This window comes from Paraclostridium bifermentans (genome assembly GCF_964259345.1).
Taxonomy (GTDB): domain Bacteria; phylum Bacillota; class Clostridia; order Peptostreptococcales; family Peptostreptococcaceae; genus Paraclostridium; species Paraclostridium bifermentans_B.
Genome location: NZ_CAXVJR010000004.1, coordinates 1 through 115,343 on the forward strand (window position 1 = coordinate 1; position 115,343 = coordinate 115,343).

At 27.2% G+C, this 115,343-nt stretch carries 122 protein-coding genes; 97 read left to right on the plus strand and 25 right to left on the minus strand.

Annotated features, from left to right (window positions below; all coding sequences use genetic code 11):
- Window positions 1-107: 107 nt before the first annotated feature.
- A complete protein-coding gene (locus ACEXNK_RS08515; protein WP_373599454.1) occupies window positions 108-1,637 on the minus strand; it encodes a recombinase family protein in 1,530 nt (509 codons plus the stop codon).
- Window positions 1,638-1,853: 216 nt separating this feature from the next.
- On the opposite strand from ACEXNK_RS08515, the gene ACEXNK_RS08520 reads away from it, so the two are divergent.
- The 4 genes from ACEXNK_RS08520 to ACEXNK_RS08535 all read left to right on the plus strand — a co-directional run bounded on the left by ACEXNK_RS08520 (window position 1,854) and on the right by ACEXNK_RS08535 (window position 5,138).
- Window positions 1,854-2,171, plus strand: a complete 318-nt coding sequence (locus ACEXNK_RS08520) for a hypothetical protein (RefSeq protein ID WP_373599453.1) — start codon at window positions 1,854-1,856, stop codon at window positions 2,169-2,171.
- A 120-nt stretch (window positions 2,172-2,291) separates the two neighbouring features.
- Window positions 2,292-3,140, plus strand: coding sequence for a sce7726 family protein (locus ACEXNK_RS08525; RefSeq protein WP_373599452.1), 849 nt, complete (start codon window positions 2,292-2,294; stop codon window positions 3,138-3,140).
- Between the two features lie 7 nt (window positions 3,141-3,147).
- Window positions 3,148-4,068: a sce7725 family protein gene (locus ACEXNK_RS08530; RefSeq protein ID WP_373599451.1), complete on the plus strand. Its 921-nt coding sequence runs from the start codon at window positions 3,148-3,150 to the stop codon at window positions 4,066-4,068.
- On the plus strand, window positions 4,068-5,138 hold the full coding sequence (locus ACEXNK_RS08535; protein ID WP_373599450.1) for an RES family NAD+ phosphorylase: 1,071 nt from the start codon (window positions 4,068-4,070) through the stop codon (window positions 5,136-5,138). The genes ACEXNK_RS08530 and ACEXNK_RS08535 overlap by 1 nt, the downstream gene beginning before the upstream one ends.
- Window positions 5,139-5,167: 29 nt before the next feature.
- Here the strand turns inward: ACEXNK_RS08535 and ACEXNK_RS08540 are convergent, their stop codons facing one another.
- Entirely contained in the window at window positions 5,168-5,644 is a 477-nt protein-coding gene (locus ACEXNK_RS08540; protein WP_373599449.1) for an ImmA/IrrE family metallo-endopeptidase, read from the minus strand.
- A 17-nt stretch (window positions 5,645-5,661) separates the two neighbouring features.
- The gene (locus ACEXNK_RS08545; RefSeq protein WP_373599448.1) at window positions 5,662-6,165 is read right to left on the minus strand and encodes a helix-turn-helix domain-containing protein; all 504 of its coding nucleotides are present in this window, start codon (window positions 6,163-6,165) and stop codon (window positions 5,662-5,664) included.
- A 179-nt stretch (window positions 6,166-6,344) separates the two neighbouring features.
- Here ACEXNK_RS08545 and ACEXNK_RS08550 point away from each other — a divergent pair, with 179 nt between their 5' ends.
- The 39 genes from ACEXNK_RS08550 (at window position 6,345) to ACEXNK_RS08740 (ending at window position 34,779) form a co-directional block, all read left to right on the plus strand.
- Window positions 6,345-6,545 (plus strand): helix-turn-helix domain-containing protein, encoded by a 201-nt coding sequence (locus tag ACEXNK_RS08550; RefSeq protein WP_373599447.1) that lies wholly within the window; start codon window positions 6,345-6,347, stop codon window positions 6,543-6,545.
- Between the two features lie 34 nt (window positions 6,546-6,579).
- On the plus strand, window positions 6,580-7,317 hold the full coding sequence (locus tag ACEXNK_RS08555; protein WP_373599446.1) for an ORF6C domain-containing protein: 738 nt from the start codon (window positions 6,580-6,582) through the stop codon (window positions 7,315-7,317).
- 49 nt (window positions 7,318-7,366) lie between these two features.
- Entirely contained in the window at window positions 7,367-7,570 is a 204-nt protein-coding gene (locus tag ACEXNK_RS08560) for a helix-turn-helix domain-containing protein (RefSeq protein ID WP_373599445.1), read from the plus strand.
- Between the two features lie 45 nt (window positions 7,571-7,615).
- Window positions 7,616-7,795 (plus strand): hypothetical protein, encoded by a 180-nt coding sequence (locus ACEXNK_RS08565; RefSeq protein WP_373599444.1) that lies wholly within the window; start codon window positions 7,616-7,618, stop codon window positions 7,793-7,795.
- A 236-nt stretch (window positions 7,796-8,031) separates the two neighbouring features.
- Window positions 8,032-8,916: a phage replisome organizer N-terminal domain-containing protein gene (locus ACEXNK_RS08570; protein WP_373599443.1), complete on the plus strand. Its 885-nt coding sequence runs from the start codon at window positions 8,032-8,034 to the stop codon at window positions 8,914-8,916.
- On the plus strand, window positions 8,828-9,592 hold the full coding sequence (locus tag ACEXNK_RS08575) for an ATP-binding protein (protein ID WP_373601578.1): 765 nt from the start codon (window positions 8,828-8,830) through the stop codon (window positions 9,590-9,592). Before ACEXNK_RS08570 ends, ACEXNK_RS08575 begins: the two co-directional genes overlap by 89 nt.
- Window positions 9,593-9,597: 5 nt before the next feature.
- On the plus strand, window positions 9,598-9,729 hold the full coding sequence (locus ACEXNK_RS08580) for a hypothetical protein (RefSeq protein WP_373599441.1): 132 nt from the start codon (window positions 9,598-9,600) through the stop codon (window positions 9,727-9,729).
- A gap of 36 nt (window positions 9,730-9,765) precedes the next feature.
- Window positions 9,766-9,999: a hypothetical protein gene (locus ACEXNK_RS08585; RefSeq protein ID WP_373599440.1), complete on the plus strand. Its 234-nt coding sequence runs from the start codon at window positions 9,766-9,768 to the stop codon at window positions 9,997-9,999.
- Window positions 9,944-10,351 carry a hypothetical protein gene (locus tag ACEXNK_RS08590; RefSeq protein ID WP_373599439.1) on the plus strand — a complete coding sequence of 136 codons (408 nt, stop codon included), beginning with the start codon at window positions 9,944-9,946 and terminating at the stop codon, window positions 10,349-10,351. The genes ACEXNK_RS08585 and ACEXNK_RS08590 overlap by 56 nt, the downstream gene beginning before the upstream one ends.
- A gap of 207 nt (window positions 10,352-10,558) precedes the next feature.
- Window positions 10,559-11,227: a tyrosine-type recombinase/integrase gene (locus tag ACEXNK_RS08595; protein WP_373599438.1), complete on the plus strand. Its 669-nt coding sequence runs from the start codon at window positions 10,559-10,561 to the stop codon at window positions 11,225-11,227.
- Between the two features lie 680 nt (window positions 11,228-11,907).
- On the plus strand, window positions 11,908-12,687 hold the full coding sequence (terS, locus tag ACEXNK_RS08600) for a phage terminase small subunit (protein ID WP_373599437.1): 780 nt from the start codon (window positions 11,908-11,910) through the stop codon (window positions 12,685-12,687).
- Complete coding sequence (locus ACEXNK_RS08605) at window positions 12,677-13,891, plus strand: PBSX family phage terminase large subunit (protein WP_373599436.1); 1,215 nt, start codon at window positions 12,677-12,679, stop codon at window positions 13,889-13,891. The genes terS and ACEXNK_RS08605 overlap by 11 nt, the downstream gene beginning before the upstream one ends.
- A 207-nt stretch (window positions 13,892-14,098) precedes the next feature.
- Window positions 14,099-15,427: a phage portal protein gene (locus tag ACEXNK_RS08610; protein ID WP_373599435.1), complete on the plus strand. Its 1,329-nt coding sequence runs from the start codon at window positions 14,099-14,101 to the stop codon at window positions 15,425-15,427.
- Window positions 15,420-17,045 carry a minor capsid protein gene (locus ACEXNK_RS08615; RefSeq protein WP_373599434.1) on the plus strand — a complete coding sequence of 542 codons (1,626 nt, stop codon included), beginning with the start codon at window positions 15,420-15,422 and terminating at the stop codon, window positions 17,043-17,045. The genes ACEXNK_RS08610 and ACEXNK_RS08615 overlap by 8 nt, the downstream gene beginning before the upstream one ends.
- A complete protein-coding gene (locus ACEXNK_RS08620) occupies window positions 17,038-17,298 on the plus strand; it encodes a hypothetical protein (protein ID WP_373599433.1) in 261 nt (86 codons plus the stop codon). Before ACEXNK_RS08615 ends, ACEXNK_RS08620 begins: the two co-directional genes overlap by 8 nt.
- Before the next feature lie 88 nt (window positions 17,299-17,386).
- The gene (locus ACEXNK_RS08625) at window positions 17,387-17,842 is read left to right on the plus strand and encodes a Thoeris anti-defense Tad2 family protein (RefSeq protein ID WP_373599432.1); all 456 of its coding nucleotides are present in this window, start codon (window positions 17,387-17,389) and stop codon (window positions 17,840-17,842) included.
- A gap of 114 nt (window positions 17,843-17,956) precedes the next feature.
- Window positions 17,957-18,523, plus strand: a complete 567-nt coding sequence (locus ACEXNK_RS08630; RefSeq protein WP_373599431.1) for a phage scaffolding protein — start codon at window positions 17,957-17,959, stop codon at window positions 18,521-18,523.
- 15 nt (window positions 18,524-18,538) lie between these two features.
- A complete protein-coding gene (locus ACEXNK_RS08635) occupies window positions 18,539-19,447 on the plus strand; it encodes a phage major capsid protein (RefSeq protein ID WP_373599430.1) in 909 nt (302 codons plus the stop codon).
- 27 nt (window positions 19,448-19,474) lie between these two features.
- The gene (locus ACEXNK_RS08640; RefSeq protein WP_373599429.1) at window positions 19,475-19,633 is read left to right on the plus strand and encodes a hypothetical protein; all 159 of its coding nucleotides are present in this window, start codon (window positions 19,475-19,477) and stop codon (window positions 19,631-19,633) included.
- Complete coding sequence (locus ACEXNK_RS08645; protein ID WP_373599428.1) at window positions 19,611-19,943, plus strand: phage head-tail connector protein; 333 nt, start codon at window positions 19,611-19,613, stop codon at window positions 19,941-19,943. Before ACEXNK_RS08640 ends, ACEXNK_RS08645 begins: the two co-directional genes overlap by 23 nt.
- Window positions 19,940-20,323 (plus strand): hypothetical protein, encoded by a 384-nt coding sequence (locus tag ACEXNK_RS08650; protein ID WP_373601579.1) that lies wholly within the window; start codon window positions 19,940-19,942, stop codon window positions 20,321-20,323. Before ACEXNK_RS08645 ends, ACEXNK_RS08650 begins: the two co-directional genes overlap by 4 nt.
- On the plus strand, window positions 20,323-20,715 hold the full coding sequence (locus ACEXNK_RS08655; protein WP_373599426.1) for an HK97 gp10 family phage protein: 393 nt from the start codon (window positions 20,323-20,325) through the stop codon (window positions 20,713-20,715). Before ACEXNK_RS08650 ends, ACEXNK_RS08655 begins: the two co-directional genes overlap by 1 nt.
- The gene (locus ACEXNK_RS08660) at window positions 20,716-21,144 is read left to right on the plus strand and encodes a phage tail terminator family protein (protein WP_373599425.1); all 429 of its coding nucleotides are present in this window, start codon (window positions 20,716-20,718) and stop codon (window positions 21,142-21,144) included.
- A complete protein-coding gene (locus tag ACEXNK_RS08665; RefSeq protein ID WP_373599424.1) occupies window positions 21,144-22,466 on the plus strand; it encodes a phage tail sheath C-terminal domain-containing protein in 1,323 nt (440 codons plus the stop codon). Before ACEXNK_RS08660 ends, ACEXNK_RS08665 begins: the two co-directional genes overlap by 1 nt.
- 13 nt (window positions 22,467-22,479) lie before the next feature.
- Window positions 22,480-22,947: a phage tail tube protein gene (locus ACEXNK_RS08670; RefSeq protein WP_373599423.1), complete on the plus strand. Its 468-nt coding sequence runs from the start codon at window positions 22,480-22,482 to the stop codon at window positions 22,945-22,947.
- A 95-nt stretch (window positions 22,948-23,042) separates the two neighbouring features.
- Window positions 23,043-23,450, plus strand: a complete 408-nt coding sequence (locus ACEXNK_RS08675; protein WP_373599422.1) for a phage tail assembly chaperone — start codon at window positions 23,043-23,045, stop codon at window positions 23,448-23,450.
- Window positions 23,451-23,628: 178 nt separating this feature from the next.
- Window positions 23,629-26,055, plus strand: a complete 2,427-nt coding sequence (locus tag ACEXNK_RS08680) for a tape measure protein (RefSeq protein WP_373599421.1) — start codon at window positions 23,629-23,631, stop codon at window positions 26,053-26,055.
- Window positions 26,056-26,062: 7 nt separating this feature from the next.
- Window positions 26,063-26,755: a hypothetical protein gene (locus ACEXNK_RS08685; RefSeq protein ID WP_373599420.1), complete on the plus strand. Its 693-nt coding sequence runs from the start codon at window positions 26,063-26,065 to the stop codon at window positions 26,753-26,755.
- Window positions 26,756-27,730: an XkdQ/YqbQ family protein gene (locus tag ACEXNK_RS08690; protein WP_373599419.1), complete on the plus strand. Its 975-nt coding sequence runs from the start codon at window positions 26,756-26,758 to the stop codon at window positions 27,728-27,730.
- Window positions 27,731-27,732: 2 nt separating this feature from the next.
- Complete coding sequence (locus ACEXNK_RS08695) at window positions 27,733-28,035, plus strand: DUF2577 domain-containing protein (protein ID WP_195366174.1); 303 nt, start codon at window positions 27,733-27,735, stop codon at window positions 28,033-28,035.
- On the plus strand, window positions 28,032-28,433 hold the full coding sequence (locus ACEXNK_RS08700) for a DUF2634 domain-containing protein (RefSeq protein ID WP_373599418.1): 402 nt from the start codon (window positions 28,032-28,034) through the stop codon (window positions 28,431-28,433). The genes ACEXNK_RS08695 and ACEXNK_RS08700 overlap by 4 nt, the downstream gene beginning before the upstream one ends.
- On the plus strand, window positions 28,430-29,581 hold the full coding sequence (locus ACEXNK_RS08705; RefSeq protein WP_373599417.1) for a baseplate J/gp47 family protein: 1,152 nt from the start codon (window positions 28,430-28,432) through the stop codon (window positions 29,579-29,581). The genes ACEXNK_RS08700 and ACEXNK_RS08705 overlap by 4 nt, the downstream gene beginning before the upstream one ends.
- On the plus strand, window positions 29,578-30,462 hold the full coding sequence (locus ACEXNK_RS08710) for a putative phage tail protein (RefSeq protein ID WP_373599416.1): 885 nt from the start codon (window positions 29,578-29,580) through the stop codon (window positions 30,460-30,462). The genes ACEXNK_RS08705 and ACEXNK_RS08710 overlap by 4 nt, the downstream gene beginning before the upstream one ends.
- Window positions 30,462-32,741 (plus strand): pyocin knob domain-containing protein, encoded by a 2,280-nt coding sequence (locus tag ACEXNK_RS08715; RefSeq protein ID WP_373599415.1) that lies wholly within the window; start codon window positions 30,462-30,464, stop codon window positions 32,739-32,741. The genes ACEXNK_RS08710 and ACEXNK_RS08715 overlap by 1 nt, the downstream gene beginning before the upstream one ends.
- 19 nt (window positions 32,742-32,760) lie before the next feature.
- A complete protein-coding gene (locus tag ACEXNK_RS08720) occupies window positions 32,761-33,195 on the plus strand; it encodes a hypothetical protein (RefSeq protein WP_373599414.1) in 435 nt (144 codons plus the stop codon).
- Window positions 33,195-33,380 carry an XkdX family protein gene (locus tag ACEXNK_RS08725; RefSeq protein WP_373599413.1) on the plus strand — a complete coding sequence of 62 codons (186 nt, stop codon included), beginning with the start codon at window positions 33,195-33,197 and terminating at the stop codon, window positions 33,378-33,380. Before ACEXNK_RS08720 ends, ACEXNK_RS08725 begins: the two co-directional genes overlap by 1 nt.
- Window positions 33,381-33,434: 54 nt before the next feature.
- A complete protein-coding gene (locus ACEXNK_RS08730) occupies window positions 33,435-33,638 on the plus strand; it encodes a BhlA/UviB family holin-like peptide (RefSeq protein WP_373601580.1) in 204 nt (67 codons plus the stop codon).
- Window positions 33,639-33,650: 12 nt separating this feature from the next.
- On the plus strand, window positions 33,651-33,902 hold the full coding sequence (locus ACEXNK_RS08735; RefSeq protein ID WP_373599411.1) for a phage holin family protein: 252 nt from the start codon (window positions 33,651-33,653) through the stop codon (window positions 33,900-33,902).
- Window positions 33,903-34,002: 100 nt separating this feature from the next.
- Window positions 34,003-34,779 (plus strand): N-acetylmuramoyl-L-alanine amidase, encoded by a 777-nt coding sequence (locus ACEXNK_RS08740; protein WP_373599410.1) that lies wholly within the window; start codon window positions 34,003-34,005, stop codon window positions 34,777-34,779.
- A 187-nt stretch (window positions 34,780-34,966) separates the two neighbouring features.
- On the opposite strand, the gene ACEXNK_RS08745 is transcribed toward ACEXNK_RS08740, so the two are convergent.
- The 3 genes from ACEXNK_RS08745 to ACEXNK_RS08755 are packed head-to-tail and all read right to left on the minus strand — an operon-like array spanning window position 34,967 to window position 37,301.
- Window positions 34,967-35,965 (minus strand): hypothetical protein, encoded by a 999-nt coding sequence (locus tag ACEXNK_RS08745; protein WP_373599409.1) that lies wholly within the window; start codon window positions 35,963-35,965, stop codon window positions 34,967-34,969.
- A gap of 35 nt (window positions 35,966-36,000) precedes the next feature.
- Window positions 36,001-36,738: a hypothetical protein gene (locus tag ACEXNK_RS08750; RefSeq protein WP_373599408.1), complete on the minus strand. Its 738-nt coding sequence runs from the start codon at window positions 36,736-36,738 to the stop codon at window positions 36,001-36,003.
- 11 nt (window positions 36,739-36,749) lie between these two features.
- On the minus strand, window positions 36,750-37,301 hold the full coding sequence (locus ACEXNK_RS08755) for a hypothetical protein (RefSeq protein ID WP_373599407.1): 552 nt from the start codon (window positions 37,299-37,301) through the stop codon (window positions 36,750-36,752).
- Between the two features lie 289 nt (window positions 37,302-37,590).
- Here ACEXNK_RS08755 and ACEXNK_RS08760 point away from each other — a divergent pair, with 289 nt between their 5' ends.
- On the plus strand, window positions 37,591-39,021 hold the full coding sequence (locus tag ACEXNK_RS08760) for a hypothetical protein (protein ID WP_373601581.1): 1,431 nt from the start codon (window positions 37,591-37,593) through the stop codon (window positions 39,019-39,021).
- A gap of 126 nt (window positions 39,022-39,147) precedes the next feature.
- Here ACEXNK_RS08760 and ACEXNK_RS08765 read toward each other — a convergent pair whose 3' ends face one another.
- Entirely contained in the window at window positions 39,148-39,708 is a 561-nt protein-coding gene (locus ACEXNK_RS08765) for an ABC transporter substrate-binding protein (RefSeq protein WP_373601582.1), read from the minus strand.
- A gap of 177 nt (window positions 39,709-39,885) precedes the next feature.
- Here ACEXNK_RS08765 and ACEXNK_RS08770 point away from each other — a divergent pair, with 177 nt between their 5' ends.
- Window positions 39,886-40,698 (plus strand): nitroreductase family protein, encoded by an 813-nt coding sequence (locus ACEXNK_RS08770; RefSeq protein WP_373599405.1) that lies wholly within the window; start codon window positions 39,886-39,888, stop codon window positions 40,696-40,698.
- 121 nt (window positions 40,699-40,819) lie between these two features.
- Here the strand turns inward: ACEXNK_RS08770 and ACEXNK_RS08775 are convergent, their stop codons facing one another.
- The 3 genes from ACEXNK_RS08775 to ACEXNK_RS08785 all read right to left on the minus strand — a co-directional run bounded on the left by ACEXNK_RS08775 (window position 40,820) and on the right by ACEXNK_RS08785 (window position 44,293).
- Complete coding sequence (locus ACEXNK_RS08775; protein ID WP_373599404.1) at window positions 40,820-42,418, minus strand: peptide chain release factor 3; 1,599 nt, start codon at window positions 42,416-42,418, stop codon at window positions 40,820-40,822.
- A gap of 332 nt (window positions 42,419-42,750) precedes the next feature.
- Entirely contained in the window at window positions 42,751-43,554 is an 804-nt protein-coding gene (locus ACEXNK_RS08780; protein ID WP_373599403.1) for an ABC transporter permease, read from the minus strand.
- Window positions 43,541-44,293: an ABC transporter ATP-binding protein gene (locus ACEXNK_RS08785; RefSeq protein WP_373599402.1), complete on the minus strand. Its 753-nt coding sequence runs from the start codon at window positions 44,291-44,293 to the stop codon at window positions 43,541-43,543. The genes ACEXNK_RS08780 and ACEXNK_RS08785 overlap by 14 nt, the downstream gene beginning before the upstream one ends.
- A gap of 164 nt (window positions 44,294-44,457) precedes the next feature.
- On the opposite strand from ACEXNK_RS08785, the gene ACEXNK_RS08790 reads away from it, so the two are divergent.
- Both ACEXNK_RS08790 and ACEXNK_RS08795 read left to right on the plus strand, forming a co-directional pair.
- Window positions 44,458-45,654 carry an MFS transporter gene (locus ACEXNK_RS08790; protein WP_373599401.1) on the plus strand — a complete coding sequence of 399 codons (1,197 nt, stop codon included), beginning with the start codon at window positions 44,458-44,460 and terminating at the stop codon, window positions 45,652-45,654.
- Between the two features lie 228 nt (window positions 45,655-45,882).
- Entirely contained in the window at window positions 45,883-46,314 is a 432-nt protein-coding gene (locus ACEXNK_RS08795; protein ID WP_373599400.1) for an MgtC/SapB family protein, read from the plus strand.
- Between the two features lie 110 nt (window positions 46,315-46,424).
- Here ACEXNK_RS08795 and ACEXNK_RS08800 read toward each other — a convergent pair whose 3' ends face one another.
- Complete coding sequence (locus ACEXNK_RS08800) at window positions 46,425-47,129, minus strand: ATP-binding protein (protein WP_373599399.1); 705 nt, start codon at window positions 47,127-47,129, stop codon at window positions 46,425-46,427.
- Between the two features lie 227 nt (window positions 47,130-47,356).
- Here ACEXNK_RS08800 and ACEXNK_RS08805 point away from each other — a divergent pair, with 227 nt between their 5' ends.
- The gene (locus ACEXNK_RS08805; RefSeq protein ID WP_373599398.1) at window positions 47,357-48,295 is read left to right on the plus strand and encodes a hypothetical protein; all 939 of its coding nucleotides are present in this window, start codon (window positions 47,357-47,359) and stop codon (window positions 48,293-48,295) included.
- Between the two features lie 31 nt (window positions 48,296-48,326).
- Here ACEXNK_RS08805 and ACEXNK_RS08810 read toward each other — a convergent pair whose 3' ends face one another.
- Window positions 48,327-48,980: an NAD(P)/FAD-dependent oxidoreductase gene (locus ACEXNK_RS08810; protein WP_373599397.1), complete on the minus strand. Its 654-nt coding sequence runs from the start codon at window positions 48,978-48,980 to the stop codon at window positions 48,327-48,329.
- A gap of 127 nt (window positions 48,981-49,107) precedes the next feature.
- Here ACEXNK_RS08810 and ACEXNK_RS08815 point away from each other — a divergent pair, with 127 nt between their 5' ends.
- The 11 genes from ACEXNK_RS08815 (at window position 49,108) to ACEXNK_RS08865 (ending at window position 60,044) form a co-directional block, all read left to right on the plus strand.
- A complete protein-coding gene (locus ACEXNK_RS08815) occupies window positions 49,108-49,527 on the plus strand; it encodes a MarR family winged helix-turn-helix transcriptional regulator (RefSeq protein WP_373599396.1) in 420 nt (139 codons plus the stop codon).
- An 80-nt stretch (window positions 49,528-49,607) separates the two neighbouring features.
- The gene (locus ACEXNK_RS08820; RefSeq protein ID WP_373599395.1) at window positions 49,608-50,003 is read left to right on the plus strand and encodes an HsmA family protein; all 396 of its coding nucleotides are present in this window, start codon (window positions 49,608-49,610) and stop codon (window positions 50,001-50,003) included.
- A 132-nt stretch (window positions 50,004-50,135) separates the two neighbouring features.
- Window positions 50,136-51,278 (plus strand): aldo/keto reductase, encoded by a 1,143-nt coding sequence (locus ACEXNK_RS08825; RefSeq protein WP_373599394.1) that lies wholly within the window; start codon window positions 50,136-50,138, stop codon window positions 51,276-51,278.
- 121 nt (window positions 51,279-51,399) lie between these two features.
- Window positions 51,400-54,399 carry a helicase C-terminal domain-containing protein gene (locus ACEXNK_RS08830; RefSeq protein WP_373599393.1) on the plus strand — a complete coding sequence of 1,000 codons (3,000 nt, stop codon included), beginning with the start codon at window positions 51,400-51,402 and terminating at the stop codon, window positions 54,397-54,399.
- Window positions 54,400-54,553: 154 nt separating this feature from the next.
- Window positions 54,554-54,919: an ArsR/SmtB family transcription factor gene (locus ACEXNK_RS08835; RefSeq protein WP_373599392.1), complete on the plus strand. Its 366-nt coding sequence runs from the start codon at window positions 54,554-54,556 to the stop codon at window positions 54,917-54,919.
- A 2-nt stretch (window positions 54,920-54,921) separates the two neighbouring features.
- Window positions 54,922-55,293 (plus strand): NifB/NifX family molybdenum-iron cluster-binding protein, encoded by a 372-nt coding sequence (locus ACEXNK_RS08840; protein WP_373599391.1) that lies wholly within the window; start codon window positions 54,922-54,924, stop codon window positions 55,291-55,293.
- Between the two features lie 137 nt (window positions 55,294-55,430).
- A complete protein-coding gene (locus tag ACEXNK_RS08845) occupies window positions 55,431-57,137 on the plus strand; it encodes an ABC transporter ATP-binding protein (protein WP_373599390.1) in 1,707 nt (568 codons plus the stop codon).
- Between the two features lie 158 nt (window positions 57,138-57,295).
- Window positions 57,296-57,913, plus strand: coding sequence for a DUF975 family protein (locus ACEXNK_RS08850; RefSeq protein WP_373599389.1), 618 nt, complete (start codon window positions 57,296-57,298; stop codon window positions 57,911-57,913).
- 104 nt (window positions 57,914-58,017) lie between these two features.
- Window positions 58,018-58,563 (plus strand): hypothetical protein, encoded by a 546-nt coding sequence (locus tag ACEXNK_RS08855; protein WP_373599388.1) that lies wholly within the window; start codon window positions 58,018-58,020, stop codon window positions 58,561-58,563.
- A 16-nt stretch (window positions 58,564-58,579) separates the two neighbouring features.
- The gene (locus tag ACEXNK_RS08860) at window positions 58,580-58,828 is read left to right on the plus strand and encodes a hypothetical protein (protein ID WP_373601583.1); all 249 of its coding nucleotides are present in this window, start codon (window positions 58,580-58,582) and stop codon (window positions 58,826-58,828) included.
- A 496-nt stretch (window positions 58,829-59,324) separates the two neighbouring features.
- Window positions 59,325-60,044, plus strand: coding sequence for a glucosaminidase domain-containing protein (locus tag ACEXNK_RS08865; RefSeq protein WP_373599386.1), 720 nt, complete (start codon window positions 59,325-59,327; stop codon window positions 60,042-60,044).
- Between the two features lie 11 nt (window positions 60,045-60,055).
- On the opposite strand, the gene ACEXNK_RS08870 is transcribed toward ACEXNK_RS08865, so the two are convergent.
- Entirely contained in the window at window positions 60,056-60,517 is a 462-nt protein-coding gene (locus ACEXNK_RS08870; RefSeq protein ID WP_373599385.1) for a staygreen family protein, read from the minus strand.
- A 121-nt stretch (window positions 60,518-60,638) separates the two neighbouring features.
- Between ACEXNK_RS08870 and ACEXNK_RS08875 the strand changes: the two genes are divergently transcribed.
- The 3 genes from ACEXNK_RS08875 to nagE all read left to right on the plus strand — a co-directional run bounded on the left by ACEXNK_RS08875 (window position 60,639) and on the right by nagE (window position 64,268).
- Window positions 60,639-61,574 (plus strand): SpoIVB peptidase S55 domain-containing protein, encoded by a 936-nt coding sequence (locus ACEXNK_RS08875; protein WP_373599384.1) that lies wholly within the window; start codon window positions 60,639-60,641, stop codon window positions 61,572-61,574.
- 11 nt (window positions 61,575-61,585) lie between these two features.
- Window positions 61,586-62,728: a lipase family protein gene (locus ACEXNK_RS08880; protein ID WP_373599383.1), complete on the plus strand. Its 1,143-nt coding sequence runs from the start codon at window positions 61,586-61,588 to the stop codon at window positions 62,726-62,728.
- A 109-nt stretch (window positions 62,729-62,837) separates the two neighbouring features.
- Window positions 62,838-64,268, plus strand: a complete 1,431-nt coding sequence (gene nagE, locus ACEXNK_RS08885) for an N-acetylglucosamine-specific PTS transporter subunit IIBC (RefSeq protein ID WP_373599382.1) — start codon at window positions 62,838-62,840, stop codon at window positions 64,266-64,268.
- A gap of 29 nt (window positions 64,269-64,297) precedes the next feature.
- Here the strand turns inward: nagE and ACEXNK_RS08890 are convergent, their stop codons facing one another.
- Both ACEXNK_RS08890 and ACEXNK_RS08895 read right to left on the minus strand, forming a co-directional pair.
- The gene (locus ACEXNK_RS08890) at window positions 64,298-64,468 is read right to left on the minus strand and encodes a hypothetical protein (RefSeq protein ID WP_373599381.1); all 171 of its coding nucleotides are present in this window, start codon (window positions 64,466-64,468) and stop codon (window positions 64,298-64,300) included.
- A gap of 202 nt (window positions 64,469-64,670) precedes the next feature.
- On the minus strand, window positions 64,671-64,919 hold the full coding sequence (locus ACEXNK_RS08895) for a hypothetical protein (protein ID WP_373599380.1): 249 nt from the start codon (window positions 64,917-64,919) through the stop codon (window positions 64,671-64,673).
- A gap of 146 nt (window positions 64,920-65,065) precedes the next feature.
- On the opposite strand from ACEXNK_RS08895, the gene ACEXNK_RS08900 reads away from it, so the two are divergent.
- On the plus strand, window positions 65,066-67,429 hold the full coding sequence (locus ACEXNK_RS08900) for an ATP-dependent DNA helicase (protein WP_373599379.1): 2,364 nt from the start codon (window positions 65,066-65,068) through the stop codon (window positions 67,427-67,429).
- Between the two features lie 87 nt (window positions 67,430-67,516).
- Window positions 67,517-69,928: a transglycosylase domain-containing protein gene (locus ACEXNK_RS08905; protein WP_373599378.1), complete on the plus strand. Its 2,412-nt coding sequence runs from the start codon at window positions 67,517-67,519 to the stop codon at window positions 69,926-69,928.
- Between the two features lie 57 nt (window positions 69,929-69,985).
- On the opposite strand, the gene ACEXNK_RS08910 is transcribed toward ACEXNK_RS08905, so the two are convergent.
- Both ACEXNK_RS08910 and ACEXNK_RS08915 read right to left on the minus strand, forming a co-directional pair.
- On the minus strand, window positions 69,986-70,981 hold the full coding sequence (locus tag ACEXNK_RS08910; RefSeq protein ID WP_373599377.1) for a calcium/sodium antiporter: 996 nt from the start codon (window positions 70,979-70,981) through the stop codon (window positions 69,986-69,988).
- 227 nt (window positions 70,982-71,208) lie between these two features.
- Window positions 71,209-72,144 carry a magnesium transporter CorA family protein gene (locus ACEXNK_RS08915; RefSeq protein ID WP_373599376.1) on the minus strand — a complete coding sequence of 312 codons (936 nt, stop codon included), beginning with the start codon at window positions 72,142-72,144 and terminating at the stop codon, window positions 71,209-71,211.
- A gap of 382 nt (window positions 72,145-72,526) precedes the next feature.
- Between ACEXNK_RS08915 and ACEXNK_RS08920 the strand changes: the two genes are divergently transcribed.
- From ACEXNK_RS08920 to rbr, 11 genes are all read left to right on the plus strand, one after another.
- Entirely contained in the window at window positions 72,527-73,657 is a 1,131-nt protein-coding gene (locus ACEXNK_RS08920) for an aldo/keto reductase (protein WP_373599375.1), read from the plus strand.
- Window positions 73,658-73,901: 244 nt separating this feature from the next.
- Complete coding sequence (locus ACEXNK_RS08925) at window positions 73,902-74,411, plus strand: QueT transporter family protein (protein ID WP_373599374.1); 510 nt, start codon at window positions 73,902-73,904, stop codon at window positions 74,409-74,411.
- Between the two features lie 19 nt (window positions 74,412-74,430).
- Complete coding sequence (locus ACEXNK_RS08930) at window positions 74,431-75,306, plus strand: metallophosphoesterase (protein ID WP_373599373.1); 876 nt, start codon at window positions 74,431-74,433, stop codon at window positions 75,304-75,306.
- A 185-nt stretch (window positions 75,307-75,491) separates the two neighbouring features.
- A complete protein-coding gene (locus ACEXNK_RS08935; protein WP_373599372.1) occupies window positions 75,492-75,923 on the plus strand; it encodes a rhodanese-like domain-containing protein in 432 nt (143 codons plus the stop codon).
- 72 nt (window positions 75,924-75,995) lie between these two features.
- Window positions 75,996-77,210, plus strand: coding sequence for an ABC transporter substrate-binding protein (locus ACEXNK_RS08940; RefSeq protein WP_373599371.1), 1,215 nt, complete (start codon window positions 75,996-75,998; stop codon window positions 77,208-77,210).
- Window positions 77,203-78,060 (plus strand): ABC transporter permease, encoded by an 858-nt coding sequence (locus ACEXNK_RS08945; RefSeq protein ID WP_373599370.1) that lies wholly within the window; start codon window positions 77,203-77,205, stop codon window positions 78,058-78,060. The genes ACEXNK_RS08940 and ACEXNK_RS08945 overlap by 8 nt, the downstream gene beginning before the upstream one ends.
- An 11-nt stretch (window positions 78,061-78,071) precedes the next feature.
- Window positions 78,072-78,875 carry an ABC transporter permease gene (locus ACEXNK_RS08950; protein WP_373599369.1) on the plus strand — a complete coding sequence of 268 codons (804 nt, stop codon included), beginning with the start codon at window positions 78,072-78,074 and terminating at the stop codon, window positions 78,873-78,875.
- Window positions 78,862-79,893 carry an ABC transporter ATP-binding protein gene (locus tag ACEXNK_RS08955; protein WP_373599368.1) on the plus strand — a complete coding sequence of 344 codons (1,032 nt, stop codon included), beginning with the start codon at window positions 78,862-78,864 and terminating at the stop codon, window positions 79,891-79,893. The genes ACEXNK_RS08950 and ACEXNK_RS08955 overlap by 14 nt, the downstream gene beginning before the upstream one ends.
- A gap of 173 nt (window positions 79,894-80,066) precedes the next feature.
- Entirely contained in the window at window positions 80,067-80,678 is a 612-nt protein-coding gene (locus ACEXNK_RS08960; protein WP_373599367.1) for an NUDIX hydrolase, read from the plus strand.
- A gap of 79 nt (window positions 80,679-80,757) precedes the next feature.
- The gene (locus ACEXNK_RS08965; RefSeq protein WP_373599366.1) at window positions 80,758-81,096 is read left to right on the plus strand and encodes a rhodanese-like domain-containing protein; all 339 of its coding nucleotides are present in this window, start codon (window positions 80,758-80,760) and stop codon (window positions 81,094-81,096) included.
- Between the two features lie 194 nt (window positions 81,097-81,290).
- Window positions 81,291-81,827 (plus strand): rubrerythrin, encoded by a 537-nt coding sequence (gene rbr / locus ACEXNK_RS08970; protein WP_373599365.1) that lies wholly within the window; start codon window positions 81,291-81,293, stop codon window positions 81,825-81,827.
- A gap of 106 nt (window positions 81,828-81,933) precedes the next feature.
- Here rbr and ACEXNK_RS08975 read toward each other — a convergent pair whose 3' ends face one another.
- Entirely contained in the window at window positions 81,934-82,986 is a 1,053-nt protein-coding gene (locus ACEXNK_RS08975) for an NAD(P)H-dependent flavin oxidoreductase (protein ID WP_373599364.1), read from the minus strand.
- A gap of 156 nt (window positions 82,987-83,142) precedes the next feature.
- Window positions 83,143-84,534: an MATE family efflux transporter gene (locus tag ACEXNK_RS08980; RefSeq protein WP_373599363.1), complete on the minus strand. Its 1,392-nt coding sequence runs from the start codon at window positions 84,532-84,534 to the stop codon at window positions 83,143-83,145.
- Window positions 84,535-84,754: 220 nt separating this feature from the next.
- Here ACEXNK_RS08980 and ACEXNK_RS08985 point away from each other — a divergent pair, with 220 nt between their 5' ends.
- The 6 genes from ACEXNK_RS08985 (at window position 84,755) to ACEXNK_RS09010 (ending at window position 92,384) form a co-directional block, all read left to right on the plus strand.
- Window positions 84,755-85,462: a DUF975 family protein gene (locus tag ACEXNK_RS08985; protein ID WP_373599362.1), complete on the plus strand. Its 708-nt coding sequence runs from the start codon at window positions 84,755-84,757 to the stop codon at window positions 85,460-85,462.
- A gap of 24 nt (window positions 85,463-85,486) precedes the next feature.
- Window positions 85,487-86,407 (plus strand): ribonuclease Z, encoded by a 921-nt coding sequence (locus tag ACEXNK_RS08990; protein WP_373599361.1) that lies wholly within the window; start codon window positions 85,487-85,489, stop codon window positions 86,405-86,407.
- 75 nt (window positions 86,408-86,482) lie between these two features.
- Window positions 86,483-86,779, plus strand: a complete 297-nt coding sequence (locus tag ACEXNK_RS08995; RefSeq protein ID WP_373599360.1) for a rhodanese-like domain-containing protein — start codon at window positions 86,483-86,485, stop codon at window positions 86,777-86,779.
- Window positions 86,780-87,020: 241 nt separating this feature from the next.
- Window positions 87,021-88,811, plus strand: coding sequence for an aminopeptidase P family protein (locus ACEXNK_RS09000; RefSeq protein WP_373599359.1), 1,791 nt, complete (start codon window positions 87,021-87,023; stop codon window positions 88,809-88,811).
- A gap of 295 nt (window positions 88,812-89,106) precedes the next feature.
- On the plus strand, window positions 89,107-90,900 hold the full coding sequence (locus tag ACEXNK_RS09005) for an aminopeptidase P family protein (RefSeq protein WP_373599516.1): 1,794 nt from the start codon (window positions 89,107-89,109) through the stop codon (window positions 90,898-90,900).
- Between the two features lie 80 nt (window positions 90,901-90,980).
- Entirely contained in the window at window positions 90,981-92,384 is a 1,404-nt protein-coding gene (locus tag ACEXNK_RS09010; RefSeq protein WP_373599358.1) for a peptide MFS transporter, read from the plus strand.
- A 38-nt stretch (window positions 92,385-92,422) separates the two neighbouring features.
- Here ACEXNK_RS09010 and ACEXNK_RS09015 read toward each other — a convergent pair whose 3' ends face one another.
- Window positions 92,423-93,592, minus strand: coding sequence for an AraC family transcriptional regulator (locus ACEXNK_RS09015; protein WP_373599357.1), 1,170 nt, complete (start codon window positions 93,590-93,592; stop codon window positions 92,423-92,425).
- Window positions 93,593-93,809: 217 nt separating this feature from the next.
- On the opposite strand from ACEXNK_RS09015, the gene ACEXNK_RS09020 reads away from it, so the two are divergent.
- The 4 genes from ACEXNK_RS09020 (at window position 93,810) to ACEXNK_RS09035 (ending at window position 98,389) form a co-directional block, all read left to right on the plus strand.
- A complete protein-coding gene (locus ACEXNK_RS09020; RefSeq protein WP_373599356.1) occupies window positions 93,810-95,090 on the plus strand; it encodes a Gfo/Idh/MocA family protein in 1,281 nt (426 codons plus the stop codon).
- A gap of 149 nt (window positions 95,091-95,239) precedes the next feature.
- Window positions 95,240-96,538 carry an ABC transporter substrate-binding protein gene (locus ACEXNK_RS09025; RefSeq protein WP_373599355.1) on the plus strand — a complete coding sequence of 433 codons (1,299 nt, stop codon included), beginning with the start codon at window positions 95,240-95,242 and terminating at the stop codon, window positions 96,536-96,538.
- A 63-nt stretch (window positions 96,539-96,601) separates the two neighbouring features.
- Window positions 96,602-97,546, plus strand: a complete 945-nt coding sequence (locus tag ACEXNK_RS09030; RefSeq protein WP_373599354.1) for a carbohydrate ABC transporter permease — start codon at window positions 96,602-96,604, stop codon at window positions 97,544-97,546.
- Window positions 97,547-97,564: 18 nt separating this feature from the next.
- Entirely contained in the window at window positions 97,565-98,389 is an 825-nt protein-coding gene (locus ACEXNK_RS09035; protein ID WP_373599353.1) for a carbohydrate ABC transporter permease, read from the plus strand.
- Window positions 98,390-98,438: 49 nt separating this feature from the next.
- Here ACEXNK_RS09035 and ACEXNK_RS09040 read toward each other — a convergent pair whose 3' ends face one another.
- Window positions 98,439-98,987, minus strand: a complete 549-nt coding sequence (locus ACEXNK_RS09040) for a helix-turn-helix domain-containing protein (protein ID WP_373599352.1) — start codon at window positions 98,985-98,987, stop codon at window positions 98,439-98,441.
- Window positions 98,988-99,121: 134 nt separating this feature from the next.
- Between ACEXNK_RS09040 and ACEXNK_RS09045 the strand changes: the two genes are divergently transcribed.
- From ACEXNK_RS09045 to ACEXNK_RS09060, 4 genes are all read left to right on the plus strand, one after another.
- A complete protein-coding gene (locus tag ACEXNK_RS09045) occupies window positions 99,122-100,375 on the plus strand; it encodes a GntP family permease (RefSeq protein ID WP_373599351.1) in 1,254 nt (417 codons plus the stop codon).
- A gap of 239 nt (window positions 100,376-100,614) precedes the next feature.
- Window positions 100,615-101,823: a CD0519/CD1768 family membrane protein gene (locus ACEXNK_RS09050; RefSeq protein WP_373599350.1), complete on the plus strand. Its 1,209-nt coding sequence runs from the start codon at window positions 100,615-100,617 to the stop codon at window positions 101,821-101,823.
- A gap of 237 nt (window positions 101,824-102,060) precedes the next feature.
- Entirely contained in the window at window positions 102,061-104,589 is a 2,529-nt protein-coding gene (locus ACEXNK_RS09055; RefSeq protein ID WP_373599349.1) for an FAD-dependent oxidoreductase, read from the plus strand.
- A gap of 206 nt (window positions 104,590-104,795) precedes the next feature.
- Window positions 104,796-105,860, plus strand: coding sequence for a lysylphosphatidylglycerol synthase transmembrane domain-containing protein (locus ACEXNK_RS09060; protein WP_373599348.1), 1,065 nt, complete (start codon window positions 104,796-104,798; stop codon window positions 105,858-105,860).
- Between the two features lie 29 nt (window positions 105,861-105,889).
- Here the strand turns inward: ACEXNK_RS09060 and ACEXNK_RS09065 are convergent, their stop codons facing one another.
- The gene (locus ACEXNK_RS09065) at window positions 105,890-106,228 is read right to left on the minus strand and encodes a phage holin family protein (protein ID WP_373599347.1); all 339 of its coding nucleotides are present in this window, start codon (window positions 106,226-106,228) and stop codon (window positions 105,890-105,892) included.
- 142 nt (window positions 106,229-106,370) lie between these two features.
- On the minus strand, window positions 106,371-106,583 hold the full coding sequence (locus ACEXNK_RS09070) for a hypothetical protein (protein ID WP_373599346.1): 213 nt from the start codon (window positions 106,581-106,583) through the stop codon (window positions 106,371-106,373).
- Between the two features lie 257 nt (window positions 106,584-106,840).
- On the opposite strand from ACEXNK_RS09070, the gene ACEXNK_RS09075 reads away from it, so the two are divergent.
- The 7 genes from ACEXNK_RS09075 (at window position 106,841) to ACEXNK_RS09105 (ending at window position 112,992) form a co-directional block, all read left to right on the plus strand.
- The gene (locus tag ACEXNK_RS09075) at window positions 106,841-107,512 is read left to right on the plus strand and encodes a hypothetical protein (RefSeq protein WP_373599345.1); all 672 of its coding nucleotides are present in this window, start codon (window positions 106,841-106,843) and stop codon (window positions 107,510-107,512) included.
- Between the two features lie 148 nt (window positions 107,513-107,660).
- The gene (locus ACEXNK_RS09080; protein WP_373599344.1) at window positions 107,661-107,921 is read left to right on the plus strand and encodes a hypothetical protein; all 261 of its coding nucleotides are present in this window, start codon (window positions 107,661-107,663) and stop codon (window positions 107,919-107,921) included.
- Between the two features lie 53 nt (window positions 107,922-107,974).
- Window positions 107,975-108,091 (plus strand): 5-oxoproline transporter, DUF979 family subunit, encoded by a 117-nt coding sequence (locus tag ACEXNK_RS09085; protein WP_373601599.1) that lies wholly within the window; start codon window positions 107,975-107,977, stop codon window positions 108,089-108,091.
- Window positions 108,092-108,122: 31 nt separating this feature from the next.
- Window positions 108,123-108,764 carry a pyroglutamyl-peptidase I gene (gene pcp / locus ACEXNK_RS09090; protein WP_373599343.1) on the plus strand — a complete coding sequence of 214 codons (642 nt, stop codon included), beginning with the start codon at window positions 108,123-108,125 and terminating at the stop codon, window positions 108,762-108,764.
- On the plus strand, window positions 108,758-109,174 hold the full coding sequence (locus tag ACEXNK_RS09095) for a gamma-glutamylcyclotransferase family protein (RefSeq protein ID WP_373599342.1): 417 nt from the start codon (window positions 108,758-108,760) through the stop codon (window positions 109,172-109,174). The genes pcp and ACEXNK_RS09095 overlap by 7 nt, the downstream gene beginning before the upstream one ends.
- A 142-nt stretch (window positions 109,175-109,316) precedes the next feature.
- Window positions 109,317-111,425, plus strand: coding sequence for a DNA topoisomerase III (locus tag ACEXNK_RS09100; protein WP_373599341.1), 2,109 nt, complete (start codon window positions 109,317-109,319; stop codon window positions 111,423-111,425).
- A 178-nt stretch (window positions 111,426-111,603) separates the two neighbouring features.
- Window positions 111,604-112,992 (plus strand): amino acid permease, encoded by a 1,389-nt coding sequence (locus ACEXNK_RS09105; RefSeq protein ID WP_373599340.1) that lies wholly within the window; start codon window positions 111,604-111,606, stop codon window positions 112,990-112,992.
- A 183-nt stretch (window positions 112,993-113,175) separates the two neighbouring features.
- Here ACEXNK_RS09105 and ACEXNK_RS09110 read toward each other — a convergent pair whose 3' ends face one another.
- Both ACEXNK_RS09110 and ACEXNK_RS09115 read right to left on the minus strand, forming a co-directional pair.
- Window positions 113,176-113,478 (minus strand): hypothetical protein, encoded by a 303-nt coding sequence (locus ACEXNK_RS09110; RefSeq protein WP_373599339.1) that lies wholly within the window; start codon window positions 113,476-113,478, stop codon window positions 113,176-113,178.
- A gap of 117 nt (window positions 113,479-113,595) precedes the next feature.
- Window positions 113,596-114,144, minus strand: a complete 549-nt coding sequence (locus ACEXNK_RS09115; protein ID WP_373599338.1) for a TetR/AcrR family transcriptional regulator — start codon at window positions 114,142-114,144, stop codon at window positions 113,596-113,598.
- A 242-nt stretch (window positions 114,145-114,386) separates the two neighbouring features.
- On the opposite strand from ACEXNK_RS09115, the gene ACEXNK_RS09120 reads away from it, so the two are divergent.
- Window positions 114,387-115,223 carry a DegV family protein gene (locus ACEXNK_RS09120; RefSeq protein WP_373599337.1) on the plus strand — a complete coding sequence of 279 codons (837 nt, stop codon included), beginning with the start codon at window positions 114,387-114,389 and terminating at the stop codon, window positions 115,221-115,223.
- Window positions 115,224-115,343: the final 120 nt, after the last annotated feature.

Sequence of the window (115,343 nt, forward strand, 5' to 3'; positions counted from 1 at the left end):
TCTAATGCAGTAGGCTCAAATAAAGCTACATAATCACCTTCACCACCAGCGAAAGAACCTGCAAGTACATTGAATTGGTTATCGGTTTGATGATAACAGTTAAATTGTTATTTACTTTTTCTTAGTTTTGGATGAATTTTGATTAGAAACTTAGATAATCTTTTTCCGGGCTCTCTGCTATAATCGATATGAACTATTACTTCTTTTAATAAGTCGTTTCTTTCCTTCATGTCATTGCTTTCATAATAAAGTTCTAAAACTTTTTCAATTTGAGGTATTATATCAATTAAAGATATATTAGATTCTTGTTCTTTATTTAGGTCTTCCATAGCTTTGTTGAGACTAGATCTATTTAACTCAATTTTATCTGTTAATATTTTGGATCTGTCTAAGTATGTATCTACATCATAAATACCTTGCTCTAAAAGGTTATGTAAGTTTTCTTTTTGTTTAGATAATGTTTCATACTCAGAATTAAGTTTATTTACAATATCAGTATATGATTCTAAAGAAGAATTTTTCTTGTTTTCAGAGTTAAATTTATTTGATGGAAGTTTATAAAAATCAACCCATCTTTCAAGGTGGTGTATAACTTCTTCTTCTAACTTATCAAGTCTTACGCTTCGATTATTATTACAATTAACACATTTAATAAATTTAACTATTTTATTATTTGAATAAGTAGATTGTCTAGATAACATTTTATAACCACATCCAGAACAAATAACTAATCCAGCAAGAGGATTGGTTATAGTTAAATCTTTTTTTGTAGAAGGTAATGTACGATTTTTAAGTAGATACTGTGCATCTAAAAATATAGATTCATCTATTATTGGATCATGTAATCCTTTAGATTCTATTATTTCATCAGAAGATCTAGTTCTAGACGTTGATTTACCTCTTTCAACTTTATTCCATATTACATATCCTGCATAAGTTTTATTTTTTAAAATATCTCTAACACCTTTATCATACCAACTCCTACCAGTGGAAGTTTTCAATCCTAAAGAATTAAGGTGACTAGCTATTTTATTACCTCCATAGTGCTTATTTACATAAAGATCAAATATCATCTTAACTATATTTGCGTTATCCTCATCTATAACCATAGATTTTTTACCTAGTTCATCAAACACAAACTTGTAACCATAAGGAGGCTTGCTAGCTATGAACTTTCCTTCTTCTACACTTTTAATTCTACCTCTTTGCATACGTCTAGTAATAAGTTTTAACTCTTTACGAGCCATAAATGCTTCAAACTCTGAATATTCTTCATCCCACTCATTATTTAAGTCATAAGTTTTTCTTGGAGTTATAATTTTAGTTTGTGACTTTTTAAATGTTTCTAATATAAGCCCCTGGTCCTGCATATTACCACGACCTAATCTATCTATATCCATAACTAATACAGCATCGTATAACCCACTTTTAACCTCATCTAATAGATCTAACATTTTAGGTCTATAAGAAATACTTTCACCAGATACAAGTTCTTCTTTTATTTCAACTATATTCAAATTTTTCTCTTTAGCTATTTTTAGAAGAGTAGATCTATGTCTACTTAATGTTTCAAATTGACCTAGTTTCTCAGATTCTTCATCTGAGCGTGATTTTCTTAAGTAAATACAAGTTTTCATATTTTATCGCCGCCTTTAATTAAATGAATATAATGATATAGTAAAATATATGGGAATAAATAACAATATAAAATCGAAAATATGTTCTTTTACAATGAATAATAATGCATAAATTTTGTATAAAAAATAATATTTTACAGTTTTTTACAAAATAATCCAATTAATTATGTTATATTATAAATGACTATAGCTAATAAAATTAAGGGGGCAGTTTTAATGACAGAATTTAAATTAAAGTCAGGAACTGTAGTTGAAATAAATAATTCAACTATAGAAATAAGAAGAACTGATGGGAAAAGTGCAATGAAAGGCTTATTTGCAGGTAGAACAATGGGAGAGATGACAATAAAAATTTCAGCATTGACAGGGCTAATACAATATGCAGATTATCTTATAATTTGTGCTTCTGGATTACCATCTCCAAATGATTTTAAAATAAGTAGTGTTGGAGATATAAAACAATATCCAAACTGTATAGTAGGAAAAGAAGGTGAATTAAAAGAAATATATGATTTTATAAAAAACTTAATATAAAGTTTAAAGCATATTTTAATATAAAGTCAAATGAAAATTTATACAATATTTACTATAGTTAAAAAATATTAAAAATATTATAATCTATAGTATAAATAATATATGTAAGGAGGTGTCAGTGTGAATAATAATTTAATTTTAAATCGTATTTTTACTAAAAGTACATTTGAAAACTTGATAGAAAAAAATTCTAACAAAGCATATTCAGATGTAATAAAAAGATATTTACCAGAAGAAAATCTAGATTTTAATATAGATTACATAAGTAAAATATATGATTTTTTAAGAAAAGAATATAGAAATGAGTATTTTTATAAGAATACATTATTAAATAAATTATTATTAGGAAGACACAGCATTAATACAACAACTGCACTGACTGAGATTCCTATAAATAAATCTAAAGCTGACTTTATACTTATAAATGGAAATGCTATTGTATACGAAATTAAAACAGAACTAGATACATTTGAAAGATTAGAGAGTCAGATTAATGACTACTATAAAGCTTTTAAATATGTATATGTAGTAACGTGTGAGAATAGTTTAGAGAAACTTAATAAGACTTTGAAAAATGACTGTGTAGGGATATGTATTTTAAAAAAAAATAGTTCGATTAGTACAATTAGAAAAGCAAGAGAATATAGTTATGGATTAGATTATGAAACTATGTTTAAAATATTAAGAAAAAAAGAATTTGAAAATATTATTTTGAAATTTTGGAAAGAACTTCCTAATACAACTGATTTTGATTATTATGATGAATGCTTTAATTTAATAAAAAAAATAGATTTAAATTTATTTCATGATGAAATGTCTATACAGCTAAAGACTCGTGTTAATATTGTAGCTGATGAATATAAAAAATATGTACCTTATGAATTGAAATTTTTAGTTTATTTTTCAAAATATAAATACAATGATTATTTAAAGTTAAACGAATTTTTAAATAGTAAATTCAAGGGGTGATTTGAGAATGTACTTTCCATATTTAAGAGGAAGACAGTCAGAACTATTAGCATTAAGAGAACTTATAGAAAAAGATTTAATTGGGGAAAAGATTATTCCTGTAATAGAGATAACGCAAGTTAATTCTACTTTTTTAAAGACTTTAAATGTATATTTAGAAAATAACAGAAAGATAGCTGTTATAATGAACTCTAAAATTACAAATAGTGAAAATATGATTGACGATTGTATGGGGGATAAACTACAAGAAACAAATATAATCAAAGCATATTTAGTTAATTCTAACTTGGAAAATGAAATATCAAGAGATTTAGAATATAAAGATTTATTAATAATAAATAAAGATAAAGATTTAGAAACTTATTTTTTAGATATATTTAAAGATGATTATCCTATGTATAGTTTTATTCCGTATGAATCTAGAACACTAAAAAAATTTATACCAAGAAATAAAATATTACTTGAAGATAAATTTAAAAAAAGAAAGAGAAACTCTGATTATACAGAAAAAATAGATGAGTTTTTTTCAGATGATCATATATATTTTGAAAATGAGAATTTCAAAGGATTTTCAGACTATTCTGTAATAGGAGAACCGTATGTAGAAGGTGGATTTGCTCCTTATGCAGTAGCTATACACATAGTATACTTTGATAAGAATAAAGAACTTAGAATTAGACATTTTGTTTCAGATTCAAATAATGATATTAATAACCCTGCTGGGAAATTTAAAGAAGCAGTGAAAAAATTAAGTGAATGGATGGATGAGGAAGAATGTAATTCTAATTTTGAATATACATATGCATTAAATAAATTTAAAGAATACTATAATTTAGGTAAATTTCCAGGACTGGCTACTATAAAAAAACTATCTATTATGCATCACATAGAACTTATGAATAAATTCATTGAAAAGGAATTAGATTGATGAAATTTTGTAAAAATTGTGTTAATGACATATATATTAAAGCTATTTTAGAAACAAATAAAGAAGGAACTTGTGATATTTGTAAAAGAAGTAAAGTACCTATTTATGATACTGATAGTGATATGGAGTTAATCAATGAATTTGAAAATTTATTGGATATATACACGTGTAGAGAAAACTTACCAAAAGATTTTCCACCAGAAAAAACGCGATTATTAGCAGATGAATTACATAATAGATGGAATATATTTAATGTTGATAGTAGTGAGGTAGTATTCAAAATTATAACAAGTATATGTAAAGAAAAATATACTTCTAACCCTAATTTTTTTGAAAATAGTATAGGGATTAAAGATTATAATCAGAAAGAAAAATATTTAGTTGATGATTGGAATGATTTTTGTAGATCTATAAAACTAATCAACAGATTTCACTATAATAATATAAACTTGAATATGCTAAAAAAATTTTTAGAGTATACATGTAGTCCTATAAATAAAGATAGAAAGTTTTATAGAGCTAGAATTTGTGAAAAAGATAGTGAAAAGTTTGAAGAAAAACAAATGGGAGCTCCTCCAAAAGGAAAAGCAAAATCAGGAAGAATAAATCCACTTGGAATAAGTCACTTATATCTTTCTAATGAAAAAGACACTACAACATATGAAGTTAAAGCAAAAAATGGAGATTATGTGACTATAGGAAAATTTAAATTAAATAGAGATATTACAGTTATAGATATGAGAAAGTTAGATAAAATAAGTCCATTTTCAGAAATAGATTGTACAGAGTATGCAATTAATAGAGGAATTTTAAAGAAAATTGCTGAAGAAATTTCAAAACCTATAAAAGATATAGATGCAGACTTAGAATATTTACCTATACAATATATAACGGAATATATAAAGAATGAAAATTTCCAAAATGATGAAAAAATTGATGGGATAATATATGATAGTACAGTGAAGAAAGACAGTAGCTATAATCTAGTATTATTTGATGAAAAACTATGTGATTGTTATGAAACATCACTTTACAAAATAGATTTAACATATAAATTAGAATCTATATAAAATAAAAAGATGTAGTTTTCTACATCTTTTTATTTTATATAGATTAATTTAATTATTTTAAAGTTAGGTAAAAATGATATACAATAATTATCTATTTGAATAGATATGCCATATTTATTTTTATAGCACTCAATAGCCTCATTTAGAAAATTGATAGTAACATTTAGATATTCAGCAATTTCATATTTAGTTCTACAGTGTGCATTCCATGCATTTATAAGCCCATTTAAGCCAATTAATTTATCATAAGAGTATAATCTAGCTTTATACTCTTGCTTAGCATTTGATAAGTCATTTAAATCCAATATATTACCATAACTAGTATAATGATGTGCTAGTTCTTCAGCTAATACACATGCTTTTTCTGTATTTGTAGTTAATTTATCTTTATTAAGAGCAATTTTTCCATCATAATAAAGACCATCTGAATTGGATTTAAGAGAAACTTCCCTTAAAATTATATTATTTTCATATGCTTCTTGTTGTAACTCCTCATATATATTCACATAAATTCACCTAACTTCTACCAATTATTCATATCTTCTATATCTTTTAAAATTCTATCTATTTCTCCATGCTCAGTTAGATGATCATTATGAGCAGCTATTGTTTTTATATCAGAGTTCATATTATTCTTATTTTTAAGTTGAGTAATATTAATATTTTTTTGATATTTGGACATTTCAGTTAAGTCTTTAGTATATGAAATAACTTTTCTTTTACCGAGATCATTTAATAGTCGCATATCTTCTATATGTAATATTTCTTCTTGTGTAAAGTTTGAAACATTATCTGTTTTAACTTCTACATTTTCCTCCCACCCCATTAAATATGCAGGAGATATATCTAATGCATATGCGAATTCTTTAAGTTTATCAATATCTAAACTTTTTATATGACCATCTTCGTATCTTTTTATAGTGCTTTCATGTAAATTCACTTTTTTTCCTAAATCAACTCTAGACATCTGTAAGTTTTTTCTAGCGTTGAAGATTTTTAGACCTACTTCTTTATTGAAATCAGTCATTTCAACAACTCCTTAATAATCATTATTTTAATTATATATTATAGTAAACTTTAATGATATGCAAGAAAAATTAATTAAAAGTAGAAAAAACTTGCATAAAAGTATTGACAGTTAATGAAATGGGAATTATTATTAAAATATAACTTGCATGAGGTGCAAGAAAATAAAGAGGTGAAAACATGAAGTTGGATAAAGTAAAAGGTAGACTTAGAGAAAATAATATAACATATAATGAATTATCTTCAATGATTGGAATGAGTGTAACAACATTTAATAATAAAATAAATGGAAAACAAAGGTTTTATATTGATGAAATAAAAAAGATATCTAAAATATTAAATTTTACAGATGAAGAAAAAATAGATATTTTTTTAAATTAAAACTTGCATGATATGCAAGTGGAGGAGGATTAATATGAATAACTTAATGATATTTGATGGAAAAGAAGTAGAGGTGTTTGATTTTAACGGGGATATACTATTTAACCCAAAGCATGTAGCTGATTGTTTGGAAATTCAAGATGTAAATAGTAGTCTTAGAAATTTTAATGAAAAACAAATAAAAAAACTTAAAAATTCAGATTTGCAAGATATGCATATCCGAAAATTAAATAATGCAGGAGAAAAATTTTTAACAGAAAGTGGAGTGTATAAACTGATATTTAAATCAAGAAAAGTAGAAGCAGAACGATTTCAAGATTGGATAGCAGATGAAGTATTACCTAGTATAAGAAAGACAGGACAATATCAATACAAGAATATGAGTCCTGAGTTAAGAGCCATATTAATGCACGATGTAAAAATACAAGAGGTGCAAAAAAAAGTACTAGAAGTTAAGGAAGATTTACAAGAATTTAAAGATGATATCCCTTTATTTACTACAGAATGTAAAGAAGTAGTTAGTGCAGTAAGAAGGATAGGAACAAAGGCTCTTGGAGGAAAAGGAACTAGAGCATATAACAATAAATCTCTTAGAGCTAAAGTATATGCAGATATACATAAACAATTAAAACGAGAGTTTGATGTTAATAGTTATACAGCTATAAAGAGAAAGCATTTAAAAAATGCACTAGATATAGTTGCTAAGTATAATTTAACTATTGCATTAAATGAACAAATAGGCATGATCAACAACCAAGTGGAATTTATATAGTAAAAAATACACAAAAAATTTAATACATAAAGTGATGGAAGGTGTAAATATGAGATACAAAGTTGATAGAAAGAGATTTGAAAAAGCTATTTTAAATAGCGGATTACCAATAATTAAAATAGCCCAAAACTCAAATGTAAGCAGACCAACAATATACAAACTACTAAAAGAAGATATATCAGTTAATGGATATATAATAAGCCGAATATCAAAAGTACTAAATGTAAATATAGAAGATTTAATTGAAGAATAGGACAATTTTTTAGATTCATATAATTTTAAAAGGGAGGTTGAAGCTATGGATATTTATAGAGCTGAAACAGAAAATGCAATAGTAGAAATAATTTCTCCAGAGGTAACTCTTGGAAGAAAGCAAACGGATGAAGAAATACAAGAAATCCTTGAAAAAATAGCTAAGGTTAATTATAGAATAGCAACAAGATTATATAAAGAAGGTAAACTACCTAAAAAGAAATAGCATCTATGTGTAAAATTTAGACAAAGTAGGTAAGAGTAATGAATTTTAGAGCATTAAAAAACCAAGAGCCTATAAGCTGGAAACTTATTAAATAGGTTCTTGGAACAACAAATCAATAAAATAATAACATAATAAAAGATTATTTACAACATTAAAACTAAACACAAGATGGACAAGTATTAAATATATATAAGAAGACACGGAACTAAGTAATATGAAAAAAAGGGGACAATCTAATGACAAATAAAAAATATTATTGGCTAAAGTTAAAAGAAGATTTTTTTGAAGAGGACGCGATTTCATGGATTGAAGAACAAGAAAATGGAAAAGACTATTGCTTGTTTTACTTAAAACTATGCTTAAAATCATTAAAAACTAATGGGTTATTAATAAGAAATGTAGGAAGTATGTTGGTTCCATACGATGTAAAGACATTATCTAGGGTAACTAATACTGAAAAAGATACAGTAAGAGTAGCTATGGAATTGTTTAAGAATATTGGATTAGTTCAAATATTAGAAAATGGGGAAATTTATATTTCTCAACTGAAAAATATGGTAGGATCAGAAACTAAATGGGCAGAGAAGAAAAGACTACAGAGACAAAAAAAGGACAATGTCCCTAAATTGTCTGGACAATATCCAATAGAGATAGATATAGAGAAAGAGAATAGAGAAAGAGATAAGAGAAAAGAGATAGATATAGATATAGAAAAAAAAGAAGATAGTTATGTAGGTAGTAAAGAAAACTTAAAACAATTTAGTAAATTATATGAACAAAATATAGGGCTTATAAATGGAATAACTGCAGAATGGATAATAGAAATGTCTGAGACTATAGATTACAAGTTATTTAAAAGGGCAATAGAGATAGCCACAGATAAAAATAAATGTAGGCTAGATTACATAAAAGGAATTATAAAGCAATGGATAGATGTCAATATAACAACATATGATCAACTAAAAGCTTATGAGTTACAAAAGAAAAGTCAAAGGGGAGTGAATTCTGATGACAGAAGTAGAGAAGGCGTTATTGAAACAGAGAGTAGAGAAAATAATTCAGAAAGTGAAGCAGCAAGAAGGGAAGAGTTACTTAGACAAATCAGAAAACTTGAAGAATAAATACAAGTGCACTAAATGTAAAGATATGATGTTTATAGAACTAGAAGATGGAAGTTTTGGATCATGTGAGTGTAGAAAAATTAGAATAGCTGAAGATAAGCTAAAGGCATCTGGAGTAAGTGAAGAATTTAGAAAAAAGAGGTTTGAAAACTTTAACTATGAAAATTCTATTGAATCTATGGAAGCTTATGTAAAAACAAAAAATTACTCTAAGAACTTCAATATTATTAAATTATCCAATAATAACTCTATAATGCTTTTAGGACAAGTAGGAAGTGGTAAAACACATTTAGCAATGGCTGTATCTAATATAATGCTTGATAATAGCATAGGAGTTATATACATGCCATATAGGAGTGTAATAACTAGAATAAAACAATCTGTAACTGATGAAGAAAATTATCAAAAAGAAGTTAATATATACAAAAACGCAGAGGTGTTACTAATTGATGATTTATTCAAAGGCAGAATCACTGAAGCAGATATAAATATTATTTATGAAATAGTTGATTATAGATATTTTAAAAATTTACCTATGATAATTACAACAGAAAAAACCATAGAAGATCTAGTTGAAATAGATGAAGCAATAGGATCTAGATTATATGAAAAAAGTAAAAACTACATAATTGAAATGAAAGGTAAAAAACTTAATTACAGAATATATGGAGATTAAATGATATGAATATTTTAGAAGAAGCAGAAGAACTAAAACAACTAGCAGAAGAAATGGCTAAAAAGAAAGGAATAACAGTTCAAAAAGCATGGTATGAAGCTATAGAGATATTTAAAAGTAAGAATAAACTTAAATAGAAAGAGTATAAAAAATAAATTAAGAGGGTGAATGTAATGAGGGATATTACAGAGGAGATTTTAAAAGCAACACAAGTTCCTTGTGATTTGTGGGAATTTGAAGATTTAATGAAAAAACCAAACAATTTAAAACATAAGAGTACAGAGGAGATTGATAATGAATATAAAGAAAGAGTATATAGAAAAAACAAAAAAGTATCTAGAGATAATAAGGTTGAAAAAAGATCGAAGAGATACATTAGAAAAAGAAATAAAGTTGCTAAAAAATAGGCAAAAAGTAGAGAATGATTTAGATTTAAGAGAGTTGCAAATAAAATCATCTCCAGGAACTTGGGATATAGGAGATTTAATTGTGACTTGTGATACTAAAATACTTATGAAAGAAGTTGAAATAAATAAGATTGATGATGATATAGAAATTTATAATCTATATTTAAATAATTTAGAAGATATAGAAACTAAAATAATAGACTTAAGATATTTTTCTAAAAAGAAAAGAAGAACTTTTATAGCTATAGCAGAAAATATTAAGTTTTCTAAAAGTACAGTAAAAGATAAACATGATGAAGCAATTGAGAAGTTAGCATTTTATAAATATGGAGAAAAAGCAATGTATTTTTAGTGGAAATTTAATGGAAAAAAAACGGACACATTACAATTAAATTATGTGTTAATATAGTATTATAGCAACGGTATATAAAAAAGGATTAACTCATTTCCGATCTAGTGAGTTAGTCCTTTTTTTATGCAAAATAGAACTTTGATAATTGAATAAAACTTGTAAAATAGTTTGTCTCCATCCTTTTTAAAAAGGAGGTGATGAATTATAATGAGAGAGGAATTAAACGAAGATATCGATAAGATAGATTTAAAAGTTCCAGCAAATCCAATACCACATAATTACTATAAGCGATTTAGATATAAACTAGAAGAAAATAGTAAAATACATTCAAAGAGAAACAATGTGTTGTTTTTACTTGGTATAGGAACTGGATATAGAAATCAAGATATAGTAGATTTGACAATAGGAGATATTCGAGAAGCTTTGCAAAATGGCAGTTTTTTAATACAAGAAAAAAAGCAATATAATTCTTGGTTAAAACATATTAAAGATAATCCTAAGTCAAGAAGGAAGAAACCTAATAAACGATATGCAGAAATAGAACCTAGATCTGAGTTAGAGAAAACACTTAAAGATTATGTAAAAGGTAAAAAAAATAGTGAATATGCATTTCCTTCAAATGGAGATTATGGATATATAACAGCAAAGTCTTTTAGTAGGATTTTAAAAAATATAGGAGAAGAACTAGGGCTAGAAAATATATCGGGACATAGTTTAAGAAAAACTTATGCTACATGGCTATATGAAATGACAAATGATATAGTTTTTGTTAGTAAACAACTAGGGCATAAGAGTCCAGAAACAACTATGAAATATATAGGTATAGATAGAAAAGATAAAAAGAGAGCAGCAGGAATAATATCCAGTATGCTCTAATTTTTTTTAGTATATATATGCTCCAAAAAATAATACTATCGCAATTAATAAAAAGTATAAAAAATAACTTCTATTATATGGCTTAAAAAAAGTAAAGGTAAAACATATGGGTAATCTATATAGTTATGGAGCATAATCATATGAAAAATAAAATAAGCTAAAAACTAGTAAATTCAATGTATTAAGTGTGATTTATATGTACATTAAAAAGTTTTGAAAAACTACACAGAATAAAAGTTTTGACTAGAAACAAAACACAATTCTGTATATAAGTGATTTCAATAATTTGAGCACGTGTAATTTTTTTAACGTTTACTAAATGAAATTTTTATAGGTATATATATAAAATATTAAATAATTTCATAGGATTTACATAATGAATAGTTAAAAGTATTGAAAAATAATAAAATAAAGTGATTTGAAGATTAAAGAACATTAAACTTTAAAAAACTAATTAATTTTAATATATACTAATTATGATTAAGTTTTGTTTAAATTAATAAAATTAAGTTTTAAATAATAAAAATAGTTAAGGATTATTAATAATTGATGAAAGTATTGTAATAACTTAACTATAGTGAAAAAAGAATAAAAACTAACTATCCTCTAAAAATAGTTTTAAGGTATAGTTGAAAGGTTGCTTTAGTATAAAAGTAACCTTTTTTTATTGGAGGGATTAAATGGCGAGAGTTAAAAATCCTAATAGAGAAAAGGCCTTTGAAATATATAAAAAAAACAAAGGAAATATAAAATTATCACAAATAGCTGAAATATTATCAGAGAAAGCTACAAATATACGTAGTTGGAAAAAAATTGATGATTGGGATAATAAACTACCAAAAGTAGGAGCACCTAAAGGAAATAAAAATGCAAAAGGAAATAAAGGTAATAAACAAGCAAAAGGAGCTCCAGAAGGTAATGTAAATGCAGTTAAACATGGTGGATATATGAGCAATGATAGATATATTGAAAAGATGAAGGATATACTTCCTAAAAGTTTGATTAATACCATGAATGAATTAAATAATGAATCTACACTTGATAAACTATGGCGTAACATAATCATGTTGGATGCAAAGATAGCAAATGCATATAAGATAATAGAAGTTAAGAACTCAAAAGATCATGATATAGAAATAAAAAAACAGGATGAAGATTTTACAGAAAATGAAATCTTATTTGCAGTAGAAAAAGAAGTTAAAGCTAATGCAGCTATAGCTAAAATGAAAGATTCTTTAAGTAAAATGATAAAAACCTATGAGGAGTTATTACATAAGGATTGGGACTTAGCAACAGAAGAGCAAAAAGCTAGAATTAAAAAGATTAAGCAAGATACAGAGTATTTAAAAGTTAGAGCTAAATCAGAAAAAGAGAAATTATCAAATAACGAAAAGAGCAAAGAAGATAAGATAGATGAATACTTTGCTAAGTTAGAAGAGAGTATAACAAATGCTAAATGATTTATATCATGCTAAACAGTTAGAAGTTATGAACTTTGCTATGACCAATGATTACTTTATGTTGATTAATCATGGAGCTAAGAGAACAGGAAAAACTATATTAGATAATGATTTATTTCTATATGAACTTAGAAGAGTTAGAAAAATAGCTGATAAGTTAAATATACCATTACCTCAATATATTTTAGCAGGAGCTGATTTAGGGGCTGTACAAAGAAACGTATTAAATGAGTTAACCAATAAGTATGATATAGAGTTTAAGTTTGATAAACACAATAGATTCATATTATTTGGAGTTCAAGTATGTTGCTTTGGTCATTCTAAAATAAATGACTTAGGAAGAATAAGAGGTATGACTTCATTTGGAGCTTATATCAATGAGGGTACTATGGCTAATGAGATAGTATTCAATGAAATTAAAGCTAGATGTTCAGGAGAAGGAGCTAGGATTTTAATAGATACTAACCCAGATCAACCAGAACACTGGTTAAAAGTAAATTTTATAGATAAAGCAGATGGAAAGATTATACAAGCTTATCACTATGAGTTAGATGATAATACATTTTTAAGTGATAGATATAGAAATAATGTAAAAGGATCAACCCCTTCTGGGATGTTTTATGACAGAGATATAAAGGGATTATGGGTATCAGCAGAAGGAATTGTATATAAAGACTTTAGAAAAAATATTCATTATATAAATAAACAGCAATTAAAAGATGTTAAATTTGTAAAATACTTTGCAGGTGTTGACTGGGGATATGAACATTATGGATCTATAGTTGTTATAGGTGAAGATGATAAAGGAAATTTATATCTACTAAAAGAATATGCTAAGCAATATGAAGAAATAGACTATTGGGTAGATATAGCAAAGCAAATAAAAACAGAATATGGAAATATAATATTCTACTGTGATAGTGCCCGACCAGAACATGTAAAGAGATTTAAAAGAGAAGGCCTTAGAGCAAAGAATGCTGATAAGTCTGTAATAAGTGGTATAGAGGTAGTAGCAAAAGGATTTAAAACAAATACACTTAAAGTTGTTGAAGAAAATGTGGAACTATTTAAGAAAGAAATTTTTATGTATGCATGGAATAAAACTACAGGTGAACCTATAAAAGTATGGGACGATGTATTGGATGCATTAAGATATGCAATATATTCAAATAGGAAACCAAGTGGATTAAGCGTTTTTAAATAATTAAGGAAAATTGATTAAAAACATTTTAAATACTTTAATAAATAAAGTTTTATGTGTTTTATTTGAAAAAATAAGATGAATTATACAAAAAAATAAGACTTAAAAAAATAAAGTTCATATACAGTTCTTATGAATACGTTGAAAATGCTATGAAAATATTAACTATACTGAAAACGTCTATTTAAGGAATAGTTGAAAAGCTAGGGGGTGAGATTCCTGAATATAGATAAAATTAAAGAAATAATTAAAAGTGATAACTCAAGTCGAGAAGATATTTTAAAGTTTAAAAAGTATTATGATAACGAAGGTGATATAAAAGCTACAGGAGTTGCATTAAATGAATCAGACCCATTAAGAAATGCAGACAATAGAATAAGTCATAACTTCCATCAGTTATTAGTTGATGAGAAGGCATCTTATATGTTTACATATCCAGTTATTTTTAATATTGGAAGTGATAAGAAACTTACAGACTCAATAGTTGAAGTATTAGGTGATGACTTTGAGAGTATTTCAAAAGAAACATGTATAGAAGCATCAAACTGTGGTATAGGATGGATTCATTATTGGATTAATGATGATAAAAAAACTTTTAACTATGCACTTGTTCCAACAGAGCAAATAATACCTAGATATAATAATACTCTTAAAAAGGAGTTAAAAGAGTTATATAGATACTACTCTAGTAAACATGATAATAATGATGTAGTAATATTTGAACATTGGACTAATGAAGAGTTAGTTATATATACATTGAAAGGATCTATATCTGTAATTGATAAAATAATAGATATTAAGACTATAAAGCATAAGTTAGAACAGATTCCTTTTATACCGTTTTTTAATAATAAAAATTGCAAATCAGATTTATCTAAATATAAAGATTTAATAGATTTATATGATAGAGTAATGAGTGGTTTTGCAAATGATTTAGAAGATATACAACAAATTATTTACATACTAGAAAACTATGGAGGAACTGATTTAAAAGAGTTTCTGGGAGAGCTTAAGAGGTATAAGACTGTAAAAACAGAAAGTGATGGTACTGGTAATGGTGGAGGATTAAAAACTTTACAAATAGAAATTCCAGTAGAAGCACGAAAAGTAATATTAGATATATTGAAAAAACAAATATATGAAAGTGGACAAGGGCTACAACAGGATACCGAAAGTTTTGGTAATGCTTCTGGAGTGGCTCTTAAATTTTTTTACAGGAAATTAGAGTTAAAATCTGGATTTACAGAAACAGAGTTTAAAAAAGGATTTGCAACTTTGATAAGAGCAATTCTTAGGTACTTAAAAAAAGACGATAAAGTTAAAATAACTCAAACCTACACAAGAAATATGATATCAAACGACTTAGAGAACTCAGAAATAGCTAGAAATTCAGTTGGAATTATTCCAGAAGAAATAATTATTAGAAATCACCCTTGGATAGAAGATCCAGAAGAAGCTTTAGAGCTTTTAAGAAAAGAAGAGCAACGAAATGAGTATGATCCTTACGAGACCCCAAAAGGAAAAGAAGTAGATGAGTAAAGAATATTGGGAAGATAGGGAAAAGGAAAGACTTGATCTAATAGATATATCTGTAGATGAAAGAATAAAAGATATAGAAGATATAATGAATAATACAGTTAAAAAGCTAGAGAATGAAATTTTAAAGCTATATGAAAAGTATGCTAATGATAATGAACTATCATATCAAGAAGCTCTATTATATTTAAATGATAATGAGCGTAAAGAATTTCAAAAGGATTTAAAGTATTATATTGAAACTTCTAAAAATCGAGAGAAATCAACTTTGTATAGGAGCGAATTACAGGCTCTATCAACTAGGGCTAGGGTAAAGAGACTTGAAGTACTTAAAGCTAATATTAAAATTCAATCTACAGAACTAGAAAGACTATTAATGGATGAAGTACCAAGCACTTTTAATTCTATTTACCAAGATAGTTACTTTTATAATCTATATAGTCAATGTCTATATACAGACAATCTAGGATTAAGGTTTGATATTCCTTCTCCTAATATTATAAAGGAACTTTTAAATAATCCTTGGAGTGGTAAGAATTATAGCGATAAAGTATGGAACATAACTAGTAACTTTAATTATAAGTTAGATAGTGTTATAACATCAGGCTTAATAAGAGGTGAACATCCTAATATAATTGCTAAAAACTTAAAAGAAGCTACATTAGGTAAAAGAGATAAGGATGGAAACTTAAGAGGTGGAAAGCTATATGACTGTAAAAGGTTAGTTAGAACTGAAGCAGCATTTATAGCAGAACAAGCAACTAAAAAAAGCTATGATGCTAATAATATTAAAGAATATGAGTATCTTGCAACTTTAGATTTAAGAACATCAGCTATATGTCAAAGCTTAGATGGTAAAGTATTTAAGGTTAAAGATGCAGTTACAGGATTAAACTATCCTCCGATGCATTGTTTTTGTAGAAGTACAACAGTTCCAGTAATAAAATGGGGTGGTGAAAATGATAACTCATATGAAAGGATATCAAGAGATCCCATTACAGGAAGAAATAGTTATATAGATGATATAGATTATAGCGATTGGAAAGATAAACAGTATTCTAAATATAATAAAGATATAATTACTGCAGAAACAAAGAAAATCAGTAATAGATCAAGCGATAAAAAACAATATAGAGAGTATAAAGAGATTGTCGGAGCAGATAGTATGCCTGAATCATTTGATAAGTTCCAAAAACTAAAGTATAATAAAACTAATGAATGGGAACTGTTAAAAGATTATAAAAAATCAAGACAAAGTAATATGATTTCAGCATTTACACCTTTTAGTGATTATAAGACTTTTAAAAGTAGAATAGAAAAAGAATTGATTGGCTTAATTACATCAAATGGAATAGAAATTAAAACACAAAGTAAACATTTTATAGAAAGAGTTGTTGGAACTTCTTTTGATCCAGAAAAAAAGAGACCTAGAGATGGGGTTGATTTAAATGTTATAGAAGATACTTTAAAAAGACCTTTAAAAGTAAAAGAAGAACCTAAGAAAAATAGTCATAAATTTATTGGAGAGAAAGTAACAGTAACTATAAATCCGTATACAGGTAATCTAATACAATGTAATCCAACTGATGCTGACTTGGTAAGGAGATTAAAAAATGTATAAAATAAAGTTAAATATAAAAATATACGATTATTTGATTAATATTTTAGATGAAAAACTAAAAAATAGAATAAAAGATAGTATATATGAAAAAGATAATGTTTATTTTCACATGGATGTAGATACAAAGTTAGATATAATGGAATATGTTGAAGATAAACAGTTAGAAATTGGATTTATAAATGAAGATTATTTAAATGAAGATGGGAAAAAACTTCAAACAATATATGATGAGATATATTTTCAAACTAATTAACAAGCACTTACTAATACAAAAAAAGTAAGTGCTTTTATTATGCAATTAAACTTTTGTAAATTTAATAATAATGGAGGCGTTGTTAATTATGAAATGGGATAAGGCTTTTAAATTAATGAAACAAGGTAATAAGATTAAACTTCCTTCGTGGGGTGGTTACTGGTTTTGGGATAATGAAGCTCAATCTATAATGATGCATTGCAAAGATAATACCATTGTAGATATAAGAGAAACTAAAGTTGTTGATTATACGTTCTCGAATATAGCTAGTGATGAATGGACAATATCTAATGAAGAAAACACACCAATACTAGGAGGAGAAGCTTTATTTGGATTTGATGAAGCTATTAAGTATCTTAAAAGAGGCATTAGATTAAGTAAAAAATCTTGGCATAAGGAAGGTATGTTTATAGAGTGTCAAGTCCCTACGGAGTTCAGTAAAATGACAGGTTCATATCTTTATATAAATATAGGGAAATATAGAAACCCATGGCATCCCTCTCAGGCTGATATGCTTGAAAATGATTGGTTTATAGTAAATTAAATATTTTTCTCTTTTTAAAGTTTTGTAGAGCATAAAGAACAAAGGCATTTCTACATTACCTGGAGGGCAGGCATAAAAACCTATTAGAAAAAATAAGCATATGGAGGTTTATATATGGAATGGTTAAGAAAGTTATTAGAAGGTGCTAAGATTACTGATGGAAAGTTAGATATTGATGAATTAATTAAGAGTATTAATACAGAAATACCTAAACATATGACACCTAAAGAAACATTTAATGATGTTAATGAAAAGCTTAAAACAGCTAATAAGACAATAGAAGATTTAAAAAAGGATAATAAGGATAATGAAGAGTTACAAAAAAAAGTAAAACAATATGAGGATGATCTAGAAGCAAAAGATAAAGAAGTAGCTGCTATAAGAAAAGAAAACTTTTTAAAAGATAGCTATAGAAAAGCTGGAGCTAAAGAAGAATACTTAGATTTACTTATGAAAACATCAAAGCTAGATGATATAGCAGAGGTCAATGGAGAATATGTTGGAGCAGATAAAATAATAAATACATCTAAAGAAACGTACAAAGATTTATTTACAGTCAATGAAGATGATAAAAAAGGTGATGACTCAACATATGTATATGAACCAGGTGGTGGAGATGAAGCTAGTACAGGGAGTGCAAACTTCATAGATATAATATCAGAAAATCAAGTTAAGAGATAATAGGAGGATATATTTATGCCAAAATTAAAAGACGAATTACAAGGATTTGTTCCAGTAGAACAATCAAAAGATATCATGAAAGGAATAGCAAGAGGTTCTAGTATATTAAGATTATCTGCTGTTAAGCCTATGACAAGTGATACTAAGAAATTCCCAGTTATGACAGATGGACCAGGAGCTTACTGGGTAGGTGAAGGTGCTAGAATTCAAACTACAAAGGCTGGGTGGATTTATCCTGAGATGAAGGCTAAAAAGTTAGCAGTTATAATACCAGTAACAAAAGAAAAGCTAAAAGATACAACTATAAATGTATTTGAAGAATTAAAACCAGATATAGCAGAAGCATTTTATAAAGCGATAGATGCTGCTTGTTTATTTGGAACTAACTCACCATTTGCAAAAAATATATTTAACTCAGCAGTTACTGCAGGAAACTTTATAGTAGATGGAACTTCAAAGACTTTAGACTTAGATGTATCAGACACTATGGCTTTAATTGAAGATTCAGGATTCGATGTTAATGGATTTGTTGCAAACAATGGAATTAAGAATAGATTAAGAAAATTAAGAGATGCCGATGGAAATCAATTATTTGTTAATGGAGTAGATACTAAAGAGTTTTATAATGAACCAATAGAGTTTTCACGTAATGGATCATGGGATAAAACTAAAGCTGAAATAATAGCAGCAGACTGGGCTAAATCTTTAGTAGGTATAAGAGATGGCTTAGAATATGAAATATTAAAAGAAGCTACATTACAAGGTACTTTAGATGAAGATGGAAAGCCACTATCATTAGCAGAGCAAGACATGATAGGAATAAAGGCAACTATGAGATTAGGATTTTTACCTATAAAGGATGAAGCATTCGCAGTATTAGCAACTAAAGGTACTTCTCCTACACCTCAAAAAGTAGAAGCTTAAATTAAAAATTAGAAAGGAATGATATATATGAAATATGTAAAAGGAAAAAAGATAATAGAAGCATCTGAAAAAGCATTTAATTTAATATATAAAGAGCAAGGATTTAAACCTTATAAAGAAGAAAATAACCAAGATACACCAGATAATGAAGAAGGTGAAGAAGATGGAGCTGAAGGAGCTAATTAAATTAGAACTTAAGCATTTAAATATTGAAGCTAGTGATGAAATTATTGAATTAGAGTTGGAAAAGGCTAAAATAGATATTTGTACTTATTGTAATATATTAGAGGTTCCACTAGGGTTAAAGAATACACTAGTAAATATAACACTAGGATATATTAACTCAAAAATTAATGGTAGCGATGATGAAAATTTAAAAAGCATTCAAGAAGGAGACACTACACTTACATTTAACTCAAAAGAAAGTACATCAAAAGAAGTTGTATTTAATAATAATATAAAGGTTTTAAATAAGTTTAGAACATTATCATTTTGATGAATTTATCTAAATATAGAAAGTATAGTAAATTACTTTATAAAGATAAATTTGAAATACAACGATATACTGATGTTGAAGATGAGGATGGAAGTACTAGTGAAAAGTTAGACCCAAACCCTAAATTTAAAAATATACCTTGTAGGATATCTAAAGTTAAAGAGGATACTCATAACCTAAATATAGATGACATAAATAAAGAGATTACAAAATTTAAAATATTTTGTTCTCCAGATGAAGAAGTATTAAAGGGAGATCATATAGTTGCTGAATTAATTTTAGATGGAAAAGCTCAACAAAAGATACAAGGAATTGCAGGTAAACCAATTAAATATGATATAAATCAAGAATTTATATTAATAGAGGAAGGTCAAGCGTAATGAGTACAGATTTTAGCGAGTTAGAAACATATGTTAAAAACTTTCAAAAAGCAACTATTGAATTTAATAAATTTTTATTTGAATTTTTAACTAAAAATGCTATGGAAGTATTAGCCAAAACTAAAAAAAGAACTCCAGTTGATACAGGAGAACTAAGACGGAATTGGGAGATTACCAGAGTTATTAGACAAGGTGAAAATTTAGTAGTTTATTTATATAACAGTAAAGATTACGCTAGTTATGTTGAAAATGGACATGCAACAAGAGATAGAGAAGGATGGGTAGAAGGATATTATATGGCTACAATTTCAATTGAAGAAGTTGAAAGAAATATTCCTAAAAGGTTTGATAGAGAATTTATTAAATTTATGGCTAGCTTAGGAGTTAATTAAATGATTGAAATTAAATCAAATACTATAGTAAGTACAATTACAAGAACGTTAAAAGATAATTTTAATGATACTCAAATATATAAAGATAAGAAACTACAAGGTTTAAAGAAACCTTGTTTTTTTGTCTTTAATTTGAATTCATCACAAAGTAAAGCTACTAAAGAAATATTCAATAGAGAACATCTTATAAATATAAGATTTCATAGTGAATATACTAGGCCTGAAATAGATGAGGTAGCATTTAAATTATTAGATATATTAAGTGAAATAAAGAATGAAAAACTCATATTAAGACCAATAAGAGAAATAACTTATGAAGTTCAAGATGGCGTTTTACAGATGTTTATACCTTACAAGATAAGAGTATTCAAATCAGATGATAATGACATTAATATGAATGAAATAAATATAAATGGGGGTGTTAAATAATGGCTGGTGGTACTTTCATAAGTCAAAATAAAATAAGACCAGGAGCGTATATTAACTTTAAAAGTGTTTCTAAACCTTCTGGTAAAGTTGGAATAAGAGGTATATCTACTATACCTTTACCTCTTGGATGGGGTCCAGCAAATAAATTAATAGATATAAATAGTTCTGATTTATCTGATGGAAAAATATTAGATAAATTAGGATACTATGGATATGAAAATGAAGTTGTAGCAATAAAAGAATGTCTGAAAAATAGCTATAAGTGTATAGCTTTTAGATTAGATACTAATGGACAAAAAGCAACAGCAACTATAGCTCCATTAAATATTGTTGCAAAATATCCAGGAACAGTAGGTAATAGACTATCTATAATTATAAAAGAGTTAACTGGTGAAAAATTTGAAGTTACTACTTTATTAGATACAAAAACAGTAGATACTCAAATCGCTATAAACGCTGAAGATTTAATAGACAATGACTGGGTAGACTTTGCAGGAGAAGGTAAGTTAGTAGCTAATGCTGGAATTAAGCTTACAGATGGTTCAAATGGAACTATATCCCCTGATAATTACTCTAAATACTTAGAACTTATCAATAATAAAGTATTTAATACTATGGGAGTTTATACAACGGATAGTTCAGTAAAAGAAAAGGTGATATCTTTTATTAAGCAATGTAGAGAAGATAAAGGTAAAAAGGTTCAATGTATTTTAAATGATTACTCTGAAGCTAATTACGAGGGCGTTATATCAATAGATCAAGGATATAAAACTAAAGATGAAGTTATAGATGTAAATGGATTCGTTGGTTATGTAACTGGATTAACTGCAGGTGCTGCTTTAAACCAATCAAATACATATAGTGTTATTCCAGGAGCTATTGAAATTATAAATCCAAAAACAGATGATGAGATAAAAGAAGGTATCAATAAAGGAAAATTTATAATTAGTTTTAGACAAGATGAAAGTGTTGTAGTTGAAACTGATATAAATACATATACTGATTTCTCAGCTATTAAATCTAAAGACTTCTGTAAAAACAGGGTTATTAGAACTTTAGATGATATAAATAACTCTATAAAAAATATGTTTGAACAAACTTATTTAGGTAAGGTAAATAATAATGAAAATGGAAGAACTTCATTTAAATCAGATATTATTGCTTATTTTAAAGAGTTAAATAAATTAGGTGCTATAGATGACTTTAAAAATGAAGATATAGCAGTTTCACAAGGAAATGAAATAGATACAGTTTTAGTTGATGTAGGAGTAAAACCTATAGATGCAATGGAAAAACTATATATGACTGTTTCAGTAGGATAGGAGGAGACAAACTATGGCATACTTAAAAGCAAATGATACGATTTGCGGTAAAGAAGGATTTGCACAAATAAATATAAATGGAGAAATTCATAAATTATTTAATATAAAATCACTTGAAGCCACAATGGAAAAAAACAAATCAGAAATTCAAGTTATTGGAGCAAGAGCAACTCAACATAAAACAACTGGATGGAGTGGCTCAGGTGAGATGACTGTTCATTATGTAAGCTCATTATTTAGGAAATTAGCAGTTGAATATATCAAGACAGGTAAGGATGTTTACTTTGATATGATAGTTACAAATGAAGATCCTACAAGTGCAGCAGGAAAACAAACAACAGCATTATATAACTGTAATATAGATACAACTGTATTAGCCAAACTAGATATTGATGATGATTCATTAGAAGAGGATATGGACTTTACTTTTGATGATGCAGAAATATTAGAAGAGTTTAAAGAATTATCTTATTTAAAATAAAAATAGTAATAGTAGAAAAAGAGATAAAAGCTAACTTATTTATAGGTTGGCTTTTTTAATTTTAAAAATAATTATAAAAGAAAGAGGTAATATATATGTCAAAATTAATGGATTTTTTAGTTAGTAACCCAACAGAAAACTTAACAGAAGAGATAATAGTTTCAGATAGATTTAAAGATGGAGATGAAATATTAAAGTTTAAAATAAAAGCAGTATCACCAGATGATTTCTCTGATTTACAAAAACAATGTACTAAGGTTGGTAAAAAAGGTAAGGTCAATTTTGATAGTAAGATGTTTAATGAACAACTTGTTATAAATTATACTGTAGATCCTAATTTTAGAGATGCAGAATCAATTAAAAAAGCTGGATGTATGACACCAGAGCAATTATTAAATAAAGTTTTATTAGCAGGCGAAGTAGCAACTTTAGTAGAGGAAATAAGTGCCTTATCTGGATTTGATAAAGATTTAGAATCTCTTAGAGAAGAAGCAAAAAACTAATTAAAGAGGGAGATGGAGAGACTATGTATGCATATTACTGCTTACATAAGTTTCATTGGGAACCTAGTAAGTTTACAAATCTCTCTCTTAGTGAAAAAGCATTGGTCATTGAAATGATTGATGAAAGAATAAAAGAAGAAAAGAAATCACAAGCAAAAATGAAAAGGAGGTAGCATCTATGGCAACTATACGAAATGCAATTACTATGCAAGATAGAGTTACCCCTGTTTTTAATAAAATGAATAGAGCCATGGAAGCTACCTTAAAAGTTATGCGAAAGGTTAATGCTTCATCTAGAGCAGGTGTTGGAGCTAGAGAGTTTACTCGTGCTGAAAAAGCAATTAGAAAAGCTGATAATGCATTAATAAAATATCAAAATGACATGAGAAAAGCTAATCAAGAAACTTCTTCATTAGGAAATGCTACTAATAAATTACGTTCTGGTGGTGGAATGGGGTTTATGAATGCATATGCTGCAGTTGGATTAGTTCAACAAGGAGCACAACTTGTTAGCTCAGCTACAAATTATCTAGATACTATGTCTTTAATGCAAGCTAGAGTAAGTATGATTAATGATGGAATGCAAACTACAAACCAATTACAAGATAAGATATTAGCAAGTGCTAATAGAGCTCGGTCTAGTTATAAAGATACTACTGCAGCAGTAACAAAATTAAATATGCTTGCAGGAGATCAATTTAAAACAAATGATGAAGCTATAGGATTTGTTGAAACTTTAAATAAGATGTTTGCTATATCAGGAACTAGTGGACAAGAAGCAAGTGCAGCTATGTATCAATTAACTCAAGCTATGGGTGCAGGAAAGCTCCAGGGAGATGAATTTAAATCCATAATGGAAAATGCTCCAATGCTTGCCGATGCAATTGCAAAATCTATGGGTAAATCAAAAGGTGAGCTTAAAGAGTTATCTTCAGAAGGAGCTATAACTGCAGATATAATCAAAAAGGCTATGACAGATGCTTCAAAAGATGTAAATAAACAATTTGCCACAATACCTATGACATTTGGGCAAAAGATGACTATATTGAAAAATAACTTTATGAATACAATGGAGCCTGTAGCAGCAAGGTTTAGTCAATGGCTCAATAGTTCAGGAGGAACAGTTTTCTTTGATAGTATATCAAATGCACTTGTTACTATGGCTAGTATAGGAGTATATGCACTAGAGATAATTAGTAGTGGAATAATGTGGCTTAAACAAAATTTTGAATTTATTGAACCTGTAATAATTGGACTAGGTATAGCTTTTTTATGGTTAAAGGCACAGTCAATTATTGCTGCATTTCAAATAGCTAAGGCTTGGGCTTTAGCGAATTTGCCATTTGTAACTATTATTGCGACAATTATGGCTATTGTATATGTATTGAACTTATTAGGCATTGATGTTGTTGGAGTAATAAGTACTATAATAGGATATATATCTAATGTTATTTCATTTTTATGGAATATGCTATCTTCAATGACACCTTTAATTTATGCAATTGGAGCAGCTATAGTAACTTTTTGGCTATTACCATATTTAATAACTGCATTCCAAATGCTTGCTACACTTCCTCTGATTATGGCTAATATATGGGGTGTTATTGTATCTTTATGGGCAATGATTCCACCATTAATAGCCCAATTTGTTGCTTGGTTGGCTTTAAATTGGCCTATATTATTAGTAGCTATTGCTGTTGGTATTTTAATATTTGTATTGATTCAACTTGGAGTAACAGCTGCCGATGTTATTGGATTTGTTGTAGGATTATTTTTTATGTTGATGGCAGTTATATATAACGTTGTAATTCTTCCTATATATAATCAATTTTCAATGTTAGCTAACTTTTTATCTAATTTATTTATAGATCCAATAGGAGCAATTCAAATGTTATTTTTAGATATGGCAACTTACATAGTTGATAAAGTTAGATGGGTTGCTCAAAGTTTACAAGACTTAGTAAATATGATACCAGGTGTTGAAGTTAACATAGTTGGAAACTTAGATAACATAAAAGCTGCGATTGATTCTGCTAAAGCCGATGTATCAGCAAAAAGAGGAGTTAAGAAATCCAGTGTTAAAAGTTATAAAAGTCTTGGTAAATCTTATAACTCTGGATTTTCTGTAGGTCATAAATTTGCTAGTTCTTTTGGAGGAGGTAGTAAAGGAAGTATATTAGGTAGTCTAGCTAATAAGTTTAAAATGCCAAGTATGCCTAAAGGTTTTGGGATGGACAAAGGTAAGGGAATGTTTAAACCATCAGGAATGCCTAGTATGCCTAGTGGATTAGGAGATAAAGGAAAAGGTAAAGGTTCTGGTGGAAGTGGTAAAATGCCAAAAGGTTTATCAGACAAGCTTAATGGTGGAAATTTAGATAAGATAGGAAAAATAGAAGATGATGTTGCAATAACTGATGAAGATATTAAATTATTAAAAGATGTAGCTAAAACTGAATTTATAAATAAGTACACTACATTAAGACCTAATATGAAAGTAGAATTTACAGGACCAGTAACAGAAACGGCCGATATTAACAAAATTATATCAGCTATAGAAGATATGACTGAAGAAGCTCTATCTAATACTATAGTAGAGGGGGCATAGTAATAAGATGTCTATAGGAATTTTTATGGAATATAGGGGATTGTTAATTCAATTCCCTGTAAACCCAGAAGAACTAAAAGTAAAGACAGAAGGAAACAATGAAACTAAAGAAGTAGTAAAACTAGGAGAAGTTAATATAGCTAGAGATATGAAGCTTTCTACAGTAGAGTTTGAAAGTTTTTTACCAGAAAATAATATCTATCCATTTATAAAAACTAAAAATCAATTTGAAGGCCCTAGATACTATATTGATTTTATTGAAAAAGTTAGAAAAGATAAAAAACCAATTAGATTTATAGTTAGTGATACTGGTATAAACTTTATGGCTTTAATCGAAAGTTTTGAATATGGTTATAAATATGGATCTAATGATGTTAATTTTACAATAAGCCTTAAAGAGTTTAGAGAAGTAAGAGTAAAAGAAGTAAAAATATCAGATTACGGTAGTAACAGACCTCATAGAGAGACCTCAAACAATAGAGAAAATTCTTCAGGTAAAGTAACTCCAGGTTGTACTGTCATAGTAAATGGTAGGCTACATAGAGATAGTTGGGGAAGAGGGCCAGGAATGACTCTTAGAAATTATAAAGGTAAAATAAACTTTGTTAAAACAGATGGTAGAAAGTATCCTTATCATGTAACTGAAATGAATGGTGGTTGGATGGGATGGGTAACAAAAGAATCAGTAAAGGTGATATAAATGAATATAGAAATGATAGTTCAAAATACTAATACTGGTAAAGCTTATGATGTGTCTGATTTAATATCTGATATAGAATTTAGTCAAGAAATACAAGATAATCCTGGTAAACTTACTTTCACTATACAAAATATTTTAAATGAAAATTATATAAGTGAAGGAAGTCCAGTATCTTTAAAAATAAATAATACTAATCTATTTTTTGGATATATCTTTAAAATTGGAAAGAGTGAAAAGCATGAAATTAAAATAACTGCTTATGATCAATTAAGATATTTAAAATATAAGGATACTTATGTATTAAAAGGACTTACTTGTAGTCAAATATTTAGTAAAATTTGCAATGATTATAATATAAAATCTAATATTAAATTCTCTAGTAACTATGTATTACCTTCAAGGATTGAAGATAATAAAAATCTTGCTGAAATTATACAAAGAGCCTTTGACCAAACTTTTATTGATACTGGAGATTGGTTCTTTATGAGAGATAATTTTGGAACCTTAGAGCATTTAAATGTATGGGAAGAAAAAACAAATTTAGCTATAGGAGACGCAAGTTTACTAACAGGTTATGATTTTGAAACTAGTATTGATGATGAAACCTATAACCAGGTTAAACTTGTTAAGGAAAATAAAGAAACTAAAAAAAGAGAAATTTATATAGTTAAGGATAGCAACAATATAAATAAATGGGGTATATTACAATTCTTTGATAAAGTAGATGAAAAATTAAATGAAGCTCAGATAAAAGAAAGAGCTACAATGTTGTTAAAACACTACAACAAGCCTAAGAAATCTCTAAAACTTGAATGTATAGGAGATTTTAGAGTTAAGGCTGGATGTGGTGTTGTTTTAGTTATAGGAGATTTAGAAAAAGATATACCCTTTAATAAGTATGTAGTAGTTCTTAGTGTTTCCCATAAGATTAAAAATAACGAGCATACAATGAGCTTAGAAGTTGAGGTGATATAAAAATGGCAGGAGAAAAACTTGTTAGGTTAATTAAACAAGGGGCAAGACATGCTATTCCAGAAAATACATTAACAGATCTTGTACCAGGAGAAGTAACAAAGGAAGATCCATTAACTATTTTAGTAGAAAATAGATTCCAAATTGATTCGGACTTTTTAATACTTTCGCCTTTTTGTAGAGAATTTAAAGATAAAAATGGAACTATTATATTTGATAAATTAAAACAAGGTGATAAAGTTCTACTTTTAAGAGTTTCTAATGGACAACAATTTTATGTACTTGATAGAGGAGAAATGAAAAAATGATTCCTAAATTTAATTTTGTTGTAAGTAATTTAGAAAACTCCATTCAAAGTAGTAAAACTTATAAATTAGATACTTTTAACGGAAGAATAACGAAAAACATAGATGAATTGGAATCTATTAAACAAGCAGTATTTAAAATTTTACAAACTGAACGATTTGAAAATGTAATTTATAATGCAGATTATGGAGTTGAAATAGCTGGATTTATAGGTAAAGCAAAAGATTTTGTAAAAACAGATATAGAAAGAACTATTAAAGATGCTTTATTAGCAGATGAAAGAATCTTAGCTATAGAAAGTTTTAATGTAATTGATGATGTGAAAGATAATTTTAAAATTGAATTTAAGATTAATTCTATTTTTGGAAATATAGATTTTGAAAGCGTGGTGAAGATATGAGTTTAGGACAGTATTTAGAAAAATATACATTTGAAAACTTAATACAAAGTGCCTTAGATAAAGTTCCAGATGATATTGATAAAAGACAAGGCTCTATTATTTATGATGCATTAGCTCCTGCATGCTATCAATTAGCAGAAATGTATATGGAACTAAAACAAGTATTATTAAATTCCTTTGTTACAACCAGTTACGGCGAATATTTAGACAATAAGGTAATAGAACAAGGGTTAACTAGATATAAAGCCACATACGCTAAGAAAAAGGCTATATGTACATTTCAAGATGGTACACCAGCTACAGTTCAAGTAGGCAGTAGATTTTCTACTATTAACGAAGAGACACCTTTAACATATAAGGTTATTGATGTATTTAAAAATGAAAAAAATCAAATTGTTCCAGGTGAATATATATTAGAATGTGAAACTATTGGAACTATAGGAAATGTATATATAGGAGATCTATTACCTATAACTCATATAAATAACCTTAAATCATGTAAACTAACTACTCTTTTAGTTCCTGCAAGAGATGAGGAAACTGATGAAGAGTTAAAAGATAGATTTATATTAGAAGTTAATCAAAGACCGTTTGGTGGAAATGTAGCTCAATACGATGAAGAAATACGTAAAATTGATGGCATTGGAGAAGTTCAAATATATCCAACCTGGAACGGTGGAGGAACGGTTAAATGTAGTATTATTGATACTGAATTTAATGCAGTTTCAGAAGATTTGATAAAGAAAGTTAAAAATATAATAGATCCTATAGAAAATGAAGGTACAGGATTAGGTTTAGCACCTGTTGGTCATGTAGTTACTATAACAACACCTCAAGTAGTAGAAGTAACTATAGAAGCTAAAATACACTTAATTACAGGCTATGTAATAGACCAAGTTAAAGAAGAAGTTAAGAAGTCTATAAATGAGTACCTTAAAAGCTTAAGAAAGCATTGGGGAATTGCTGATGATATGAATAGATATGAGTTATCTGTTTATATATCTCAAATTACAATGTCTATTTTAAAAGTTGTTGGAGTAGCCAATGTAACAGACATAAAAATAAATGGAAAACCAAATGACTTACAGTTAACTCAAAATGGAGAGATTCAACAATTACCTAAACTAGCTGAGGTGGTTTTATTATGATAAATATAAAACCATATTTTCCAACTCTTTATAATGACATATTAGAAGTAGATACATTAGTCAAAGTTGAAAATGATTTATTTGAAAACCTAAATAATGAATTTGATAAAGCTATAAAAAATGAATATGTTATAACTGCAGATAAAGAAACTCTAAAAAGGTATGAAACATTGTTAAGAATAGTTGATGGAGATGATAAAGAATTAAACTTTAGAAGACAAAGGATACTAAATAGATTAGCTATGAATATGCCTTTCACTTTAAGAGCTCTAAAACAAAAGCTAGATGAATTAATAGGTAAAGGAAACTATAACATCTTTGTTGATCCTGGTAAGTTTACACTTTATGTTGAATCAAAAATATTAAACCAAACCTGGTTTAATGAAACTTACATAACAATAAACAAAATGAAGCCAGCTAATATTGTATTTATAAATAAACCTTTTATTGATGAAAAAATATTAGTTAATGAAGAAATAACTCTAGCACAAAGGGAATACAACTATAGATTGGGGTCAACCTGGAGATTAGGAACTTTGCCATTTAAATCACTGCATGAGAAAGGAGCTATAAAGTTGAAAGAAACTAACTCTATACAAAAGTATTTTTTAGATGAACTAAGAGAATTTGCACTAAGTAAGCTTGGATATGTAAAGTTAAACAATGTAAAAGTTATAAATGACTTTATAAAAAAAGATATTGTTAATGGAAAACTAACTTTAGAATATGCAGTTTTAACTAGTTTTGGATTAAATGAAATAACAAAAGTAGATGTTTATACATCGGATAATCAATTACTAACTTCTATAGATCTATATGTTCCAATTATAGAAGATATAGAGCTTAAACATGTAATAAATATCGAGGAAGGAGTTAATTAATGAGTTCTTATAAAACAAATTGGCAACTTACAGAAACAGTAATGCCAGAAGATATGAACAGAATAGAGCAAAATGTAAAAGACAATAACAAAAATCATACTGATTTTAAAACTGAATATGATAAAACTTTAAAAGAACAAAACAAAAAAATTGATGGGAAATCAGAAAAATCAGATGTAGTTTTTAAAGTACCTAAAAGACTATCAGCAACTACAGATTTAAATACTATCTGTACAGGAGGTAACTATGTAGTACTTCCTAATACTCCAAATTCACCTAATAGTGGTAAGTATGGGAGATTAGTTGTATACCAATGGGATAATTCTGGCAAATGGATTACTCAAGTATTTTATACAGATGGGGTTAATGAAGTATATACTAGATGTTCATTAAATGATTCTGCTACAAGCTGGACTCCTTGGCAAAAACTATTAAATATAAATGAAGGTGACAGTAGATATTTTAGAACTTATATAGATGGTATTAGCACTGATTTTAATAATGCAAAAACACAAGGAATATACCATGTATCTGGTGATTTCGAAAACTCACCTCAAGAGGGGCATGTATATGGGGTATTAGAGGTTATAGCAAGAGATAAACATCGTACACAAAGGTTTACAGATATAAATAACAATGTGTGGAATAGATTTTATAACAGTGGTAGCAATTCATGGACTTCTTGGTCAAAAATATATAGTGAATCTAATAAACCAACATGGAATGATGTTCAAAATAAACCTAACTCTTTTCCACCTAGCAATCATAATCATGATGATAGGTATGTTAATAAAGATTTAGGAATAGTAACAGACTTTAATTTATGTACTAAGACAGGTATCTATAAAGTAGCTAATCCTCAACCTTTTAAAAATGGCCCTTCAGGATGTAGTACTTATGGTGAACTTGAAGTGTATGAATATACATCAGGAGTAGAGTGCTTACAAAGATATACAGATGCAAATAGTAATATTTATACAAGATTTAAAAATAGTTCAACATGGAGAAATTGGCAGAAATTCTACTCAGAAAATAATAAACCAACATGGAATGAGATAAATGATAGGCCTGATACATATCCTCCTAGTACTCATAATCATGATGATAGATATGGAAGATATATTAGAAATGTTACTTTTGGTGGTAATGATGGATCAATTACTACTGTACAATTTATAGAATTACTTAAAAATTTAGGAGCATTTACGGTAGGTTATTGGGTAGGTAGAGGTACTTGGTCTTATGCTAATAATCAGTATATACATGATACAGGGTGTGGAGGCTTAGTACATTTAGCTGGAAGTGTAGTAGAGGTTATTAGTAGTACTACAGATGGAAGTAGTCAATATACTATAAGAATAACTACGCCATCTACAAGTGGTCATAATGGGTGTCTTTTAAATTGTCAGTTGGAATATGTAAATAATGGTAGTTCTTATAATCCGATGTGGACTAAGGTGTTCAATACTGATAATAAACCAGGATGGAGTGATATTACAGAAAAACCTAATACATTTCCACCTTCATCACATTCGCATGATGATAGGTATTATACAGAGAGTGAAGCTAATAGTAGATTTTTAGGTAAAAATGATAAAGCATCTAGTGCTAAAATTGCTGATAGTGTAAATTGGAATAATATATCAGGTAAACCTGGTTCCTTTCCACCATCTAGTCATGATCATGATAGTAAATACTTACAGTATAATAGAGGCAATATTGGTAGTTCTAGTGATTTTAATAATGCTACTGCAGTAGGCGTTTATGGAGTAGGTTATGATAATACAATTCCAAATGCACCTGTTAGTGGTGGCTTATATGGCGTGCTTGAAGTTTTGAGTAAACCTAATGAATTAATTCAAAGAGTTACAAGTAGTTCTGGAGATATTTGGATTAGACTTAGAAACTGGCAAGGTGTATGGGCAAGTTGGCATAAACTTACTAAAGTAGAGGATTTTGTAGGAGTATATGGGGAAAGTGGATTTCAAAAACTACCGTCAGGATTACTTATACAATGGGGAAGACATAGAGATATAGTTCCTAAAGGTGGTTGGTCAAAAGATGGTACATTTGCTTTTCCTATAGCATTTAAAGCCTTATATTCTGCCGTAGCTACAGTAACAGATTGTAATTCGGGGAACTCTGTATGGGGGGAGGTTTCGGTTAGACACTATACTAATGATTCTTTAAAATATACCATATTAGATAGAAGAACACAGGTAGTTCCAAATGACCAAGTATACGCTTTCGATTGGATAGCTATAGGACTAACTTATTAAGTAGACAGGAGAATTTATTATGAATATGATTTTACACTTCAACCTTAACACTAAAGAGTTTAAAGGGTTTAACTTTACACCTATTGAAAACAATGATTGGCAAAATATCACTATAGATAAAGAGTTATGGCAACACCTTTTAAAACTTAAACAGCCTTTTAAATTAATTGAAAATATAGAAGCTAAATCATTATACACTATGGAAGATATAGATATGTTTGAGTTATTAGAGGTAACACCTACTCCAATACCTCCATCCCCTTTAGAGGGATTATCACAACAAAATGCACAATTAATGCTTGATTCAGCTAACAAGGATATTAGACTCAAAGAATTAGAAAAACAAAATGCACAAAGCATGTTAGATAATGCAAATAAAGATATTGAATTGAAAAATTTACAAAATGATTTAGCGAACCTTGTTTTAGAGGTAGCAAAAGGAGGATTAGTATAATGAATGATTTTTGGTACAATACAATAAAAAGATATTTTGAAATGGGATTTTATACAGATGATGATATGAGGGTATTTGTCCAAGCTGAAAAGATTACAGTAGAACAGTTTGAAGAAATAGTTGGCTCAAATTATGAGAATTCAACTGAGTTAAAACCTAAAACAATCAAAAAAGATATTATATAACTATTTTTAAGGACTATTAATTAGTTCTATTTTTATGCTTAAGTGAGGACATATATGGAAAAAGAATTATTTACACAAGTAATAAGCCAAGGAGTATTTGCTTCTCTTTTTGTATGGCTTTTATGGGATACACGAAAAGAAAGTAGAGAACGTGAAGAAAAACTAACATCATTAGTTGATAAATTGGCTAATAAGTTTAATGTTATCGAAGACATCAAAGAAGATGTTGAAGATATTAAAAATAAATTATTTAAATAGGAGGATTAAAAAATGGAAAACTTAATTAAATTTGTACCAGAGCAGTTGCTTATATTAGTAGCTGCTCTTTATGTTGTGGGAATGTTTTTAAAGAAAACACCTAAAGTGACAGATTGGAGCATTCCTTGGATACTTTTAATTTTAGGGGTTGGATTTAGTATATCAATAATGGGAGTAAATGCCACATCAATATTACAAGGTATAATATGTAGTTTTGGATCTATAGCTACAAATCAACTCATAAAACAAACAATAAATAAATAATAAACTAAGATTAATAAAAGGCAGTGAACCAGACTTTTTCAAGTCTTTTTTTATTGCCTTTTTATAATAAAAAAATAATAGAAAAGAGAGGGAATTAATTATGAAAAAAAATATGATAGATGCAGGACATGGTGGATACGACTCAGGAGCTCCAGGATTACACAGATGTTTAGAAAAGGATATAGTTTTAGATATAGCAAATAGAGTAAATAAATATTTAGAAAATCAAAATATAGAAAATATAAATACTAGAACTACAGATGTATTTGTATCTTTAAATGAAAGAACAAATAAAGCTAATAAGTCAGATGTTAATTCTTTTGTATCAATACATTGTAATAGTGCAGGAAATTCTAGTGCGAAAGGGTTAGAAACATATTGCTACAAATTTAAATATAGAGCTTTAGCAGATGCTATACATGGTGAATTAATAAAAGTAGGACTTTACACAAAGGATAGAGGAGTTAAAGAGGGAAACCTACATGTTGTTAGAGAATCTAATATGGATGCTTGTTTAGTTGAATTAGGGTTTATAACCAATGAAGAAGATTATAATTTAATAATGAACAATAAAGATCGATTTGCTAAAGCGATAGCAAAAGGAATTTGTAAATTTAATAAAGTTATATGGAAGGAAGGAGAAAGTTCAGATTCTAAGTTTAAAAATGGACATTATTCTGGAAGAAAAGCTAGGGTAATAGCTAATGTATTAAATGTAAGATGGGATAGAGGTACTGAAAATAAGGTAATATGGCAAGTTAAAAATGGAGATATAGTTAGTTTACAATATTGTTTAAATGAATGGATGAGTATAGAAGGATTTAAAGGCAACAAAGGACTTGGTTATGTTAACTCTAAATTTTTAGAGTTAATCTAATAGTTTATATTAGACTTGATTAATTATTTAATATATTAATTGTTAGGAGACTATTAAGTAAAATATAAAAGGAGTATCATAAGCAAATTGATACTCCTTTTATATTTTTTCACTTGTTAATATTAATTGGAGTTAAGAATTTTTATAATAACTCGTTGAAAATAACATTTTATGATATGATATATTTTTATACTTCTACTAATTCTCCATCATCTTCTACTAATTCTTCATCATACTCATCATCTTCATCATCTTCGTCATCTTCATTATTTTCAGTATCTTCTCCATTTAATTTGATTAATTCAAACTGTACTCTATTTTGTATTTCTGTTCCGATTCTTTGTAGAAAATCTTTTTTTAATGATATATTCCATCTATCATCTAATAAAGCGTCTTTATGACTTTGAATTAGTTTAGGTATTATAAATTCGGAACATAATAAAGATAAAATTGCCACTAATTCTTCATCACTATATACACCTAAAAAACTACCTTTATAATTTTTAGAATCTATTTTTATAGTACCACTCATTTTTAACTCTAACAAAATATCATGATTTTCGCTACCATATTTAAAGTATATTTTGGGTCTTAACATTTTTAATGGATCATTATTTAGAAGAAATGCAAGGGTTCCTAAAATTTCAGATATTCGTTCTCCTTCTCCTCGTACTCTATTGTTATTATCTTTTGTAACTCCACTATATCCTTTTAAAGCATTTATATAAATATCATCTATTTTAGATAATGATATAGTTTTTGTATCTATATACATTTTAAATAACCAAAATAATAAATCTTCAGTTACTTCCAATCTATTTTCTTTAAAATCACCAAGCTCACCCCAATGAGGTTGGTTAAAGTATGGTCTTATAATATTAGTTGTATTTGTATTCCCTCTGAAAACATTCATTTTCACTTTACTTCCATCTATACTATAAATTAGTAAATCAGTAAAATGTTCTTTGGCAGAAGTATCTTCAGTTCTTAATCTTACAAAGCAGTACTCAATATCTTTGTTAAATAAACTCACATTCTTTTTTTCTATGTCTGTTGTATTCATTAAGGATACTATTTTATTTAAATCTCCTTGCTGAATATAATTTAATCTATCACTGTTTAATATAGAAATATATTGATCAATATGTCTGCTTTCTTTAAATATCCAAAATGACATTTTTTCCATAACTCAAAATCTCCTTGATGTAATTTTTGTAATAATTAATAGTCTACTCTTATTTTATGATTTTTGTATTTTATACTAATTACGTTATTTATTATAAAGTTTAATATTATACTTTTTATTTTTTTATTACTTCTACTCAAAACAGTTACTTCTATAGGTGCTTCATTAAAGCTTGTTATATTTGTAATAATATCAACCCCTACAAAAACTTCACCTTTATAATCTTCTAAATTTCTACTTAAAGCTTTAGTTATATCTATCTGAATTAAATTTGTAAAATTATCTTTTGTATAGTCACTATTATCCCATGGTGTATTATTTAACGTAGGTTCTGCCCAATTTGGAGTTTTAATATTAATAATGATGCCTCCAAGTACCTCTATAATCTTATACCATATCAAACCTTTATAATCTGCATCTATTTGAATTAAAAATGTAGAGGCTTTATGATTAGGATTATTTGGGTTTTTTAAAATACTTACATCATCTTTCATAGATCTATTTCGAATTGATATATTAATATCAGGTGAAAATGCAAACATAGATGCACAAGTATTTATAATAACAATAGCTATAGTGTAGTTAACAGTGTGAACCAGTTTATTAGAATCTATGTAATTATAGAATGTTTCTCCACCAGCTCCTCCTAGATGTTGAATAAGCCACACAGGGTTGAATTTTAAAAATATTAATAATACAAAAGCTAATATAGGAGATAGAGCTACTAAAATTGCGGCGTTTTTATGAATTTTTTTTAAGCATTTCTTTAACATCTATATCTCCTTTACTTTATTTTAGCAATAAGATTTTCTAATTCAGAAAAAACTTTATCACTATCCAAATAAATTACTCCGTTGTTAAAAATTCGTATAGTCGATTCAAAAGGATATTCTTCTATAGAAATTTTAAAACTTATTGATTTTATATCTATACAGTCTTCGACCATTACCCAATTTAATTCTTTAAAAAATTCATCAGAAATAGTTTCTTTTTTTATTTTATCAATTGTATTGTTAATACTAGATATGTATTTATTTATATAGTCATAATTAATATTTTCGTCAACTAAATCTATGAATTCTATACTACCTAAGAATAAGTTTTTCTTAAATGCTAATTGAATTAACTTTTTAAATCGATATGATGTAAAAGTATATTGTTTAACATTCATTCCAACTAGCTTTTTTAAAACCTCTGAGTAATTATTAAGCTTAAAGCTATATTTTATTCCAATTATATAATTTGTAAAAAAATAAATTTCTTCCTCTTTAAACTTCTTTTTTATTTGACTTACAGATATATCATCTAGAGCATGAATCAATTTATATTGTAACATTACTACCACCCTCTAAAATCTTTTTTATCTTTATTTATAATGATATCATATTTTGAAAAACTTACAATAAAAACTTGTTTGATTATCAATATTATGATATAATCTGCGAATTTATATCATAACAAAACTAATTTAATACTTTTAAATTAAAACAATATATTTAACGATTTATATTTTAATTTACTTTGATTAACGGTAAACTTTTTATAAAAGGATAAAATGTTATTTTTTATAAAATTAATCAAAAAATTAGAGTATAATAATTGAGAACAGGGAGAGTATACAAAAAATGTGTTATTTAAAATTATTTGAAAAATTTAAGATGGAATTGATTAAGAATGAAGTATTTTTTAGTAATCTAGAAAATATATCCCAAAAATATTTAAAATTTTTTGGTAGTGATATTAACAAGCTTAAATATGAATATGAAGAATATTGCAAATTTAATACTCATCAAAACTACAATTTTAATGAGTACGTATATTATGAGAAAATAAAATTTAATTGTGAATTAAAAGAAAAGTATAAAGAATTAAAAAAAGATGCAGATTTGAGAAAGTTAAACTATGAGAAAAAAATAAAGGATTTAGAAGAAAAATTAGGAAAAGTTAAAAGTAAATATGAAAAAGAAAAATTGAAATTTTTTATTGAAATTAATTCAAATTTATACAAAGAGGCTAGTAAAGATGCTAATGAAGAAAATATAAAAAAAGAATGTATTTATCAGTGCGATAAAATGTGCAATTTATTTGTTAATTTTAATAAAGATAAATATAAGTATTACAATATAAATCAATATGAAGATATTAACTGGAGAGTTTACCTTACATTTTCAACTGTAGTAGCAGGGAAAATATATAAAGCTTGTGAACTATATGAAAATGATAAATCTGAATATCTAAAATTTTTCTATGAAGAAACAAATCTAACTAAAATAAAAGAAAGTATTTTAGTTAAATGTTCTGAAAACTATAAATTGAAAAAAAGATTTAAACTAATAAAAAAGGGTTTAGAGTTTTATGAAATCAATGAGTATCTTATTTTTATAAATTTATTAATTCTTCAGGTTGAAGGTTTGTTTAATGACTATATGGATCTTCTAGGTATTAAAAGTGATGGTAATTCAATTAGTTATAAGTTAAAAACACTTCAAAATGCTGAAAATATATATGGATATGCATACTATGCATTTGAATTTCCTGTATTAAGAAATGCTATAGCACATGGAGAGATAATTGAAGAAAATTTAGAAGAAATATCTAATAACATACTTATGGATATATATATATTAACAGAAAAAATAACATGTAAAGAGATACCTTTAAACTATATAATCTGGTTTTTAAAAGAATCTAAAAACAAAGAAAATATAAATGCTTTTTTTATAGAGAATATAATAGAATTGGATAAAAAAAAATGTATTGAAAATTATATATTTGGAAAATTAAATGATGATATATTGAGAGAATATGATCTTTATAATCAAAAAAATAAAATAAAGTCTATATTTGAAGACTATGAATTTTGGAACGAATTAATGATTAAGGACAAAAACTTTAAACTTGTTACCATAATTAGTAAATATATAAAACAAATGAGTAATAGGAAACTAAAAGAGCCATACTTTAAAGCCTATTCAAAATTTAAAAATAAAGAAAAATTAAAAAAAATAAAAATTAATAAAATAATGTATAAAAAACATATGGAAAAGATAAATTAAAAGCCTTAATCTACTATACAAATAGTAATAGTAAAAATTTTATTTATTAAAAATCAGATCATAACAGTTAATATATATATAAACTAACCTAATTTATATATATATTAACTGTCATCATAATACTGATTATTGAACATCTGTACGCACGTTAACTTCGCCAGCTTCAGAATTAGTTCCTATAGTTAAACCGTTTTGCTTTAGAACATACTCTAGTGTCATTAAAGGTACTCCACCTTTTCTACCACCTAAAACTTCTTTACCTTCTAAATCCTTAAAAGAAAAATTAGGATTTTCTTCACGAGAAACTAAAAAACTTCCATCTTTTTGAGTTAATTGTGCAAAGTTTACAGCATAATTAGAATTTCCTTCATTATACACATAAACAGAAGCTTCAGGTCCCATAAGACCTATATCAGCCTCACCTGAAAGAAGAGCAGCCATAGTTTTATCGGCACCTTGAGTATTTATAAGGTCTATATCTATACCTTCCTCTTCAAAGAAACCTTGAGTTATAGCTGCATATTGTGGAGCGTAAAATATTGAGTGTGTTACTTCTGCTACAGTTAACTTAGTCAATTCCTTTGGTTGTTCAGTAGATGAATTATCACTAGTACACCCAACTAAACATAAAGAGAGACTTGTAATTAATGATATTAATCCTGTTAATTTTTTAAACAATGAAATCATCCCCTTAGAATTTAAAGATATAATATAATATTAAAAATCTGGTTGATTTGTGATATAGCTATTACAATTTAATTTTAGAAAAATTTTATGAATATTGTGAAAATGTTTACATAAAGAAAAATTAGGGTATCTATCACATATAAATAAATTTAAGTGTATTTTATGGAGGGTGAGGAAATGAATTATAAAAATCTTATATCAAATAAGAGATCAGTAAGAGAATTTAAAAATGAAGAAATAGAAGCTGTTAAATTTGACTTAATTAGAGAATATATAAATAGTTCTAAAAAATTATTACCACAAGTACAAGTAGACTTTAAAGTTTATAACAAAGATGAAGCTTATCAAAAACTTGATAAAGTAGCTGGATATAATGGATATATGATAGAAGCCCCAAATTATATAGTTATTTTATCTGATGTATGTGATGGTTACATAGAAAATTCAGGGTATATAGGGGAAAAATTAATTTTAAAAGCTAGAGACTTAGGAATTGATTCATGCTGGGTTACATTTGAAGATAGTTCTATTATTAAAGAACGACTTAAAATTGAATCTGATAAAGAAGTTACTGCAATTATAGCTTTAGGGTATGGAGAAGTTGTAAAGTCTAAATCATCTAGTTCTGACTCAGATAGATTAGGTGTAGATAAAATAGTATACATTGATGAATGGGGTAAAAATGCAACTATAGAGATATTAGAGCAAAGAGGCTTATTAGATGCATTTAGTTTTGCAAGAATGGCTCCGTCTACATTAAATAGACAGCCTTGGAGATTTATAATTGATGGAGGTAAACTAATGCTTGCAGTTAGAAAAGATGAATTTGCAAGTGAATATGAAGGTAAAATAGATGTTGGAATAGCTATGTTGTATTTTAGTTTAATAATTGACATGACTATGTTTGATTTAAAATGGACTCTTGGAAATGTAGATAAGGATTATAAAATACCAGAAGAATATAAGATAGTAGGATATTGTAATATATAATTTATATAAGATAAAAATAAATATAGCTGTATATTAACTAATAGGGTATGAAAAATAAAGTGTGTATTTTCCTTAGGATAATTTAATTATCCAAATTTTGGAAGGATACACACTTTGTTTTTTATAAAGAAGTTTCTCTTAAAACTAAATTTTCGTTTCTCTCAAGAAGATGTCTAATAGTCCATTCATTTTGGAATAATAATACTGGATTACTATTTTTATCTTCAACTAGTATTGTATCCATTGTCATTGAAAGTTTATCTGATTTGAAAGTATCAGCATCAATCCAACGTATATAACGGTAAGGTAGTGTATTCATTATCATATCAACACCATATTCTTGTTTTAAACGATATTCTAAAACTTCAAACTGAAGAACTCCAACTACTCCTACAATAAGTTCTTCCATACCAAAATTAGGCTGTTTGAATACCTGTATAGCACCCTCTTCTGATAATTGTGTAATACCTTTTACAAACTGTTTTCTCTTAAGAGCATTTTTTGTAGATACTCTTGCGAAAAACTCAGGTGCAAATTGTGGTATACCTGTGTATTGTAAATTTGATTGTTTTTCACTTAATGTATCACCTATATTAAATATCCCTGGATCGTGTATACCTATAATATCACCTGGGTAAGCTGTATCTATTATAACACGATCTTGTGCTACAAACTGTTGAGGTTGAGAAAGTTTTATCTTTTTCTTTCTTTGTACATGAGTTACTGACATACCTTTTTCAAATTTACCAGAGCAAATTCTAAGGAATGCAATTCTATCTCTATGAGATTTATCCATATTAGCTTGGATTTTAAATATAAATCCTGAAAAGTTATCAGAATTAGGGTCAATATCACCTAAGTTACTGTTACGAGGAGTTGGTGGTGGTGTTATTTCTAGGAATGATTCTAAAAATGGTTCTACACCAAAGTTAGTAAGGGCACTTCCGAAGAACACAGGTGTTAATTCACCATTTAATATTTTATCTAAATCAAAGTTATCTCCAGCAATGTCTAAAAGCTCAATATCCTCTAGTAATTTTGAATGAAGATCATCACCTAATAAAGTATTAAATTTTTCATCAGATATATCTCCAGTTATAGACTCAGCAATAGATTGTCCATGATTACCATCATCAAATAATTCAACTTGATTTTTATGACGGTTAAACACACCTTTGAATTCTTTACCAGAACCAACTGGCCAGTTTACTGGACAAGAACGAATTCCTAAAACATTTTCAATATCTTCAAGTAATTCAAATGGATCTTTTCCTTGACGGTCCATTTTATTGATGAAAGTGAAAATTGGTATTCCTCTCATTTTACAAACATGGAATAATTTCTTTGTCTGGTCCTCAACACCTTTAGCAGAGTCAATAACCATTACTGCACAGTCTGCTGCCATAAGAGTTCTATAAGTGTCCTCACTGAAATCTTGATGCCCTGGAGTATCAAGTATGTTTATACAAAAGTTATTATATTCAAATTGAAGAACACTTGATGCAACTGATATACCTCTTTGTTTTTCAATTTCCATCCAGTCAGATACTGCATGTTTTTGAGATCTTCTTGATTTAACTGATCCTGCTTCACGAATGGCACCACCATATAATAGAAACTTTTCAGTTAATGTAGTTTTTCCTGCATCGGGATGGGAAATGATTGCAAAGGTTCTTCTTCTTTTAACCTCATCAATCAAGCTTAAATTTTGTTCTGTCATTTTTTATCATCCTTTATTTTAATTTTATGCTTATACAAATATAAAAAATTATATTTATTAACAGTTTTAAAATGAACATAATTTTTTATGTATTATAAAAAACTATAATCCTATTGATATTATAACTTTATTGCAAAACTGTCAATATAGAAACTAACTAAATAGATGCGAATTATAGTTTTATAAAAGACATAGAGAGTATTCTCCAAAGAGATATTAAGCATTAAAGGTGTTTTACTAAAAAAGTGTGCACCTTCCTTATTGGATAATTTAATTATCACACTCTTTAGAAGAATACACACTTTATTTTTAATACAAAGCTATATTTAGTTTTATCGTTTTTTTCTATATATTTTTTCAACTATATTTAGTGCTTGATACATAATTAAAGCACATAAAGCTAAAACAATAACTCCCATCATTACTAAGTCTAATTTAAATACTTGACCACCATATACTATTAAATAGCCAAGTCCATATCTAGATACTAAGAATTCTCCAACAATAACTCCAACCCAAGCCATGCCTATGTTTATTTTAGTTAAATTTATTAAATTACCAATATTAGCAGGAAATATTAGCTTAGTTAGTATTTGAAATTTATTAGCACCAAAGCTTTTTAACATTTTTACTTTGTCTTCATCCACAGTTATAAAGTAATTATAAGCTGATAGTATAGTTACAACTACTGAAATTGTAATCGCAATAACTATAATACCATTTACTCCAGCACCAGCCCAAACTATTAATATAGGAGCTAGGGCAGTTTTAGGAAGGGCGTTTAGAACAACTAAGAAAGGATCAAGTATTTTAGATAATTTTTCAGACCACCAAAGAAGTATTGCTACTAATATTCCGAGTATTGTACCAACTATCAAACCAACAACTGTTTCATAAGAAGATATTAATACGTGTTTAAAAAGCTCCCCATTTTGAATATATTTTATAAATAGAGCATATATATCGCTAGGTTTACTAAATAAAAATACATCTATAATATTTAATCTAGCTAAAACTTCCCAAACAGCTATAAAACCTACTAATAAAAGTATTTGGAAGAAAATTATTGTTTGTTTTTCTCTTTTTAGTGATTTTAAATACTCATTATGACCTTTGGAGATATTATTTTGTTTCACTAGAATCAATCTCCTTCCATAATATATTGAAATAATCTTTGAAATTTTGAGCACTGCGAGAACTAAGAGGAGTTCTATCTTCTGTTAGGTTTAAATCTATATTGTAAGTGCTTTTTATAGTTGCAGGTCTTTTTGAAAGGACAGCTATTTTATCTGACATAGATATAGCTTCTGATATATCATGGGTAACTAATATAGTTGACTTGTTTTCGTTTTTAATTATCTTATATATATCATCACAAACAAGGATTCTTGTCTGATAATCAAGAGCAGAAAAAGGTTCATCTAGGAGTAATATATCAGGATTTACAGCTAAAGTCCTAATTAATGCAACTCTTTGTCTCATACCACCTGAAAGCTCTTTAGGATACATATTTCTAAAATCCCATAAATCATATGTCTTTAATAATCTTTCAACAAACTTAATAGATTTCTCTGATTTACTTTTTTGAATTTCAAGACCAATTGTTATGTTGTCCATTATATTTCGCCACTCTAATAAATGATCTTTTTGAAACATATATCCAATTTTTCCATTTATAGTAACATCTCCACTTGTAGGCTTTAGTAAACTAGTTAATATATTTAAAATAGTTGATTTACCAGATCCACTAGGACCAAGTAGAGTTAATATTTCCCCCTCGTTAAGTGAAAAATTAATATTTTTTAAAACTTCAAGTTCACCTTCTTTGCTATAAAAGGTTTGACAGAGGTTATTTACGCTTACTATTTCCTTCATGATACCACCACCATATAAATTTTTAGTATACATTATGATATTAAAACTCTTGAGTATTTGTACCAAAAAAGTAAAGTATACTTAAATAATATGAAACTTACTGGAATATACTAATATGAACATATAATAAATAATATTAGACATGAATATTCTAGGAGGTAAAAATGAGTATAAATAATCATGTACTATTTGAAAAGAAAGAATTACGACACTTTTGTATATATAGATTTATATTTGGGATTAGCTATAGCTTTATGATTCCTATAATACCTCTTTTTTTTGATTCGATAGGAATTGCGACTGTAATGATTGGAACAATTATGTCTTTATATGGGGTAAGTAAGACAATTATGCAAATACCATTTGGAATGGTATCGGATAAATTAGGGGATAAGAGAAGTTTAATTTTAGCCTTATTGCTTATGACATTTATTCCAATATCATATACTTTAACAAATAAACAAAATATAGCTGGAATTATATATATAATGCAAGGTGCTATTTTAGGAATGGCTGCACCAGCAACATTCTCTATATTATCAAGGTCATTAGATGAAAAAAAGAGGGGAGAATGTACAGGGTTTGCAGCTTCTGTATTTACTCTTGGAGGCGGAATTGGAGCTGCTATAGCAGGTTTTATAGTAGGAAAAGATTCTAACTATGACTTAGTATTTTATTTATCTAGTTTTGGGATATTATTGACATTAATTTTCGTTATATTCAAGGTTAAAAAAGTAAGTTTAAATAATAAAAAATCAATTGATAAAAAAGGCCCCCCTATATTAAAAGAAATAAAAAAGAATAAATTAGAATATAAGGTTTTTGTTTTAGGGTCTATTGCATTTTTAGGAGATTACATATATGGGTGTGTAGTTGCAATGATACATTTTTATGGGCAAGATGTTTTGGGGGCATCAACTATATATACATCGGCTATAGTTTCTATATATTTGATTGTATTTGGAATAGGGGCTCCTTTAGCAGGTTGGGTTAGTGATAAAATAGGAAATAAAAGACAACTGTTTTTATCTTTTGTAGTTATGAATATAACATTATTGATGTTAACTTTCATAAGAAGCTTAAACCTGTTTACAATAGTTATAATTATATATTTTTTAGGAGCTACATTCTTAAATGCATCACTTCAAAGTTCTCTTTCAGAGTTTGGAAGTAACCATAGAATAAAGGGAGCTGTATTTGGATTTGTTGGAGCATCTGAATCATTTGGATATGCACTGGGGCCTGTAATTTCAGCATCTATATATCAAATTAACAAAGAATGGTTGTTCTTTGGATTATTATCTATATCATTACTAGTTTCATTGATATATTTAACTTTACATAAAAAAGCTAAGATATAAATACCTAATAGAATTATTATTTTTTAATAAATTGTTTACATTTTAGGTATCAGTTAATACCAATTATGTATCTAGTTATTAAAGCCTTCTCAAATATGAGATGGCTTTAATAATTTCTAAAAATAATATAAAATCTAAGGAAAGGAACGATTTGTTTCGTAGGTTACAAAATATTGCAAAATCGGAATTGATTTTATATTAAAAAAACATAAAGGAAGGGGATTGACAGTGTTATTAATTGAATATTTACCGAAATTAGCTCTTGCATCTTTTATAGGTTTTTTGGTTGGTTGGGAAAGAAGTTGCAGGAGAAGCAGTCAAATAGGAGTTGGAACAACATCTAATCTTACAACTGGAGTTTGCTTATTGACTATTATATCTGCCAATTGCTTATCTGGAGCAGATCCATCTCGTCTTATAGCGAATATAATTACTGCTATAGGATTTTTATGTGGGGGAGTAATTTTTATGAAACCAACCGATGATGAGACACAAGAAATAGTGGGATTAACTACTGGGGCAACATTGTTTACTCTTGCTGGTATAGGGATTGCAATTGGATTAGGTTATTATTGGCTAGCTATAAGTGCTACTATAATAGTAGAATTAAACATATTAGTGTCACGACTTATAAAAAAAGTTCGTCAAGAAAGAAAATAAAATAATTATATACTAGTATTGTATATAGAATAAATAATAGTGGAATAAACATAACTAAGGGAGTATAAAAAAAGAGAGCCATTAGAATCATTTCTAAGGCTCTTTTCTTATTACATTATATTTCCATCTGTAGATATTATAAATTCATTATATGAAGCTTTTGTATTAGAATTTGAGATAGCTTCTTTTACGGCACGAACCAATCCTCCACAGCAAGGTACTGACATTCTTGTAACTGTTATACTGTTTATATCTTTTGTTTTGAATATTTCTGTAAGCTTATCTATATAATATTGATTATCATCAAGTTTTGGGCATCCTATAACTGTAACTTTACCCTTCATAAATTCATTATGGAAGTTTGAGTAAGAATAAGCACAACAGTCTGCTGCTATTAATATATCCGTATTATTCCAAAAATCTGCTGCAGGACTTACAAGTTTTAACTGTACAGGCCATTGCTTTAACTGAGATTCATTAGTAGTTACTTCTTTAGGAGCTGATCCTTGACATCCGTATCCAGAACTTGTTTTTAATATCTTACTTGCAGATCCAGGACACCCAGATGTTTGTTTTTCTTTTTTTAGAGCATATCCCTTTCTAGATTGATCAAATTTTTCAGTTTCTTTTTCTATTAATTTTATTGCATCAACTGGGCATGCTGGCAAGCACATTCCAAGTCCGTCGCAGTAAGAATCGCTCATTAGTTTTGCTTTGCCATTTACAACTTGAATAGCTCCTTGGTGACATGCATTTGCACATAATCCACACCCTATACATTTTTCTTGATTTATTTCAATTATTTGTCTTTTCATTTCTTAATCTCCCTTCTATACGTTAGATTTATATGTACATTATACACTATGTTTAAATTTAATTAAGTAACGAATGTTACATGGAAATAGATTTTTAAGTAATAATTTGAAAATGTTTTATAATATTATATTTAAATGATTGTAATAATCTAGAAGCTATCAAGTTTTTTAATAGGTAAATGAATGTGATATAATAAAAAATAGATGTACATGAGAGGGAGATATAGATGAATAATAGCAAACAATTTAAAGACTACTTAAGAAATAAAGATTTAGTAAATTTAAAAACAATACCCAAATCAGATTTACACAATCATGGTGGATTAGGCATGAGATTTGATAATATTTATAAATATACTAATGAGAAAATAAAAAATCCAGCTAAAGATATGTATGGAATAAAAGGATTAGATGATTTTATATTTAATGAATATATAAATCATATAAAGACTAAAAAAGATTTTTTATGGACTATAGAATCTACAGTAAAAGATGCAATAGAAGATGGAGTAAGTATATTAGAAGCTAGTATAGATTGTCATGATAGCCTTAGATTTGAAAATGAAAATGAATTCTTCAATAGTATAGACAATATAGTAAAAAAATATAAAAATGATATAGATTTTAGACCTGAAATAGGAATTGCAAAAAGTATAACTGATGAAAATTTAGAAAACATAATACCATCACTTATAGATAGTAATATATTTAAATCTATAGATTTATATGGAGATGAAGATTTAATTGGATTTGAAAGATATAAAAACTATTATGATTACGCAAAGAGTAAAGGGCTTAAACTAAAAGCGCATGCAGGTGAATTTTTAGGATCTGACAATATTAAAGATGCAATAGAAACTTTAAATTTAGATGAATTACAACATGGATTTAGAGCAGTTGAAGATGATTATGTTGTAGATATGATAAAAGAAAGAGATATAAGATTAAATATATGTCCAACTAGTAACTTATATTTAAAAGCTATAGACAATATAAAAAATCATCCAGTAAAATCTTTGTTTGATAAAGGGGTAAATATAAGCATAAATACAGATGATTTAATTGTATTTAACTCAAGCGTGAGTGAAGAGTATTTAATGCTTTATTCAAATAATGTATTTACAGAAGATGAATTAGATATCATTAGAATAAATTCTCTTAAATAAAAGATATGGCAATTATTTTGCCATATCTTTTTTAAGTTAAAACTATAGATTTAAAATTATCAAGACCTACTCTATTTATAAAATTTCTTAGTTTTTCATTTTTTTCAGCATTTTCAATATAATAGTTTATAATATTTTTAAACACTGTATATGATAAATTTTCACTCAAATTAGATGCAATTTGATATCCGCACTGAGGTTTATCTCCAGCACATCCACCAGCAATTATAAAAAATTTTCCGTTACTATCTACTAATATACCTATATCTTTAACATAAGCACTTACGCATGAATTTTTACAACTAGAGATAGCTACCTTAGTTTTAGCTGGTAACTCTATTTTATAAAAATTATTTATGATTTTCATATAAATACCTATAGTTGGGTGTTTAGACATTCTACAAAAATTAGAAGTACATATTGTTATATTAGTAAGTAAATACTTACCTTTAGGTATCAAATCCATATTTAAGTCTTTTATAATAAGATCTAAATTTTCTTCTTTAATATTTATAATAGAAATTTTTTGATTAGTACCTATTTTTATAGTTGCATCATATTTTTTAGCAACTTCACCTATATGTATAATAGTTTCGGGTAAGATAAATGAACTATTCAGGTTAGGAGTGATAGTATATTTATTTTTATAATTTATATTTTTTTGAAGCTTAATATATTTATTCATAGACTAAATTCCTTTACTTATTTTGATAATTTATTATAACCTATTTACAATATAGAAATAAATGTATTTAATAGTATTTATAAGAAAAATAAGATTTACAAAATATTAAATATAGTGGAGGTAAAATATGAATGATTCATTTAAAATAGTGATGTTAATAAGAGAAGTATATTCTAAAGTAATGAATAAAATAGAAGAAAGTTTAGCAGATAGTGGACTTACACATCAACAAATAATGGTACTCAAAATTGTAGCTCATAACAAAGAAATAAATATAACTCAATTGTGTAATGAAATGTATTTATCAAAAGGCACTGTATCAGGGATAGTAAATAGATTAGAAAAAGCTGACTATATAAAAAAAGTAAAATATCCAGAGGATAAGAGAAATACTTATATATCATTTTCAAATAAAGGATTAGAGTTTGCTAAGGAATTTAGAATTAAAGTAGAAGAAACTTTCGGAAATTTATTTGATAATTTAACAGATAAAGAAAAAGATGAAATATATGTAACGTTAAATTTAATAAAAGAAAAATTAAAATAAATGTTTGACAAAGTATAATAGCGGGTATATCATAAGTATATCAAAATGGTTCGCATGCGAACTAATTAGGAGGAGACAGTATGAGTTTTAAATTAATAGCAGCTATTATAGCTATAACATTAGCTTTAGTATTTTATACAATTGGGGTATTTAGTGAAAGAAAAGCTAAAGTATTAAAGAAAAATCATTTAATAATGTTTTATTTAGGTTTAGTTTGTGATACAACAGGTACACTTATGATGAGAAGTATTGCTCAAACAGGTACTATGGGAATTTCACAAACTGCATTAACAATACATGGTATTACAGGAACACTTGCTATTTTATTAATGTTATTCCATGCAGTTTGGGCTACTTGGGTGCTTTATAAAAATGATAAAGAAAAACAAGTTGTATTCCATAAATTTAGTATATTTGTTTGGTGTGTATGGTTAGTACCATATGTAATAGGTGCTATGATAGGGATGATGCACTAAAATTAACTTAATATACAGATAAAAACACCTTTTTAAAAAGGTGTTTTTATTTTGAAAATTATTAAAATTTATAAAGATATATTGTTTAAATTAAAGTATAATCAGTATATACATAATATATGGAGGGGAAAAATGAGATATACGGAGTATGGGAAAACTGGCAAAAAAGTTTCAGTAGTTGGCTTTGGGGGATTAAGATTTGATTTAGAAAAAAGTGATGAAGAAAATGCAAAGTTGATAAAATATGCTTACGAAAAGGGAATAAATTACTTTGATACAGCACCTGGATATTGTGATGATAGAAGTGAAAAAATATTTGGTATAGCTTTTAGAGATATGATAAAAGAAGGTAAAAAAGATTTTTATGTTTCAACAAAAGGTAAACCCAAAGTATATGATACAGCTCAAAAAGCGATAGATGCAGTAAAAAAATCAATAGAGATATTAGGTGTAGAAAAAATAGATTTTTATCATGTTTGGTGTATTAGAAAAATGGATCAATATGAACTTGCAATGAAAAAAGGTGGACAATATGAAGGGCTATTAAAATGTAAAGAAGAAGGCTTAATAGATCATATAGTATTTTCATCTCATCAACCAGGAGATGAAGTTTTAGAAGTTCTCGATGAAAATAAATTTGAAGGTGTAACTATGGGAATTAACGTATTGAACTTCCCTTATAGATGGAAAGGTGTAGAACATGCATATAATAATAAATATGGAGTAGTAGCTATGAACCCATTAAATGGAGGTACTATTCCTAAGCATAAAAATGAATTATCATTTTTAGCTAAAGAAGATGAATCTGCAATAGATGCCGCACTTAGATTTAATATAGGAGCACCTCAAATAACTGTATCACTAATTGGATTTGGAAGTTTTTCAGATATAGACCATGCATGTAAGATAGCGGATGAAAATGAAGTATATAGTGAAATTGATATAAATAATATAAAAAGTAAATTAGGAGAACATTTAAATGCTATTTGTAGTGGATGTGGATACTGTAAAGTATGTCCTATGGATATAAATACTCCAGCATATATGCTTTTATATAATGAAAAGCAAATGTTTAAAAAAACTAATGAACAAATGATAAAAGAAGTTTATGGACTTGAATGTTGGAACTATACGATGAACAGCAAATCACAAGCAAAAGAATGTATAAAATGTGGTAGATGTGAAAGAGAGTGTACTCAACATTTGCCTATAATAAAAAGATTAGAAGAGATAGCTGCTTGGGAAAAAGCAGGAGTAAATGATATAACTGTATAAATTAAATTATTAAAATCCAGGTATATGTAATAATATATATGCGTGGATTTTTATATTGTAAAACTTTTTTTAAGTTATTTAAAGTGATATAATTAGCTTACTAAAAAACAGGAGGATAGATATGAAAAGCATACTAAATAACGTAATATATTTAAATCTAATAACTAGTGGGCTAAATCCAAATTCCTCTGAAATAATAGAAATATCAGCTATAAAAATAATAGATGATAAAATATATAAATTTAATACATTGTTAAAACCTTTTGAAGAAGTTCCAGCCAGTGTACTTGGATCTTGTAAAAATTTAAAACAAGAAGATTTAGAAAAGGCTCCAACTGTTTATCAAATTAGAAGTAAATTATTAGAATTTATAGGAGATTATCCAATTATTATTCATGAACTTAGCTTTCAAATGGAATTTCTAAGAAAGTATATATTTATGGATAAGAATTATAAAAATGAATTTCTAGATTCAATGCAACTTGCTATGATTTTAGAGCCATATCATAAAGATTTTAATTTGAATTATTTAGCTCAAAATATAACTAAGTTGAATAGAAATAAACAAAATAGAGCTTTAAATGATGTAATGATAAATATACAAGTAATTAATTCTTTGATTTTAAGATTATTTAAAAATGAAGAAACTAGATTAGATAAACTTTATTTTAACTTAGATCAATACTTTCTAACTGCAAACTTAGAAAAATGGGAATGGAGTAAATATTTAATAGAGGTAGACAACAAACATGATTATGAAAAATATATAGTTTATGAAAATATAGATAATAAATTTTCTAATAATCATAATATAGATTTGATAAAATATAAAAATAATTATGAAGAATTACTAAAAATAAAAGAACTTTGGGAATCATCGAAAAACTTTAGCTATACATTCAGACCAAGACAGTATGAGTTTACTAAATTTATAAAAGATGTTTATCAAAGTAATAAATCAATTCCTAAAATAGGGTGCATAGAAGCTCCAACTGGAATAGGTAAAAGTGTAGGATATTTAATACCTGCAATAATGGAATCCTTATATAATAATAAAAAAGTAGTTATTTCAACAGACACTAAAAATCTTCAAATGCAATTAATAAATAAAGATATACCTACAGTTTTAAAATCTTTAAACCTAGAAGATGAAATAAACTATGGATGTATGAAAGGTAAGAATAACTATTTATGCAATAGGAGATTAGACGAATATAAAAGAAATAAGGTATTTAAAAGTAAAGTTGATTTATTAAAATTTATATACATTGAAAGGCTGATACAAACAGGGGAATATGGTGATATAGAAGAAATATCTCAAGACGTAAAAAAAGTATTTACAGACATAGATGATTTAATTATCGACTTAAGATGTGAATCAGATATATGTTACCCAGAAAAATGTATAGAAAGATGCTTTTATAAAAATAGAATAAAAGAGTTACCGAAAGAACATATAACAGTTATAAATCATTCATTATTAGCAAAATGGCCTTATAAAGAACAAAAGCAACTAGATTATTTAATAGTAGATGAAGGACACAACTTAATGGAAAAAAGTTATGACTTTTTTACTTTAGAATGTAACAGTTTATTACTAGAAAAGCTTGTAGATGATTTATATCCTCATAATGATTTAAATCATAAAAATGTTAGTACGATGGATAAGTTTTATATAAGTGTTGTTGGAAAGTTGCAATTAGACAATAAAATAAGAACTAGATTACAAGAAAATATAGTTCTAGTTAAAGAAAGTATAAACAATATATTAAATGGATGTAATAAATCATTAAAAAGAGATTTATATGATCACTCTTGGGAGGTTAATAGACAAGATCCACCGTTAAATCAAGTTGCTATTAAGAATAAAATTAATATAAATGAATATCTTAGAAAAGAGTTTAAAAATGTAATTATATACTTGAAAGAAATGTTGAAAAGTTTAAATTACATGATAGATGAATGTGAAAAAGAAGGCGAAGATGATAGCTACTTATTTAATAGTATTAGTGCTAAAGTTGTAGATATAGATAGTATAATAACTACAATTGAGAATTTTATAGAAAAAGATATAGATAACTATTGTAGGATAGTTGATATAAATCATGAATACAAATATTTTAATATACGAGTTATCCCTATAGATGTAGCGGAATTATTTGAAAGCATGTTTTTAAGCTCCGTTAATACGGTAATATTTTTATCAGCAACATTAAATATAAATAATAGTATGAATAATTTTAAAAAGACATTGGGATTAAATAAACATGATACTATAGATAAAACTATAAAATCTATATATGACTATGAAGGTAAAACTAAAATATTTGCAATGGATAACTTTCCTAAATATAACGCACTAAATGATAAATTTATAGATGAGACAGTAGAATTAATAGAACAAATATGCCTAAATAGCAATGGGCATGTATTAGGTCTATTTACTAGTAAAAATAGACTCGATAAAGTGTACGATAAGCTTTTACATAAGCTAAATGTACATAATATAGAGCTGTACAAAAATAAATCTTCCGTTAATCACTTAAGAGATTTAAGTAAAAAATGTGTAGTACTAGCTTCAAAGAGTTGCTTTGAAGGGGTAGATATACAAGGAGAGGGACTAACTTGTGTGATTTTAGATAAGCTTCCTAATAAAAGTTTAGATGACCCTCTATATTCATCCATAAGAAGTTTCAAGAAAATGACCTATGATGATGTTAATTATCCGCAGCTAAGTATAAAAGCAAAACAAGCTTATGGAAGGTTAATAAGAAGTAAATATGATTATGGATATTTTATTATTCTTGATATAGGAAATAATAATTCGACTATAAATAAATTACAAAGAGATTTACACAATTGCAATATACAAAAGGCAGATAAAAACTATGTAATTAACAATATAGAAAAAGATTTTAAAAAGTGGAAAATAAATACATTTAAAGAAATATTAAAAGATATTAGGTGTGATTTATATAGTCCAATAAAAGTTATATACAAGGACAATGTAGAAATGAGCAGGAAGGACTATATAAATGAAGAAGTAGCTAAGAGAAATATTGCTCTTTATATTAAAGATATAGATACAAAAAATAAAAAACTTAAAATTGCATATAAATAATTAAAAAATAATAAAAAAGACTATTTTAAAAAATTTTAAAATAGTCTTTTTTATTATTTTTAGTTAATAGGAAAAAAATTACAAATATACTTGAAAAATACAATTAAGAATACTATAATCTAATTAAGTAATTACTTAATCAAAAGAGGTAAATATGAATAAAGTTGCAAAAATATTTAAAGCATTAAGTGATGAAACCAGACTTAAAGTTCTTTTGCTGGTTTCAAATAGAGATATATGTCAAAAAGGTATATCTAAATACTTAGGAATAAGTGACTCATCAGTTTCGCAACATATAAAAATTCTAAAAGAAGCTGAAATAATTACTGGATATAAAGAAGGCTATTATGTGTTTTATCATGTAAATGAACATGTATTTGATGAATGTATAGACTTTTTTAAATCCATAGGAAGTGTTAGTAATAATATTTTAGAAATTTCAAATATGAAATTAATCAGCACAGACTGTACCAAAAACTGTAAATCAGTTAATAAGTGCTGCAAAAGAAGGGAGAAGTAAAAATGAAAGTTTGTGTACCAGTAGAAGTAAATGAAGGATTAGAAAGTAAACCATTTGGGCATTTTGGATCAGCTCCAATGTTTGTAGTTTATGATTTAGAGAATGATAAATTATCACAAATAGATAATGGAGATTTAGGACATGAACATGGAAAATGTCAACCTATAAAAGCTTTATCAGGAAATGTAGTAGATGCAGTTATAGTAGGTGGGATAGGCCAAGGAGCTATAGTTAAACTAAACTCTATGGGAATTAAAGTATTTAAAGCACAAGCAAATACAATAAAAGAAAATATAGAATTATTTAAAGCTAATAAACTAAATGAGTTCCCAAGCAATCATACTTGTTCTCATGATGGATGCGGGCACCACTAAAACTTAAAATACAATATATTTAAAATGTGTTGAGATGAATTCTCAGCACATTTTTTTTTACAAGAGTCTTAATATACTTGTAAATACTATTATTTATGTTATTATTACTTAGATAAATGAGTTTAGGAGGAATACAAATGAGAATGCTTTTTAAATATGCAGTAGAATATAAAGGACAATTTATATTAAGAGTATTTACAATTTCATTAGTTGCATTAGCAAGTATATGTTTTGACTTTATGATGGGGTTTATAGTAGATATATTTGCAAGTGGACAAGTAGAAAAGTTTATACCTATAGTTATATCAACGATGATATTAATAATTGTAATGTTTTTAACTGAATACATTGATGGACTTGTAATGTCAAAGTATATAAAAAATACTGTTAACTATTTAAGATGTGATATTTTTAATAAGGTTATAAGTAAAGATATTAAAGATTTTTCTCTAGATAATAGTGGAAAGTATATATCAGTATTATATAATGACATAAAATTAATTGAAGACAACTTTTTGAATAATATATTTTTAGTTATATCATCTTTATTATCATTTACTATATCATTGTGTGCGTTGTTTTACATAAGCCCATATATTGTAATTTTTATAGCTATATTTGGCGTATTAGGATTTATAATACCCAATTCACTTTCAAAAAAGTTAGTTATTGAGAAAAATGAGTACTCAAAAAACTTAGAAGAAATAACATCTGTTACTAAAGATTTATTTTCAGGATTTGAAGTTATAAAAGGCTTCAATATAAGTAAGAAAATAAATAGATTATTTATGGAAAGTTCTATAAATGTTGAAAATGCAAAAAGAAGATGTTCTATACTAGAAGCAATTATAAAAGGATTTTCTTTATCTTTTAGTGTAACTATATACTTAGGGGTATTGATACTAGGCGGATATTTAATGTATAAAGAGAGTATAACAGTTGGAACTGCAATTATAATTATACAACTAAGCACTCATATAGTAGGGCCAGTAAAAACTAGTATATCATTAATAAACCAGATGAAATCAGTATCTTTAATAGGTAATAAAATAGAAGATATACTATATATTTCAAATAAAGATACTGAAAATGAAAACTTAAAAGATTTTAATAAAGTTGTAGAAATAAAAAATCTCGAATTTTCATATACCCCAGAACGAAAAGCCTTAAAAAACATAAACTTAACTTTTGAAAAAAATAAAAAGTACGCTATAGTAGGGGAAAGTGGATGTGGAAAAAGTACATTAATAAAATTACTTATGAGATATTATACTGATTATAGAGGAAATATTAGTATAGATAATATAGATTTAAAAAATATTTATAGTGATGATTTATACAAGATTATATCTATAATACAACAAAATGTATTCATGTTTGATGATTCTATAAAAGAAAATATAAGATTGTTTTCAAATCATAGTGATGAAGAGGTTTTAAAAAGTTGTGAAAGAGCTGGTATTATTGGATTAGTAAAAAGATTAGAAGATGGAATAGATTCATTAGTTGGAGAAAATGGAAATAAGTTATCTGGAGGAGAGAAACAAAGAATAGCAATAGCTAGAGCTTTAATAAACAATACCAAAATACTTATTTTAGATGAATCTACATCGGCACTTGATAATGAAACAGCATATAGTTTAGAAAAATCTTTACTTGGATTAGATGATTTGACTATGATAGTAGTAACTCATAAGCTTATAAAAAGTATATTGGTTGATTATGATGAAATTATAGTAATGAAAGATGGGTCTGTAATAGAAAAAGGTAGCTTTGATGAATTGGTAAAACTAAAAGGATATTTTTATAGTTTATACTATATACAAAGTGAAGATGAAATTTAAATCAATATAGGTATTATCTAGTTAAACTTTACTAATAATAAGTATAAATATAGATTTACTTATTTATTAATAGGTATAAAATGTAAAAAAATGTTTAGAAAACTTATTAAATAGGTATATATAGATACATAAATCAAAATTAAATATGGAGGACTTATATGTTTTCAAGAGCAGAATTAAAAAACAAAGCTAAAGATCAATTAAAAGGAAAATGGCTATTAGCTATATTAGTATTTATTTGTTACTCAGCTATATATCAATTAATTAATGTGAAACTTACAAACTCAACTGATGGTTCAGGAATAGGAATAGCTTTAAATATAGTAGGATTATTAGTTTATGGATCTATACAAGTAGGTATGAGTAGATTTACTTTGAAATTAGCAGCAAAAGACCCTACTACTCAATTTAATGACTTATTTTCAGGGTTTGATGTATTTATAAAAGCATTAATTATGAATGCTATCATGGGTATTTGTGTATTTATAGGAACATTTTTATTTATAATACCAGGTATTATAGTTGGAATTATGTTTTCTCAAGCAAATTATATATTAGCTGAAAATCCCCAAAAACCATCAATAGAATGTATAAAGCAAAGTGTTGAAATGATGAAAGGATACAAAATGAATTTTTTCATATTACAGTTAAGCTTTATAGGATGGTTAATATTATGTATGTTAACATTTGGAATAGGATTATTATGGTATGTTCCATATTATCAAATAACAATGACAAACTTCTATTTAGAAGTAAAAGAAAATTATATAAAATAAATAAAATAGGCTACTTATTCTAAGTAGTCTATTTTTATCTATTGTAATAAGTTGAAATAAATGATATATTTTAAGTAAAAAAATAAAATAAAAGAGGATTTTGTATGTATTTGCCAAATAAAATCACTAATGTATTATGTAAAATTGATAGACCATATGAAATTAAATACGAAAATGGTAAGATAACATATATATATATAAAAGATAAAGATGTAAAAATTGAAGCTTCAAGTAAAGGATTCTGCTTAAATATGAAAGGTGGACCTATATTTTTAAATGATTTAAAGTCTTTAGAGCCGTTGCTTGTTAAAGTAGGAGCTATAGAAAAAAGACCAAAGTCAAAAAAAGAAAAATTGAAAAGAGACAATTTAATTGAATTATTTTCTAAGAAAAGAAATACTTTTTCTGTTGAATATATAAATTCTAAAGTTTTATCTATAAAGATGGAAAATTCAGGATTAGTTATTAAAAAAACTGGGGTAGGATATGCTATGATTGTTAATAATGAAAGTATATCTATAGACAATGTGTCATCTTTAAAAAAACTACTTATAAAGATGAATATAATAGAAGATGATAAAAAGGTAAATAAAAGTTCAGAAGATGGAATTTTATTTGAACAATTAACTTTAAATCTAGATGAATTATAAAAAAGGAGAAATTACTATGGGATGCCCAAATTGTAAATGTAATAAAAATAAAATAAGTGAAGAAGAATATAATGAGCTTAAAGAATATTTAGAAGATGAAATAAAAGAATTCAAAGTTATAGACTATATAAATAAAGAAAATAAATCAGATAGATTTGTTGAAGTTGAATTTGAAGACTATATATTGGAGTTAGAAGATATAGATACCAACAATTTAACTTTAGATATAGTTATTGATAATATTATAAGAAATAAAATGGTATAAAAAAAGGCGACAATTTAAATTGTCGCTTTTTTTATTATCTAGATAAACTTCAAATCAAAAGATTATAACTAGACAATAGTATTAATATCAAGAAAGCTAAACATACACTTTTTGATATTATAGATAAACCCATAGAAAATATAAGCTTCAATCTATGAGGTAACATGGAAAAAACTATGAATATTGATAGTCAAATTAAACCAAGTAAAGTTAACATAGAATTTTACCTACCTATTTATTTTGACATCATATTTTCTATTAAGTTGTAATAGTAGTATAACCTTTATAAATCAATATAAAACCTAAAAAGTTAAAATTATATGAATTAAATCAAAAAAAATTTACATAATAATATTGTAAATAAAACCAAAATATTAAAATATATACAAATATGTATATAAAACGTATTTAATGAAAAAAATTGCGAAGAGGTAATTAAAAGCAAAAGATTGAATTTTTATAGGTATATAAAAAATTTATGAGGGGATAGATAAACATGAATATATACAAAAAAATAATTATTTTAATATGCCTATCATCCATGATGTTGGGGTTTAGTCTATCATCAAAAAATGAAATCTCAAAAAAAATAAAATTAGACAAAGTAGATGAAGAAATTAAAACTGAGAATATCAATGAATCAGCAGTAAAATATGAAAAAGATATAAAAAAACTTATGGACTATAACAAAGAAGAAGTGCGAATTTCAAATGTAAATTATATTAGAAAGAATATAACAATACCAAGTGGAATAAATAATGATGAAATGAAATCTGTTTTACTTAATACAGTAGGAGCTAAAACTATGGTACATTTATCAGATGCATTTGTAGAAGCTGAAAATAAATATGGAGTAAATGCATTTTTTATGGCTGGAGTTGTAGCACTTGAGAGTGGATTTGCAACATCTAGAAGAGCGGTTGAAGATAACAATTTAACTGGATACGAAGTTTATAGTGATGATTCAGAAGGAAAGTTATTTAAAAGTCAAATAGAGTCTATATTACAAACAGCAAAACATTTAAAAGAAAACTATTTAACTGAAGGTGCAGTTTACTATAATGGATTGTCAGTTGATGCAGTTCAAATAAAATACTGTCCAGATGAAGGAAAAGGTAAAAATTGGGAAGGTAAGGTTAATGAATTAGCTAATTCGTTTTTAAATACATATAATAATTTATATAAGGTTGATGTTCAAATTGCAGATAATAAATAAAGAGACTTAATTTAAGTCTCTTTATTTATTATATACTGACTTAGGAGTCCATAATTTTCACGAGAGTTAAACATAAAATAAGAGGAGTAAAAATTTACAATAATAGAACTATTATATAAATATTTATTTTGATTTATAAAGTTTAAATCGCTATTTATTATATGGTGAATTGCTAGAGGCAAGTGCTCTTTAAATCTATCATACATATATTTAACTTCGTAAGGGTAATAACCCTTTAAAAAAATATATATAAATAAGTTATATGTATTTTTATCAATTAAAATCCATTCTCCTAAAATTTCATCTCTTAAATTAAAGTTAACTTTTGAATAATTATAAACATTACTTATATCTAAATTTAATATTCCTGTTTTATTATTATTAGTTAAAGTGTACTTTCTATTTGATAAATCATGATAACAATTATTACTACAAAGAAAATTAATCTCTAATTTATCAAAATTAAACGTCATTAAATAACCTCCTATATTTAGTAATTAATAAAATATATTCCTAATTAAACAAAAGTATAATAAAAAGACCTTATTTATATAAAACTAATATAAAATATAGATTTTTAAGAAAGGATATGCTATGAGACAATATAAACAAATAATAACAACAACTATAGTAGCTATGCTTTTATCTACAAATTTAATATTTTCACAAGATAAAGTAGAGAAACTTATGCCGTCTGCTGATGTAGTTTTTATAAATTTAAATTTAAAATATCCAGTAGTTCAAATGATTCTAAATGATGAAACAGAGTTTAAAGAAGATGATATTATACTATATGCAGTATCAATTAATAGAAAGTTTAAATACGATTTAAATGATTTAACAGAGCTTTATAAATCAGAAAATGAAAAAGTATTAGTAAAGTTTTTAAGAGATAAGAAAGAAGAAACTAAGATACTTTCAGGAAAAGATTTTAGAGGCGTGTATCTAAGCTTTAATCAACAATTTTGTGGAACTATAACAGCAATAAAAGAAGATGGAAGCTTTATAGGACTTAGTCATAATATAGGAGGATCAGAAGTTGCAGAAAACTCTCAAGTGTTTGAAACAACATATATTCACTCTGTAAAAGCAACACTATTTAATGATGGAGGGTTAAAACCTCATATAAAGGAAAATAAAGACGGTAAATTGAATTACTTAGGAGATGTAAATAGATACAGTGATTATGGTGTCGAAGGTAAATTAAACAACAATAAATTTGATGATAAAAAAGCTATTGAAACAGGAAAACCTAAAAAAGGAATAGCTTATATATATTGTAAATCACCTATTACAAATGAAAAAAAACTTCATGAAATAGAGATAATTAAAGTTTACAAAGATGGAGCAAAGATAAAAGTAAAAGATAAAGAGCTTAAAGAATATAGAGGTGGAGTTATTGGTGGAATGAGTGGATCACCTGTAATTCAAGATGGAAAGTTAGTTGGAGGTATCAGGTCTAGTTTAATTTATAACCATAAAGTAGGGTTTATATCAAATATAGATTATATGTTGAACCCAGATCAATAAAAATAAAAGCTATGAAATTATGTAAAATAATTGCAATAATTTTTATTGTATTTTGTACAGTCGGATTTAACGATGTTGATTTACTAGATGAAAATAACCCTAAATGGTACATGGATACTGATAACGATGGGTTACCTGATGCATTAGAAGAGATAATACTAACTGACAAATATAAAAAAGATACTGATAATGACAGATTAAGTGATGAATATGAATTAAAAAATAATATGAATCCTTTGAAAAAAGATTTAAATAGAGGGTTACAATATAAACTTAGTGATAATTATATAAGTGAAGAATTTGAACTAAGTAAGGATATAAATGTAAGTGAATATATGTTATTAGAAAGTGCTGACATTGTTAGCAAAGAGATTAAAGAAAAAGATATTGGTAAAAAAATAAAAGAAGTGTATAGAGATAAATATAAATCTATAGAGAATTTTGAAATTATTAGATTTGAAGATGGAAGTAATGGATTTGGAGGTATAGCTTTAAAACAAGGAAATACATTAATAGTTGCGTATAAACCTACTAGAAGTTATAGAGATTGGATTGAAAATTTCACTATACAGTTTATGCCACATCCTCAAAGAGACTATGCTATAGATTTTATAACTCCATTAATAAATAAAGATATAAAAATATATATAACAGGGCACTCACTAGGAGGTCTATTAGCACAGTATTCAACATATGAACTAGTTAATCAAGGTTATAATAATATAAAAACAATAACTTTTAATTCAGCTAACACATTTAACCCTAGACATATGAAAGGTGAATATGCTCCTCCTATTGTAAAAAAAGAATTAATAGAAGACTATGGATTAGCATATTTAAAACTACTTCCTAAAAAAGAGGAAGAACATATAATAGATATGAGTTATATAACTAAATTTTTAAATAAAAGTATAGGATATAGTGGATTTATAGATATAGAGAAGTTTAAAAAAAGTGACTTTAAAAACTATAATGATATAGTTAAAAATTATATTGTTTCGAAAGATCCTTTATACTTGGTGATTGGAGGTGGCTATCTAGGGGTAAATAAAATAAAGGATGTGGATTATGCACCAATAGATATCTTAAATGATAAAGAAGTATTTCAAGATTATCATAGATTAGAAAATTTTGTAGATGTCTTAGAGGATTGATAATTAAAAATCAATCCTTTGAAAATATTTGGGTAAAATGTTGTAATATGTTAAAATACGCCGTATAATTAAAATTAAAAATATAATAAAATTATTAGGAGGATTTAATATGCTTAAATTTTTACAGCGTATAGGGAAATCATTAATGTTGCCTATAGCATCATTACCTATAGCAGGTATAATGTTAAGACTTGGACAACCTGATGTAATAAGTGCTCTTGACGGTATACCATTTATGCAAACGATATTACCGTTCTTTGGCGCAGCAGGATCAGCATTATTTGATAACTTACCATTATTATTTGCACTTGGTGTTGCCGTAGGGTTTTCAGATGATCAAAATGGAGCAGCAGCATTAGCTGGGGTAATATCATTCTTTACATTAAATAATGTTGCAAAACAGTATTGGACTATGAATTTAGATCCAGATATTGTAGCTACATTAAATACATCATTTCTAGGAGGGATATTAGCTGGACTAATAGGAGGTATTTGTTATAATAAATTTAGAAAAGTTAAACTTCCTGAATACTTAGCATTCTTTGGAGGTAGAAGACTTGTTCCTATAATGGCAGGGCTTATATCTGTTATAATTGCAATACCTTTAGGGATGGTATGGCCAAACATACAAGCTGGATTAACTGATTTTTCAGCATGGATAGCAGGACTTGGAGCTATAGGAGCTGCTATGTTTGGATTCTTTAATAGATTATTAATACCTGTAGGACTTCACCATGTATTGAATTCATTTTTCTGGTTCCAATTAGGTTCATATAATGGACAGAGTGGAGATATAGCAAGATTTTTAGCAGGAGATCCAACTGCAGGTCATTTTATGGCTGGATTTTTCCCAATAATGATGTTTGGATTACCAGCAATAGCATTAGCTATGTATTTTGCAGCTAAGAAAGAAAATAGAAAAGCAGTAGGAGGAATGTTAGTGTCACTTGCACTTACATCTTTCTTAACAGGAGTTACAGAGCCAATAGAGTTCTTATTTATATTCTTATCACCGATGTTATTAGTAGCACATGCATTGCTTACAGCGGTATCATTCTTTGTGGTAGATACATTAGGAATATTAAATGGATTTACATTTTCAGCAGGAGCAATTGATTATTTGATAAACTTTGGAATAGCAACTAAACCTTTAGAATTACTGTTAGTAGGGTTAGGAATGGGAGTAGTATATTTTATAGTATTCTACTTATTAATAGTTAAATTAGACCTACCAACTCCAGGAAGAGAAAAAGATTGTGATGAATTTGATCAAGATGGAGCAGAAGAAGTCATTAAAAGTGATGATGATCTTGCTAAAAAGTACATAGAATATTTAGGAGGATCTGAAAATATAACAAAAGTAGATAATTGTGCTACTCGTTTAAGATTAGAATTAGTAGACACAGATAAAATGAATGAAAAAGGATTGAAATCTATCGGAGCAAAGGGTGTTGTTAAATTAAATAAAACAAGTGCTCAAGTTATAGTAGGGACTACTGTAGAATTTGTTGCAGATGGAATGAAAAATATACTTAAATAATTAAAAGAGTGTCAACTGACACTCTTTTTTTAATAATATTCATTAAAGTCACAATCTATACTAAATTCATTAGGACTTAAAAGACCTCCAAAAGATATAGATATATTATTCATTTGGCTTGCCAATCTTTTATTAATAACTACATTATATCCATCTACTTCAAATAAATCATCGTCATCTTTTAACTCATCCAGAGTCATATGAATTCTAGCGTCTGCTCATAAGCTTATAGTTCTTATAAAAATTCTAATATATTTTTTATTATCTTCAGAACTTAGGATTTTATTAAGTTCTGTCTTTGCTGAATTATATATTTTAATATTCATGTCAAATCTCCTTAGTCAAATTTACTTAATTATATAATAATTATTAAAAATTGTAAATTTAACGAGTGAGTTAATTTTAAGATAATGTTTGATTATTTAGGCAATCATCACAAACGAATCCTTCATTAGGAAAATAGTTATTTTCGTTATGAGGAAAAGGATTAAGGCAACGACAACATGTACTATTAAAATATTTAGGGACTGTATAAACTTCAATTCCAGGAACGCTATTAAAAGTATTTAGTGTTTTAGAAGCAGTAAAATAATCTTCATAAATGTGCTTAGCTTCATCAATAGCTTTTCTTCTTAAATAACTATCATTCATAAAAATACCTCCTACATATATAAATTTTATACAGATTTAGTATTCCTAAAATTGTAAATATGTATTAAGTAAAATTTGGTAGTTAATAGAAATATATTAAATATTATTATATAATAATATTTATATAAACATATGAGGGTAAAGATATGAAAAAAGAAATAAAAATATCAGTCAGAAATCTTGTAGAATTTGTAATGCGTACTGGAAGCATAGATACAACCAGAGTAAGCTCTATAAAGCCAGTAGAAGGGACGAGAGCACATCAAATGATACAAAGGACATATGGTGATAATTACGAAGCAGAATATTATTTAAAATACAATTTTGATTATAACGATATAAACATAACGATAGAAGGAAGAGCAGATGGCATTTTAAAGGAAGATGACAAAATTATAATAGATGAAATAAAAACAACATTAAAAAATGTTTATGAATACAATGAAAATATAAACCCTCTTCATATAGCACAAGCTAAATGTTATGGATATATATATTGTATGCTAAATAATTTAGATGGAATTTATATTCAGCTTACATATTATAATCTAGATTATGGAAATATGAATAAAATAATAAGGTATTATAGTTTAGAAGAGCTTGAATATGAGTTTTTCAACTTAATAGATGAATATAAAACATGGATAAATATGGAGCGTGAATATCAAGTTAAAAGAAATAAATCTATAGATAATTTAGAATTTCCATTTAATACTTATAGAAAAGGTCAAAGAGAATTTGCTGTATACGTATATAGAAGTATACTAGAGGGTAAAAAATGCTTTGCACAAGCACCAACGGGTACAGGAAAGACAATCTCTACATTATTTCCAGCTATAAAAGCTTTAGGTAAAAATCATACTACAAAAATTTTTTACTTAACAGCAAGAAATGCTACCAAAGATGTTTGTGAAAAAAGCATATTACTAATGAAAAATAGCGATTTAAATTTAAAGTATACAACAATATCAGCAAAAGATAAGGTGTGTAAAAAAGATGAAACTAACTGCAATCCAGAATATTGTGAATATGCAAAAGGATATTATGATAGAATAAATGAGGCATTAAAAGAAATTTTGATAAATGAAAGTAATTATTCAAAAAATAATATAGACAGATTGAGTGATAAATATAAACTGTGCCCGTTTGAATTATCGTTAGATTTAACAGTGTTTAGTGATATAGTAATATGTGATTATAATTACATATTTGACCCAAAAGTTTACTTAAAGAGGTTTTTAGATTCTAACAATAAAGAGTATACTTTTTTAATAGATGAAGCACATAACCTAGTAGATAGAAGTAGAGGTATGTATTCAAAGTTACTATGTAAATCACAATTTGATAGTATTAGTAAAATTTTAAAAGGTAAGGGTAGGAAGCTTAACTATGCCAATAATAAAATAAAATCATATTTTAAAAATATAGATGAAGAATTAACTACATATAAAGAGATTAACCTTTTAAATCACATTGAAAGTATTGAAATTGATATAGAGTTATTAAGCTTATTAAAAAGCTTTGTTCAAAAAATAGATGAACACTTAGAAGAAATAAATACTGAAAATGAGGAACTTATAGATCTATACTTTGAAATTAATAGCTTTTTAAGTATTGCTGAATTTTATGATAACAATTTTATAACTATTTTTGAACAAAGTAAAAGTGATATTATAGTTAAAATAAATTGTATAGATCCATCAAAAATAATTGCAAAACGTTTGGAAAAAGCTAAATCTACAATTATATTTTCAGCAACATTAATACCTATAAATTATTTTAATAAAATGTACAATAAACAAGAAGAGGATTATTTTATAAGTTTAAATTCTCCATTTAATGTTAATAATAGAGAGTTAATATTTGCAAATAATATAAATACCACTTATAATAGACGATATGAAACTTGTGATGATATTATAGAGTATATAAAAAATTGTGTTGAAAGTAAGGTTGGAAACTATATGGTGTTTTTCCCATCTTATAGTTATATGAATTTAGTTTATGAAAAAATAAAACAAATACATAAGCATATGGACATACAAGTTCAAACTACTGATATGAGTGAGGCAAATAAAGAAAAATTTTTAGATGCTTTTAAAGAAAATAACAAGAGTACTCACATTGGATTTTGCGTATTAGGGAGTCACTTTTCAGAAGGAATAGACTTAACTAATAATAAATTAATTGGAGTAATAGTAATTGGAGTTGGAATGCCTCAAATAGGGATTGAAAGAAACCTTATAAAAAATCATTTTGATGCTAAAGATTATAACGGATTTGATTATGCTTATACTTATCCGGGTATGATAAAAGTACTCCAAGCTGCGGGAAGATGTATAAGAACTAGTGATGATAAAGGTATTATAATACTTATTGATAGTAGATACTCCCAAAGCAGATATCAAAAACTATTTCCCAAAGAGTGGTATCCTAATAAAGTTGCTCGAAAAAGTGAGGATATAAGGAATATATGCAAAAACTTTTGGGAAAGCATGAAGGAAATTTAAAGTATTTATGTAATATAAATAAATATATTTTATATTACAAGGTTAAAGACCATATTAAAATTTAAGATGGGGGGCAATAACAAAAACATGAGTGACAAAAAAGAAAAGAACAGTAGCCTTATTAAAAAAATAGCGATAGGATTTTTAGCGCTATTTGGATGTGGAGTAGCGGCTGTAAGTATATTTGTTATGGGCATATTAATAAATACTCCAGATATAGATCCAAAAAATATGATATTTGCGGAAAACTCTATAATATATGATTCAAACAATCAGGTTACAGAAAAAATTCAAGGTCCAGAATCTAGATATGTAGTGAAAAATATGAGTGAAATACCCAATAATATGAAAAATGCTGTACTAGCTATAGAAGATCATACTTTTTACGAACATCATGGGATTAATATAAAAAGAACTGTAGGTGCATTTTTTCATAATATAGAGGCTGGATACAAAGCTCAGGGAGCTAGTACAATAACTCAACAGTTAGCTAAAAATGTTTACTTGACTAATGAAAAAACTTATAAAAGAAAAATAAAAGAGTTATATTACGCTTTAAAACTAGAAAAAGAATTGAGTAAAGATGAAATATTATTAGCTTACTTAAATACTATGTCTTTAGGACAAGGAACTAGAGGAGTTAAAGCTGCTGCAGCTAAATATTTTGATAAAGATGTATCTGAACTTGATTTAGCAGAATGTGCACTTTTAGCAGGTATAACTAAGTACCCAAGTAAATACGCAGCATATAAGACATCGCAATTAACTTTACATGATGATCTAGAAAATGCTCAAATAATTATATATGCTCAAGACTATGTACCAACAGATGATGATCTTGAAATGTATTCTATACTTAGAGAAGATGGTAAAATAGATCAACTTACTTATGATGCACTTAAAAAAGGTAGAAAAGTAGTTTATCAAGCTAAGTTTAATGATGAATCTAAGAAAAGACAAGAAGTGGTATTATCTAGAATGTTAGAACTTGGATATATAACAAAAAGCCAATATGATGAAGCTTTAAATGAAGAGATAAAGATAAAGCTAGGAGATAAAGTAGACAATAAAAATTCATCTTATTTTAATACTTTAGTAAAACAAGATGTTATGGATGCGTTAGTTAAAGAAGGATATACTAAGGACGAAGCAGAGGATATGTTATACAATGGAGGACTTAGAATATACTCTACGATAGATTCTAGTATGCAAGATGTAGTGGAAAAAGAATATAATGATAGTTCTAATTTCGCTGGAACATACAGAGATGACAATGGAAATTTACAACCTCAATCTGCTATGGTTGTAATGGACAATAATAATGGTCAGATCAAAGCAATGGTAGGAGGACGTGGAATAGGAGGAGATAGCTTATACAACAGAGCTACAAATCCAAGACAACCAGGATCTTCTATAAAACCTATTGCTGTATATATGCCTCTTATGGAAAGAGTTGGAATGACACCACAATCTTTAATGAATGATGAACCTATAAAAAAGGTAAAAGGAAAAGATTGGCCTAAAAATGCAGGAGGGTCATATCATGGAAAAGTAGGAATGAGTGAAGCGCTTAAACATTCATATAACGCAGCAGTAGTTCAAGGTGCTGCAATGCTTGGAGATAATGAGCAAGAATCTATGGAAATAGTATTAAAAGCTTTAAAAGATGTAGGTATAACTACTATAAATGACAAAAGAGATAATAACTATTCTACTGTGTTAGGTGGTATGGATAGAGGGGTGTCGCCTCTTGAAATGACAGCAGCATATGCAATGATAGCAAATGGTGGAGTATACGTAGAACCTATAACATTTACAAAAATAGAGTTATCTGATGGAACTACTTTACTTGATAATAAACCTGAAAAGGAAAGAGTATATTCACAAAATACTGCATATTATATGACCAAAATGCTGGAAGGTGCAGTTAATGATGGAACAGGTAGACGTGCTAGAATGTCTAATATGGCAGTAGCAGGTAAAACTGGAACAACTAATGATAATAAAGATGCATGGTTCTGTGGATTTACACCATACTATACAGCATCTGTTTGGATTGGAAATGACAGACCAAAAACATTAGCGCAAGGAAGTGGAATGTCTGCATCACTATGGAAAGACATTATGAATCAAATACATGACAATTTAGAAGGTAGAGACTTTGATAAAGTTGGACCTTTTGCCGATGTAGACGTAACATATAGACCGGGTATGAGTGCTAGTCCAAAGCCGGAGCCAAAGCCAGAAGAAGAAAAACCTAAGGAAGAACAACCGACTACTCCGGAAACACCAACAGATCCGAATCAGCCAGTAGATCCAAATCAACCGACTGACCCGAATCAACCAGTAACACCACCAGTAAATCCGGAACAACCAGTGACGCCACCGGTAACACCGCCAGTAACACCAGATCCACCAGTTACACCACCGGTAACACCACCAGTAACAACACCAACAGATCCACAAACACCACAAACTACAAATCCGCCAGCGGCTTAAATAAAAGACATTAAAAAAAGAACTCTACTATCAAAGTAGAGTTCTTTCTTATTTTTATTATATTTTAAATACAATGAATAACATATAAGCAACATAAGCAATTATTAACATAATCCCTTCAAACTTACTAATATCTCTTTTTCTAATTGAAAATAAATAAGTAATTATAGTTATGAATATCATTATAACTATATCTAGGAATAAACTAGGATCTACTGGCATTGGACTAATTAAAGCAGATACTCCTAGTATGAATAAAATATTAAATATATTAGATCCTATAACGTTACCTAAAGCTATATCACTTTCTCCTTTACTAGCAGCTATAACAGATGTAACAAACTCTGGAAGAGAAGTTCCTATAGATACTATAGTTAATCCTACGATTTTTTCACTAACCCCAAAATTAAGAGCTATTGCAGATGCAGAATCTACTACTAACTTACCACCTATTACTATCCCTACAATACCTATTATAGATAACAGCACCGATTTAGACATAGACATAGTTGCTACACAAGTGTTATTACCATTATCATTATCTAATAAAGTTGTAACTGAATTTGAATCAATTTTTTCGTTTCTAGAATTTAATGCAACTTCTAATAAATAATACATAAATATTCCGAAAAACATTAAAAATACTAAACCATCACCGTTAGATAATATTGGGTTTTGACTTTGCTGAAACAATAAGTCATCAGTTAAAACTAATAATAAAACAGATGATAATATAAGGAATGGAAACTCCTTTATAAGTATAGATTTTTTTACTGATAATGGTTTTATAAACGCTGACATACCTATAACACACAATAAATTAAATATATTAGAACCTATTACATTACCTAACGCAATACCATTTTGACCTTGAATAGAAGCTGTGATGCTAACTGCTGCTTCAGGAGCGCTAGTTCCAAAGGCGACTATAGTAAGACCTATAACTAAAGGTGGTATTTTTAATGAAGTAGCAATACTTGAAGAACCGTCAACAAAATAATCCGCACCTTTTACTAATAATAAAAACCCTAATAATAATAATACATAAACCATAAAAACATCTCCTTAAAAAAATATATATAAATAAAAAAGACCTTCTAAATAAACAGAAAAATTCTGTTCATTTAGAAGGTCTTGCTAACAAGATTAAACTCGCTAATTAACCGAGTGATAGTCACCGATATGACGATTAATTAACACTAAAGTGTAAGCTACTCCCCTTCTAGGGAATTAAATTGTATACTTTAATTATATGTAAATTTTAGAAAAAGTCAACTGATTTATAATAATTTATTTCTAGACATTATAAATGTTAATATTAGGCATATAATACATGTAATCAGAATAACTATCCAAAATCCACTTGGATGACCTGCAAATGGCAATCCTGCAACATTCATACCAAAAAAACCAGAAACTATAGTTGGTATAGACATTATAAGTGTTATAGAAGTTAAAAATTGCATAACTGTATTTTGGTTATTACTAACAATAGCGCTAAATGCATCCATTATTCTACTTAAAATATCACCATATATAGTTGCCATTTCTAAAGCCTGTCTATTTTCTATGATAACATCCTCAAGTAAATCTTCATCATCTGAATATTTTTTTATTGATTCAGTTCTAAGCATCTTGTTTAAAACAAGTTCATTTGCTTTTAAAGAGGTAGAAAAATATATAAGTGATTTTTCTAACTCTAACAATTGAACTAATTCTTTATTCTTCATAGACTTATAAATTTCTTTTTCTATAGCGATAGTCATTTTATTTATTCTTCTAAGGTAATGTAAATAATAGCTTGCATTTTTATAAAGTATTTGAAGAATAAATCTAGTTTTCTTATAAGTGAAGAAATTCTTAACATGTCCTACTATGAAATCATTTAATATTTTTGTTTGAGCTGTACATATAGTAATTATACTATTATCTAACAAAATAATACCTAATGGAATAGTAGAGTAGTGTGTAGAAGATGCATCACTTTCATCTATTGGAATATCTATAAGTATTAATATGTGGTTATCTTCTATATCAATTCTTGAACGTTCTTCCTCATCTAGCGCGGCTTTAATACTTTCTATATCAACTTTAAATGTTGAAGAAATTTCTAAAATTTCTGCCGTAGTTGGTTCGACTAGATTAACCCAACAACCACTTTCAAATGATTTTAATTTTTCTAATTTAGAGTCAATAGTCTTATAGTATCTTATCATTTGATCACTCCTTTATTCAGTTTTAAAAGCAATCACTTAAGTATTATCTACATAATCACTTAAACATATAATTGAATAAAGGAATTTAAGTAATTATTAAGTTATACTAAGTGATTTTATAAACAAACATATCCGAAGTGGAACACTGTCCATTTTTTATATCACTCCTTTTCTTATACTTATTAAAAAAGACCACATCAGCATCGCTGCTTAAGAGGTCAGGTAATTAAATAATAACATATATTAAATTTTAATACAACAAAATACTACATTTAATTTATTCAATATTATAAAAATTTATATACCATAAAACCATTATAATACATAAAAGTAAAAAAATTAATATATAATTAAATTATAGAAAACAAAAGGGGGAAGAGATATGAGATATAGAAAGTTTGGAAAGACCAATGAAAATATATCTATATTAGGATTTGGATGTATGAGGTTTCCTGAAATAGATGGGAAAATAGATAAGCAACAAGCAAAAAATATGGTGAGATATGCAATTGACAATGGTTTAAATTATATAGATACAGCATATCCATATCATAAAGGCGAAAGTGAAATAGTGGTAGGGGAAATATTAAAAGATGGATATAGAAATAAAGTTAAATTAGCAACTAAACTTCCATCATGGAATATAAAATCTAGAGAGGATATGGATAAATACTTAAATGAACAATTAGAAAAATTACAAACAGATTATATAGATTTTTATTTAGTTCATGCGTTAGATGAAAGCTTATGGAAAAATTTAGTTGATAATGATATATTAGATTTCTTAGATGAAATAAAAAGAAATGGAAAAGTAAAATATGTAGGATTTTCATTCCATGATAATTATGAAGTATTTGAAAATATTATTGATAGTTATAATTGGGATTTTACACAAATTCAATATAATTATATAGATGAAGAATACCAAGCAGGTACTAAAGGGCTTAAATATGCACATGAAAAAGGACTGGGGATTATAATTATGGAACCTCTTAGAGGTGGAAAATTAGCTAAAGGATTATCTAAAGACATATTAGATATATTGAGTAACTCAGAATATAACAAAACACCAGCACAATGGGCATTTAAGTTTTTATATGATAAAGAAGAAGTCGGTATAGTTCTTAGTGGGATGTCTAGCATGCAAGATGTAATAGAAAATATAAACACTTGTGACATACATGGTAAAAGTAACTCTATGAATAAAGAAGAAGAATATACAATAAATGAATTGAAAAATAAATTTAAATCAAAGATAAAGGTAAACTGCACAGCTTGTAAGTATTGTTTACCGTGTCCTAATGACGTTAACATTCCTATGTGTTTTGAAGCTTTAAATAATGCAAGTATGTTTGATGATATTGAACCTGTTAAAAATAATATGTATGAGTATCTAATTAATAAAAATAGTGATGCATCAAGATGTATTGAATGTAAAAAATGCGAAAAAGTTTGTCCTCAACATATAGATATAGTAAATAAGTTAAAAGATGTTAAAGAAACATTTAAATAATATAAGGTTGAAAAAAATAGTATACTTTGGTATTATATAGGATGCATTAAAACTTAAAAAGACAGTTCGTAAGCCTCCTGTCTTTAAATAAAACTATGGTTAAGTCTTAAAATATAATTATTATTTTGATATTTGAACCGTAGATTACTTCTACGGTTTTTTTGAGCAACGGACGAAGTCGTTGGCGACAGGAGCTAAGCGACTTTTTTATGATTTTAAATTAAGACTTATAAGGAGAAAACAAATGACAAAATACAATAAAAAGACAAAGAAGCTTGTTACAACAGCGTTAGTAGCAGCTATATACGCTACACTGACATTAGCTTTAGGTGCTATAAGTTATGGACCGATACAGTTTAGACTAGCTGAAATTATGGTATTATTACCATTTATAAAAAAAGATTATATATGGGGACTTACTATAGGGTGCTTTTTAACAAATGTAATAGGTCCATATGGAGCACCTGATGTAATATTTGGAACTACAGCGACATTTTTAAGTGTATACGCAGTATATTTGACAGGGAAATTTATGAATGGAAAAAAGTTTGGATTGCTAATAGCTTCAATTTGGCCAACAGTTATAAATGCAATAATAATTGGATTTATGCTAAATAAGTTTGTTGGATTACCTCTTTTATTATCTATGTTACAAGTAGGATTTGGACAATTTGTAGTAATAACTATAATAGCTGTACCATTATACAAATCACTAGAAAAGAAATACTTTAAGCTATTAGAAAATGCATTTTAAGTAAAAGAGAGGAAATAGTATGGTTACTCAAATTTTAATAGGCTCAACTATAGTTTTAGGAACTGCTTTATTTTTGAAAAATGAAACAGAAGATTTAGAAGTAACAAAATATGAAATAAAAAATAGTAAAATACCAAAGGCTTTTGATGATTTTAAAATAGTTCAAGTTAGTGATTTGCACAATAAAAGCTTTGGAAAAAATAATGAAAAACTTTTAAAAAAGATAGATGATGAAAAACCTGATATAGTAGTTATAACAGGAGATTTAGTTGAAGGTGATAATAAAAATTTTAAAGTTGCTTTAAATTTGATAGACGAACTAACTAAAAAATACAAAGTATATCATATAATAGGAAATCATGAGCAAAAATCTTTGATAAAAAAGTATAAAGAAGAATATAAAATTTATTTCAATAAGTTAAGTAATAAACCTATTATTGATTTAAATAATGAGAAGGTTGTTGTAAATAAAGAAAACTCAAGTATAAATATTTATGGATTGATAGTACCTCTTGACTATTATCCGTATTTTTTTAAAAACTATAAGAATAGGAAAAAAAGTTTAGATAAAAACTTTATTACTAATAGATTAGGAACATTAAATGAAAAAGAATTTAATATAATGCTTGCTCATACACCATTTTTCTTTGAGAATTATACAAATTATGGAGTAGATTTGGTTTTAGCAGGGCATGTTCATGGAGGAATAATTAGGCTACCTTTTGTAGGTGGAGTACTTTCTCCGAATAGAGAGTTCTTTCCAAAATATGACTTTGGCAAATATGAAGATAAAAATACTTCAATGATACTAAGTAAAGGTTTAGGGGGATCTAAAGTACTAATAAGACTTAATTGTAAACCTGAAATAGTAAGTATAACCTTAAAACACGAGTAAAGACTAGCTAATTTTAGCTAGTCTTTTTAGATATCCCCAAAAACTGATATATATATATAGAAAAAAACTATTAAACAATATTTAATTATAGTTTTTTTCTATGTATAATGCTGAATATTTTTGGTATAATAGTTATACAAATGTGGTAATTTATAGAAAATTGTAAAAATAAAAGGAGTGGGAATATGAAAATTAATAAAAAATTTAAAGTTCTTACAATGGGACTATTACTTTCAGTATCAATAGGAGCTCTAGTAGGGTGTTCTTCAAATGATACGGCTAGTAATGATAATAAAAATTCAGCAAAATATGAAAATATAGATGCTAAAGAAACTGAAGATTTATTAGCAAGTGGGGATGATATAGCTGTTGTTGATGTTAGAGGAAAAGATGAATATAGTACAGGACATATAGATAAAGCTAAGAATATAGATCTTAATAATTTCGAAAATAATTTAACTATATTAGACGATTACAAAGAAAAACCTGTGCTGCTTTATTGTAACTCAGGAAAGAAAAGTGAAGATGCTGCTAAGATATTAGCGGAACATGGATTTAAGAAAGTTTACAACGCAGCTGATGGTGTCAAAGAGCACGACTATAAATTAGTTAAGTAAAAATAACCTCCTGGCAATAATATATAGCTAGGAGGTTATATTATTTATATACAATAAATTAAGGAGGTAAATATGAAAAAAATTATTGCCGTGGTAATATCGATTTCATTGATTTTGTTAGTAGGATGTAATAATACTAATAATGATAATAGTAACTTAAATGATAAAATCTTAAGTAAAAATTATAACCAAATAGAAGATAGCGCTAAAGGAAGTACTGTTAATTTTTATGGATGGGGAGGGAATGAAGTTTTTAATAAATGGTTTGATAACTATGTTATACCTAATATGAAAAATAAGTATAATATTGAAGTTAAAAGAGTTGGAATGGATATAGATACTATAATGAATAAACTTATATCTGAAAATCAAGTTCAAAATACAAATGGAAGTGTAGACGTATTTTGGGTAAATGGAGAAAATTTTAAGGTAGCAAAAGATAACGGGTTATTATTTGGGCCTTTTTTAGATAAAATAGAAAATTACAATAATTATGTTGATAAAGAATCAAAATCAATTACTACAGATTTTGGAACAAGTGTAGATAATATGGAGTCTCCTTGGGGAAAAGCATCTTTTACTATTTTAGAAAATTCATCAAAAGTGCCGTTAAATATAACTGATACAAAAACTTTAAAAGATGCTATAATAAGTAATCCTGGGAAGTTTACATATCCAGCACCTCCAGATTTTACAGGAAGTGCTTTTGTAAGAAATGTTATATATGATACAGTGGGGTATGAAAAAATTAAAAATTTACCTGAAGATAAGGAGAAAGTTAGAGAAATTATAAAACCAGCAATAGATTATTTAAATGAAATTAAACCGTATTTATGGAACGAGGGAAAAACATATCCATCAACAATAGCACAACTAGATAATATGTACTCTGATAATGAGATATACTTTACAATGACTTATGCACCAAATGAAGTAGAAGGAAAAATTGAATCAGGTGAATTTGATAAAAGTACGAAATTTATAAACTTTGAAAAAGGAAACATATCTAACACACATTTTTTAACTATTCCAAAGAATGCTTCAAATAAGGAAGGTGCTATAGTTTTAATAAATTATTTAACTAGCATAGATGCACAGGCAAGTAAGAGTAATCCTAAAAACTGGGGAGATATGACAGTTCTGGATATGGAAAAATTACCTACTGAAGATAAATCTAAATTTAAAAACTCAGTTAAAATAGAAAAAGAGGTTCCTGAAATAAATGCTAATTTAGTACCAATAATAGAGCAAATATGGATTGAAGAGGTTGCTAATAGCAATGAATAAGATAAAACCATATTTATTAATTGCACCAGCGACAATACTTTTAACACTTATAATGGGAATTGGCATTATAACATGTATATGTCAAAGTTTAGGGTGCTTTCCTCAGATAGGATTGAATAATATAACCTTTGATTATTATAAAGAAATATTAAGAGATAAACAATTTATAGAATCTTTATGTTTAAGTTTAAAGACTGCATTTATATCTTCAATTATATCTGTTGGTATAGGATTATTATTAGCGTATTGTATGTCTAAAAGTAAATTTTCTAAAATAAGATATTTTATGATAAATTTACCTATAATAGTACCTCATATAGTTGTTGTGATATTAATTTTTGCTATATTTTCAAAAAGTGGGATTATTTCAAGGATATTATTTAATATAGGGATAATAAATGACTCAAATGAATTTATAAGCTTAGTAAATGATAAATATGGTATAGGGATTATATTGGTGTACATATATAAAGGAACTCCTTTTATAGCTATGACAGCGTATAATGTTTTAAAAAGCATAGATGATAAATTAGAATTTGTAGCAAAAAACTTAGGAGCTAATAATTATCAAACGTTTAAGTTTGTAATATTACCTCAAATACTACCAAGCTTAATTTCTTCATTTATAATATTATTTGCATTTTCTTTTGGATCTTTTGAAGTGCCATATCTTATAGGGGCAACAAATCCTAAAGCTCTTCCTGTAAATGCATATATAAATTATATTGGTTTAGATTTAATAAATCAAAGGCCTAAAGCTATGGCTATGAATACAATAATAGCTATTATAAGTTTTGTATTACTAATAATTTACAATAACTTATTAAATAAAATAAATAGATATAAGTAATAGGTGAAAACATGAATAAAAGTTTAAATAAATTAATTATAAATTTAATTTTAATATCTTTAATATGTCCTATATTAGTACTTTTTATATGGGCTCTGACGTCTTCATGGGTGTATCCTAAAATTATACCAGGAGAAATCTCATTAAGAGGGATTGAATATCTATTTAATTCTGAAAATATAAAGGTATTAATAAATAGTTTATTTATATCGGTGGTAGTAGTAGTATTAACTATAATTATAAGTATACCTGCAGCTAAAGCAATAGCTTTATATGAGTTTAAAGGTAAAAGATTATTTGAATTAATGATTTTATCTCCTATAATAATACCTACAATTTCTATAGCAATGGGTATACAACTAACATTTTTGAAATGGAAAATAGCTAATACGGTTTTAGGCGTTATTATAATAAATATAATTCCATGTTTACCATATGGAGTGAGAATAATAACAGATGTATATAAAGTTATAGGAAATAAACATGAAGTACAAGCAAGTATGCTAGGTGCTAGCAAAATAGATATACTAAGATATATAACTCTACCATTGATTTTACCAGGAATAATAGGTGCAGCAAGCATGTGCTTTATAATTTCATTTAGTCAGTATTTTTTAACTTTACTAATAGGTGGGGGAAGTGTAATAACTTATCCGTTAATAATGTTTCCATATATTCAAAGTGGAGATAGAACAATAGCATCAGTATATAGTTTAGTATTTATAGCTACAAGTTTATTGGTAGTTATATTGATGGAAAATTCAATTAATAAATATTACAAAAACAACAAGGAGAATATAAATGTCATCAGTTAGATTAACGAATTTGAATAAAAATTTTGATGGGATTAATATTATTAATGATATAAATTTGGATATAGAAAATGGAGAACTTATAACTCTTTTAGGCAAATCAGGATGTGGAAAAAGTACTACTTTAAAACTAATAGCAGGGCTCACTCAACCTGATAGTGGAGATATTTTGTTTGATGACAAGTCTGTATTAGATATTAAAACCAAAGATAGAGATGCTGTAATAGTATTTCAAGACTATTCATTATTTCCTCATATGAATGTATTTGAAAATATAGAATTTGGACTTAAAATAAAAAAAATAGATAAAAATAAAATAAAAGAAAAAGTTAAAGAACTTATAAGTCTAGTGAAACTCGAAGGTTTTGAAAAAAAGTATCCAAAAGAATTATCTGGAGGACAAAAGCAAAGAGTAGCAATAGCTAGAAGCTTAGCAGTTAATCCTAAAATATTACTTTTGGATGAGCCCTTTTCTAGTTTAGATATAAACTTAAGAAATGAAATGAGGCAGTTTATAATAGATATACATAATAGACTAAAAATAACAATTATATTAGTCACTCATGATAAAGAAGAAGCTCTTGTTATGAGTGATAAAATAGCAGTAATGATTGCTGGGAAAATAGAACAGTTTGATACACCTAAAAATTTATATGAATGTCCGAATTCTAAATGTGTTGCAGATATATTTGGAAAACGAAACTATATAAGTGGAGATATAGTTAATGGAGTCTTTAAATCTAAAAATATAAGTTTGGATTTGGAAAATAATTTAACCGAAAATGATGTGGAGTTAATGATATCTAAAGAAGACATATGTATATATGATAAAAAAGAAGCTTTTGGTATAGATGCTTTGGTAACTAAGAAGGTTTATGCAGGGAATTTAACATATTATGATATAAATATTGATGATACATTACTTCAATTATGTTCAAATAATAGTATATATGAAGAAGGCGAAAGAGTTAAAGTAACAATTAATGTAAAAAATGTAGTTTATTTTAAAAATAAAAATTAATATTGATTAAATAAAAGTGAGATACAATCTTCTCACTTTTTTATATATAAGGAAATATTAATACATATGTAAAAAAATTTTCATTATGAATTTTTAAATAATTAAGCTTATAAAAATATACTTATGTATAATAAAGATATAATAATGAAAAACAAATAAAAGAGGTGTAAAGTATGAATAAAAATAGAATAAAAGAACTAAAACCACTTGCACAAACTAAGTTTCTAAGCATATATGATGCAAAGTATACAAATAAATTAGGAAATGAAAAACACTGGATGATAGCTTCAAGAAAAGATTATGTTAGTTTGAGTGATAAATACTTTAATGGAAAGCAAGATGAAGTGGATGCGGTTGTAATAGCTGCATTTCATGAAAAAAGTAAAAGTTTGGTTTTAGTAAAGCAATTTAGAATACCATTAAATGATTATGTATATGAACTTCCAGCAGGATTAGTAGATCCAAATGAAGACCCTAAACTAACTATAAAAAGAGAATTAAAAGAAGAAACAGGACTTAACTTATTACATATAAATCACAATTTAGGTAGTAATCAATTATATTTATCACCAGGAATGACAGAAGAAAGTGCTAGTTTAATTTACTGTACATGTGAAGGTAATTTAAGTAAAGCGTATCTTGAAGAAGATGAAGATATTACACCTATGTTAGTTAATCAAGAAGAAGCTAAGAAACTAATAAGGGATAATGTAAAAATAGATATAAAAGCTTTTATGACTTTACAAAGTTTTGCACTATATGGAGAAAGTTTTTTTAGTTTATAATAAGTGTGATAAAATCACAGAGTTTATTAAGTGTATTTATTAAAATAATATATATAATAAATACAAAAGGAGAAAAATTATGAACTTCTTAATGAATATATTTAAAAATAATAAATACAAAAATATAGATTCAAGCGAATTAAAATCTATAATTAAAGATAATAAAAGTTATATAATTATAGATGTAAGAACTAATCAGGAATATAAAAATGGGCATATAGATAAGGCTAAAAATATACCCGTAAGTGAATTAAGAAATAAGGTAAACACTATAAGTAAGTATAAGGATAAGATTGTAATATTGTATTGTGCTTCAGGTGCTAGAAGTAAAAGTGCAGCAAGTATTTTATATAAAGAAGGATTTGAGAATATATATAACTTAAAAGGTGGAATGTATAGTTATATGAACTCTAACTAAAAAATAGTAAAAAGACTATCTGAAATTATATTAATTAATTTAAAGGTAGTCTTTTTTTAATTAATATACAGAATTTGCACAACAATGTAAGAAAGCTTACTATATTGACTACCGTATACAAATGGTATATAATACCACTTGTAAAGGGGAAATACAGTTCCCTAACAAATATATTTAATATTTGGAGGCTTAAAATGGACATAAAAGGAACTAAAACGGAAAGAAACTTAATGGCTGCATTTGCAGGAGAGTCAGAAGCTAGAAATAAATATTCTTATTATGCATCTAAAGCAAGAAAAGAAGGATATAACAAAATTGCAGATTTCTTTGATGAAACTGCTCACAATGAAATGGCTCATGCTAAAATATGGTTTAAATTAATTCATAATGGAGTTGGATCAACAGAAGAAAACTTAAAGGATGCTGCGGCTGGAGAGCATTATGAGTGGACTAGCATGTATGAACAATTTGCAAAAGAAGCAGAAGAAGAAGGGTTTGAAAAAATAGCATTCTTATTAAGAGAAGTTGGGGCTATTGAGAAGGAACATGAAGAAAGATATAAAGAACTACTTGAAACTTTAAATGCTGATAAAGTATTTGAAAAAGAAGAAGTTGTAGAGTGGAGATGTAAAAACTGTGGACATGTACATAAAGGAACAAATGCACCGGAATTATGTCCAGTTTGTGAACATCCAAAAGCTTTCTTCGAAATAAAATGTGATGAATTTTAATTAGATATAATCTTTAAAAATATACTTTAGGTTAAGAAGAAAATACATATATATAAAATAAGTAGCTCATGATTATTAAATAATCATGAGCTACTTTTATTGTTATTTATAGTTTTGATGTAAGTTCTTCTATAACCTCAGATACAGATTTTAGACAGTCTACTTTATAAGCATTGCTTCCGCAAAATAAAAGACCGTTGTCAATATCACCTGTAACAGCATCAATAAGTGCTTTAGAGATACAATAAGGAGTACTAGCTGGATTGCATGGAATCAGGCAATTATAACATTTAGTTATATTTTTTCCTTCACGAACAGAACTGATAAACTTATTAGTTATAGCACGACCAGGCATACCAACTGGACTTTTTACAATTTGTATATCATCTTTTGATGCATTTACATAGGTCATTTTATATTCATAAGAAGCATCACATTCATGAGTTGCTACAAATTTTGTGCCAACTTGAACTCCACTAGCGCCCATATCTATGTATTTTAAAACATCATCACCAGTAAAAATTCCACCAGCTGCAATAACGGGTATGTTTTTATTAAATTTTTCACCATAACTTTTAGCTATGTCTAATATCTTAACAAACTCTCCATCATAATCTATACTTTCTATATCATCCAATTCATCATTATGGTATCCTAAGTGACCGCCTGCCTTAGGGCCTTCTACAACTATCATATCAGCTGTAGTATTTTCTCTTCTATCCCACATTTTAAGAATAACACTCAAAGCCTTAGATGTTGATACTATAGGTGCTATTTTAACAGAACTACCTTTAACTAGTTTAGGAAGTGCTGTTGGTAAACCTGCTCCAGATATTATTAAGTCAACACCAGACTCAATGCAAGTTTTTACGTGTTCTTCATAATAATTCATAGCAACCATAAGGTTTACTCCAATTATTCCTCCCTTAGAATTTTCTTTTGCTTTTAATATATGTTTTCTTAAGGCTCTTAAATTAGCTTTAAGTGGATTTTCTTCGAAATCATCTTCATCATAGCCTACTTGAGCACCAGATATAACACCGATTCCTCCACATTTAGCAACAGCACTAGCAAGAGAGGATCTAGATACTCCTACACCCATACCACCTTGGACTATTGGCACTTTAGCTATTAAATCTCCTATTATTAATGGTTTCATTACTTTCCTCCAAAATGTAATTTTACTAGATAATTATATTAAGTATTAGTACCTAGTAATAATTAAATTATACTATAAAATAAAAAATAATCAATTATTATTTAAAATCTTTATAAAAACAGAAAAGACTGCCTTTAAAAGGCAGTTCATTTTGTATTAATCAGATTCAGTGGATGCAAATTCATTTTTTAAAGAAGGTTCATAATTATTGGAAGACGAATTTATAACTGCTTTATTTTTCCAATATCCTTTTTTATAATAAATTCCTGTAACAATTAATCCAACCAACCATCCTATAGGAATTCCCATCCATATTCCATTTACTCCGTATATTGAAGATAATAAATAAGAAGCTGGTATTCTAGCTATCCATAAAGATATCATAGAACTTATCATAGCAAATAAAGAAGCACCTGCTCCACGTATAGAACTAGTCAACATAAAAGAAGTACTTATAAGGAAGAAGAAAGGGCCTATTGTAAGTAAATATTTAGAACCTATAGATACAACTTCTGGATCAGTATTAAATAATTTTATTAAATTTTCTTTAAATAGGAAAAATATTATTAAAACAAAAACTGATATAGAAAGAGCCATAGTAATTGAAGATTTCACACCTTTTTTAACTCTTTCAACCTTTCCAGCTCCCATATTTTGCGCAACAAATGTGGATACAGCACTACCTAAATTCATAATAGGAAGAGAAATAAAGGTTTCTATTTTAGAACCTGCTCCAAAGGCCGCCATAGCAGAAGTACCATAACTATTAACTAAAGATTGAAGAGTTATATTTCCTATAGAAAAAAGTGTTTGTTGAACAGCTGAAGGCAAACCCAGTTTTAAACCTGTTTTAAAAATATCAGAATCATATTTCAAACTTTTAAACTTAATTTTTAAAACATCATGGCGTTTATTAAGGTATACAACACTAAATATAAAGGCTACAGCTTGAGCTATTATAGTAGCTAAAGCAACTCCATTTACGCCCATATTAAAATATATTATAAATACAATATCCAAAATTATATTTAGAATAGTTGCTATTATAAGAAAATATAAAGGATTTGTAGAATCACCAAGTCCTCTTAAGATAGCACAAACTGAATTATATCCGGTAGAAAATAGTGTTCCTGCAAATATTATTACTAAATATCCTTTAGAAAGGTTAAAAATTTCGGTTGGAGTATTCATAATTTGAAGTATGTTATCACTAAAAAAGACTCCTATTATAGTTATGAAGAAAGAAGCTATAAATATAAATATATATGTAGTATCTATTGCGTTTTTTACTTTTTCCATGTTTTTAGCTCCGTAATATTGTGATATAAGTATAGAAAATCCTAAAGTTATTCCCATTAAAAATGATGTCAACAAAAACATTATGGGATTAGCTCCAGATACTGCAGCCATTGCGTTTTTTCCAATAAACCGTCCTACAATTATACTATCAGCAGTATTATATAACTGTTGAAATAAACTACCAATTAGCATTGGAAGAGCAAAGTTAAATATGCATTTACTTTCATTTCCAATTGTTAAATCTTTCATAAAAATCCCCCTTGTATTTATTTTTTAAGTCATTAATAGTATAGTAACAAATGTTTAGAATATTCTCTATAATTAAATATTATTATTTTTAAATAATATTTTAAACTTTTTGACTATTTACAAAAATGCTATTTTTCAAAAAGTAAGTAGATAAAAAATTAAATATATAATATAATTTAAATACAAAATGAAATTATATTATAATTGGGAGGAAAAGGTTTTGGAGACAGCTAAGCTAAAAAAATTGGCAAAAGAACAAATGAAGGGGAAAACAAGTTTATTAATTATTTCAAATTTAGTGTTTAGTGTATTAACAATGGTGATACCAATCATACAACTTATGTCTAACACAGAATTAAATTCGATTACAAAGTTCATACTAATGACAATAGTACAACCTTTGTTTTTAGGAATTGCATATATTCATTACAATTGTACTATAGAAAATAAAAATGTAAAATTATTAGATTTATTTTATGGTTATAAAGTAAGTTTATTTCGTCAAGGAATCGTATATATAGTAAGAACTATGATAACATATTTAATGACTTCGTCTTTAGTAACATTAACAACGACAGTTATTATGATATTTAAACCTAATCAAGCAGTAGTTCCTATTATAATGGCTATTATAATATTTATACCATCATTTATATTACAAACTTATCTTTCGCAGATATATTATATAATGGTGTGCAATGAAGAAATGAAAGGAACTGAGGTTTTAAAAGATAGTATGTTAATGATGAAGGGGAGATTAGTAGAGTACATAGCTATAACTTTAAGTTTTGTGCCTTGGCTAATACTAGATATATTTACTTTTAAATTAGCATCTATATGGGTTAATCCATATAAAAATCAAACATTAGCAAATTATCATAAATTAGTCAGAAATGAATATTATAAAAATGAAAAAGTTATAGCCTAAATTTAAATGTAAAGAGGCGGTAATATGGTTCAAGTAACTTTATTAGGTTGTGGCGGTGGAGTTCCAACACCTGATAGATATCTTTCTTCATTACTTATAAATTATAGAGGTAGAAAGGTTCTTATAGATTGCGGAGAAGGAACTCAAGTTTCTATGAAAATAATAAATTCAGGATTTAAAAGTATAGACTATATTTGTATAACTCACATACATGGAGATCATATAATAGGACTTCCAGGAATTTTATCTACTATAGGAAATAGTGGAAGAACGGAGCCGTTAACTATAATAGGACCAACTGGGATAAAATTAGCAGTAGAAGCTTTTATGGTAATTACAGGACAGCTTCCATATGAAGTTTTAATAATTGAAAATCCTAAAGAAGATATACTAATAGACAATAATTACATAGATAATGATATTATTATATCTACACTTGAAGTAGATCACTCATCCCCTTGTATAGCGTATAGTTTTTATATAAAAAGAAAGGCTAAGTTTGATATAGATAAAGCTATAGAAAACAATGTGCCTAAATTACTTTGGAATAAGTTGCAAAATGGAAGAAATATAAAATTAGATGGAAAATTATATACAAAAAATATGGTAATGGGAGAAGCTAGAAAAGGCATTAAGATTAGCTTTGTAACAGATACCAGACCGATTGAATCAATAGTTGACTTTGTAGATAACAGTGATTTATTAGTTTGTGAAGCTATGTATGGGGAAGATGAAGATTTAGAAAAAGCTATAAAAAATAAACATATGACGTTTAGGGAGAGTGCAAACATAGCGAGAAATGCAAATGTAGAAACCTTGATATTGACTCACTTTAGTCCAATTGTTAAAGATCCGAATTTTTATATTGAAAATGCTATAGAGATATTTGAAAACACTATAATAGGGACAGATAGAATGGGACTTAGCTTAAAGTTTAAAGAGTAGTAATTATTACTACTCTTTTGTTTTGATAAAATATATTAGGGTATAATTATAATATCAACTTTGTGGAGGTCGGATATGAATTATAAAAACATAGATAATAAAAAATTGAAAGAAATGATAAAAGATAAAAATACTTTATTAATAGATATAAGAACAGAGGAAGAATTTGAAGAGAAAAAAATAGAAAATGCTATAAACATACCTCTTCAAAATTTAATGTATAATATAGACGATATAAGCGATTATAAAGATAAAAATATAATAGTTTATTGCAGAAGTGGACATAGAAGCATAACTGCATGTAATTTATTAGAATTAGAAGGATTTAAAAATATTTATAATTTAGAAAAAGGTATAATAGAGTTTGGTTAATATAAAAAAGGATTAAAATCTATAAACTAGGTTTTAATCCTTTTTAAAAAAGTTTAGAAAGTTATTTTGAAATTCATTATAAATAAAAAATATTATATATGTAAAAAAATTTAAATTTTAATTGAAAACGATGTCATAAAATGATAAAATTTATCTAGATAAATAAATAACAAATTATTTATAAAATATATAAAAAAAGAATTTAAAAATTCTTTTGTAGAAATAATAGGGGGTTTTTAACATGATAAAAGAAAGATTATCAATGCTTAGAAAGCATATGAGTGAGAAAAATATAGATGCATACATAATACCATCTTCAGACAATCACCAAAGTGAGTATGTTGGAGATTATTTTAAAAGTAGAGAATTTATATCTGGATTTACAGGATCAGCTGGAACTGTAGTTGTAACTATGAACGAAGCAGGGCTTTGGACAGATGGAAGATATTTCATACAAGCTGAAAATGAATTAAAAGATACTACTATAAAACTATTTAAAATGGGTGAAGAAGGGGTTCCTAGTACAGATGAATACCTTGATGAGGCTATAAAAGAAGGTGGAGTATTAGGATTTGATGGTAGAGTTATATGTGCTAAAGAAGGATCTAGTTTAGAAGAGAAGTTAGCTAAAAAAAATATAAAAATAGTATATGAATATGATTTAATAGATATGATTTGGAATGATAGACCATCATTATCTACAGAAAAAGCGTTTTTACTAGATGTTAAATATGCAGGAGAAACATTTAGTTCAAAGTTAAATAGAGTTAGAGAGGCTATGAAAGAAAAAGGGGCAACAACTCATGTTATAACAACTCTTGATGATATTGCTTGGTTATTTAATATAAGAGGTGGAGATGTTAAGTTTAATCCAGTAGTACTATCTTATGCACTAATAACACTAGATAAAGTATACTTATTTGCAGACGAAGCAAAGTTAAATGAAGAAATATTAAATGAATTAAATAAAGAAGCTGTAGTTATAAAACCATATAATGATATATATGAATTTATAAAAACTTTAGATAAAGACGAAAAAATATTATTAGATTCAACTAAAATAAACTATGCTATATTAAATAATATACCTAGTGAATTAACTAAAATAGATGACTTTAATCCAACTATGTTTATGAAAGCTCAAAAAAATAAAGTGGAATTAGAAAATATAAGAAATAGTCATATCAAAGATGGTGTAGCATTTACAAAGTTTATGTATTGGCTAAAAACTAATGTAGGTAAAATGGAAATAACTGAACTTAGTGCTTCTAAAAAACTAGAAGACTTAAGACGTGAACAAAATGGATTTATAGAGCCAAGTTTTGGAACTATAGCAGGATATAGAGAACATGCAGCGATGATGCATTATAGTGCAACACCAGAAAGTGATTATAAATTAGAAGCAAGTGATTTATTCTTAATAGATTCAGGTGGACAATATTTTGATGGGACTACAGATATAACTAGAACTATGGCACTTGGAGAAATAAGTGATGAACTTAAAAAGCACTTTACAGCAGTAGTTAGAGGTATGATAAATCTATCAATGGCTAAATTCCTACATGGAGTAAGAGGATATAATCTAGACATATTAGCAAGAAGACCAATGTGGAATATGGGAATAGACTATAAATGTGGAACAGGACATGGTATAGGATTCTTATTAAATGTACATGAGGCACCTAATGGATTTAGATGGAGAATAGTTCCAGAAAGATTTGATAGTGCTGTACTTGAAGAAGGAATGGTAACAACTAATGAACCTGGTATATATGTAGAAGGGTCTCATGGTATAAGAATAGAAAATGAGCTAGTTGTAAGAAAAGCAGAGAAAAATGAATATGGTCAATTTATGGACTTTGAAGTAGTAACTTTAGCTCCAATAGATTTAGATGCAATAGATGTAGATGAAATGAATAGAGAAGAAAGAGAATACTTAAACTTCTATCATAAGTTAGTTTATGATAAAATATCACCATTCGTAAGCGAAAATGAAAAAGAGTGGTTAAAAGAATATACTAAATCTATATAAATTAAAAAATAAGGGTGTATGATTTAAAATCATACACCCTTATTTTTGTGAAAACAGAATTGCTAATTAATAAAATAGAGCAAAATAATCAGTAAATTTATTTAGTAGAAAATAGTTGTTATTTAAGTAATAGCAAAATTATGAATATAAAAAAATAAAAAACTTTCGATATTTAGTAAAAAATTTAAAAAATAATAAAAATTATGTAAATATATTGAAAACGATATCATAAAATGCTAATATTATAAATGGAAAAAGAAATACATATAAATTTATATAAATAATAAGGGGGCTTATTATGATAAGGGAAAGAGTAGAAAGATTAAGAGGGTATATGAAGGAGTATGGTATAGATGCATATATAATACCATCTTCAGATAATCATCAAAGTGAATATGTTGGAGAATATTTTAAATCAAGAGCTTATATATCAGGGTTTACAGGATCTGCGGGTACTTTAATAGTAACTATGGATGAAGCTGGACTTTGGACAGACGGAAGATATTTTATACAAGCTGAAAAACAATTAGAAAATACAGGTATTAAACTATTTAAAATGGGTGAAGAGGGAGTACCGACTACAGAAGAATACTTATGTGAAAAAATGTCTGAAAATTCTAACTTAGGATTTGATGGTAGATTAATATCTGCAAACGAAGGAAGAACTCTAAAAGAGAAATTAAATCACAAAAATGTAAGCATAATATATGAACATGACTTAGTTGAAAAAGTTTGGGAAGACAGACCTTCATTATCTACTGAAAAAGCTTTTTTACTAGATGTTAAATATGCTGGAGAAACATTTAGCTCGAAATTAAATAGGCTTAGAGAAGCGATGAAAGAAAAAGGAGCAACAACTCATGTCATAACAACTCTTGATGATATTGCTTGGTTATTCAATATAAGAGGAAGAGATGTAAAGTATACACCAGTTGTATTATCTTATGCATTAATAACGTTAGACGAAGTTTACTTATTTATAGATGAAAATAAGCTAAATGAAGAAATGTTAAAAGAGTTGAATACTGAAAATGTAATAATAAAGCCTTACAATGAAATATATGAATTTGCTAAGACTATAGATAAAAATGAAAAGATATTATTAGATGATAATAAAGTTAACTACTCGATATATAACAATTTAGATAGTGAAATTGAAAAAATACACGGATTCAATCCTACTATGAACTTCAAAGCTATTAAAAATAAAGTTGAGTTAGATAATATAAGAAATAGTCATTTAAAAGATGGGGTAGCTTTCACTAAGTTTATGTATTGGTTAAAAACTAACATAGGAAAGTTTGAAATAACTGAGATTAGCGCAGCTGAAAAATTAGAAAACTTAAGACGTGAACAAGAAGGATTTATAGAGCCAAGTTTCGCAACTATAGCAGGATACAGAGAACATGCAGCTATGATGCACTATAGTGCAACACCAGAAAGTGATTATAAATTAGAAGCAAAGGATTTATTTTTAATAGATTCAGGTGGTCAGTACTTTGATGGAACTACAGATATAACTAGAACAATAGCATTAGGGGAAGTAAGTAATGAACTTAAAAAACATTTCAGTGCAGTAGTTAGAGGTATGATAAATCTATCTATGGCAAAGTTTTTACATGGGGCTAAAGGATATAATTTAGATATATTAGCAAGAAGACCAATGTGGAATATGGGAATAGATTATAAGTGTGGAACAGGTCATGGTGTAGGATTCTTGGGAACTATACATGAGGCACCTAATGGATTCAGATGGAGAATAGTTCCTCAAAGATTAGAGACAGCTACGCTTGAAGAAGGAATGCTTACAACTAATGAACCAGGAATTTACATAGAGGGTTCTCATGGAATAAGAATAGAAAATGAACTTATAACAAAAAAAGCTGAAAAAAATGAGTATGGTCAATTTATGGAATTTGAGCCAGTTACATTTGCACCAATAGATATAGATGCAATAGATGTAAATGAATTGAATAGAGAAGAAAGAGAATACTTAAATAATTACCATAAGTTAGTTTATGAAAAAGTAGCTCCTTTCTTAAATGAAGAAGAAAGTAATTGGTTAAAAGGGTACACTAGAGAAATTTAATTTTAGGGGTATGCTAAAGTAGCTTTGTTTAAACAAAGCTACTTTAATATAAAATAATATTTTTAAGGGGGATTTAATAGATGGCAAACACAGCATCTGTACCTGCAAAGCATCCTAAAGGATTATATACTTGTGGGTTAACATTTACGTTTGAAAGGTTCGCATATTATGGGTCGAAGACGTTATTATTACTATTTTTAGCGGAAATGGTAACAAAAGGTGGTCTAGGAATAGACGCTGTTGATGCAACGGCTATAGCTGCAAACCTAGCAGCATTCACTTATTTAGCACCTATATTTGGAGGTATGATATGTGATAGATGGATAGGGGCAAGATATTGTGTAATTATAGGTTCAGTTATAATGGCAGCAGGTTATGCATTAGGTTATTTCGCAACAAGTGTAATGTGGGTTCATGCAATGATAATTTTAATATCTATAGGAACAGGATTTTTTAAAGGTAATTTAAATGCACTAGTTGGGGAATTATATGATGATAATACTAGAAAAGATGCAGCGTTTTCTATATTATATACATTTGTTAATTTAGGTTCTTTTATAGGGTCATTAACAATAGGTATATTATACACAAAAACTTTTGCTGTTATAGAAAATGGTCAAATAGTTGAGTATGGATTTAGACAATGCTTTATGTTAGCTGCTATAGTGATGTTACTTGGAGGATTGCTATTTGCTTGCACTATGAAATGTTTAGGAGAAGCAGGAAAATATCCGCAAAAAATGCTTGATAAGAGTATGGAAAATAGCAAAGATTCAAAAGCAGCAGATAGACCTTTAACTAAAAAGGAAAAAGATAGAGTAAAAGTAATATTTATATTATCTTTCTTCTCAATATTCTTCTGGGTATTTTATAATCAAGCAGGATCTTCATTAGCATTATACATGAAAGACTATGTTGATTTATCAGTAGGAAGTTTTGAAATACCAGTAATGTGGATAGAAACTACATTAAATGGATTATTATGTGTTGCATTAGGTCCAGTTATGGCAGCTATATGGACTAGGTTATCTAAGAGAGAAAAAGGTGACTTAAGTATGGCGCAAAAAATAGCTTTAGGCTATGCATTTTTAGCTGTAGCATTTGGATTTGTTATATTAGCGGAGTTTAATAGAGGTGTAGGAGCTCCTACTACTGTAAAAGCTAGTGTAATGTGGTTAGTATTCTTCGTAATATTCCAAACTATAGGAGAAATGTGTTTCTCTCCACTTGGAAACTCTCTAGTAAGTAAAATAGCACCAGCTAAATACTTATCTTTACTTATGGGAGTTTGGGCATGTGCAACTTTCTTTGCAAATAAAGCGGCTGGATATGTTCAAATGATAATAGAAAAAATGGGACTTATGCAAACATTCATAGCTATACCAGTAATACTAATTGTAGGTACATTTATAATACTTGCATTTAATAAAAAATTAACTGCTATGATTGGAAGCGATGAAGAAAAAGAATCAGCAGTAGCTTAACAATAAAACTATTAAAGGTTAGGATTTAATCCTAACCTTTAATAGTTTTTGTTTATAGATTTCAAATACTCACTAGGAGAAAATCCATAAACCTTTTTAAACTTATTAGAAAAGTAATGAATAGAGTTGAATCCAAGTATTTCGGAAATTTCGCTAATTGTATAATTAGATTCCTTTATAAGTTCTTTACTTTTTTTTAACTTTAATTCATTAATATATAACTTAACAGTAGTGTCTAAATTTTTTCTAAACAATAAATGAAGTTTAGAACTACTTATACAAAATTCATCGCAAATAGTTTTTATATCAAGGTATTCGCAAACATTTTCATTTATAAACTGTAAAATATCATTTAAAAGAGTATCATCATAGTATTGTTGAACTTTATTAACAGGCTTTATTATAGATTGCTCAAAATCAATACTTAAAATTTTTAGAACTAATTCTTTTAAATAACAAATTGAAAGCTCATCGCAATATAAATGAGTAGAATTTAATTCTTTCATAAGCTTGCTAATTATATTGTATAATTCTTTTGTAGAAGAAAAAATTTTATTAGAAAGTAAATCACTATCATTAAAATCCATGTCAAAACTTACAGTTAAGTAAGAACAGGATTTTTTATTATCTGTATATTGACTATGATATTCATTTGGAGAATAAAAAAATAAATCTCCTTGAACAAGCTTATATTCTTTGTTATTAACTTTAGTATAAAGAACACCTCTATCAACATATGTGAGTTCCCAAAAATCATGTTTTTCACCTTTAAATAGATAATTAGTAGGTTTTTCTTGATAAAATTTAGTGAATATCTTTTTTATTGAAATAGTAGGAACTATTTCTTTATACGTATATGGCTGTGATAAGTTTATAGAATGAAAAAATGGATTTTCACCAAATAAATCTATACAACAATTATCAGAGATAGGTATAAAATTATAATAAACTTCTTTTTGAAGCTTAATTCTACCATTCAAAATAAAAGTTTCAATATTTTTAAAATCTGCATCTAAAGATACTACAATAAGAACTACACCGCTTTTTAATTTAATATATAAATCAGAATTTGATGCATTGAGAATATCCACTGATTTATGCAAAAGATTTAGTGAAGTTTTTTTCTCGCAAATCATAATATCCTCGGGTAATTTTGATAAAATTACACCGTATTTCTCAAAGGATAAACAAGTAGTCTGTTTAAACAATTTAAAATCCCCCTAAAATTATGAAATCTATTTCCCGTTATTAATATTTTACAAAAAAATACAGTAAAAATCAAAATTAAATCATAGGTTTTAATTAAATAACGATATAAAAATATAAAACTTTTATACAAAAGTGCAAATACATAAAATATATTACGTATTAAAATATAATTAAGCAAAGTATACATAAGCTTAAATATGAGGGGGTAGTAAATAAATGAAAAAGATTACTGTTGCAATAATTGGGGCAGGTGCAAGGGGTATGCATGCATATGCACCATATTTTAAACAACACGAGGAACTAGGGCAAGTAGTTGCTGTAGCAGAACCTCATGATATAAGAAGAGATATATGCATTAAAGAGCATAATATAGATCCTGAGAATGTATTTGAAACATGGAAAGATTTATTAGAAAAAGATAGATTAGCAGATGCGATAATAATAGCAAATAATGATGAGTCTCATTATGAACCAACTAAATTAGCGCTTGAAAAGGGATACCATGTTCTTCTTGAAAAGCCAATGTCAAATAAATTAGATGATATAGTTAAACTTGGAGAGTTAGCAAAAAAATATCCAAATCAAGTATTTATGATATGTCATGTACTTAGATATACAACATTCTTCTCTAAGTTAAAAGAAATAGTAGACAGCAAAGAATTAGGGGAATTAGTAAGTATACAACATAATGAAAATATAGGGTATTGGCATTTTGCACATTCATTTACGAGAGGGAACTGGAGAAATAGTAATGAAACAAGTCCGTTGATATTAGCAAAAAGTTGTCATGACATGGATATACTATTATGGTTAACTGGTAAAAAGTGTACTAATGTATCTGCATTTGGACATTTAACTCATATGAGAGATAAGAATTTTAAAGAAGGAATGGCAGATAGATGTTTAGATTGTAAGGTTGAAGAAAGATGTCCTTATTCAGCTAAAAAGCTTTATTTATCAGAAAAACCTATATTTGCAAAAGTGGTACATCCTGTACCTACAAAAGAAAATTTAGAAGAAGCCTTAAGAACAGGGCCTTATGGCAGATGTGTGTATAAGTGTGATAATAATGTAGTAGATCATATGGTAACTATATTAGAATTTGAAGATGATGTAACTGCAACATTTAATTTATCAGCATTTACTGAGGAATGTAATAGAACTATAAAATTAATGTTCACTCATGGAGAAGTTGGAGGTAATCACGTTAAAAATAATATAGAAATAAAGAGATTTGAGCAGTTTGGAAAAAACACTATAGAAACTATAATTCCAGAAGAAGTTGAAGGTGGCCATGGTGGAGGAGACTATGGAATAATGAAAGATTTTGTTAAGCTAGTGGCTGAAAATGGAGGAGAAGGAAGAACTAGTGCTACAAAATCTGTTGAAAGTCATATAATGGCTTTTGCAGCAGAATACTCTAGACTTAATAAAGAAGTTGTTAACATAGAAAAATTCTGGAATGAAGCAATAGAAAAACTAGAAGTTAAAGCTTAAAATTAGCTAAAATATATAAAATTGTAAAAAAAGTGTATAAAATTGCAAATACAAATTTACTCAATGTAATGTAGAATTATATTGAGTAAATTGTTGGAATATTCAGGAAAACGTTATTGGAAACGGATTATCTAAAAGGGGGGATTGTTATGTTTTTAAAAAAGGGAATCATAACAGGGGTAGTACTAACTTTAGTACTAGGATTAGTAGGATGTAGTTCAACAGGTGGAGATAGTGCAGATGGAAAAGTTGAACTAAGATATGCAATATGGGATAAAAGTCACATGGAAGCAGTTGAAACATTAATAGATGAATATGAAGAAAAAAATCCAGATGTTTCTATAAAAGTAGAACAATATTCATTTGCAGATTACTGGACTAAAATGGAGACAGCGGCAGCAGGAGGATCTGCACCAGATATATACTGGATGAACGCTGTTAATTTTAATAAATATGCAGATAATGGTATGTTAGTTAATATGAAAGACTACATAAAAGAAAAAAATGTTGATATGGGTCAATATCTAGAAAGTATAAGTAGTTTGTATAACTATAAAGGGGATCAATATGGAATGCCAACTTTTTGGGATAACAACATATTAATGATAAATACAAGACTTATGAAAGAATATGGAATATCTGAACCTAAAGAAGGTTGGAATTGGGATGAGATGATAACTTGGTTAGAAGAAGCTAAGTCTAAATTACCAAAAGATGTATATCCATTCACATCATATGCAACAGAAAGTACTCAATCAGGAGTATTTAATGAAGTTGCATCTGCAGGTGGTAAGGTAATAAGTGATGATAAAACTAAGGCTATGCTAACAACGCCTGAAACTAAAGAAGGATTTAAAAAGTATTATGATTTAGTTAAGAGTGATTTACATAGTCCTCATGATATAACTTTAGAAGTGACAGCTGGTACATTATTCAAGTCTGAAAAAGCTTTAGTTTTACAAATGGGATCTTATGGATTATTACCATACTCTGATAAAGAGCAAGCTCAGGTTGCTGGAAACTTTAAATTACATGAAATACCTACTATAAAAGAAGGTAATCCATCTAAGACTGTAATACATGGGTTAGGAAATGTTATATCTGCAAACTCTAAACATCCAGAAGAAGCATTTGATTTTATAAACTATATGTCAAGTGAAGATTCTATGAAAACTTATACTGAACTAGCATTAGTACCACAAGCACATAAGAATGTACAAGATTTATTTGGTGAAGTGATGAAAGAAAAAACAGGTATAGATACACAAGTTATGTCTAAGGTAGCTGAAAATGCTATGCCACTTCCGAATAGCTTTGAAACTTCAAAATGGGACAAAGCTATAATGGATAACATTACTAAATTTATGCAAGATGAAATATCTTTAGATGAAGCTCTTGAAAATGCACAAAATGAAATGCAAGCCATATTAGATAAAGAGAAAAAATAGTAGTAAGAGTAGGGACTGTCTATTTTAAGGCAGTCCCTTGAAACAAATAAAGGGGGATTTAAATTGCAAGCAGACGTTTTAAAAGAAAAGTCCAACAACACTGAAAAAAGAAAAGCAAAGAAAAAGAAAGCATTTAAGAAAAATATGACTGGATACATGTTCATACTGCCTCTACTTATAGGAGTGTTAGTATTTAACTTTATACCTTTTACACTGAACTTATTTTATAGTTTAACGGATTTAAATGCTTTTGGGGGATGGAGTTTTATAGGAGTAGAAAATTTTACAAGGCTATTTAAAGATCCATTATTCTATAAGGCAGTAGGTAATACCTTTTTATATGTTATTGTAACTGTACCACCAATGGTAATAATATCTGTTTGTATAGCTAATCTGCTTAATAAAAATATAAAAGGTAAAGGCATATATAGAACAATATATTTCTTACCAGTTGTAACTATGGCATCTGCATCTACATTAGTATTTCAATGGATGTTTAACTCTAGATTTGGGTTAGTCAATCAGTTTTTAGAAGCTATAGGATTAGAAGGACAATTATGGTTTACAGATCCCAACTTAGCAAGAGTTGTGATTATAGTATTTATAATATGGGGTGGACTAGGATATAAGATAATGATCTTCTTAGGAGGACTTCAATCTATACCAGAATCTTACTACGAAGCAGCATCTATAGATGGAGCTTCATCATTTAAACAGTTTACACATATAACAATACCGCTTTTAACACCAAGTATATTCTTCATAGTTATATGGTCGTTAATAGGATCATTCCAATTATTTGATGTTGTGTTTATGCTTATTAAGCAAGGAAGTCCAGCTTATGAATCAACAATAACTATGACAAGGTACTTCTACGATTTAGGATTTACACTAGGTGATAAGGGATATGCATCTGCAGTAGCTGTAATCTTATTCTTAATCATAATGACAGTAACTATAATTCAATTTAAATTACAAAATAGATGGGTTCATTACTCAGATGAATAAGATTGGAGGTAAAGTAATATGGAGATGAAAAGAAGTGCCAAGATATTAACTCATTTAGGACTTATACTTATGGCGGCGTTTATAGCATTGCCATTTATATGGATGATACTAACATCTATAAAGACATTAGCAGAAGCAGAAGCGATTCCACCTAAGATATTTCCGGAATCGATAAGAATTGAAAACTATACTCAAATTTTTAAGGAATTCCCATTTGCACAGTACTATATAAATACTATTATAGTTACTGTAGCTACTATAATATTTCAATTAGTCATAGTAACCCCAGCGGCATATGCATTTGCTAGATTAGATTTTAAGTTTAAAGATGCTATATTCTTAATTCTTATGGCTGCGATGATGGTACCTGGACAAATGTACTTAATACCTCAATATCAAATTATACAAGATATGGGGCTTTTAAATACATTAACAGCTATAGTTTTACCAGGAATATTTAGTATATATTATACTTTCTTATTACGTCAGCACTTTAAGTCTATACCAAGAGATATGGAAGAAGCTGCTATAATAGATGGAGCTTCTCAATTTACTATATTTTTCAAGTTAATGGTTCCAATAGTTAGACCGGCACTTGGAACAGTAGCTATACTTGGAGGTCTTGGAGCATGGAATAGTTTCTTATGGCCACTAATAGTAAACTCTACACCTGAAAAGTTAACACTTGCAGCAGGTCTTAGAGTGTTTGTAGGACAATATGGAACACATTATCCTAGAATGATGGCAGGTGCAGTGCTTTCTATAATTCCAATGGTTATAGTATTTAGTATATTCCAAAAGAAATTTATATCAAGTATTGCAGTATCTGCAGGTAAAGAATAAAATAAAAGAGCTTACTATTTTGAGTAAGCTCTTTTTGTATTATAGATAATTATTTAAAGTTGATTGAAAATATTATCCTTGCTAGTTCATTAAATGGATTTTCCCATCTATGATTAGTTCCAGGTGGAATTGTGACACTGTCTCCTGATTCTAATATAAATTCATCATTTTCTATATATATTTTGACTTTTCCTTCTAAAACATAAGCTAGTTCTATTGATTTATGAGACATAAGTTCATTTGATATAGTAGAATTTTTAACTAAATTTACTATTGCAAATTCTACTGAATTTGCAGATTCTGGAGATAAAACTTCAAATACTATATCATTATTTTTAGGAAATATTACTTTTTTTCTATTATCTTTTCTAACTATGAGTTCTTTATTATCTACTTCATCAATAAAAAATGTAAATAGTGGCACATCTAAAGCTTTAGATATAGCTTTTATTGTATTTAATGAAGGATTAGATAAACCTCTTTCTAATTGGCTAAGAAGAGATGGAGTTACATCTGCTAATTTTGCCAGATCTCTTATACTTAAACTTTTTTGTTTTCTAATATGAGAAATTTTCTCCCCTATATCTATATTATCCATATAAAATTCCTTTCTAAAAATTATTATATTTAGATTATATCAAATAAATATGATTGACACAAAGTAGCAATGTTGTTATATTATATTTAACAAAAGTAAAATATATTGAACAGTGAAAGAGTGGGGGAATAGAAATGGACATAAGGGTAAGTACATTTGGAGCAATAATAGGTTTATTTTTTGCAATATTTATGATTATTAGAAAATTTCAACCTGTGTACAGTTTGATGTTAGGGGCATTAATAGGTGGGTTAGTAGGAGGTCTTAATATAACTCAAACTGTTGATATTATGATGATAGGAGCGAAAGATATTGCACCATCTATACTTAGAGTATTAACATCAGGAGTATTGGCTGGAATTTTAATAAAAACTGGAGCAGTAGATAAAATATCTGAAGAAATTATAAGGTTATTAGGTAGAAAACATTCTATGTTAGCACTTGCATTATCAGCTATGATTTTAGCAGGTGTGGGAGTTAATTTAGATGTTGCTATTATAACGGTTTCTCCTATTGCTTTATCTATTGGAAAAAAATTAAATTACTCAAAGCTTGCGATATTACTTGCGATGGCTGGAGGTGGAAAGGCTGGAAATATTATATCTCCAAATCCAAATACCATTGCAATATCAGAAAACTTTAATATAGATTTAGCTAAATTAATGTTTGCAAATATACTCCCAGCTATAGTTGGAGTTATAGTAACTATAATACTTTCTAATATGTTATCTCATAAAGGAGAAGGAATAAAAGAAGAAGATTTACAAAGTCAAAGAGAAGATTTACCAAGTTTTTTTGCTTCTATAATAGGTCCTTTAAGTGCAATAGTTTTATTGTCTCTTGGAACATTTACAAAAATAAACATAGATCCATTAATAGCACTTCCATTAGGTGGGTTTATTGGGCTTATTGCAATGAAAAAAGTTAGCTACTTTAATGAATATATGACTTATGGGTTAAGTAAAATGACTGGAGTTGCAATATTATTACTTGGAACAGGAACTTTAGCAGGTATAATAAAGAACTCTCAATTACAAGAAACAACTATACATATATTAAATATGTTAAGTATGCCTGAATTTTTATTAGCTCCAATATCTGGAATGCTGATGTCCTTAGCTACAGCATCTTCAACAGCAGGAGCAACTATTGCATCTGCAACATTTGCTGACACTATAGTTGGAGTAGGTATAAGTCCTGTTGGGGGAGGAGCTATGGTAAATGCAGGAGCTAGTGTATTTGAACAATTACCACATGGATCATTATTTCATTCGAGTGCAGGTGGAATAAATATGAATATCTCAGAGAGATTTAAATTAGTTCCCTATGAAATGCTAGTAGGGATTGTAATGACTATTGTAAGTACTATAATATATGGATTATTTTAAAGCAAAAGACTACATAAATACCTTATTTATGTAGTCTTTTGCTTATTAAAAAAATTATAAAAAATGACTAAAAAATATAATATAATTCAAAAAAGTTGAAATATAGATTTATGTATAGTATAATTTATATAAAATATGAAATTTTTATTTGTTATTGATTGTTAAATATAAGACAAAAATTAAATCTTATTTTACAAATCATTTTATCAACATCTAGAAAATCTAAGGGAGGTAAAAAAATGGAAGTTACTACGATTAAGGAAGAGAACGCCATTAATGAGGAAATTTCTAGTGGGAAGAGAAGAGTAAAAGCTGTAAGTACAGAAACATTTGTATTTATTGGGGTTTTACTAATAGGATTTGGATATGTGGGTAGCCAAATGGGAATGGGGCTTATGTTTAAGTCTATAATGAACACAGCTCACGATTTATTGTTAAATACGGTATTTTTAATAATGGCACTAGCAGTTCTTGCAGGTGCATTAAGTGCATTACTTTCAGAATTTGGAGTAATATCACTTCTTAATAAAGTTTTTGCGGTATTTATGAAACCGTTATACAATATGCCGGGAGCAAGTATAGCAGGTGCAGTAACTACTTACTTATCAGACAACCCAGCAATAATTGCATTTGCGAAGGATGAAAGTTTTACTAGATATTTTAAAAAATATCAAATTCCAGCATTGTGTAACTTAGGAACATCATTTGGTATGGGACTAATAGTTACAACATTTATGATGACACAGGGTTCTGAATATGTAGTCCCAGCATTAGTTGGTAATCTTGCTGCAATCATAGGAAGTATAATAAGTGTTAGAATAATGCTTACTTTTACTAAAAAATATTATAAATATGATTCTAAGAATGAAGTTAAAGCTTCTGGGAAAGTAGAAGCTATGGAATATAGAGAAATAAGAGATGGAAGTTTATTCCAAAGAATATTAGACTCTATGCTAGAAGGTGGTAAAAATGGTGTTGAACTAGGTATGGCTATAATACCAGGAGTATTAGTTGTATGTACATTAGTTATGTTATTAACATTTGGGCCATCTGTAGACCCTAAAACTGGAGCTGAAATATATACAGGTGCAGCATATGAAGGTATAGGATTACTTCCAGCATTAGGAGATAAACTAATGTTTATATTAGGACCATTATTTGGTTTCACTGATCCACAAGCAATGGCATTCCCAATAACAGCATTAGGCGCTGTTGGAGCGGCAATGAGTTTAGTGCCAAAGTTTATAACAGAAGGAGTTATAACTCCTAATGACATAGCAGTATTTACAGCTATGGGTATGTGTTGGAGTGGATACTTAAGTACACATGTAGGTATGATGGATGCTTTAAATGCAAGAGAGCTTACAAGTAAAGCTATAATATCTCATACTATAGGTGGATTATGTGCAGGAATATCAGCACACTTTATATATATGCTATTATTTTAATAAGTTAAAGAATAGGGTAGCCTATGTGATTTAAAGTCACATAGGTTATTTTTATATTCAAATTATAATAGATATTAAAGAATGAATAAGATACAGTAATATAAATTAAATAAATCTAATGTTGTATTATATTAATTATTTGTAAAATTTAAAAAATATTGTTTGAAAAAAATAATGAAAGGTATAAATGAATTAAGAGTTAAATAATAAACAAACAATTAGTGGAGGGTATTATATATGGAATTAAAGTCACTTAAATTAAATGATAATTTATATTGGGTAGGTTCGCTAGATCCAAACTTAAGAGTATTTGATATAATAATGTATACGCCATATGGAACAACATACAACTCATATGTTTTAAAAGCTAATGATAAAACAATATTATTTGAAACTGTTAAAGCAAAGCATTTTGATAGTTACTTAGCTAGACTTGAGAGTTTAAATATAGATTTAGAAAAAATAGATTATATAGTAGTAAGTCATACAGAACCGGATCATGCAGGAAGTGTGGAAAGAATATTAAAACTTTCTCCAAATGCAAAGGTTATAGCATCTCAAAATGCTATTAATTATTTAAAGGAAATCGTTAATGGAGAATTTGAATATATAATAGTAAATGACAATGATGAGATAAAAATAGAAAATAAGACATTAAGATTTTATTCAGTTCCTTTACTTCATTGGCCAGATACAATATACACTTATATAAAAGAAGATAATGTATTAGTTACTTGTGACTCATTTGGAAGCCATTATAGTTGTGATGGAGTAATAAATACGAAAATAGAGAATAAAGAACATTATATGGATGCACTAAGATACTATTATGATTGTATAATGGGGCCATTTAAACCGTATGTATTAAAGGCTATAGATAAAATAAAAGATTTAAAGATAGATATTATATGCCCTGGTCATGGACCTGTATTAGTTGAAAATCCTAGAGAAATAGTAGATATATATGAAAAATGGAGTAGTGAAGAAATAATAATTCCAAGTAAAGATATAACTATATGTTATGTAAGTGCATATGGATATACATGTGAATTAGCAGAGAATATCAAAAAAGGAATAGAAACACACAGTGATTATAATGTTAAAATGTATGATGTTATAAATCATAATATAGATGAAATTTTAAGCTCTATAGCACATTCACAAGGTGTATTATTTGGAACGCCAACAATAAATGGAGATGCATTAAAGCCTATATGGGACATATTAGTTAGTTTAAACCCTATAGTACATGGAACTAAAGTAGCAACTGCATTTGGTTCATATGGATGGAGTGGGGAAGGTATACCAAATGTTATGGAAAGATTAAATCAGCTTAGAATGAAGACTATAGAACCTTTAGTTGTAAACTTTAAACCTAGTGAAAAAGATTTATATGAAGCTCAAAAACTAGGTCAAAGGTTTGTAGAAAAGACTATAAAAGCGTACACTAAAAAAGAAGGCACTAGAAAATGGAAGTGTGTAATATGTAATGAAGTATTTGATGGAGATGAAGCTCCGGATGTATGTCCAGTTTGTGGTGCAAAACATGATCAGTTTATGGAAGTTATAGAAGAACAAATAGTATATAGGAATGATACAGAAGAAAAGTTTGTAATAGTTGGTAATGGAGCAGCAGGATTTTATGCAGCAGATGCTATAAGAAAAAGAAATAAAACTGCTAAAATAATGATGATTACTAATGAAGAAGAATTAACTTATTATAGACCTGCACTTTCAGATTTTGTGAATGAAGATGTTAAAAAAGAAGACTTTTACATTGTAGATAATTCATGGTATAAAGATAATGATATAGAAGTTATGCTTGGGGTAAATGTAGAGAGTGTAAATGAAGATAATAAAGAAGTTAATTTAGGTAATGGAAATAGTTTAAACTATGATAAGTTAATATTAGCTAATGGAAGTTCTAATTTTATACCTACAATAAAAGGTCATGATTTAGAAGGGGTTTATACTTTAAGAAATAAAAAAGACTTAGATAAAATAAAAAAACACCTAGATAAAGCTAAAAAAGTAGTTGTAATAGGTGGGGGATTATTAGGCCTTGAAGCAGCTTATGAAATAAAACTTGCTAAAAAAGATGTAACAGTAGTAGAAGCTATGCCAAATTTACTATCTAGACAATTAGATAAAGAAGGTAGTGAAACTTTAGAAAAAGTTCTAAAAAATAATGGACTAAACTTATTAGCAAATACATTTTTAGAATCTATAGAGGGTGAAGGTAGTTTATCTAAAGTAGTATTTAAAGATGGAAGCTCTATAGATGCTGATATGGTATTATTCTCGATAGGTGTTAGATCTAATTTACAAATAGTAAAAGATACTAGTATAAATACTAATAGAGGAATAGTCGTAGATAAATATATGGAAACATCATCAAAAGATATATATGCATGTGGAGATGTAGCTGAAATAGATTCTATGGTTTTAGCTATATGGCCAGCAGCTATAGATATGGGTAAAATAGCAGGGGCTAATGCATGTGGAGATGAAATTGAATTTAAGTTAGATAATTATCCAATAGGATTAGATGTATTTGATACAAAAGTGTTTAGTTTAGGTAATATAAGTGATACTGACGGAGAACTAAGCTTAAATAATAATGGAGTTTACAAGAAATTATTCTTTAAAGATGACATCTTAGTAGGGTCTATATTTATAAATGATTTAAGTAGTAACATAAAGGTTATAAACCTTATGAATGAAAAAGCAAACTTAGCTCAAGTTCTAAAAGCTAATGTATTATAATTAAGAAAATAAACCTATCTTATAATGATTTATATAGTGTTAATTGCTGGATAAATATACATTTTAAGATAGGTTTTTATTAATTATTACAAAAAAGTAAGAAATATATCATACTAAAAATCATAAATATATTGTATAATGGTATAGTCAAATAGGATAAATATATTATAGTAAGTAACGTATACTTAAAAGAATGGGGGTTTCCTATGAAAAAAGACAATAAATTAATTAAAAATATCTTACAATATGGTTTTTTAGTATTGATATTGGGAATAACAAGCTATTTAGTTTATAAAACTTTAGACATAGATATGCTTCACGATGTTATAAAAATGGTTGATAAAAAGTTTATTATACTTGGAATTGCAGCTGTTTTAACTCATATGATTTTAGAGGGAGTAGTTTTAAAAATTGTAATAGACAGCATACACAAAGTGAATACAAAATTTATAGGATTTAAATTAGCGACTATGGGATTTTATTATAACTTAATAACTCCTTTTGCATCGGGAAGTCAACCTATGCAAATATATGTGCTTAATAAATGTAAGATGCCTGCAAGTAAGGCAACTGCCGTAATAATGAACAAATCTATAATATATCAAGTAGTAGTTACAATATATTGTTCTATATTAGTATTATTAAATACAGCTGTGTTAAAAGAGCTTAGAGGAGTAATGCCTTTAATACTAATAGGAATAGCTATAAATGCATTTACTTTGATAATGTCTATGTTAGTTATATATAATCCAGAGAAAGTGAAAAATGTTACAAAATATATTATAAATTATTTAATCAGATTTAAAATATTTAGATTCTTAGAAAATAAAATAGATAAAGTTGAAAAGTTTGCAGATGAGTATAGTTACTCTGTTAACTTATTTATAAAAAATAAAAAAGCATTATTATCAACTTTAATCATAACTGTGGTTCAATTAACTGTTTATTTTAGTATTTCATTTTGGATATATAAAGCTTTTAATTTAACTGGTCATACTTATATGTACATGTTAACTTTACAAGCGTTTTTATACATGGCAATATCACCAATACCTACACCTGGAAATGCTGGTGCAAGTGAATTAGCATTTTTCACTATATTTAAAAGTGTATTTCCTCAACCGCTTATGGGATATGCAGTATTCTTATACGGGGGATTTGTATATTATGCAGTATTAGTAGGTAGTGGAATATTTACGATGATAACTCATCATACTATGAAAAGTAAAATTGAAAAAGTCAAAGCTAAAAATGAAAAATATGCAGCATAAAAAAGAAGAGGTAAAAATCCTCTTCTTTTTTAATCTAAGACATTATATATTATAGTGTTTGCAATAGATAGGAGTATAGAAGCTCCTATAGCACTTAAAAATCCATATAAATGAACTCCAGGAACTAAACTAAATGCTAATTTTAAAACTACTCCATTTATAACTAATGAAAATAAACCAAGAGTTAAAAATGTTATTGGTAGTGAGAAAAATTGAAGAAGTGGTTTAATTGTTAAGTTTAAAGCACCAAATATAAGTGTTAATATAAGTAAACCACTAAATGATCCTATATACATACTATCCATTAGTAGTGAAACTAAATATAAAGATATAGCATTAACTACTATAAATAAAGATATTTTTTTCATAAATAAAACTCCTCTCAAACTAAATAATTTATTAATCTATAATATATAAATTATTTCTCTTATAAAAATCTATATATTTAGTATATTCCCATAAATTATTAGTTTACACATAAAAAATATTTTATTACAAAATTGATATAAATTACCATGGTTTAGACCATGATTCATTATAGTAATCTTCCTTCCAAGTTAGGTCTGTTGAAACTCTAAATATATCACTAGATATAGCTGATTTATAATATATATTAATAACATTTATTTTTTCGCATAAATCTTTATTGATAACAATTTTAAAATCATCACTTTCAAATACACTATCTTTATCTGTAGGCTCATCCAGAGCTACACTAAACATAGGTCCATATCACGCACTTATTTCTTTTATATAAATTCGCAAAAACTTATTCTCTATATTATAAGATTTAAACATGTTATTAAGTTCGCTTTTAGCTTGATCGCTGATATTTATAATCATAAAAACACATCCTTTACAAAGTTATAATATTTATAATATACCCAAAATTTTAAAAAAATAAATGACAATATTGTTAAGGAATAATTAAGGTATTACTGATATAATAAAAATAAGGGAAAAGAATGGGAGATATAAATATGGATAAATATCATAAGATATATAAAGGTTTTGTGATTATACCAATAGTAATTATAATATTAGGAATAAATAGTATTATAGGTATTATTGGTTGGGGGTTGCTTTTATTATTTGTTATACTAGACAATATAAAAGGATACATAAAAAGAAATAGAATAATTACAAGTATTCACACTAATATAAATAATGACATAAAATTTAGAGAGGTTTATAAAACTACAGAAATAGCAGGTATAATATCGGCTATAATATCTATATTTAGTTTGAAAGAAACTGTACATGTTGATTTTATTAGTAAAAATCAAGGGTCTATATATAATTTTATAGACTTTTTCTATAAAATAGAACCGTATGAGAGGTTAATGATTATAACTTTTGTAACATTAATATTATTTGGGGTTTATTCTTTTATAGAAAGTTTGATAAACTTAGCTAAAGTAACAGATGAAGGCTTAATATTTACAGATGGAACATATGTAAAATATAGTGATATGAAAAAAATAGATATCAATAAATCGATGTTTTATATAGGAGATAAAAAGAAAATTATAAAGATAAAATATGGAAATTATAATGATTCAAAAGAAATTGTAGTACAAGGTGAAAATGTTAAAAAAATGGAATATAATTTAGAAAAAAATACAAGTATTAATCTAGAGACTAGTTTTTAATAAAGTTTGAATTTAATCAAACTTCTTGTAATATTAGTCAATAAACAGTTATAATATTAAATAGAGTAATAAATATATACAGAAAATGTATATAAAAGCTAACACAAATTTAGAATGTTATAAACTTAATCATAAATAGAAGGGATATATGGCTATGTTTTTTTTCGATTTTTTAAAAGGAAACAAAAAGAAAATAAAAGCTCAGATAAGTGAATTGAAAATTGAAAGAGAATGCTTGCAAAAGGAATTTGATAAGCACCACAACAAATATGAGGAACTATGGAGAAAGTATCATAGTAATGAAATGAATTACACGTCTGCTATGAAAGTAGATAATAAATGTTATGAACTTAAATCAAGGATAAAAGAAATTGATAAAAAAATAAAAGAACTAGAAGAAGAACTATAAAATAAAAAGCTTATAAGTTTATATTTAACTTATAAGCTTTTACTTTTTATATAATACGAACTGCACTTTTAGAATTTAAATATCAATACAGTGTAATGAAATATCAAGCACCAGTTGCTATAGTATTACTAGTTTTACACATATTCGTAATGTATACATTTGCATTTTAAGTTTATATAGTTTTTTAAAGGAGGATAAAATATGAAAGTTTTAATAACAGGATTTGATCCATTTGGAGGAGAGCCGGTAAATCCAGCTGAAGAAGCTGTAAAAAGAATTAAAGAAAATATAAATGGTGCTGAGATTATAAAATTAACTATACCTACAGTAAGAACAAAATCAGTACAAGAAATAGAAAAAGCAATAGAAAAATATAACCCAGACATAGTTATATCTGTTGGACAAGCAGGGGGAAGATTTGATATAACTCCAGAAAGAGTAGCTATAAATTTAGATGATTTTAGAATAAAAGATAACGAAGGAAACCAAGTAGTAGATGAAATAATACAAACTGATGGACAAGCTGCATATTTCTCAAATTTACCTATAAAAGCTATGGTTAAGCATATGAATGAAAATGGGATACCAGCATCAGTTTCTAATACAGCAGGAACTTTTGTTTGTAACCATGTAATGTATGGGATATTATATATGATAGATAAAAAATATCCAAATATAAAAGGTGGATTTATACACATACCATATATGACAAATCAAGTTATAGATAAGAAAAATATGCCTTATATGAGTTTAGATGATATAGTTAAAGGACTAGAATTAGCTATAGAAGCTTGTACTATATATAATAAAGATATAAAAGCTATAGGTGGAGAAATATGCTAATAAAAAAGATATTTGTCTATGGTAGCCTAAGAAGTGATATGTTTAATTATAATATATATTTATATGGAAAAGTTTCTAGTTCTAAAAAAGGATATATAAAAGGGAATTTATCGCATATAGATAATAAAGGATATCCAGCAGTTATTAAGGGTGAAAATAATGTATTAGGAGAATTAATGGAGTTAATAGATTTTGAAACTACATTAAAAGAATTAGATGATATGGAAAGTTATACCCAAAGTGGAGATAATAATGAATACAATAGATGTGAGGTTGAAGTTACACTTTTAGATGGAAGTGTAGAAACTGCTTACTACTACGAGTATAATCCATTATCTAAAGTTAATGAAAGTGATGTATTAATATCTATTGATTCTGGTGATTGGAAAGAATTCATGCTAAACAAATAGATATAACATAAGCTACTTTTAAACTATAATGTTTTTAAGTAGCTTTTTATGTTTTAAAGAAATAAAGTGATATTACAAATTTAGCATATAATATAAAACTATGGTATTATATAAGAAAGATTTAGGAAAGGAAATAAATTAAATGGGAAAAACACTAGTACTAGCTGAGAAACCTTCTGTTGGAAGAGATTTAGCTAGAGTATTAAATTGTAAACAAGAAAAAAATGGATATATAGAAGGTAGTAAATATATAGTAACATGGGCACTTGGTCATTTAGTTACACTTGCAGAAACTGAAAGTTATTCAAATAAATATAAAAATTGGGATATAAATGATTTACCTATACTTCCAAAATATTTAAAGACTGTAGTTATAAAAAAGACATCTAAACAATTTAACACAGTAAAAGCACAATTAAATAGAAATGATGTAGACAATATTGTTATAGCAACAGATGCAGGAAGAGAAGGAGAATTAGTTGCTAGATGGATAATAGAAAAAGCACAAGTTAAAAAGCCTATAAAGCGTTTATGGATATCATCTAGTACAGATAAAGCTATAAAAGAAGGATTTAATAAATTAAAAGATGGTAGAGAGTATGAAAATCTATATCGTTCAGCAGTAGCTAGAGCAGAAGCTGATTGGTTAGTTGGAATAAATGCTACACGTGCACTTACGACAAAATATAATGCACAACTTTCTTGTGGTAGAGTACAGACTCCTGCTGTTAATATGATCTACAAAAGAGAAGAAGAAATTCAAAACTTTAAACCAAAAGAGTTTTACGGAATAAGTTTACAAGCACCTATGTTTAAATTAAGTTGGGCAGATAAAAATAATAGTCAAAATAGTTTTAACAAGGAAAAGATAGAAAAAATATTATCTAAAATAGATAATAAAAACGCTGAAATAGTAGAAGTTAATAAATCATATAAAAAGAAATACTCACCAGGATTATATGATTTAACAGAGCTTCAAAGAGATGCGAATAGAATATTTAACTTTTCAGCAAAAGAGACACTATCTATTATGCAAAAGTTATATGAACATCATAAAGTGCTTACTTACCCAAGAACAGATTCTAAATACATAAGTACTGATATAGTAGATACTTTAAAAGATAGAGTTAGAGCGTGTAATGTAAGTGATTATACGAGAGTGTGTACAAAATTATTAAAAGGAAAGATAAATACAAATAAATCGTTTGTTGATAATTCTAAGGTTACAGATCATCATGCTATAATACCTACTGAAGAGAGAGTATTTTTAAGTGATTTAAGTGATAAAGAAAGAAAAATATACGACTTAGTTATCAAAAGATTTTTGAGTGTATTAAGTGAGCCTTTTGAATATGAACAAACTTCTATAAAAGCTAGTATAGAAGGGGAAACTTTTGTAGCTAAAGGTAAAAAAGTTATAAAACTTGGATGGAAAGAAAACTATACTAATATAGATGAAGGTGAAGATACTGATCAAAATCTTCCAAGCTTAAATAAAGGTGATATTATAAAAATAAGTAAAGCTAGTATGACTAGTGGAAAAACTCAACCTCCAAAACCACTAAATGAAGCTACATTACTTGCACAAATGGAAAAAGATGGACTTGGAACTGTTGCAACTCGTGCAGATATAATAGAAAAGATTTTTAACTCATTCTTAGTTGAAAAAAGAGGTAAAGATATATTTATAACATCTAAAGGGAAGCAATTATTAGATTTAGTTCCTAGCGAATTAAAATCATCAGAACTTACATCATCTTGGGAGAAAAAGTTAAATGATATATCTAATGGTAAGTTAAAAAAAGATATATTTGTAAATGAGATGAAAAATTATACTAAGGATATTGTAAGCGATATAAAGAGTAGTGATGCTACTTTTAAACATGATAATTTAACTAGAAATAAGTGTCCTGAGTGTGGTAAGTACATGCTAGAAGTAAATGGGAAAAGGGGAAAAATGTTAATTTGTCAAGATAGAGATTGTAATACTAGAAAGACAATTTCTCAAACAACTAATGCTAGATGTCCAGTTTGTCACAAGAGATTAGAACTTCGAGGAGAAGGTGAAAATAAAACTTTTGTTTGTAGTTGTGGTCATCGTGAAAAATTAAGTACCTTTAATAAGAGAAAAAAAGAAGAAAATAATAAAGCATCTAAGAGAGATGTAAATAAGTATTTAAAAAATCAAAATAAGCAAGAAGAGAGCTTTAATAATCCTTTTGCTGAGGCTTTAGCTAAGCTGAAAAAATAGGGCAGCTAGGGTTGGAAAGGGTGTGATATATGGTCTTTACCCCATAACATATATCACACCCTTTTTTTTGTAAAAAAGAGAAAAAATGAAAATTTTATTTAGAAAAAGCGCAATATAGTGTAAAATACTAGTAAGTAAACTAACGTTTTCACAAAAATTGAATAAGGATGGGGTGCTTATGAATAAGGGGAAAAAAATGTCTTTGTTTGGGTTTTTTACATTTACTTCAGCTATGGTTATGAGTGTATATGTATATCCAACTTTTGCAACAGCAGGATTTAGCTTGGTGTTTTTTTTAATACTTAGTGGGATATTATGGTTTATACCTACTGCATTATGTTCAGCTGAGATGGCATCAGTTAAAGGTTGGGAAGAAGGTGGTATTTTTACTTGGATAGGAAATACTTTAGGTGAAAAATGGGGATTTGTAAGTATATTTTTTCAATGGTTTCAGGTAACTATAGGGTTTATACCTATGCTTTTTTTTATAACAGGTATGTTATCTTTTGTATTTAATGAGTCTAGTATTAATAATAATCCTGGGATTAAACTTGTAATTATGTTAAGTATATTTTGGGGGCTTACTTTTTTACAATTTAAAGGAACTGAATTAACTGTAAGACTTGCAAAGATAGGATTTATATTCGGGATAGTATTACCTATAATATTTTTAATAATATTATCTGGATTATATGTCTTATCAGGAAATAAGATAAATATAGAAATTAGTAAATCTACAATGTTCCCAGATTTTACAGATATAAATAGTTTGGTTGTTTTTGTATCATTTATACTAGCCTATGTAGGGATAGAAGCATCAGCAACGCATATAAATGAAATTGAGAATCCTAAAAGGAATTATCCATTAGCGATAATTATGTTATGTGTAGTTTCAATAATTTTAAATATGATAGCGGGGTTATCTATTGCAATTGTAGTACCAAAAGAAGATTTAAATTTGAGTACAGGGGTAATACAATCTTTTGAAATTTTAATTAATCACTTTTTTAAAGACTCAAGATGGTTGTTAGTAGTTATAGCTCTAATACTTCCGCTTAGTACAATGGCTAAAATAAGTACATGGATAGTTGGACCTTCAGAAGGAATATATTTAGCTTCTGAGAAAGGAATAATTCCAAAAGCTTTTAAAGAGACTAATAAGCATAATGTACCTGTAAACTTAGTTATAGCACAAGGTGTAATTGTTAGTATATGGTGTTTTGTACTTACTTTTTTCACAAAAGGAAGTAATTTATCATTTTTTTTATCTGTATCTTTGACAGTTTTAATATACTTAATGGCATATACAATATTTTTTATAGCTTATTATGTACTTTTATTTAAAAATAAAAATTTAGAAAGAAGTTATCATATAAAGGGTGGAGACAAAGTTAAGTTTATAGTAGCAAGTATAGGATTTATTGCTACTGTAGGGGCATTAATAGTTTCATTTTTCCCACCCACACAGTTTAGTCCAAGTGATAAAAAGACATATGAGAGTATTCTTTTTAGTAGTTTTATAATTACCTTTATAATACCTTTTGTGATCTATAAATTCAAAAAATAAATAAATTAATTAATTAAAATTTGATTTACAGATTTGAACATGATTGTGTTGATAGTTTTGTAATGATAAGTATGTGATTTTTAATATGGAGATTAGTGAGTTTAAGTATTTGGTATGTGGGGTATTGTTATATAGTTTTGGTCCATACTATATAACAATATCCCTTTAACCGTTTAATTATAGTTATTTTAGAGTTATATAACTTTTTCTAAATAATGAATATAATATAGCCAAAATAGCTATACCTATTATTAATCCATTAACAGATAAGTTTAATAATCCTCCTATTATAAATACCACACCCATTAAAGTTGTAGTTATAGCTTCAAACTGAATTGTTTTATCTTTGTCTATTTTTCCAAATCTTTTTGTAAGCCTTTCAAAGTATTCTTCTTTAAAAATTTTATTTTTAAATTTAATTTGGATAATTGAAAATATGATTGCTGCTACTCCAAGGAATATATATAAGTTGTTTGTATTATCCATAGTTGTCACTCCTCTTTTATATTAGTTTATATATTATATCATCTAGTTTAAAAACTTACTATAATTATATCCAAAGTCAAAAAATAAACACCACAGATTACTAATCTATGGTATTTATTAAGTCCAATGATTAAGCAAGAAATTTGCTATACTTTCAAATGGTATTTTTTCGTTTTTTAATAAACCTTGAACTACTAAACCATCAACTATAGATACTAGCAAAAACGATAGAGCTTCTGCATCTTTTGTACCTGTTTTTACAATTTCTGATTTTAAAGTATTTCTCCATTCTATGTATTTAACCTTAATTTGATTTCTTAAATGCTCATTACCCATTATTGCTTCACATAATACATACATGTGTATACGACCACGATCTTCTATTGTAGATATTTTTTCTAATATAAGATTTATCATATTATCTTTTGAAGTTTCTGAGTCGATACCTTGAACGCAGTTTAAAACTGCATTTGTTATGATGTCTAAATGCATATTAGCTATATCTGATATTAAATCATCTTTAGAAGAGTAGTGGTAGTAAAGCGTACCTTTACTTATATCTACAGCCTTAGCGATATCAGCAAGACTTGTGTTTTTTATACCGTTTTTAGTTATTAAATCTGTTGCTGTTAATAAAATATTTTCTTTCATATTGTTTGGCTTCATAGAATCGACCTTTCCTAAAAAACTACTATTTTGATAAAACAATTATAAACTTAGAAGAAAATGTTGTCAACAAAGTACAATTTTAAAAATTAATAATTTACAGAATTTTTAATCATTGACTTTTAAATGAAGTGAAGGTACAATTAAAATAAGAATCGGTCGCCCGACCGACTGAATAAAAATAGAAAATAATAAATTTAGACTGATAAATATAAATATATATAAATAAAGAGAGGGAATATATGAGTAAAATAAAAATAATAACAGATAGTTCATGTGATTTAAATAAAGATATAATAGAAAAATATAATATAGGGATAGTAGGACTTAATGTTTCTTTTGGAGAAGAAACGTATGTTGATGGGGAAATAGATAATGATACTTTTTATGAAAGAATGGCAAATGAAAAACAACTTCCAAAGACTTCTTGTCCATCGCCTGAAAAATTTGCGAATAGTTATGATTGTGAAGAAGAAGTTTTAGTAATTACTATAACTTCAAAATTATCTGCTACATATTCAACAGCATTACTTGCAAAGACTATGTATTTAGAAGAAAATCCAAATAAAACCATAGAAGTAATAGATAGTGAAAACGGATCTATAGGTCATGGGTTATTAGTAGTAAAAGCAGCTCAACTAGCAGAACAAGGAAAATCGTTAAATGAGATAATAGAAGAACTTGAAAAATTAAAAAATGATATAGTTTTCTTTGGCTCTCTTGAAACTTTAGAAAATGCTATAAAGGGTGGAAGAATAAATCCTTTAGCTGGTAAGCTTATAAATGCTTTGAACTTCAAGGTTATAATACAAATTACTGAAGGTATAGTTAAGCCGGTAGACAAAGCAAGAGGAGATAATAACTCTATAAAGAAAGTTGTTCAAAGTGTTTCAAGTAGGGTTTCTGAAAAAAGCAATAGAGTTTTAGCAATAGGTCATTCTAATTGCATAGAAAAAGCGTTGAAGGTTAAAGAAATGATGATTAAAGAAAATCACTTTGACGATGTAACTATTAGTGAAATTGGATCGGTTATGGGAACATATACATCAAAAGGAGCTATATTAATAAGTATTTTATAATAAATAGAGTATCTCATGAACTTTTTTATGAGATACTCTATTTTTATTAATATATTGTATATAGCTATATAAATCAATTTAATATAGTTTACATAATAATATTATAGAACTATATTGCAA

Excerpts from the sequence above, each read along its gene's own strand:
- ACEXNK_RS08770 (WP_373599405.1), top strand. The coding sequence starts at position 39,886 with ATGAATTATAAAAATCTTATATCAAATAAGAGATCAGTAAGAGAATTT.
- ACEXNK_RS08860 (WP_373601583.1), top strand. The coding sequence starts at position 58,580 with ATGGGATGCCCAAATTGTAAATGTAATAAAAATAAAATAAGTGAAGAA.
- ACEXNK_RS08825 (WP_373599394.1), top strand. The coding sequence starts at position 50,136 with ATGAGATATACGGAGTATGGGAAAACTGGCAAAAAAGTTTCAGTAGTT.
- ACEXNK_RS08950 (WP_373599369.1), top strand. The coding sequence starts at position 78,072 with ATGAATAAAAGTTTAAATAAATTAATTATAAATTTAATTTTAATATCT.
- ACEXNK_RS08640 (WP_373599429.1), top strand. The coding sequence starts at position 19,475 with ATGAAATATGTAAAAGGAAAAAAGATAATAGAAGCATCTGAAAAAGCA.
- ACEXNK_RS08855 (WP_373599388.1), top strand. The coding sequence starts at position 58,018 with ATGTATTTGCCAAATAAAATCACTAATGTATTATGTAAAATTGATAGA.
- ACEXNK_RS09020 (WP_373599356.1), top strand. The coding sequence starts at position 93,810 with ATGAAAAAGATTACTGTTGCAATAATTGGGGCAGGTGCAAGGGGTATG.
- ACEXNK_RS08705 (WP_373599417.1), top strand. The coding sequence starts at position 28,430 with ATGAGTTTAGGACAGTATTTAGAAAAATATACATTTGAAAACTTAATA.
- ACEXNK_RS08535 (WP_373599450.1), top strand. The coding sequence starts at position 4,068 with ATGAAATTTTGTAAAAATTGTGTTAATGACATATATATTAAAGCTATT.
- ACEXNK_RS08635 (WP_373599430.1), top strand. The coding sequence starts at position 18,539 with ATGCCAAAATTAAAAGACGAATTACAAGGATTTGTTCCAGTAGAACAA.
- ACEXNK_RS09110 (WP_373599339.1), bottom strand. The coding sequence starts at position 113,478 with ATGGATAATACAAACAACTTATATATATTCCTTGGAGTAGCAGCAATC.
- ACEXNK_RS09000 (WP_373599359.1), top strand. The coding sequence starts at position 87,021 with ATGATAAAAGAAAGATTATCAATGCTTAGAAAGCATATGAGTGAGAAA.
- ACEXNK_RS09115 (WP_373599338.1), bottom strand. The coding sequence starts at position 114,144 with ATGAAGCCAAACAATATGAAAGAAAATATTTTATTAACAGCAACAGAT.
- ACEXNK_RS08965 (WP_373599366.1), top strand. The coding sequence starts at position 80,758 with ATGAACTTCTTAATGAATATATTTAAAAATAATAAATACAAAAATATA.
- ACEXNK_RS08805 (WP_373599398.1), top strand. The coding sequence starts at position 47,357 with ATGAATAATAGCAAACAATTTAAAGACTACTTAAGAAATAAAGATTTA.
- ACEXNK_RS08815 (WP_373599396.1), top strand. The coding sequence starts at position 49,108 with ATGAATGATTCATTTAAAATAGTGATGTTAATAAGAGAAGTATATTCT.
- ACEXNK_RS08955 (WP_373599368.1), top strand. The coding sequence starts at position 78,862 with ATGTCATCAGTTAGATTAACGAATTTGAATAAAAATTTTGATGGGATT.
- ACEXNK_RS08865 (WP_373599386.1), top strand. The coding sequence starts at position 59,325 with ATGAATATATACAAAAAAATAATTATTTTAATATGCCTATCATCCATG.
- ACEXNK_RS08580 (WP_373599441.1), top strand. The coding sequence starts at position 9,598 with ATGAATATTTTAGAAGAAGCAGAAGAACTAAAACAACTAGCAGAAGAA.
- ACEXNK_RS08930 (WP_373599373.1), top strand. The coding sequence starts at position 74,431 with ATGGTTACTCAAATTTTAATAGGCTCAACTATAGTTTTAGGAACTGCT.
- ACEXNK_RS09010 (WP_373599358.1), top strand. The coding sequence starts at position 90,981 with ATGGCAAACACAGCATCTGTACCTGCAAAGCATCCTAAAGGATTATAT.
- ACEXNK_RS08605 (WP_373599436.1), top strand. The coding sequence starts at position 12,677 with ATGCTAAATGATTTATATCATGCTAAACAGTTAGAAGTTATGAACTTT.
- ACEXNK_RS08715 (WP_373599415.1), top strand. The coding sequence starts at position 30,462 with ATGAGTTCTTATAAAACAAATTGGCAACTTACAGAAACAGTAATGCCA.
- rbr (WP_373599365.1), top strand. The coding sequence starts at position 81,291 with ATGGACATAAAAGGAACTAAAACGGAAAGAAACTTAATGGCTGCATTT.
- ACEXNK_RS08675 (WP_373599422.1), top strand. The coding sequence starts at position 23,043 with ATGTCAAAATTAATGGATTTTTTAGTTAGTAACCCAACAGAAAACTTA.
- ACEXNK_RS08550 (WP_373599447.1), top strand. The coding sequence starts at position 6,345 with ATGAAGTTGGATAAAGTAAAAGGTAGACTTAGAGAAAATAATATAACA.
- ACEXNK_RS08730 (WP_373601580.1), top strand. The coding sequence starts at position 33,435 with ATGGAAAAAGAATTATTTACACAAGTAATAAGCCAAGGAGTATTTGCT.
- ACEXNK_RS08615 (WP_373599434.1), top strand. The coding sequence starts at position 15,420 with ATGAGTAAAGAATATTGGGAAGATAGGGAAAAGGAAAGACTTGATCTA.
- ACEXNK_RS08890 (WP_373599381.1), bottom strand. The coding sequence starts at position 64,468 with ATGACTCTGGATGAGTTAAAAGATGACGATGATTTATTTGAAGTAGAT.
- ACEXNK_RS08620 (WP_373599433.1), top strand. The coding sequence starts at position 17,038 with ATGTATAAAATAAAGTTAAATATAAAAATATACGATTATTTGATTAAT.
- ACEXNK_RS08720 (WP_373599414.1), top strand. The coding sequence starts at position 32,761 with ATGAATATGATTTTACACTTCAACCTTAACACTAAAGAGTTTAAAGGG.
- ACEXNK_RS08655 (WP_373599426.1), top strand. The coding sequence starts at position 20,323 with ATGAGTACAGATTTTAGCGAGTTAGAAACATATGTTAAAAACTTTCAA.
- ACEXNK_RS09100 (WP_373599341.1), top strand. The coding sequence starts at position 109,317 with ATGGGAAAAACACTAGTACTAGCTGAGAAACCTTCTGTTGGAAGAGAT.
- ACEXNK_RS08900 (WP_373599379.1), top strand. The coding sequence starts at position 65,066 with ATGAAAAAAGAAATAAAAATATCAGTCAGAAATCTTGTAGAATTTGTA.
- ACEXNK_RS08755 (WP_373599407.1), bottom strand. The coding sequence starts at position 37,301 with ATGTTACAATATAAATTGATTCATGCTCTAGATGATATATCTGTAAGT.
- ACEXNK_RS08940 (WP_373599371.1), top strand. The coding sequence starts at position 75,996 with ATGAAAAAAATTATTGCCGTGGTAATATCGATTTCATTGATTTTGTTA.
- ACEXNK_RS08545 (WP_373599448.1), bottom strand. The coding sequence starts at position 6,165 with ATGACTGATTTCAATAAAGAAGTAGGTCTAAAAATCTTCAACGCTAGA.
- ACEXNK_RS08840 (WP_373599391.1), top strand. The coding sequence starts at position 54,922 with ATGAAAGTTTGTGTACCAGTAGAAGTAAATGAAGGATTAGAAAGTAAA.
- ACEXNK_RS08660 (WP_373599425.1), top strand. The coding sequence starts at position 20,716 with ATGATTGAAATTAAATCAAATACTATAGTAAGTACAATTACAAGAACG.
- ACEXNK_RS08835 (WP_373599392.1), top strand. The coding sequence starts at position 54,554 with ATGAATAAAGTTGCAAAAATATTTAAAGCATTAAGTGATGAAACCAGA.
- ACEXNK_RS08515 (WP_373599454.1), bottom strand. The coding sequence starts at position 1,637 with ATGAAAACTTGTATTTACTTAAGAAAATCACGCTCAGATGAAGAATCT.
- ACEXNK_RS08520 (WP_373599453.1), top strand. The coding sequence starts at position 1,854 with ATGACAGAATTTAAATTAAAGTCAGGAACTGTAGTTGAAATAAATAAT.
- ACEXNK_RS09065 (WP_373599347.1), bottom strand. The coding sequence starts at position 106,228 with ATGAAAAAAATATCTTTATTTATAGTAGTTAATGCTATATCTTTATAT.
- ACEXNK_RS08735 (WP_373599411.1), top strand. The coding sequence starts at position 33,651 with ATGGAAAACTTAATTAAATTTGTACCAGAGCAGTTGCTTATATTAGTA.
- ACEXNK_RS09060 (WP_373599348.1), top strand. The coding sequence starts at position 104,796 with ATGAAAAAAGACAATAAATTAATTAAAAATATCTTACAATATGGTTTT.
- ACEXNK_RS09070 (WP_373599346.1), bottom strand. The coding sequence starts at position 106,583 with ATGTTTAGTGTAGCTCTGGATGAGCCTACAGATAAAGATAGTGTATTT.
- ACEXNK_RS08870 (WP_373599385.1), bottom strand. The coding sequence starts at position 60,517 with ATGACGTTTAATTTTGATAAATTAGAGATTAATTTTCTTTGTAGTAAT.
- ACEXNK_RS08725 (WP_373599413.1), top strand. The coding sequence starts at position 33,195 with ATGAATGATTTTTGGTACAATACAATAAAAAGATATTTTGAAATGGGA.
- ACEXNK_RS08960 (WP_373599367.1), top strand. The coding sequence starts at position 80,067 with ATGAATAAAAATAGAATAAAAGAACTAAAACCACTTGCACAAACTAAG.
- ACEXNK_RS08980 (WP_373599363.1), bottom strand. The coding sequence starts at position 84,534 with ATGAAAGATTTAACAATTGGAAATGAAAGTAAATGCATATTTAACTTT.
- ACEXNK_RS08690 (WP_373599419.1), top strand. The coding sequence starts at position 26,756 with ATGAATATAGAAATGATAGTTCAAAATACTAATACTGGTAAAGCTTAT.
- ACEXNK_RS08680 (WP_373599421.1), top strand. The coding sequence starts at position 23,629 with ATGGCAACTATACGAAATGCAATTACTATGCAAGATAGAGTTACCCCT.
- ACEXNK_RS08945 (WP_373599370.1), top strand. The coding sequence starts at position 77,203 with ATGAATAAGATAAAACCATATTTATTAATTGCACCAGCGACAATACTT.
- ACEXNK_RS09025 (WP_373599355.1), top strand. The coding sequence starts at position 95,240 with ATGTTTTTAAAAAAGGGAATCATAACAGGGGTAGTACTAACTTTAGTA.
- ACEXNK_RS08800 (WP_373599399.1), bottom strand. The coding sequence starts at position 47,129 with ATGAAAAGACAAATAATTGAAATAAATCAAGAAAAATGTATAGGGTGT.
- nagE (WP_373599382.1), top strand. The coding sequence starts at position 62,838 with ATGCTTAAATTTTTACAGCGTATAGGGAAATCATTAATGTTGCCTATA.
- ACEXNK_RS08595 (WP_373599438.1), top strand. The coding sequence starts at position 10,559 with ATGAGAGAGGAATTAAACGAAGATATCGATAAGATAGATTTAAAAGTT.
- ACEXNK_RS09035 (WP_373599353.1), top strand. The coding sequence starts at position 97,565 with ATGGAGATGAAAAGAAGTGCCAAGATATTAACTCATTTAGGACTTATA.
- ACEXNK_RS08740 (WP_373599410.1), top strand. The coding sequence starts at position 34,003 with ATGAAAAAAAATATGATAGATGCAGGACATGGTGGATACGACTCAGGA.
- ACEXNK_RS08785 (WP_373599402.1), bottom strand. The coding sequence starts at position 44,293 with ATGAAGGAAATAGTAAGCGTAAATAACCTCTGTCAAACCTTTTATAGC.
- ACEXNK_RS09045 (WP_373599351.1), top strand. The coding sequence starts at position 99,122 with ATGGACATAAGGGTAAGTACATTTGGAGCAATAATAGGTTTATTTTTT.
- ACEXNK_RS08910 (WP_373599377.1), bottom strand. The coding sequence starts at position 70,981 with ATGGTTTATGTATTATTATTATTAGGGTTTTTATTATTAGTAAAAGGT.
- ACEXNK_RS08925 (WP_373599374.1), top strand. The coding sequence starts at position 73,902 with ATGACAAAATACAATAAAAAGACAAAGAAGCTTGTTACAACAGCGTTA.
- ACEXNK_RS08845 (WP_373599390.1), top strand. The coding sequence starts at position 55,431 with ATGAGAATGCTTTTTAAATATGCAGTAGAATATAAAGGACAATTTATA.
- ACEXNK_RS08765 (WP_373601582.1), bottom strand. The coding sequence starts at position 39,708 with ATGATTTCATTGTTTAAAAAATTAACAGGATTAATATCATTAATTACA.
- ACEXNK_RS08745 (WP_373599409.1), bottom strand. The coding sequence starts at position 35,965 with ATGGAAAAAATGTCATTTTGGATATTTAAAGAAAGCAGACATATTGAT.
- ACEXNK_RS08905 (WP_373599378.1), top strand. The coding sequence starts at position 67,517 with ATGAGTGACAAAAAAGAAAAGAACAGTAGCCTTATTAAAAAAATAGCG.
- ACEXNK_RS08560 (WP_373599445.1), top strand. The coding sequence starts at position 7,367 with ATGAGATACAAAGTTGATAGAAAGAGATTTGAAAAAGCTATTTTAAAT.
- ACEXNK_RS08790 (WP_373599401.1), top strand. The coding sequence starts at position 44,458 with ATGAGTATAAATAATCATGTACTATTTGAAAAGAAAGAATTACGACAC.
- ACEXNK_RS08625 (WP_373599432.1), top strand. The coding sequence starts at position 17,387 with ATGAAATGGGATAAGGCTTTTAAATTAATGAAACAAGGTAATAAGATT.
- ACEXNK_RS08750 (WP_373599408.1), bottom strand. The coding sequence starts at position 36,738 with ATGTTAAAGAAATGCTTAAAAAAAATTCATAAAAACGCCGCAATTTTA.
- ACEXNK_RS08935 (WP_373599372.1), top strand. The coding sequence starts at position 75,492 with ATGAAAATTAATAAAAAATTTAAAGTTCTTACAATGGGACTATTACTT.
- ACEXNK_RS08685 (WP_373599420.1), top strand. The coding sequence starts at position 26,063 with ATGTCTATAGGAATTTTTATGGAATATAGGGGATTGTTAATTCAATTC.
- ACEXNK_RS09095 (WP_373599342.1), top strand. The coding sequence starts at position 108,758 with ATGCTAATAAAAAAGATATTTGTCTATGGTAGCCTAAGAAGTGATATG.
- ACEXNK_RS08695 (WP_195366174.1), top strand. The coding sequence starts at position 27,733 with ATGGCAGGAGAAAAACTTGTTAGGTTAATTAAACAAGGGGCAAGACAT.
- ACEXNK_RS09120 (WP_373599337.1), top strand. The coding sequence starts at position 114,387 with ATGAGTAAAATAAAAATAATAACAGATAGTTCATGTGATTTAAATAAA.
- ACEXNK_RS08775 (WP_373599404.1), bottom strand. The coding sequence starts at position 42,418 with ATGACAGAACAAAATTTAAGCTTGATTGATGAGGTTAAAAGAAGAAGA.
- ACEXNK_RS08850 (WP_373599389.1), top strand. The coding sequence starts at position 57,296 with ATGTTTTCAAGAGCAGAATTAAAAAACAAAGCTAAAGATCAATTAAAA.
- ACEXNK_RS08645 (WP_373599428.1), top strand. The coding sequence starts at position 19,611 with ATGGAGCTGAAGGAGCTAATTAAATTAGAACTTAAGCATTTAAATATT.
- ACEXNK_RS08820 (WP_373599395.1), top strand. The coding sequence starts at position 49,608 with ATGAGTTTTAAATTAATAGCAGCTATTATAGCTATAACATTAGCTTTA.
- ACEXNK_RS08830 (WP_373599393.1), top strand. The coding sequence starts at position 51,400 with ATGAAAAGCATACTAAATAACGTAATATATTTAAATCTAATAACTAGT.
- ACEXNK_RS09105 (WP_373599340.1), top strand. The coding sequence starts at position 111,604 with ATGAATAAGGGGAAAAAAATGTCTTTGTTTGGGTTTTTTACATTTACT.
- ACEXNK_RS08700 (WP_373599418.1), top strand. The coding sequence starts at position 28,032 with ATGATTCCTAAATTTAATTTTGTTGTAAGTAATTTAGAAAACTCCATT.
- ACEXNK_RS09080 (WP_373599344.1), top strand. The coding sequence starts at position 107,661 with ATGGCTATGTTTTTTTTCGATTTTTTAAAAGGAAACAAAAAGAAAATA.
- ACEXNK_RS08810 (WP_373599397.1), bottom strand. The coding sequence starts at position 48,980 with ATGAATAAATATATTAAGCTTCAAAAAAATATAAATTATAAAAATAAA.
- ACEXNK_RS08585 (WP_373599440.1), top strand. The coding sequence starts at position 9,766 with ATGAGGGATATTACAGAGGAGATTTTAAAAGCAACACAAGTTCCTTGT.
- ACEXNK_RS08630 (WP_373599431.1), top strand. The coding sequence starts at position 17,957 with ATGGAATGGTTAAGAAAGTTATTAGAAGGTGCTAAGATTACTGATGGA.
- ACEXNK_RS09050 (WP_373599350.1), top strand. The coding sequence starts at position 100,615 with ATGGAAGTTACTACGATTAAGGAAGAGAACGCCATTAATGAGGAAATT.
- ACEXNK_RS08915 (WP_373599376.1), bottom strand. The coding sequence starts at position 72,144 with ATGATAAGATACTATAAGACTATTGACTCTAAATTAGAAAAATTAAAA.
- ACEXNK_RS08990 (WP_373599361.1), top strand. The coding sequence starts at position 85,487 with ATGGTTCAAGTAACTTTATTAGGTTGTGGCGGTGGAGTTCCAACACCT.
- ACEXNK_RS08880 (WP_373599383.1), top strand. The coding sequence starts at position 61,586 with ATGAAATTATGTAAAATAATTGCAATAATTTTTATTGTATTTTGTACA.
- ACEXNK_RS09055 (WP_373599349.1), top strand. The coding sequence starts at position 102,061 with ATGGAATTAAAGTCACTTAAATTAAATGATAATTTATATTGGGTAGGT.
- ACEXNK_RS09040 (WP_373599352.1), bottom strand. The coding sequence starts at position 98,987 with ATGGATAATATAGATATAGGGGAGAAAATTTCTCATATTAGAAAACAA.
- ACEXNK_RS08670 (WP_373599423.1), top strand. The coding sequence starts at position 22,480 with ATGGCATACTTAAAAGCAAATGATACGATTTGCGGTAAAGAAGGATTT.
- ACEXNK_RS08555 (WP_373599446.1), top strand. The coding sequence starts at position 6,580 with ATGAATAACTTAATGATATTTGATGGAAAAGAAGTAGAGGTGTTTGAT.
- ACEXNK_RS08920 (WP_373599375.1), top strand. The coding sequence starts at position 72,527 with ATGAGATATAGAAAGTTTGGAAAGACCAATGAAAATATATCTATATTA.
- ACEXNK_RS08665 (WP_373599424.1), top strand. The coding sequence starts at position 21,144 with ATGGCTGGTGGTACTTTCATAAGTCAAAATAAAATAAGACCAGGAGCG.
- ACEXNK_RS08565 (WP_373599444.1), top strand. The coding sequence starts at position 7,616 with ATGGATATTTATAGAGCTGAAACAGAAAATGCAATAGTAGAAATAATT.
- terS (WP_373599437.1), top strand. The coding sequence starts at position 11,908 with ATGGCGAGAGTTAAAAATCCTAATAGAGAAAAGGCCTTTGAAATATAT.
- ACEXNK_RS08530 (WP_373599451.1), top strand. The coding sequence starts at position 3,148 with ATGTACTTTCCATATTTAAGAGGAAGACAGTCAGAACTATTAGCATTA.
- ACEXNK_RS08570 (WP_373599443.1), top strand. The coding sequence starts at position 8,032 with ATGACAAATAAAAAATATTATTGGCTAAAGTTAAAAGAAGATTTTTTT.
- pcp (WP_373599343.1), top strand. The coding sequence starts at position 108,123 with ATGAAAGTTTTAATAACAGGATTTGATCCATTTGGAGGAGAGCCGGTA.
- ACEXNK_RS09075 (WP_373599345.1), top strand. The coding sequence starts at position 106,841 with ATGGATAAATATCATAAGATATATAAAGGTTTTGTGATTATACCAATA.
- ACEXNK_RS08760 (WP_373601581.1), top strand. The coding sequence starts at position 37,591 with ATGTGTTATTTAAAATTATTTGAAAAATTTAAGATGGAATTGATTAAG.
- ACEXNK_RS08895 (WP_373599380.1), bottom strand. The coding sequence starts at position 64,919 with ATGAATGATAGTTATTTAAGAAGAAAAGCTATTGATGAAGCTAAGCAC.
- ACEXNK_RS08975 (WP_373599364.1), bottom strand. The coding sequence starts at position 82,986 with ATGAAACCATTAATAATAGGAGATTTAATAGCTAAAGTGCCAATAGTC.
- ACEXNK_RS08875 (WP_373599384.1), top strand. The coding sequence starts at position 60,639 with ATGAGACAATATAAACAAATAATAACAACAACTATAGTAGCTATGCTT.
- ACEXNK_RS08710 (WP_373599416.1), top strand. The coding sequence starts at position 29,578 with ATGATAAATATAAAACCATATTTTCCAACTCTTTATAATGACATATTA.
- ACEXNK_RS08995 (WP_373599360.1), top strand. The coding sequence starts at position 86,483 with ATGAATTATAAAAACATAGATAATAAAAAATTGAAAGAAATGATAAAA.